General features: G+C 65.4%; 107 protein-coding genes, 3 tRNA genes and 1 pseudogene (1 of these 111 running past the window's edge). 35 read left to right on the top strand and 76 right to left on the bottom strand.

The window, feature by feature from the left end; genetic code table 11:
- Positions 1-1268, bottom strand: the 5' portion of a protein-coding gene (glmS, locus tag AB7F10_RS16050) for a glutamine--fructose-6-phosphate transaminase (isomerizing) (RefSeq protein ID WP_428562700.1). 559 nt of this gene lie to the left of the window's left edge; 1268 of the gene's 1827 nt are visible here — the first part of the coding sequence; its start codon is at positions 1266-1268; its stop codon lies off the left edge, out of view.
- Between the two features lie 115 nt (positions 1269-1383).
- Positions 1384-2733: a bifunctional UDP-N-acetylglucosamine diphosphorylase/glucosamine-1-phosphate N-acetyltransferase GlmU gene (gene glmU / locus AB7F10_RS16045; protein WP_428562702.1), complete on the bottom strand. Its 1350-nt coding sequence runs from the start codon at positions 2731-2733 to the stop codon at positions 1384-1386.
- Between the two features lie 161 nt (positions 2734-2894).
- Between glmU and AB7F10_RS16040 the strand changes: the two genes are divergently transcribed.
- The gene (locus tag AB7F10_RS16040) at positions 2895-3893 is read left to right on the top strand and encodes a hypothetical protein (RefSeq protein WP_428562704.1); all 999 of its coding nucleotides are present in this window, start codon (positions 2895-2897) and stop codon (positions 3891-3893) included.
- A gap of 42 nt (positions 3894-3935) precedes the next feature.
- On the top strand, positions 3936-4319 hold the full coding sequence (locus AB7F10_RS16035; protein ID WP_428562706.1) for a hypothetical protein: 384 nt from the start codon (positions 3936-3938) through the stop codon (positions 4317-4319).
- Here the strand turns inward: AB7F10_RS16035 and AB7F10_RS16030 are convergent.
- A complete protein-coding gene (locus tag AB7F10_RS16030) occupies positions 4285-5931 on the bottom strand; it encodes a beta-(1-6) glucans synthase (protein ID WP_428562708.1) in 1647 nt (548 codons plus the stop codon). The two genes, AB7F10_RS16035 and AB7F10_RS16030, sit on opposite strands and share 35 nt — an antisense overlap.
- 242 nt (positions 5932-6173) lie before the next feature.
- Here AB7F10_RS16030 and AB7F10_RS16025 point away from each other — a divergent pair, with 242 nt between their 5' ends.
- Together AB7F10_RS16025 and AB7F10_RS16020 are read left to right on the top strand one after the other, a co-directional pair.
- Positions 6174-6671 (top strand): beta-1-3, beta-1-6-glucan biosynthesis protein, encoded by a 498-nt coding sequence (locus AB7F10_RS16025; protein WP_428562710.1) that lies wholly within the window; start codon positions 6174-6176, stop codon positions 6669-6671.
- Positions 6672-6856: 185 nt separating this feature from the next.
- Positions 6857-9526: a glycosyltransferase gene (locus AB7F10_RS16020; protein ID WP_428562712.1), complete on the top strand. Its 2670-nt coding sequence runs from the start codon at positions 6857-6859 to the stop codon at positions 9524-9526.
- Between the two features lie 150 nt (positions 9527-9676).
- Here AB7F10_RS16020 and AB7F10_RS16015 read toward each other — a convergent pair whose 3' ends face one another.
- Positions 9677-10843 (bottom strand): M20 aminoacylase family protein, encoded by a 1167-nt coding sequence (locus tag AB7F10_RS16015; protein ID WP_428562714.1) that lies wholly within the window; start codon positions 10841-10843, stop codon positions 9677-9679.
- A gap of 186 nt (positions 10844-11029) precedes the next feature.
- On the opposite strand from AB7F10_RS16015, the gene AB7F10_RS16010 reads away from it, so the two are divergent.
- The 4 genes from AB7F10_RS16010 (at position 11030) to AB7F10_RS15995 (ending at position 15357) form a co-directional block, all read left to right on the top strand.
- Positions 11030-11105: transfer RNA gene (locus AB7F10_RS16010), tRNA-Lys, on the top strand.
- Between the two features lie 24 nt (positions 11106-11129).
- On the top strand, positions 11130-12179 hold the full coding sequence (locus AB7F10_RS16005) for a ketopantoate reductase family protein (RefSeq protein WP_428562716.1): 1050 nt from the start codon (positions 11130-11132) through the stop codon (positions 12177-12179).
- Positions 12180-12371: 192 nt separating this feature from the next.
- Positions 12372-12572, top strand: a complete 201-nt coding sequence (locus tag AB7F10_RS16000) for a hypothetical protein (protein WP_428562718.1) — start codon at positions 12372-12374, stop codon at positions 12570-12572.
- Positions 12573-12945: 373 nt separating this feature from the next.
- Positions 12946-15357: a hypothetical protein gene (locus AB7F10_RS15995; protein WP_428562720.1), complete on the top strand. Its 2412-nt coding sequence runs from the start codon at positions 12946-12948 to the stop codon at positions 15355-15357.
- Positions 15358-15368: 11 nt separating this feature from the next.
- Here the strand turns inward: AB7F10_RS15995 and AB7F10_RS15990 are convergent, their stop codons facing one another.
- The 8 genes from AB7F10_RS15990 to coaD form a co-directional block, all read right to left on the bottom strand.
- On the bottom strand, positions 15369-16547 hold the full coding sequence (locus AB7F10_RS15990) for an FAD-dependent monooxygenase (RefSeq protein WP_428562722.1): 1179 nt from the start codon (positions 16545-16547) through the stop codon (positions 15369-15371).
- An 11-nt stretch (positions 16548-16558) separates the two neighbouring features.
- Positions 16559-17410 (bottom strand): amidohydrolase family protein, encoded by an 852-nt coding sequence (locus tag AB7F10_RS15985; RefSeq protein ID WP_428562724.1) that lies wholly within the window; start codon positions 17408-17410, stop codon positions 16559-16561.
- A 25-nt stretch (positions 17411-17435) separates the two neighbouring features.
- Entirely contained in the window at positions 17436-18614 is a 1179-nt protein-coding gene (gene tgt / locus AB7F10_RS15980) for a tRNA guanosine(34) transglycosylase Tgt (RefSeq protein ID WP_428562726.1), read from the bottom strand.
- 93 nt (positions 18615-18707) lie between these two features.
- A complete protein-coding gene (gene queA / locus AB7F10_RS15975; RefSeq protein WP_428562728.1) occupies positions 18708-19820 on the bottom strand; it encodes a tRNA preQ1(34) S-adenosylmethionine ribosyltransferase-isomerase QueA in 1113 nt (370 codons plus the stop codon).
- Between the two features lie 170 nt (positions 19821-19990).
- Positions 19991-20320, bottom strand: a complete 330-nt coding sequence (locus AB7F10_RS15970; RefSeq protein ID WP_428562730.1) for a DUF2188 domain-containing protein — start codon at positions 20318-20320, stop codon at positions 19991-19993.
- A 385-nt stretch (positions 20321-20705) separates the two neighbouring features.
- Positions 20706-21164 (bottom strand): peptidylprolyl isomerase, encoded by a 459-nt coding sequence (locus AB7F10_RS15965; protein ID WP_428562732.1) that lies wholly within the window; start codon positions 21162-21164, stop codon positions 20706-20708.
- A 38-nt stretch (positions 21165-21202) separates the two neighbouring features.
- On the bottom strand, positions 21203-21751 hold the full coding sequence (locus AB7F10_RS15960) for a peptidylprolyl isomerase (protein WP_428562734.1): 549 nt from the start codon (positions 21749-21751) through the stop codon (positions 21203-21205).
- A gap of 39 nt (positions 21752-21790) precedes the next feature.
- Positions 21791-22300: a pantetheine-phosphate adenylyltransferase gene (coaD, locus tag AB7F10_RS15955; RefSeq protein ID WP_428562736.1), complete on the bottom strand. Its 510-nt coding sequence runs from the start codon at positions 22298-22300 to the stop codon at positions 21791-21793.
- A 164-nt stretch (positions 22301-22464) separates the two neighbouring features.
- Between coaD and AB7F10_RS15950 the strand changes: the two genes are divergently transcribed.
- From AB7F10_RS15950 to AB7F10_RS15940, 3 genes are all read left to right on the top strand, one after another.
- Positions 22465-22689, top strand: coding sequence for a hypothetical protein (locus AB7F10_RS15950; protein ID WP_428562738.1), 225 nt, complete (start codon positions 22465-22467; stop codon positions 22687-22689).
- 106 nt (positions 22690-22795) lie between these two features.
- Positions 22796-23203, top strand: a complete 408-nt coding sequence (locus AB7F10_RS15945; protein ID WP_428562740.1) for an ArsR/SmtB family transcription factor — start codon at positions 22796-22798, stop codon at positions 23201-23203.
- Positions 23178-23666 carry an SRPBCC family protein gene (locus AB7F10_RS15940; RefSeq protein ID WP_428562742.1) on the top strand — a complete coding sequence of 163 codons (489 nt, stop codon included), beginning with the start codon at positions 23178-23180 and terminating at the stop codon, positions 23664-23666. Before AB7F10_RS15945 ends, AB7F10_RS15940 begins: the two co-directional genes overlap by 26 nt.
- A 23-nt stretch (positions 23667-23689) precedes the next feature.
- Here AB7F10_RS15940 and AB7F10_RS15935 read toward each other — a convergent pair whose 3' ends face one another.
- Positions 23690-24631: a LysR family transcriptional regulator gene (locus AB7F10_RS15935; protein ID WP_428562744.1), complete on the bottom strand. Its 942-nt coding sequence runs from the start codon at positions 24629-24631 to the stop codon at positions 23690-23692.
- Positions 24632-24751: 120 nt separating this feature from the next.
- Between AB7F10_RS15935 and AB7F10_RS15930 the strand changes: the two genes are divergently transcribed.
- The 5 genes from AB7F10_RS15930 to AB7F10_RS15910 all read left to right on the top strand — a co-directional run bounded on the left by AB7F10_RS15930 (position 24752) and on the right by AB7F10_RS15910 (position 28015).
- Complete coding sequence (locus AB7F10_RS15930) at positions 24752-25207, top strand: GlcG/HbpS family heme-binding protein (RefSeq protein WP_428562746.1); 456 nt, start codon at positions 24752-24754, stop codon at positions 25205-25207.
- 47 nt (positions 25208-25254) lie between these two features.
- Positions 25255-25947, top strand: coding sequence for an ankyrin repeat domain-containing protein (locus AB7F10_RS15925; protein WP_428562748.1), 693 nt, complete (start codon positions 25255-25257; stop codon positions 25945-25947).
- Positions 25948-26068: 121 nt separating this feature from the next.
- Positions 26069-27184 carry an AI-2E family transporter gene (locus tag AB7F10_RS15920; protein WP_428562750.1) on the top strand — a complete coding sequence of 372 codons (1116 nt, stop codon included), beginning with the start codon at positions 26069-26071 and terminating at the stop codon, positions 27182-27184.
- A 36-nt stretch (positions 27185-27220) separates the two neighbouring features.
- Positions 27221-27532, top strand: a complete 312-nt coding sequence (locus AB7F10_RS15915) for a hypothetical protein (protein ID WP_428562752.1) — start codon at positions 27221-27223, stop codon at positions 27530-27532.
- 12 nt (positions 27533-27544) lie between these two features.
- Entirely contained in the window at positions 27545-28015 is a 471-nt protein-coding gene (locus AB7F10_RS15910; RefSeq protein WP_428562754.1) for a hypothetical protein, read from the top strand.
- Positions 28016-28024: 9 nt separating this feature from the next.
- Here the strand turns inward: AB7F10_RS15910 and AB7F10_RS15905 are convergent, their stop codons facing one another.
- The 8 genes from AB7F10_RS15905 to AB7F10_RS15870 form a co-directional block, all read right to left on the bottom strand.
- On the bottom strand, positions 28025-28636 hold the full coding sequence (locus tag AB7F10_RS15905; protein ID WP_428562756.1) for a LysE family translocator: 612 nt from the start codon (positions 28634-28636) through the stop codon (positions 28025-28027).
- 10 nt (positions 28637-28646) lie between these two features.
- Positions 28647-29000, bottom strand: a complete 354-nt coding sequence (locus AB7F10_RS15900) for a GFA family protein (protein WP_428562758.1) — start codon at positions 28998-29000, stop codon at positions 28647-28649.
- A gap of 37 nt (positions 29001-29037) precedes the next feature.
- Positions 29038-31749, bottom strand: coding sequence for a DNA gyrase subunit A (gene gyrA / locus AB7F10_RS15895; RefSeq protein ID WP_428562759.1), 2712 nt, complete (start codon positions 31747-31749; stop codon positions 29038-29040).
- Between the two features lie 169 nt (positions 31750-31918).
- Entirely contained in the window at positions 31919-32854 is a 936-nt protein-coding gene (locus AB7F10_RS15890; RefSeq protein ID WP_428562988.1) for a branched-chain amino acid ABC transporter permease, read from the bottom strand.
- Between the two features lie 49 nt (positions 32855-32903).
- Complete coding sequence (locus AB7F10_RS15885; RefSeq protein ID WP_428562761.1) at positions 32904-33791, bottom strand: branched-chain amino acid ABC transporter permease; 888 nt, start codon at positions 33789-33791, stop codon at positions 32904-32906.
- A 77-nt stretch (positions 33792-33868) separates the two neighbouring features.
- A complete protein-coding gene (locus tag AB7F10_RS15880) occupies positions 33869-35080 on the bottom strand; it encodes an ABC transporter substrate-binding protein (protein WP_428562763.1) in 1212 nt (403 codons plus the stop codon).
- A 56-nt stretch (positions 35081-35136) separates the two neighbouring features.
- Positions 35137-35856, bottom strand: a complete 720-nt coding sequence (locus AB7F10_RS15875; RefSeq protein ID WP_428562765.1) for an ABC transporter ATP-binding protein — start codon at positions 35854-35856, stop codon at positions 35137-35139.
- The gene (locus AB7F10_RS15870) at positions 35849-36604 is read right to left on the bottom strand and encodes an ABC transporter ATP-binding protein (RefSeq protein ID WP_428562767.1); all 756 of its coding nucleotides are present in this window, start codon (positions 36602-36604) and stop codon (positions 35849-35851) included. Before AB7F10_RS15870 ends, AB7F10_RS15875 begins: the two co-directional genes overlap by 8 nt.
- Positions 36605-36812: 208 nt before the next feature.
- Here AB7F10_RS15870 and AB7F10_RS15865 point away from each other — a divergent pair, with 208 nt between their 5' ends.
- The gene (locus AB7F10_RS15865) at positions 36813-37433 is read left to right on the top strand and encodes a MarC family protein (RefSeq protein WP_428562990.1); all 621 of its coding nucleotides are present in this window, start codon (positions 36813-36815) and stop codon (positions 37431-37433) included.
- Positions 37434-37485: 52 nt separating this feature from the next.
- On the opposite strand, the gene AB7F10_RS15860 is transcribed toward AB7F10_RS15865, so the two are convergent.
- The gene (locus AB7F10_RS15860; RefSeq protein ID WP_428562769.1) at positions 37486-38160 is read right to left on the bottom strand and encodes an ATP-binding protein; all 675 of its coding nucleotides are present in this window, start codon (positions 38158-38160) and stop codon (positions 37486-37488) included.
- 25 nt (positions 38161-38185) lie between these two features.
- Complete coding sequence (locus AB7F10_RS15855) at positions 38186-38680, bottom strand: single-stranded DNA-binding protein (RefSeq protein ID WP_428562771.1); 495 nt, start codon at positions 38678-38680, stop codon at positions 38186-38188.
- 362 nt (positions 38681-39042) lie between these two features.
- Between AB7F10_RS15855 and AB7F10_RS15850 the strand changes: the two genes are divergently transcribed.
- Complete coding sequence (locus tag AB7F10_RS15850) at positions 39043-39723, top strand: outer membrane protein (protein ID WP_428562773.1); 681 nt, start codon at positions 39043-39045, stop codon at positions 39721-39723.
- Between the two features lie 93 nt (positions 39724-39816).
- Here AB7F10_RS15850 and ligD (AB7F10_RS15845) read toward each other — a convergent pair whose 3' ends face one another.
- From ligD (AB7F10_RS15845) to AB7F10_RS15830, 4 genes are all read right to left on the bottom strand, one after another.
- Positions 39817-40803, bottom strand: coding sequence for a non-homologous end-joining DNA ligase (ligD, locus tag AB7F10_RS15845; RefSeq protein ID WP_428562775.1), 987 nt, complete (start codon positions 40801-40803; stop codon positions 39817-39819).
- A 90-nt stretch (positions 40804-40893) separates the two neighbouring features.
- Positions 40894-41883, bottom strand: coding sequence for a non-homologous end-joining DNA ligase (gene ligD / locus AB7F10_RS15840; RefSeq protein WP_428562777.1), 990 nt, complete (start codon positions 41881-41883; stop codon positions 40894-40896).
- The gene (locus AB7F10_RS15835; protein WP_428562779.1) at positions 41880-42626 is read right to left on the bottom strand and encodes a DNA polymerase ligase N-terminal domain-containing protein; all 747 of its coding nucleotides are present in this window, start codon (positions 42624-42626) and stop codon (positions 41880-41882) included. The genes ligD (AB7F10_RS15840) and AB7F10_RS15835 overlap by 4 nt, the downstream gene beginning before the upstream one ends.
- Before the next feature lie 15 nt (positions 42627-42641).
- Positions 42642-43562: a Ku protein gene (locus tag AB7F10_RS15830; RefSeq protein ID WP_428562781.1), complete on the bottom strand. Its 921-nt coding sequence runs from the start codon at positions 43560-43562 to the stop codon at positions 42642-42644.
- 295 nt (positions 43563-43857) lie between these two features.
- Between AB7F10_RS15830 and AB7F10_RS15825 the strand changes: the two genes are divergently transcribed.
- Positions 43858-44508, top strand: a complete 651-nt coding sequence (locus AB7F10_RS15825) for an outer membrane protein (protein ID WP_428562783.1) — start codon at positions 43858-43860, stop codon at positions 44506-44508.
- 119 nt (positions 44509-44627) lie between these two features.
- On the opposite strand, the gene AB7F10_RS15820 is transcribed toward AB7F10_RS15825, so the two are convergent.
- A complete protein-coding gene (locus AB7F10_RS15820; RefSeq protein ID WP_428562786.1) occupies positions 44628-44984 on the bottom strand; it encodes a c-type cytochrome in 357 nt (118 codons plus the stop codon).
- 83 nt (positions 44985-45067) lie between these two features.
- Complete coding sequence (locus tag AB7F10_RS15815) at positions 45068-46291, bottom strand: sulfite oxidase (RefSeq protein WP_428562788.1); 1224 nt, start codon at positions 46289-46291, stop codon at positions 45068-45070.
- Between the two features lie 419 nt (positions 46292-46710).
- Here AB7F10_RS15815 and uvrA point away from each other — a divergent pair, with 419 nt between their 5' ends.
- The 3 genes from uvrA (at position 46711) to AB7F10_RS15800 (ending at position 51173) form a co-directional block, all read left to right on the top strand.
- Entirely contained in the window at positions 46711-49653 is a 2943-nt protein-coding gene (uvrA, locus tag AB7F10_RS15810) for an excinuclease ABC subunit UvrA (protein WP_428562790.1), read from the top strand.
- The gene (locus tag AB7F10_RS15805) at positions 49650-50660 is read left to right on the top strand and encodes a hypothetical protein (RefSeq protein ID WP_428562792.1); all 1011 of its coding nucleotides are present in this window, start codon (positions 49650-49652) and stop codon (positions 50658-50660) included. The genes uvrA and AB7F10_RS15805 overlap by 4 nt, the downstream gene beginning before the upstream one ends.
- Before the next feature lie 258 nt (positions 50661-50918).
- Positions 50919-51173, top strand: coding sequence for a hypothetical protein (locus AB7F10_RS15800; RefSeq protein ID WP_428562794.1), 255 nt, complete (start codon positions 50919-50921; stop codon positions 51171-51173).
- A 180-nt stretch (positions 51174-51353) separates the two neighbouring features.
- On the opposite strand, the gene AB7F10_RS15795 is transcribed toward AB7F10_RS15800, so the two are convergent.
- From AB7F10_RS15795 to AB7F10_RS15785, 3 genes are all read right to left on the bottom strand, one after another.
- Positions 51354-51722: a hypothetical protein gene (locus tag AB7F10_RS15795; RefSeq protein ID WP_428562796.1), complete on the bottom strand. Its 369-nt coding sequence runs from the start codon at positions 51720-51722 to the stop codon at positions 51354-51356.
- A 1319-nt stretch (positions 51723-53041) separates the two neighbouring features.
- The gene (locus AB7F10_RS15790) at positions 53042-53245 is read right to left on the bottom strand and encodes a cold-shock protein (RefSeq protein ID WP_428562798.1); all 204 of its coding nucleotides are present in this window, start codon (positions 53243-53245) and stop codon (positions 53042-53044) included.
- Positions 53246-53482: 237 nt separating this feature from the next.
- Complete coding sequence (locus AB7F10_RS15785) at positions 53483-54106, bottom strand: glutathione S-transferase family protein (protein WP_428562800.1); 624 nt, start codon at positions 54104-54106, stop codon at positions 53483-53485.
- 149 nt (positions 54107-54255) lie between these two features.
- Between AB7F10_RS15785 and AB7F10_RS15780 the strand changes: the two genes are divergently transcribed.
- On the top strand, positions 54256-54528 hold the full coding sequence (locus tag AB7F10_RS15780) for a GNAT family N-acetyltransferase (protein WP_428562802.1): 273 nt from the start codon (positions 54256-54258) through the stop codon (positions 54526-54528).
- A 5-nt stretch (positions 54529-54533) separates the two neighbouring features.
- Here AB7F10_RS15780 and AB7F10_RS15775 read toward each other — a convergent pair whose 3' ends face one another.
- The 4 genes from AB7F10_RS15775 to AB7F10_RS15760 form a co-directional block, all read right to left on the bottom strand.
- Positions 54534-55214 (bottom strand): trimeric intracellular cation channel family protein, encoded by a 681-nt coding sequence (locus AB7F10_RS15775; protein ID WP_428562804.1) that lies wholly within the window; start codon positions 55212-55214, stop codon positions 54534-54536.
- A gap of 138 nt (positions 55215-55352) precedes the next feature.
- Positions 55353-55778: a DUF1236 domain-containing protein gene (locus AB7F10_RS15770; RefSeq protein WP_428562806.1), complete on the bottom strand. Its 426-nt coding sequence runs from the start codon at positions 55776-55778 to the stop codon at positions 55353-55355.
- Positions 55779-55984: 206 nt separating this feature from the next.
- A complete protein-coding gene (locus AB7F10_RS15765; RefSeq protein ID WP_428562808.1) occupies positions 55985-56686 on the bottom strand; it encodes an alpha/beta fold hydrolase in 702 nt (233 codons plus the stop codon).
- Positions 56687-56701: 15 nt separating this feature from the next.
- On the bottom strand, positions 56702-57592 hold the full coding sequence (locus AB7F10_RS15760) for a sulfite oxidase heme-binding subunit YedZ (protein WP_428562810.1): 891 nt from the start codon (positions 57590-57592) through the stop codon (positions 56702-56704).
- A gap of 296 nt (positions 57593-57888) precedes the next feature.
- Between AB7F10_RS15760 and AB7F10_RS15755 the strand changes: the two genes are divergently transcribed.
- Complete coding sequence (locus tag AB7F10_RS15755; RefSeq protein ID WP_428562812.1) at positions 57889-58245, top strand: hypothetical protein; 357 nt, start codon at positions 57889-57891, stop codon at positions 58243-58245.
- A gap of 6 nt (positions 58246-58251) precedes the next feature.
- On the opposite strand, the gene AB7F10_RS15750 is transcribed toward AB7F10_RS15755, so the two are convergent.
- A complete protein-coding gene (locus AB7F10_RS15750) occupies positions 58252-58707 on the bottom strand; it encodes a MaoC family dehydratase (protein ID WP_428562814.1) in 456 nt (151 codons plus the stop codon).
- A gap of 13 nt (positions 58708-58720) precedes the next feature.
- Positions 58721-59938, bottom strand: a complete 1218-nt coding sequence (locus AB7F10_RS15745; RefSeq protein WP_428562816.1) for an MFS transporter — start codon at positions 59936-59938, stop codon at positions 58721-58723.
- A 359-nt stretch (positions 59939-60297) separates the two neighbouring features.
- Between AB7F10_RS15745 and AB7F10_RS15740 the strand changes: the two genes are divergently transcribed.
- Positions 60298-60453, top strand: coding sequence for a DUF1127 domain-containing protein (locus tag AB7F10_RS15740; protein ID WP_428562818.1), 156 nt, complete (start codon positions 60298-60300; stop codon positions 60451-60453).
- Positions 60454-60512: 59 nt separating this feature from the next.
- Here the strand turns inward: AB7F10_RS15740 and AB7F10_RS15735 are convergent, their stop codons facing one another.
- Positions 60513-61145, bottom strand: a complete 633-nt coding sequence (locus AB7F10_RS15735; RefSeq protein ID WP_428562820.1) for a hypothetical protein — start codon at positions 61143-61145, stop codon at positions 60513-60515.
- Positions 61146-61199: 54 nt separating this feature from the next.
- On the opposite strand from AB7F10_RS15735, the gene trmFO reads away from it, so the two are divergent.
- Entirely contained in the window at positions 61200-62624 is a 1425-nt protein-coding gene (gene trmFO / locus AB7F10_RS15730) for a methylenetetrahydrofolate--tRNA-(uracil(54)-C(5))-methyltransferase (FADH(2)-oxidizing) TrmFO (RefSeq protein ID WP_428562822.1), read from the top strand.
- 2 nt (positions 62625-62626) lie between these two features.
- Here the strand turns inward: trmFO and AB7F10_RS15725 are convergent, their stop codons facing one another.
- Genes AB7F10_RS15725 through yajC form a run of 5 tightly spaced genes read right to left on the bottom strand, consistent with a single transcriptional unit; the run spans position 62627 to position 66841 of the window.
- Complete coding sequence (locus tag AB7F10_RS15725; protein ID WP_428562824.1) at positions 62627-63445, bottom strand: phytoene/squalene synthase family protein; 819 nt, start codon at positions 63443-63445, stop codon at positions 62627-62629.
- A gap of 54 nt (positions 63446-63499) precedes the next feature.
- Positions 63500-63889, bottom strand: a complete 390-nt coding sequence (locus AB7F10_RS15720; protein ID WP_428562826.1) for an Mth938-like domain-containing protein — start codon at positions 63887-63889, stop codon at positions 63500-63502.
- Between the two features lie 11 nt (positions 63890-63900).
- A complete protein-coding gene (secF, locus tag AB7F10_RS15715; protein WP_428562992.1) occupies positions 63901-64797 on the bottom strand; it encodes a protein translocase subunit SecF in 897 nt (298 codons plus the stop codon).
- Between the two features lie 57 nt (positions 64798-64854).
- The gene (gene secD, locus AB7F10_RS15710) at positions 64855-66456 is read right to left on the bottom strand and encodes a protein translocase subunit SecD (RefSeq protein WP_428562828.1); all 1602 of its coding nucleotides are present in this window, start codon (positions 66454-66456) and stop codon (positions 64855-64857) included.
- Between the two features lie 40 nt (positions 66457-66496).
- Positions 66497-66841 carry a preprotein translocase subunit YajC gene (gene yajC, locus AB7F10_RS15705; RefSeq protein ID WP_428562830.1) on the bottom strand — a complete coding sequence of 115 codons (345 nt, stop codon included), beginning with the start codon at positions 66839-66841 and terminating at the stop codon, positions 66497-66499.
- A gap of 219 nt (positions 66842-67060) precedes the next feature.
- Between yajC and AB7F10_RS15700 the strand changes: the two genes are divergently transcribed.
- On the top strand, positions 67061-68071 hold the full coding sequence (locus AB7F10_RS15700) for an ATP-binding protein (protein WP_428562832.1): 1011 nt from the start codon (positions 67061-67063) through the stop codon (positions 68069-68071).
- A 52-nt stretch (positions 68072-68123) separates the two neighbouring features.
- Here AB7F10_RS15700 and AB7F10_RS15695 read toward each other — a convergent pair whose 3' ends face one another.
- From AB7F10_RS15695 to AB7F10_RS15630, 14 genes are all read right to left on the bottom strand, one after another.
- A complete protein-coding gene (locus AB7F10_RS15695; protein WP_428562834.1) occupies positions 68124-69515 on the bottom strand; it encodes a peptidoglycan DD-metalloendopeptidase family protein in 1392 nt (463 codons plus the stop codon).
- Between the two features lie 113 nt (positions 69516-69628).
- Positions 69629-70249, bottom strand: coding sequence for a protein-L-isoaspartate(D-aspartate) O-methyltransferase (locus AB7F10_RS15690; protein WP_428562994.1), 621 nt, complete (start codon positions 70247-70249; stop codon positions 69629-69631).
- Positions 70250-70339: 90 nt separating this feature from the next.
- Positions 70340-71101, bottom strand: a complete 762-nt coding sequence (gene surE / locus AB7F10_RS15685; RefSeq protein WP_428562836.1) for a 5'/3'-nucleotidase SurE — start codon at positions 71099-71101, stop codon at positions 70340-70342.
- Positions 71102-71104: 3 nt separating this feature from the next.
- Complete coding sequence (gene serS, locus AB7F10_RS15680) at positions 71105-72382, bottom strand: serine--tRNA ligase (protein ID WP_428562838.1); 1278 nt, start codon at positions 72380-72382, stop codon at positions 71105-71107.
- 194 nt (positions 72383-72576) lie between these two features.
- The gene (locus AB7F10_RS15675) at positions 72577-73182 is read right to left on the bottom strand and encodes a DUF2336 domain-containing protein (RefSeq protein ID WP_428562840.1); all 606 of its coding nucleotides are present in this window, start codon (positions 73180-73182) and stop codon (positions 72577-72579) included.
- 201 nt (positions 73183-73383) lie between these two features.
- On the bottom strand, positions 73384-74187 hold the full coding sequence (gene tatC / locus AB7F10_RS15670; protein ID WP_428562842.1) for a twin-arginine translocase subunit TatC: 804 nt from the start codon (positions 74185-74187) through the stop codon (positions 73384-73386).
- Complete coding sequence (gene tatB / locus AB7F10_RS15665; protein ID WP_428562844.1) at positions 74184-74594, bottom strand: Sec-independent protein translocase protein TatB; 411 nt, start codon at positions 74592-74594, stop codon at positions 74184-74186. Before tatB ends, tatC begins: the two co-directional genes overlap by 4 nt.
- A 116-nt stretch (positions 74595-74710) precedes the next feature.
- Positions 74711-74947, bottom strand: coding sequence for a twin-arginine translocase TatA/TatE family subunit (locus AB7F10_RS15660; RefSeq protein WP_428562846.1), 237 nt, complete (start codon positions 74945-74947; stop codon positions 74711-74713).
- Positions 74948-75109: 162 nt separating this feature from the next.
- Entirely contained in the window at positions 75110-75922 is an 813-nt protein-coding gene (scpB, locus tag AB7F10_RS15655; protein ID WP_428562848.1) for an SMC-Scp complex subunit ScpB, read from the bottom strand.
- A 39-nt stretch (positions 75923-75961) separates the two neighbouring features.
- Positions 75962-76774, bottom strand: a complete 813-nt coding sequence (locus tag AB7F10_RS15650) for a segregation and condensation protein A (RefSeq protein ID WP_428562850.1) — start codon at positions 76772-76774, stop codon at positions 75962-75964.
- Positions 76775-76799: 25 nt separating this feature from the next.
- Complete coding sequence (gene nagZ / locus AB7F10_RS15645; RefSeq protein ID WP_428562852.1) at positions 76800-77819, bottom strand: beta-N-acetylhexosaminidase; 1020 nt, start codon at positions 77817-77819, stop codon at positions 76800-76802.
- 45 nt (positions 77820-77864) lie between these two features.
- On the bottom strand, positions 77865-79262 hold the full coding sequence (locus tag AB7F10_RS15640) for an SPOR domain-containing protein (RefSeq protein ID WP_428562854.1): 1398 nt from the start codon (positions 79260-79262) through the stop codon (positions 77865-77867).
- Positions 79263-79346: 84 nt separating this feature from the next.
- Positions 79347-81158, bottom strand: a complete 1812-nt coding sequence (locus AB7F10_RS15635) for an arginine--tRNA ligase (RefSeq protein WP_428562856.1) — start codon at positions 81156-81158, stop codon at positions 79347-79349.
- A gap of 125 nt (positions 81159-81283) precedes the next feature.
- A complete protein-coding gene (locus tag AB7F10_RS15630) occupies positions 81284-82492 on the bottom strand; it encodes a deoxyguanosinetriphosphate triphosphohydrolase (RefSeq protein ID WP_428562858.1) in 1209 nt (402 codons plus the stop codon).
- A gap of 139 nt (positions 82493-82631) precedes the next feature.
- Here AB7F10_RS15630 and erpA point away from each other — a divergent pair, with 139 nt between their 5' ends.
- Positions 82632-82970 carry an iron-sulfur cluster insertion protein ErpA gene (erpA, locus tag AB7F10_RS15625; RefSeq protein WP_428562860.1) on the top strand — a complete coding sequence of 113 codons (339 nt, stop codon included), beginning with the start codon at positions 82632-82634 and terminating at the stop codon, positions 82968-82970.
- 18 nt (positions 82971-82988) lie between these two features.
- On the opposite strand, the gene AB7F10_RS15620 is transcribed toward erpA, so the two are convergent.
- Together AB7F10_RS15620 and AB7F10_RS15615 are read right to left on the bottom strand one after the other, a co-directional pair.
- Positions 82989-86111 carry an efflux RND transporter permease subunit gene (locus tag AB7F10_RS15620; protein WP_428562862.1) on the bottom strand — a complete coding sequence of 1041 codons (3123 nt, stop codon included), beginning with the start codon at positions 86109-86111 and terminating at the stop codon, positions 82989-82991.
- A 4-nt stretch (positions 86112-86115) separates the two neighbouring features.
- Entirely contained in the window at positions 86116-87249 is a 1134-nt protein-coding gene (locus AB7F10_RS15615; RefSeq protein ID WP_428562864.1) for an efflux RND transporter periplasmic adaptor subunit, read from the bottom strand.
- 195 nt (positions 87250-87444) lie between these two features.
- Here AB7F10_RS15615 and xth point away from each other — a divergent pair, with 195 nt between their 5' ends.
- Positions 87445-88227, top strand: a complete 783-nt coding sequence (xth, locus tag AB7F10_RS15610; RefSeq protein ID WP_428562866.1) for an exodeoxyribonuclease III — start codon at positions 87445-87447, stop codon at positions 88225-88227.
- 85 nt (positions 88228-88312) lie between these two features.
- Here the strand turns inward: xth and AB7F10_RS15605 are convergent, their stop codons facing one another.
- Together AB7F10_RS15605 and ilvD are read right to left on the bottom strand one after the other, a co-directional pair.
- Positions 88313-89113 carry a tetratricopeptide repeat protein gene (locus AB7F10_RS15605; RefSeq protein WP_428587185.1) on the bottom strand — a complete coding sequence of 267 codons (801 nt, stop codon included), beginning with the start codon at positions 89111-89113 and terminating at the stop codon, positions 88313-88315.
- Positions 89113-90837, bottom strand: coding sequence for a dihydroxy-acid dehydratase (gene ilvD / locus AB7F10_RS15600; protein WP_428562868.1), 1725 nt, complete (start codon positions 90835-90837; stop codon positions 89113-89115). Before ilvD ends, AB7F10_RS15605 begins: the two co-directional genes overlap by 1 nt.
- A gap of 239 nt (positions 90838-91076) precedes the next feature.
- Between ilvD and AB7F10_RS15595 the strand changes: the two genes are divergently transcribed.
- Positions 91077-91667, top strand: coding sequence for a DNA-3-methyladenine glycosylase (locus tag AB7F10_RS15595; RefSeq protein WP_428562870.1), 591 nt, complete (start codon positions 91077-91079; stop codon positions 91665-91667).
- A 9-nt stretch (positions 91668-91676) separates the two neighbouring features.
- Here the strand turns inward: AB7F10_RS15595 and AB7F10_RS15590 are convergent, their stop codons facing one another.
- The 4 genes from AB7F10_RS15590 to AB7F10_RS15575 form a co-directional block, all read right to left on the bottom strand.
- On the bottom strand, positions 91677-92408 hold the full coding sequence (locus AB7F10_RS15590; RefSeq protein ID WP_428562872.1) for a DUF805 domain-containing protein: 732 nt from the start codon (positions 92406-92408) through the stop codon (positions 91677-91679).
- 84 nt (positions 92409-92492) lie between these two features.
- A complete protein-coding gene (locus AB7F10_RS15585; RefSeq protein ID WP_428562874.1) occupies positions 92493-93212 on the bottom strand; it encodes an NAD-dependent epimerase/dehydratase family protein in 720 nt (239 codons plus the stop codon).
- 11 nt (positions 93213-93223) lie between these two features.
- On the bottom strand, positions 93224-94180 hold the full coding sequence (locus tag AB7F10_RS15580) for a YncE family protein (RefSeq protein WP_428562876.1): 957 nt from the start codon (positions 94178-94180) through the stop codon (positions 93224-93226).
- A 6-nt stretch (positions 94181-94186) separates the two neighbouring features.
- Positions 94187-96904, bottom strand: a complete 2718-nt coding sequence (locus tag AB7F10_RS15575; protein WP_428562878.1) for a valine--tRNA ligase — start codon at positions 96902-96904, stop codon at positions 94187-94189.
- A gap of 61 nt (positions 96905-96965) precedes the next feature.
- On the opposite strand from AB7F10_RS15575, the gene AB7F10_RS15570 reads away from it, so the two are divergent.
- Positions 96966-98171 carry an MFS transporter gene (locus AB7F10_RS15570; RefSeq protein WP_428562880.1) on the top strand — a complete coding sequence of 402 codons (1206 nt, stop codon included), beginning with the start codon at positions 96966-96968 and terminating at the stop codon, positions 98169-98171.
- Between the two features lie 24 nt (positions 98172-98195).
- Here the strand turns inward: AB7F10_RS15570 and AB7F10_RS15565 are convergent, their stop codons facing one another.
- The 3 genes from AB7F10_RS15565 to AB7F10_RS15555 form a co-directional block, all read right to left on the bottom strand.
- Complete coding sequence (locus AB7F10_RS15565) at positions 98196-98873, bottom strand: PopZ family protein (protein WP_428562882.1); 678 nt, start codon at positions 98871-98873, stop codon at positions 98196-98198.
- 165 nt (positions 98874-99038) lie between these two features.
- Complete coding sequence (locus AB7F10_RS15560; protein WP_428562884.1) at positions 99039-100421, bottom strand: TolC family outer membrane protein; 1383 nt, start codon at positions 100419-100421, stop codon at positions 99039-99041.
- 180 nt (positions 100422-100601) lie between these two features.
- Entirely contained in the window at positions 100602-101258 is a 657-nt protein-coding gene (locus AB7F10_RS15555; RefSeq protein WP_428562886.1) for a protein-L-isoaspartate O-methyltransferase family protein, read from the bottom strand.
- Positions 101259-101447: 189 nt separating this feature from the next.
- On the opposite strand from AB7F10_RS15555, the gene AB7F10_RS15550 reads away from it, so the two are divergent.
- The 3 genes from AB7F10_RS15550 (at position 101448) to AB7F10_RS15540 (ending at position 103173) form a co-directional block, all read left to right on the top strand.
- A tRNA-Cys gene (locus tag AB7F10_RS15550) sits at positions 101448-101521 on the top strand.
- A 153-nt stretch (positions 101522-101674) separates the two neighbouring features.
- Positions 101675-101749, top strand: a tRNA-Asn gene (locus AB7F10_RS15545).
- Between the two features lie 80 nt (positions 101750-101829).
- Entirely contained in the window at positions 101830-103173 is a 1344-nt protein-coding gene (locus AB7F10_RS15540) for a nicotinate phosphoribosyltransferase (RefSeq protein ID WP_428562888.1), read from the top strand.
- 112 nt (positions 103174-103285) lie between these two features.
- Here the strand turns inward: AB7F10_RS15540 and AB7F10_RS15535 are convergent, their stop codons facing one another.
- The 7 genes from AB7F10_RS15535 to AB7F10_RS15505 all read right to left on the bottom strand — a co-directional run bounded on the left by AB7F10_RS15535 (position 103286) and on the right by AB7F10_RS15505 (position 110906).
- A complete protein-coding gene (locus AB7F10_RS15535; protein WP_428562890.1) occupies positions 103286-104452 on the bottom strand; it encodes a cobalamin-independent methionine synthase II family protein in 1167 nt (388 codons plus the stop codon).
- 123 nt (positions 104453-104575) lie between these two features.
- The gene (locus AB7F10_RS15530) at positions 104576-105286 is read right to left on the bottom strand and encodes an ABC transporter ATP-binding protein (RefSeq protein ID WP_428562892.1); all 711 of its coding nucleotides are present in this window, start codon (positions 105284-105286) and stop codon (positions 104576-104578) included.
- Complete coding sequence (locus AB7F10_RS15525) at positions 105279-106037, bottom strand: ABC transporter ATP-binding protein (RefSeq protein WP_428562894.1); 759 nt, start codon at positions 106035-106037, stop codon at positions 105279-105281. The genes AB7F10_RS15530 and AB7F10_RS15525 overlap by 8 nt, the downstream gene beginning before the upstream one ends.
- The gene (locus AB7F10_RS15520) at positions 106034-107329 is read right to left on the bottom strand and encodes a branched-chain amino acid ABC transporter permease (protein ID WP_428562896.1); all 1296 of its coding nucleotides are present in this window, start codon (positions 107327-107329) and stop codon (positions 106034-106036) included. The genes AB7F10_RS15525 and AB7F10_RS15520 overlap by 4 nt, the downstream gene beginning before the upstream one ends.
- Entirely contained in the window at positions 107316-108188 is an 873-nt protein-coding gene (locus AB7F10_RS15515) for a branched-chain amino acid ABC transporter permease (RefSeq protein ID WP_428562898.1), read from the bottom strand. Before AB7F10_RS15515 ends, AB7F10_RS15520 begins: the two co-directional genes overlap by 14 nt.
- A 90-nt stretch (positions 108189-108278) precedes the next feature.
- Complete coding sequence (locus tag AB7F10_RS15510) at positions 108279-109481, bottom strand: ABC transporter substrate-binding protein (RefSeq protein ID WP_428562900.1); 1203 nt, start codon at positions 109479-109481, stop codon at positions 108279-108281.
- Between the two features lie 189 nt (positions 109482-109670).
- Positions 109671-110906 (bottom strand): GGDEF domain-containing protein, encoded by a 1236-nt coding sequence (locus tag AB7F10_RS15505; protein WP_428562902.1) that lies wholly within the window; start codon positions 110904-110906, stop codon positions 109671-109673.
- A gap of 379 nt (positions 110907-111285) precedes the next feature.
- Between AB7F10_RS15505 and AB7F10_RS15500 the strand changes: the two are divergent.
- Positions 111286-111407, top strand: a pseudogene (locus AB7F10_RS15500) (cysteine synthase A); the annotation flags it as partial.

Here is a 111407-nt window from a genome sequence, read left to right as displayed (position 1 = left end):
ACGCCCCGCGCGCGGCCCGCCGCAACGGCGAGACAGGCGAGCGCGGCGAGTTGGCAGGTGAACGCCTTGGTCGATGCGACCCCGATCTCGGGGCCGGCCAGCGTCGGCATCACCACGTCGCTGTCGCGCGCAATGGTCGAGGTCGTCACGTTGACGACCGAAAGAATGTTCTGCTGGTGCTCCTTGGCGTAGCGCAGCGTCGCCAGCGTGTCGGCGGTCTCGCCGGACTGCGAGATGAACACTGCAAGATCGCCAGGCTCGAGCGGCGCGCCGCGATAGCGGAACTCGGACGCGATGTCGATTTCGACCGGCAGCCGCGCGAAGCGCTCAAACCAGTATTTCGACACGAGGCCCGCGTAGTAGGCGGTGCCGCAGGCCGAGATCGACAGCCGCTTGAGCTTCTTGAAATCGAACGGCAGGTCGAACGGCAGCACGATGCTCTCGTTCGCCATGTCGATGTAATGCGCGAGCGTGTGGCCGACCACTTCCGGCTGTTCGTGGATTTCCTTCGCCATGAAATGGCGGTGGTTGCCCTTGTCGACCAGTTGCGACGACGCGGTCGATTTGATGATCGGGCGCTCGACCTTGCGTCCCTTCGCGTCGAACACCTCGACGCCCTTGCGGGTCGTCACCGCCATGTCGCCGTCGTCGAGATAGCTGACGGTGTCGGTGAACGGCGCAAGCGCGATGGCGTCCGAGCCGAGATACATCTCGCCGGTGCCGTAGCCGACCGCGAGCGGCGAGCCTTTCCGCGCGCCGATCATCAGGTCGTTCTCGCCGGAGAACAGGAAGGCGAGCGCAAAGGCGCCGCGCAGCTGGTTCAGCGTCGCCGCCACCGCCTCGACCGGCGTCTTGCCGGTGTTCATCTCCGCGGTAACGAGATGCGCGATCACCTCGGTGTCGGTGTCGCTACCGAACGTCACGCCGGCGGCGGTCAGCCGCTCGCGCAATTCGCGGAAATTCTCGATGATGCCATTGTGAACGACCGCGACGCGCTCGGTCTGGTGGGGATGCGCGTTGTTTTCGCTCGGCTTGCCGTGGGTCGCCCAGCGGGTGTGGCCGATGCCCGAATTGCCCGGCAGCGGTTCGGTGACGAGCCGGGCTTCCAGCGCCTTGAGCTTGCCGACCGCGCGGCGGCGCTCCAGCGCGCCGCCGTTCAGGACGGCAATGCCTGCGGAGTCATAGCCGCGATATTCGAGCCGGCGCAGCGCGTCGACAAGGTGATCGGCAACCGCGCCCTTGCCGAGAATTCCGACAATTCCGCACATTCGTTCTGGCAATCCCTGATGAGCAATCGCAGCCGGCGGCGCCGGTTGTTCCAAGCTTCACGATGGAAGGGAAATCACAAGCCGTTTCGCCGTGTAACAGGGCGGCAGCCCGCCCTCAGCCCTTGCTTTTGCCGAGACTTTTCAGCTCGCGCAAGCGCTTCACCCAACCCTCCTTAACGGTTTGCTGGGCTCGCCCGAGAGCCAGCGAATTCGCCGGAACGTCTTTGGTGACGACCGAGCCGGAGCCGACATAGGCGCCGTCCCCGATCTTGACCGGCGCGACCAGCGACGAATTCGAGCCGACGAAAGCGCCCGCCCCGATGTCGGTCCGGTGCTTGGCAACGCCGTCATAGTTGCAGGTGATGGTGCCCGCCCCGACATTGGCGCCGGCGCCGACGCGCGCATCGCCGATGTAACTCAGGTGATTGGCCTTGGCGCCGTCCTCGACGGTTGCGGCCTTCACCTCGACGAAGTTGCCAATGTGGACATCCGCGCCGAGGTCCGCTCCCGGCCGCAGCCGCGCATAGGGGCCGACGCGCGCGCCCTTGCCGACATGCGCGCCTTCCAGATGCGAGAACGCGCGAATGGTCGCGCCGTCGTCGACGCGCACGCCGGGACCGATCACGACATACGGCTCGACGGTGACGTCCGAGCCGAATTTGGTGTCTTCCGACAGAAACACTGTCTCCGGCGCGACGAGCGTGACGCCCGCTTCCATCGCCGCCGCGCGCAGCTTCTGTTGCAGGATGGCTTCGGTCTCGGCGAGCTGTGTCTTGGTGTTGATGCCGCGCACGTCGTCCTCCTCCGCATCGATAGCGACTGCCTTCAAACCCATCTGCCGCGCGATGGCAACCGCGCGGGTCAGATAGAATTCCTTCTTGGCATTCGCGTCGTCGATCTTGTCGAGAATGTGAAGCGCACGCTTGCCGTCGAGCGCCATCAATCCGCCGTTGCAAAGACCGATCGCAAGCTCGGCGGCGTTCGCGTCCTTCTCCTCGCGAATGTCGATCAGTTCGCCGCCCTGCACGATCAGCCGTCCGTAGCCGGCGGGACTGGCCGGACGGAAGCCGAGCACCGCGACGCTCGCGCCCTTCGCAATCGCATCGCGCAACGCGGCCAGTATCTGCGGCCGCACCAGCGGCGTGTCGCCGAACAGCACCAGCACGTCGTCGGCGTCCCTGGCGATCGCCTCGCGCGCCGCGAGCACCGCATGCGCGGTGCCGCGCCGCTCGGTTTGCGTGAAGAACGATGCGTCCGGCGCCACGCGCCGCGCCTCGTCCTCGACCGCAGCATGATCGGGGCCGCGCACCACCGCGACGCGCGCGCCGCCCGCCATCACCGCGTCGAGCACGCGGGCGATCATCGTGCGCCCGCCGATGCGATGCAGCACCTTCGGCAGGCGCGAACGCATGCGCGTCCCCTCGCCGGCGGCGAGCACGATGGCAAGGCAACTGCGGTCGGTCATGAACCCGTCGTGTTGAGTGTCTGGTGGCTGCGTGTCGTTTCGGCGCCCTGATAGCCGAACTGCGGCGCGGACAACAACCACCCCGCCTCCCGGCGCGCCGGGACCAGCCAGCGCCCGCGGATTCTGGTAATGTTTTCAACGATTCGCGACCGGAGATCGAGATGCCAACGGGATCGCCGCGCGTCGACTGGCTGGGTTCATTGAATTCGTTGAAGAAGATCGATTTCGCGACCTTGCGCCGCTCCGCCGCCTGGGCCTCGGTGGCCTTGATCGCCGTGATCGGCGTGATCTTCGCCGCGGACAGCGAAACCGGTTCGCAGCGGCTTCAGCACGCCTTCTCCGGCCAGGAGCCGGCGCGGGCGACGCCGGTCGTCGCCCAGATCCCCGCGCCGCCGCCGGAGTTCGAACGGCTGGCGCGCCGCTTCGCCGAGACGGTCAATTCGCTCAACGCCGAGCGCGACACGCTCAACGACCGCCTCGCCAGCCTCGAGCGCAATTTCGATGACGTCACCGGCTCGGTCAAAAAGTCGGCTGAGCGACCGGCCGCCGCGCCGCCCGCGGTGCCGCCGATGACGATCTTCACCGCCATTCCCCCGGTGCCGGCGAACTCGCCGGCCAATTGGCCGGCGCCGCACGCGCTCTCAACCGGCAAACCGGACCTGACCGCTCCGGACACGACAGCGGTCGCGCCGTCCGAGAGTTCGGCACCCGAAGCGGCGAAGCCCGGCGTCATCGCCGATGCGCCGACCGCGCCGGTGGTGCGCATCGAGACACCGGGCGGCATCCCCTTGCCGCCGACGCGCGCGGGCCGCGAGACGACCGGCTCCGTCGTGGAGCAGGACAGCGAAAAACTGCGCGAAGAGCATGCCGAAGCGCGCGGCGCCAACCAGATTCTCGGCGTCGATCTCGGCGGCGCGCGCTCGATCGACGCGCTGACCATTCACTGGTCGGGGCTCAAGGCGAAGTTCGGCGAACAGCTCGGCAATCTGCAGCCGGTCGTCTCGATCCGCGAGCGCAAACCGGGTGTGCCCGAGTTGCGTCTGATCGCGGGACCGATTGCCGGCACCGAGGCCGCCACCAAACTCTGCATGATCCTCGTCACCGCCCGCGCGCCGTGCCGTCCGACGCAGTTCTCCGGCCAGCGGCTGTCGCAGCGCTGATCGCGATTTGCCGCGCGCAACGCGCGGCGGCATAATTCTTCGATGACCGCCACCGTTCTGTTTCGCCCCGGCCTCCGCGCGCTGATCTGGCTTGTGGCCGTCGGCTGTGCCGCGCTCGCCGCCGGCTTCTATGTCCGCTACGGCCTGATCGAACAGACCGGCGTCGGGCTTGCCTGCCAGTCTGGCCTGCGCAGCCTGTCGTGCTCGCTGCGCGGCAACGCCATCGCGCTGTTCACCCATTCGGTGTTCGGCTTCGGCGCGATCGCCATCGCCGCGCTCAATCTGCTGCGGCCCTCGATCGTGCTGTTCACGCTGGCGCTCGCTTTCGCCGGCCTCGGCGTGGTACTCTACAACGTCAACACCGCGGCGGTCGCGGTGGCGCTGTTGGTACTCAGTCTCGCGCGCCGCGCACCCGAACCAGAATGACGGCGAGCGCGGCCAGCGCCGCGCAGAACCACAACGACTGCCAGTTGGCGAAACCCTCGTTGGCGACGATGTAAGCCGCGCTGGCGGCAAGCAGCGCGCCACCGGTCAGTTCGGCGACGCCCCGCCGCCCCTCGCCCGGCACAAGCAGGCTGACGGCGAGCAGCGGCACGATGGCGCCGGTCAGCGGCGCGAACGGAAAATCCTTGTAGCGCGGATCGAAAGCGAGACCGAGCGCCACGACGATCGCGACCGCAAGCGTCACGGTCATGAGCGCGCCCGCGCCGCGCGTCAGCGTATCCTCCGCGCGCGGCTTCGCCAGGACCGACGACAGCCGCGGCAATGGAGTCTGCCGCATCAGCATGACGGCGCAGAGCGGCGCGGCCGTCAGCGCCGTTGCGGCGAGCACCAGCGACCGCAGCCAGCCGCCGGTCCCCAAGCTTTCGAGCGGCAGGTTTTCGATGGTCCAGCCGATCAGCGCGCCGCCCGCCGCCGCGCAGAATGCAACGCCGAGCCATTGCGCCATGTCACCGTTGCGCCGCCCGCCAAACAGCGCCGCTCCGAACACCAGCATCGCGAAGAGGACGCCGCCGCCCGCCTGCACGATCCAGAACGGATGGTCCGACACCGGCATTCCCAGTTTGAATTTCGCCGTGCGGCCGGCATCGAAGAACAGGCCCCAGTGTCCGCCGACGGTGCCTTCGAGCGCCCGCTTCCACGGCTGATCGAACGCTTCGATGATATTGGCGTGGTAGTTGCCGCGTTTTGCCGCCGCCAGCACCTCCTGCACCACCCGCGCCTGGTTGGAGGGCGACGGCAGTGCGCCTTCGCGCATGCGGCCCGCGCTCGGCCAGCCGACTTCGCCGATCAATATTTCCTTGCCGGGAAATTCCTTCGCGACCCGCGCGCGAATGGAGTCGACATGCGCAGCGGCGTGCTCTGCTGCGATCGGCTCGTCCTCCCAATACGGCAAGATATGAATGGTGACGAAATCCGCGATGTCGGCAAGCCGGCGATTGCGCAGCCAGAACTCCCACACGTCGGCATAGGTGATCGGAACGCTCACGCGCGACTTCACCTCGCGCATCGCGGCGGCGACGTCGTCGGCCGATAGTTCGCCGCGCAGCAGCACCTCGTTGCCGACCACGACCGCGATGATCGTCTGCGGATAGCGGTTGGCGAGCGTCACCGCGCCTTCGATCTGCTCGCGGTTCTTGTCGCGCTTGCTCGACAGCCAGAGGCCCTGAATGACTTTGAGGCCATGCTTCTGCGCAAGACCGGCGATCTGGTCGAGCCCGAAGTCGACCGAATAGACCCGCACGCAATTCGTCATGGTCGCAAGGTGAGCGAGATCCTCGTCGATCTGCGCGGCGGAGATCATCGTTCCGGCGACGAGCGGCGACTGGCCGCCGCGGAACGGCGCGTAGGACACGCAATAGAGTTTTTCGCCGGCGCCGGCCGCCTGCGGCATCGGGACCGCGGCGCCGAGCCAGGCCCAGAAGCCCGCGATCGCCAGCGCCGTGGCGGCAAACAGCGCGAGCGGCAGGCCAGGTCTCTCACCAAGCTCCCCGCCGCCCGGTTCTCGATCCGTTTTTCTCGCCGGAATGTCAGCCAAGAAGACCGCCAGGTTGGAGTCCGGGACCCGACACTGAGCCTCTCGCGGGTCTGCCGGCCCGCCGCGACCCTGCCAATGCCGGCCGTCTTAAGCAAATCCGACTGTCCCGCTGGACAAATGTTTCGGTTTGAGGCCAAGCTTCGGGCCGCGGCAATTCGGCTCGCAGTCGCCATAGTGCGGACCGATTTGGATCGCAGGGGATACCGGGGCCACCGTCGGCCTCCGGAGCAAGACCGAACATCATGCGTCAGAGAATTCGTTCGCGCCGTTTCGTGGCCGTGGCTGGCCTCGTCGCCTGTCTCGCATTGTCCGCGCCACCGGCCTTCGCCCAGAGCGGCGACGGCAAGGGGGCCGAAGCCAAGGCCGCTGCCGAAGCGGCCGCCAAGGAAGCCCAGCGGCGTTTCAACGAGATCGCAGAGGCCGGCAAGCTCATGACCGGGCCTGCGGCCAATCCGGAATGTGTCTGGCTCGGCCGCCGGGTGGTCAGCCTGCTGTGGCGGGACGACATGGACACCGCCTTCCGGCACCTCGACCTGTACGACCGGTTCGGCTGCCCCAGCGCCCATATCCAGGCCACCTTCCGCTGCCTGGTCCGCCAGGGTCCGATCGACCCGAAGACGCAGGACAGCCTGAACGGCCGCGCCCACGCCTGCTGGATCAACCCGAATTTGCAGCCCAGCGAGGCGTCCGCGGCGCCCCAGCCGCCGTCCGCGCAGGCTCCGGCGCCCACCGCCCGCTAGTCCCCGGAATGCCCCGGTAATTTCCCGCAGCGGCTCGTTTTGCGCCACGGTTTCGCCACCCCCGATGTTTACTTGAAAAATACCACCACGCGGCCGTATGCTGCACTGCCGCAAGTCCGAAAAACGGTCTAACCCAGGGGACGGGTTCGACACGGTAAATTCGCCCCACTTGGTTGTGTGAAGTAATGCGCTCCGTCGTTGCCGTGATCGCCTTCGTGGCGTGCGCGCATGCGGGTCTGTGGGCTCTTGCGCGTCAGGAAGCATCGGCTCCTGATCTCGACCACCAGCTCGCCAGCGTGTCTTACGCGCCGTTTGGCGGCAATGTTCATCCCGATTCCGTTGACGCGGTGAATGCGGATCGCATCCGCAACGACTTGCGCACCCTCTCGCCGCTCACCCGCGCGGTGCGCACCTATTCCGCGACCGGCGGCGTTGAACTGGTTCCCGAGATCGCCAATGAATTCGGTCTGAAGGTCGCGGCCGGCGCCTGGATCGACAAGTTCAAGGACCGCAACGAGCGCGAGATCCGCTCGGTGATCGATCTTGCCAAGCGCCACAGCAATATCAGCAGCATCGTGGTCGGCAACGAAACGATCTACCGCGACGACATCAAGGTTCCCGAACTCATCAAGATCATCCAGCGCGTCAAGCGCGCGACCGGCGTTCCGGTGACGACCGGCGAAATCTGGAACGTCTGGATGGAGCACCCGGAGCTTGTCTCCGCGGTCGATTACATCGCCGTGCACATCCTGCCCTATTGGGAAGGCTTCTCGGAACAGCAGGTCGTCGACCAGACGCTGCTGATCTACGACAAGCTTCGCCAGACCTATCCCGGCAAGCGCATCGTGATCGCCGAGTTCGGCTGGCCGAGCGCGGGCTATAATTTCCAGAACGCCAATCCGGGCCGCATCGAGCAGGCCAAGGTGATCCGCGACTTCGTCAGCCGCGCCTATGCGCTCGGCATCGACTACAACATCGTCGAGGCGATCGATCAGCCGTGGAAGACCAACGAAGGCGGCGTCGGTCCTTATTGGGGTCTGTTCGACGCCAAGCGTCAGCCGAAGTTCTCGTGGTACGGCCCGATCGTCGATCCGAACTACACCAAGATCGCCATCATCGCGCTGCTCACCGGCCTCCTGCTCTCGCTGCCGATCCTCGGCGTCGCCGGCGCGTCCGTGATGCAGGCAACCGTGCTGGCCGGTGCGGCGAACGCCGTCGGCGCCTGGTTCGCGATGGTGTTCGGCTATTGGTATGCGCATTACTTCGTCTGGGGCGCCGTGTTCGCCTTCGGCATCGGCCTCGTGCTGTTGATCCCGCTCGTGGTGATCGCGCTGGCGCGCGTCGAGGAAATCGCCGCGATCGCCTTCGGCCGCCGCCCGGCGCGCCTTCTGAACCGCGAGCCGATCGCGCTCGGCGCGCCGCCGCTCGCGCCGGAAAGCTACGCGCCGAAGGTGTCGATACACATTCCGGCCTATCGCGAGCCGCCGGAGATGCTCAAGCAGACGCTCGATGCCGTCGCGCGGCTGAACTATCCGAATTTCGAGTGCCTCGTCATCATCAACAACACGCCCGATCCGGCGTTCTGGCAGCCGATCGAGGAGCATTGCGCGCGCCTCGGCGACCGCTTCAAGTTCCTGCGCGCCGACAAGATCGAAGGCTTCAAGGCCGGCGCGCTGCGGCTTGCGCTCGAACAGACCGCGCCGGATGCCGAGATCATCGGCGTGATCGATGCCGACTATGCGGTAACGCCGGACTGGCTCGAGGATCTCGTGCCGGTCTTCGCCGACGCCCGCGTCGGGCTCGTGCAGGCGCCGCAGGATCATCGCGACGGCGCGCGCAGCGTCATGCACTACGCCATGAACGGCGAATATGCCGGATTCTTCGACATCGGCATGGTGCAGCGGAACGAGGTCAACGCCATCGTCACGCACGGCACCATGTGCCTGATCCGCCGCGCCGCGCTCGAGCAGGCCGGCTCGTGGTCGAGCGACACGATCTGCGAGGACACCGACCTCGGCCTCACCATCCTCGAGCTTGGCTGGACGCAGCACTACACGCAGCGCCGTTACGGCTACGGCCTCCTGCCCGACAGCTTCGACGCCTTCAAGAAGCAGCGTCACCGCTGGGCCTATGGCGGCTTCCAGATCGTCAAGAAGCACTGGCGCCGCTTCCTGCCCGGCGCGAGCCAGCTCAACCGCGACCAGAAGCGCGAATTCGCGCTCGGCTGGCTGAACTGGATCGGCGCGGAGAGCGTCGGCGTCGTGGTTGCACTCCTCAACATCGTCTGGGTTCCGGTCGTCGCCTTCCTCGACATCGCGGTGCCGGACAAGATTCTGACCATCCCGATCGTCGCCACCTTCCTGGTGTCGGCGGTGCATTTCGTCGCGCTCTATCGCCTGCGTGTCGGCGTCGGCGCCGGCCAGCTGTTCGGCTCGCTCATCGCCGCGATGTCGATGCAGTGGACCATCGCGCGGGCGGTCGGCCAGGGCCTGATCCGCGATCACCTGCCCTTCGTGCGCACGGCCAAGGGCGGCGCGGGCGGCACGCTCGCCGCGCTGGGCGACTTCAAGGCGTTCTGGGAGGCGGTGATCGCCACCCTGCTGATCGCCGGCGCGATCGTGCTCGTCACCAACAACCCCAAGCAGGTCCGCGAGATCAACTTCTTCGCGGTCGTGCTGCTGGTACAGAGCCTGCCCTTCATCGCCGCGACGCTGATCGCGCTGATCGAGCGCACGCCACTCAACGACTTCGGCACCTGGCGCGCTCTGGAAGGCCGTTTCAGCGAGGCGTTCAGCCGCCGCCGCACCGCGGTCGCCAAGCAGCCGTCCGCGGTCAATCGCGAACTGGTTTCCTAGATGTCATTCCGGACGCCGTCATAAGCGCGTTCTCGACGCGCTATGGCGGCGATCCGGAATCCAGAAATCTCGCTCAGCATATCGAGCTGGATTCCGGGTTCGCGCTTTCAGCGCGCCCCGGAATGACGGCATGAGCCGGCAGCAACCCGATCAGGCCGCCGTTGCCGTTTCGACGAGCCGCGCCCAGTAGGACGTGCCGACCGGGATCACGTCGTCGTTGAAGTTGTATTTCGGGTGATGCAGCCCCGCGCTGTCGCCGTTGCCGATGAAGATGAAGGCGCCCGGCCGCGCGTTGAGCATGTAGGAAAAGTCCTCCGCGCCCATCACCGGCGGCAGATCGATGTCGACGCGCTCCTTGCCGGCGATCTCCGCGGCGATCGCGGCCGCGACGTCGGTTTCCCGCGCGTGATTGTTCAGCACCGGATAGCCGCGCCGGTAGTTGAACGCCGCCGTCGCCCCCATCGCCTTCGCGGTGTACTCGACCACTTCGGCGAGCCGCTTTTCCATCAGGTCCTGAACGTCCGGCTTGAAGGTACGCACCGTGCCGCGCAGCAGCGCGGTCTGCGGGATCACGTTGTCGGTGGTGCCGGCCTGAAAGACGCAGACCGACGCCACGGCGGATTCCACCGGATCGACGTTGCGCGCCACCACGGACTGCATGTTGGTCACGATCTGCGCGCCGACCAGAATCGGATCGATGCCGAGATGCGGCCGCGCTGCATGCGCGCCCTGTCCCTCGATCTCGATGCGGATGTAGTCGGCCGCCGCCATGATCGGGCCGCGGCGGATGCCGAATTCGCCGACCGGCATGCCGGGATAATTGTGCATGCCGTAGACTTCCTCGACGCCGAAGCGGTCCATCATGCCGTCCTCGACCATCGCCTTGCCGCCGGCGCCGCCTTCCTCGGCCGGCTGGAAAATCACGACCGCGGTACCGGCGAAATTGCGCGTCTCGGCGAGATAGCGCGCCGCGCCGAGCAGCATCGCGGTGTGGCCGTCATGGCCGCAGGCGTGCATCTTGCCCTTCACGGTCGACTTATACGGCAGGCCGGTCGCTTCCTCGATCGGCAGCGCGTCCATGTCGGCGCGCAGGGCAATCACCTTGCCCTTGCCCGGCTTCTTGCCCTTGATGACGCCGACGACCCCGGTGCGGCCGATCCCGGTCGCCACCTCGTCGCAGCCGAAGGCCTTGAGCTTGTCGGCGACCAGCCCGGCGGTGCGCTGCACGTCGTACATCAGCTCCGGATGGGCGTGGATGTCGCGGCGCCATTCGGTGATGTCCTTGGCGAGGTCGGCAACGCGGTTGACGATGGGCATTTCGGCGTCCTTCCGGAATTGTCGGCTGATTTGCCGCGATTGTAGCAAAAAAGCGCGCTGTGGCGAGATCAACAGGGAGGCTAAGTCCGCTCTTGCCGCCTATTGACCGGGCAGAGCGAGGCCCCTACACAGCGCGGATCGCACGATCCGGCCGCCGTCCGCGCGGTTCCGGCTCGGCTTGGTGACGAGCGCGTAGCTCAGGCGGTAGAGCAACTGACTTTTAATCAGTAGGTCCTGGGTTCGAGTCCCAGCGCGCTCACCAAAACTGCTTTACAGTCCCGCCGCCATGACCACACCGAAAAAAATCGCCGTGCTCGGCGCCGGCGCCAACGGCGCCTCGATCGGCGCCGACCTCACCCGCGCCGGTCTCGATGTCGTGCTGATCGACCAGTGGCCTGCCCATGTCGAGGCGATGCGCGCGCGCGGCGCCATCATCGAGATGCCGGAGGAAACGCTCACCGTTCCGGTGCGCGCCTTCCATCTCTGCGACGTCTGCACCTTCACCGAGCCGTTCGACATCGTGCTGCTGGTCACCAAGGCCTACGACACCCGCTGGTCCTGCGAGCTGATCAAGCCATACCTCAAGCCCGAAGGCCTGATCGCCGGCGTGCAGAACGGCATGACGACCGACACCATCGCGGACGTGGTCGGGCCCGAGCGCACCATCGGCTGCGTCATCGAGATTTCCTCGATGATGTTCGATCCCGGCGTGGTGATGCGGCACTCGCCGCCGCCGCGCTCGTGGTTCGCGGTCGGCGCCATCGACCCGCGCGCGAGATCGCGCGAAGCCGAGATCGTCGATCTGCTGCGCCATGTCGGCAGCGTCGAGGTGGTCGAGGATATCCGCGCCACCAAATGGATGAAGCTCGTCAGCAACGCCACCACGCTGGTGACGACGGCGATCCTCGGCCTGCCGATGCTCGAAGCCGTGAATCTGCCCGGCATGCGCGAGCTGATGCTGCGGTCCGGCCAGGAGGCGCTCGATACTGGCGCGGCCTGCGGATACAAGCCGCTGCCTATTTTCGGCCTCAAGCCTGAAGACGTTCGCGCGACCAATCGCCTCGTCGAGACGCTGCTCGACACGCTGCTCGAAGGCTTCGTGCTGCCGCACACAAAAACGACGGTGCTGCAGGATTGGATCAAGAGCCGCCACAGCGAGGTCGATGATCTCAACGGCCTCGTCGCGGCCGAAGGCGCGGCGCATCACATCTCTACGCCGGTCAATGCGGCGGTGACGGAGATTGCGCGGCGCATCGAGCGCCACGAACTGAAGCCCGATCCGTCGAATCTCGCGCTGTTGCTCGACCTCGCGGACCGCGCAAACACGCGCTCGTGATTGCGTCACACCGCGGCACCTTCGCCATTAAGAAAATTTCATCAAAGCGTCGTTGCCCGGCCTCGCCGAAGCCACGAACGGCCCGTATCGCTTCACGCCAAGGGCAATCGAAGGGTTCGAGGCGGGCACCAGGGTCGACGCTGGAGTGATCCGGGGACCGGGCGCGCTGCCGGATAAGAAGCGAGGGACATCATGCGGCTCCAGACACCGATCATCAGCTTTGCCGCGCGGCCTGTTTTCGCCTCGGCCGGACTCTATTGCCCGCATTGCGCCGATCCGATGATCGCACCATCGGCGTCCGAATTCGTGCAGGACGAAGGTATCCGCCATCGCTGGATCTGCGAGGCCTGCGGAACCGAGACCGAAACGATCATCCCGCTGGCCGTGAAATAGCACCGCCAGCCTCCAATCCGCTCATCCGCGCGACAGCGGGGTCCATAGGTTTGATGGGCATCCTGGCGACCGGCATCGGGTAAACCCGGTGTCGGCGCGCGGGAATGGGCGGGGATTTGGCTTAGGGCCGCCCCCATAAAAAGCCTTGATGACGCTGCGGCCGCGACGCCGTGGCGCGAACGTTCAATTGCGTCCAAACGGCGGCAAAACCGCAAACGATTGTTAGCAATTCTTCTTTTAATTCGACGCTACCGATTCAGGCGATTCGCCTGCCCTCCGGAGCGCCCGTGACAGCCGTGACGATCCAGCACGACACGCCGCCCGCCGCCATCCAATTCTTCATCCCATTCGACATGATCGGACCCTGACCGCAATGAAACACAGCAATCGCAGTCTCGTTCGCATCTTTTCCGTCTGCATTGGCATGTTGCTGTTCTTCTACGCGGTGTTGTGGTTGCGGCAGTCTCTCGAATTCACGACGCTCGATCTCACGACGGTTGCGCTGATGCTCGGCCGCACGGGTCTCGGCGCCATCGGCTTCTTCATGGTGATCCGGCCGCAGCAGGCCGGAAAATGGCTCGACCGCCAGGTCGACGGCATGGGCCGCACCTTCGAGGCCGGCTACGCCAAGGGCGCCAAGCGCGATCACGTCAAGCTGATCGTGCTCGTCACGATGCTGAGCCTGCTGCTGGAACTGGTGATGATCCGCTGGCTCGCCTCGGTCTTCCCGGTCTTCTCCTACTACAAGAACTTCACGCTGCTCGCCTGCTTCCTCGGCCTCGGCGCCGGCTATGCGGTGTCGAACCGCCAGCCCTGCGCGCCGGCGCTGGTGCTGCCGATGCTTGCGCTGTTCGTCGCCGTCATCACGCTGATGCGCTACGACCTCGGCGCCGACCACGACCTGTTCACGACGCAGCCGATGCGCGAACAGACCTCGATGACGATGGACATGATCCGGTTCGACTGGGTCACCTGGGCGCGCATGAGCCTGCCGCTTTACCTGCTGCTGTCGACCTGTTTCATCGCCTGCGCCTGCATCTGCTATCCGGTCGGTCAGTTGTGCGGCAAGCTGCTGCAAACCACCAAACCGCTGAAGGCTTATGGCTACAACCTGATCGGCAGCCTGCTCGGTGTTGCCGCGCTGTTCGTAATGAGCCTGTTCTGGCTCCCGCCGGTCGTCTGGTTCGCCGCCGCGGGCGGCATCCTGTTGTATTTCGTGCTGGCGCGCGATGCGCTGCTGCCGGTCGGCGTCGCCAGCTTCTGCGTGCTGATCGTCGCGCTCGCCTGGCCGGTGCAGCCGGAGGCGCAGCGCATCTATTCGCCTTATCAGCTGCTCGAGCGCACCGCCAAGCCGGACGGGCTGATGCAGATCCTGTCGGGTGGCAGCTACTACCAGAAGGTCTATGACCTCGCCGAAGAGCGCCGCGGCCATGAGGACGCGCACAACCGCTATGTCCGGGCCTATTACGAATTCCCGTTCAACTTCAAGAAAAAGCCCGAACGCGTCGCCATCGTCGGCTCCGGCAGCGGCAACGACGTCGCCGCTGCGCTGCGCATGGGCGCGTCGCATGTCGACGCCATCGAGATCGATCCGGCCATCGTCTATTTCGGCCGGCATTATCATCCGGAAAAGCCCTACGCCGATCCGCGCGTCAACGTGATCGTCAATGATGCGCGCAATTTCTTCCGCACCGCGCAGGGGCAATACGACCTCATCATCTATGGCGTGCTGGACTCCCACACGGCGCTGAGCCACGCCTCCAACCTGCGGGTCGACTCTTATGTCTATACCCGCGAAGGCATTGCCGAGGCGTTCAAGCTGCTGAAGCCCGACGGCGTAATGAGCGTCTCCTTCGCGCTGCCGAATGAATCGCTCGGCTTCAAGCTGTCGCATATCCTCAGCGGCCTGCCGGGCGCCGGCAAGCCGCTCGCGGTGCGCGTCCTCTACGACGCCTCCTCCACCACCGCTTTCGTCGCGCAGAAGGGCCGCGACGTCACGCTGCCGAATGCCAACAGCTTCGCCGCCATGGGCTTCACCGACGTCTCGGCGCATTTCGCGCAGCCCTATCCGGAAGCCAGCATCCCGACCGACGACTGGCCGTTCTTCTACATGGTGGAGCGCACCTATCCGCTCACTTACGTGCTCGCGCTCGGCATGGTTCTGCTGCTGAGCTACTTCTTCGCCCGCCGGGTGATCGGCCTGTCCGGACCGGTCGAGCCCGGCTATCTGCCGTTCTTCTTCCTCGGCTCCGGCTTCATGCTGGTCGAGACCAAGGCCATCACCGAACTCGGCCTGCATCTCGGCGGCACCTGGTTCGTCATCGCCGCGACCATCGTGCTGGTGCTGCTGATGGCCTATCTCGCGAACCTTCTGGTCGAGCGCTACGGCGTGCGGCAGGCGGGACTTGCCTATCTCGGCCTGTTTGCCAGTCTCGCGGTCGGCTACAGCTACGCCCTGCACCACCAGTTGCTCGGCATTACCTCGCCGCTGATCGGCGCGGCGATCGCCTGCGTGCTGCTCACGGTGCCGTTGTTCTTCTCAGGCATCGTGTTCTCGAACCTGATCGCGCGGCGCGGCGTCAACATCTCCACCGCGCTCGCCTATAACCTGATGGGGGCGCTGTTCGGCGGGCTGATGGAATACAATTCGATGTATTTCGGCTTCGCCTTCCTCTACTTGCTCGCCATCGTATTCTACGGCCTTGCCGCGCTGTTCTCGTTCGAGATCGGCAAGGTTCCGATGTGGCGGCGAGCGGAGGCCTTCGCGCGGACGTGGCTGCTCTAGGGAGCGTGGGCCTAGCTCGCTTTCTTGAGCGAGGCCCAGGCTTCCTGCGAATTGTCCGCCGGCCGGTCGAGGTCGGCGTTCCAGGCGTCGTAGCCGTAGAGCCAGCTCGTATCGTAGCTGCCGTCCTTCATCCAGGTATTGGCGCTGGAAAGCCCCTGCACCAGCGAGGTGCGCGGCTTGCGGTGCGCCTCGTAGCGCTTGAACGCGCCGGCGATGTCGTCGCCCGCAACGTCGCTCAGGCAGCGCGCCAACACGGCGGCATCTTCAATGGACGTCGCCGCGCCCTGCGCCATATAGGGCGTCATCGGATGGCAGCTGTCGCCGAGCAACACGACGTTGCCGTCGCTCCAGGTCCGCAGCGGGTCGCGCTCGAGGATCGCCCATTTGTGGCAGTCCGGGCAGGCGCCGAGCACGGCGCGCACGTCCTCGTGGAAGCCGTCATAGGCCGCGCGCAATTCCTTGACGTCGCCCTTGGCGGACCACGACTCCTTGGTCAGCCACTCGGCCGGTTCGGGCACGCTGGTGACGAAGTAGACCTCGCTCTTCTGGCGCGTCGTGTAATAGATGACGATGTGGCGGTCGGTGCCCCACCATTTGGTGCGCGAGCGGCCGATATCGCGGTCCATCAGGCTCGCCGGGAACACCGCGCGATAGGCGATGCGGCCACGATGGATCGGCGTGTCGGGACCGACCACGATATCGCGCACGATCGAATGGACGCCGTCGGCGCCGATCACCGCGTCGGCGGTGGCCTTGCTGCCGTCGGAGAAGCTTAGCGTCACCTGACCGCCCTTCTGGTCGAGGCCGGTCAGCTTCTTGTTCAGGTAAATAACGTCCATCGGCACGACGGACAGCAGCGCGTCGTGCAGATCGGCGCGGTGCATGCACAGATACGGCGCGTTGTAGAGGCTCTCCGGCATCGGCAATTCGCGCATCACCTCGCCGGTGTCGCCCTTGCGGTTCAGGTGCGAATACGGCGCGAAGGCGGTGTCGCGCAGCCGGTCCTCGATGCCGATCCTGCGCAGCACCTTCATCGAGTTCGGCATCATCTGGATGCCGGCGCCGATGCGGCCGAACTTGCCGGCCTGCTCGTAGACTGCGACCTCGAAGCCGGCCTGCCGCAGCGTCGCCGCCACGGCAAGCCCGCCCATTCCTGCGCCGACAATGGCGATACGCGGTTTGCCTGCCATGGGAGTCCTTCCTAGAAACCGTAAAGCACGGCCGGGTTGTCGACCAGCAGCTTGCGTTGCAACGCCGAGTCCGGTGCGATCTTCGGCACCAGATCGACGAGATCGGCCTCGTCGGCCTCATGCGTCGCGTTCGGATGCGGAAAGTCCGTGCCCCACAGCACGCGGTCCGGCCGGTTGTCGACGATCCGGCGGGCGATCGGGATCGCCTCCGCGTACGGCGGCATCGAAATGCGCTCGGAGCCGCAGACCTTGACCCATGCGCCGTCGAGCTTGTGCAGTTCGAGCAGCGCCTTGAGCGGCGGCTGATCGACGCCGTCCTTGCCCGGCACCCGGCCCATGTGGTCGATCACGAACGGCACCGGCAGTTTGCGGATCATGTCGGACAAGGGAACGATGTCCGGCGCATCGACATGCAGCACGACATGCCAGCCGCGGCCCTTGATGCGGTCCATCACCCGGTTGAACACCGCCATGTCCGGCGCGCCGCCGAGATGCTTGACGAAATTGAACCGCACGCCGCGCACGCCGCCGGCGCCGAGCGTGTCGAAATCCTTGTCGGTGAACCCATCGTTGACGATCGCGACGCCCCGGTAGCGTTTCGGGTCGGAGGCGATGCAGTCGAGCATCGCCGCGTTGTCGATGCCGTGGCAGCTCGCCTGCACGATCACCGCGCGGTCGATGCCGAGATGGTCGTGCAGCGCGCGCAGATGCTCCTTCGGCGCGTCCTCCGGCGTGTAGCGGCGGTTCGGCGCGTAAGGGAACACCGCGCCCGGCCCGAAGACGTGGCAATGCGCATCGGTACCGCCCGGCGGCATTTTGTAAGTCGGCTTGCGCCGGGTTTTCAGCTTTTCAAGGATCGACATAAGACCTTCGGCTTTCGATTTCGGATTACGGTTCTAGCGAAGCCGCGCCGTCGGTGGAATTGCCTTGCTGCAAGCCTGCTGCCAAGCCGGCCGCCCAGGATTTTTTTGTCGCATCGCGAAAGTCCGCGAAACGGCCCTGCTCGATCGCCGCGCGCATCCCGGCCATCAGCGTCTGGTAATAAGCGACGTTGATGGCGGACAACAGGATCGCGCCGAGCATCTCGCCGGCTTTGACGAGATGATGCAGATAGGCCCGCGAATAGGCGCGCGCCAGCGGGTGCGGGCTGTCCGGATCGAGCGGCGTGGCGTCGTCGGCATAGCGCGCGTTCTTCAGGTTGAGCGCGCCGAAGCGGGTGAAGGCGACGCCGTGGCGGCCGTTCCGCGTCGGCATCACGCAGTCGAACATGTCGACGCCGCGCGCCACCGCCTCGACCAGATCGTCCGGCGTGCCGACTCCCATCAGATAGCGCGGCCGGTCGGCCGGCAGCGACGGCGTCGTTTCCTCGACGACCTTCAGCATCACCGCCTGCGGCTCGCCGACCGCGAGGCCGCCAATGGCGTAGCCCTGAAAGCCGATCTCGACCAACTCGCGCGCGCTCTGCGCCCGCAGGCTCATGTCGTCGCCGCCCTGCACGATGCCGAACAGCGCCGCGCCCGGCCGCGCGCGGTCCTCGAAAGCCTTCTTGGATCGCTCCGCCCAGCGCAGCGATAGCGCCATCGCGCGCTCCATCTCGGCGCGCTCGACCGGCAGACGCAGGCATTCGTCGAGCTGCATCGAGATGTCGGCGCCGAGCAGTGCCTGGATTTCGATGGCGCGTTCCGGCGTCAGATGGAACATCGCGCCGTCGAGATGCGACTTGAAGGTGACGCCCTGCTCGTCGAGCTTGCGCAACTGCGACAGCGACATCACCTGAAAGCCGCCGGAGTCGGTCAGGATCGGCCGAGGCCAGTTCATGAACCGATGCAGCCCGCCGAGTTCGGCGACGCGCTCGGCGGTAGGCCGCAGCATCAGATGATAGGTGTTGCCGAGCAGAATTTCCGCGCCGGTGTCGCGCACCTGCTCGGGGGTCAGCCCCTTCACCGTGCCCTGCGTGCCGACCGGCATGAAGGCCGGCGTCTGCACGCTGCCGTGCGGCGTGACGAACTCGCCGCGCCGCGCTGCGCCGTCGGTGGTCTTCAGGGTGAAGGAGAACGGTTCGGTCATCGGCTTGCTGTCATTCCGGGGCGCGAGCGGCAGCGAGCGAACCCGGAATCCAGACACGCGCGCCGGGTCCGCATCTGGATTCCGGGTCCGGCATTACATGCCGTCCCGGAATGACGATTGAGGATAAAGCAAACAGGCGTCGCCATAAGAGTAGAAGCGGTAGCCGTCCGCGATCGCATGGGCGTAGGCGCGCCGCATCGTCTCGAGGCCGCTGAAGGCCGAGACCAGCATGAACAGCGTCGACTTCGGCAAATGGAAGTTGGTCATCATCAGATCGACGGCGCGGAACCTGTAGCCCGGCGTGATGAAGATATCGGTCTCCCCCGAGAACGGCTTGATGGTGCCGTTCTCGTCCGCCGCGCTTTCCAAGAGCCGCAGCGCCGTCGAGCCGACCGCGACGATGCGCCCGCCATTCTTTCGCGTGATGTTCAGCGTCTCGGCGACGCCGGGTGGCACTTCGCCCCATTCGGCATGCATGATGTGGTTTGCGGTGTCGTCGGCCTTGACCGGCAGGAAGGTGCCGGCGCCGACGTGCAGGGTCACACTGCGGACGTTCACGCCCTTGCGCATCAGCCGCTCGGTCAACTCGGGCGTGAAGTGAAGCCCGGCCGTCGGCGCGGCGACCGAGCCCTCGATTTTTGCAAACGCCGTCTGGTAATCCGCCTTGTCCTGCTCGTCGGGTTCGCGCTTCGAGGCGATATAGGGCGGCAGGGGCATGTCGCCCCGCTCCTCGATGGCCTGATCGAGCACCGGCCCGTGAAAGCTGAATGAAAGCGTTACCTCACCACCTTCATCTTTCGCTGAAACTTGAGCATCGAGCTGGCCGAGGAAGCAGACCTTGCCCTCGTCGCCGAAGCGCACGATGTCGCCGACCTCGAGGCGCTTGGCCGGCCGCACGAAGGCCCGCCAGTGCGACCCGTCGAGCCGCTTGATGAGCGTTGCCTCGATCGCCGGCTCCGCCTCGCCCCGCCCGATCCGGCGGCCGTTGAGCCGCGCCGGGATCACCTTGGTGTCGTTGACGACCAGCACGTCGCCGGCGCGCAAGAGGTCCGGCAGGTCGCGCAAGGTGCGATCGGACAGTTCGGGCGCAATGTCGGGCTTCTGGCCGGGCGCCACCACGAGGAGCCGCGCGGCATCGCGCGGGTTCGCCGGCCGCAGCGCGATCCGCTCGGCCGGAAGCTCGAAATCGAAAAGGTCGGTACGCATTTCGGGTGGCTGGGCAACGGATTTTGGCGTGATTGCGCCTCATCCATAACGCGGAACGCCGCCCCGGTCACCCGGGGCGGCGTATCACACGGGGCTGGCAATAGCGTCTCTTTGAAATAGCACCGTTGAAAATGGCTTCTTCAAATAGCCTGGCAAATGCCGGTCTGAAATCAGCGGACGGCGACAAGGCCGGCCGGGTCGGTGCCGTAGTTCCAGACCTGGCGCACCTTGCCCCGCGCACCCAGCAACTGGACCTGCGTGAGGCTGCCGCGCTCGCCGAGCTTCTGGGCGGCGTCGATCGCCTGCATCATGGCCTCGAAGGCGTCCTTGTACGGACCGAATGAATCGCCGCTGAACTCGATGAACCAGCCGCCGTCGCCCTCGCGAACGACGTAGCGCGAACGCTTGCGCCGGCGCGCCTGCTTGCCGCCGAACAGCGCCATCATGTTGGCGAGGAGATTGGTACGCGTCGCAGAAACAGGATCTCGGAGTTGGGGCATGTTCGCATCTCCCACTTCGGTTGAATCGAACAGGTCTGCATCCGGGTTGAACCGCCGCCGCAGCAGCGATTTGTCTTCCGACCTGATTGTCTTGAACGGGCAGCCGAACGAACGCGACAGCAACAAAGACGGGCTAACGAGCACTCCACAACGCAACAGGGCCGAGTTCGTTCCACCCATGTGGCAAAATTTTGCCGTTGTGCCCTGCGCCCGAGGAATGGCGGCTATTCACCGCAATTGCAGCGCAACAGGGCCTTGTTGATTCGGATCGGCGCCTTGCAAACCAAAAAAGAAAAACGGCGCCAGGATCATCCGCTTGGCGCCGCTTTCCGTAAATTCGCTGCAAGTCTTAATCAGGCCGCGTGATGCACTATAAGCGCGCCGCTCACGCCCCCATCGACGCCTTGACGATCTTGTCGGGGTTCTGCACCGGCTCGCCGCGCTTGATCTTGTCGACGTTCTCCATGCCGGAAACCACCTTGCCCCAGACGGTGTACTGGTTGTCGAGGAAAGTCGCGTCGTCGAACACGATGAAGAACTGCGAGTTGGCCGAGTCCGGATTGGCCGCGCGCGCCATCGAGCAGATGCCGCGGATATGCGGCTCGTCGTTGAATTCCTGCTTGAGGTTCGGATAGTCCGAGCCGCCGGTGCCGGTGCCATGCGGGCAGCCGGTCTGCGCCATGAAGCCGTCGATCACGCGATGGAACACGATGCCGTCGTAGAAGCCCTCGTTCACCAGCTTCTTGATGTGGGCGACGTGGTTGGGCGCGAGATCGGGGCGCATCTCGATCACGACCGGACCCTTGGTGGTTTCGAGCGTGAGTGTGTCTTCGGGCTTGGCCATGAAACGGTTCCTTGTAATGAAATGGAGCGAAAGACGATCTAGTGGACGTCGGCGGCGACCTGCATCTTGACGATGCGGTCGGGATTGGCAACCGGCTCGCCGCGCTTGATCTTGTCGACATGGTCCATGCCGGAAATCACCTCGCCGATCACGGTGTATTTGCCGTTCAAAAACGCGCCGTCGGCGAACATGATGAAGAACTGCGAGTTCGCCGAATTCGGGCTCTGCGCGCGCGCCATGCCGACGATGCCGCGCTTGAACGGCACCTGCGAGAATTCGGCCGGCAGGTTGGGATATTTCGAGCCGCCGGTGCCGTCGCCGCGCTGGCCGTCGCCGGTCTGCGCCATGAAGCCGTCGATCACGCGATGGAACGGCACATTGTTATAAAAGCCGTCGCGCGACAGCTGCTTGATGCGCGCGGCGTGCTGCGGCGCGAGGTCGGCGCGCAGCTTGATGACGACGCGGCCCTTGGTGGTGTCCATGACGATGGTGTTCTGCGGGTCGGCGCCGGCCGGCAGCTTGACCGGCTGGGCCAGCGCGGGCGCGGCGACAAGCAGCGCGACAAGAACGGCGGCGATACGGACCATGAGGACTCCGGATTTTTGAGAAAAAGATCGCGTTGAGGGTCAACGTCTGGCTTTGGCCTTGAGCCGGGCGGCAACCGCGGGCGGCACGAAAGCCGAAACGTCGCCGCCCATGCCGGCAATCTGGCGAACCAGTGTGGCGGTGATCGGGCGCACCGCCGGCGAGGCCGGCAGGAACACGGTCTGCACCTGTGGGACCATCGCGCCGTTCATCCCGGACATCTGCATTTCGTAGTCGAAATCGGTGCCGTCGCGCAGGCCGCGGATCAGAAGCGTCGCGCCGGCGCGCTGGGCCGCCGTCACCACGAGGTCGTCGAAGGTGGTCACCGAGATCTGGCAGCCCGCCTCCTTGGCCAGTGGCGCGCAGCATTCCTCAAGCATCGCCTTGCGCTCGTCGGCCGAGAACATCGGCGTCTTGCCGGGGTGGACGCCGATCGCCAGCACCAGCCGGTCGGCGAGCCGTGCGGCGCCCCGCACCACGTCGAGGTGCCCGTTGGTCACGGGGTCGAACGAACCGGCGTAAAGGGCGGTTTTTGCCGATGTCTGCGCCATGAATGGGGTCTAACCCGCCCAAAACGGCCCGGCAAGGCCGCGAAACCGGCCCTCCACCGGCGGAATCGGGCCACGGAACCCCGGCCGATCCCGCGGCGTTTCTTCTTTGAACCCGTTCGCTTCCGGCGGCGACCAATGACCATACGATCACAGGGGACCGCGCCATGCTGAAGATTTCCGGAGCCATCGTTCTCGCCGCCCTTATCGCCGGGGCGATCACCGGCTTTCCGCAGCTGATCGAGCCGGTCGCGGCCGCGAGCCCCGCGCTGAACGCCGCGGCCACGCCCGCCCCGGCCTGCCCGGAGCGCGGCTGGCCCTACAATCACTGCGGCGACAGCACCAAGGGCATGAACGGCGCGCGGATCGTCGGCCTCGACCGACTGAACTGATCCCTGCGACAAAAAATACTTAGCCAACTCCCTAACTGATCTTGACGTCCGGCGAGCGCCGTCTATAGTTAGTCATATGACTAACCATGGCGGCAATCTCGACCGGATGTTTCATGCGCTCGCCGACCCGACGCGGCGGGCGATCGTCGCGCGTCTCGTGTCCGGCCCTGCCTCGGTCAGCGACCTCGCCACGCCGTTCGAAATGGCGATGCCGACCCTGCTGGCCCACATCCGCGTGCTGGAAGAGTCCGGCCTGATCGGTAGCGAGAAGCACGGCCGGGTCCGCACCTGCGCCATCCGGCCGGATGCGCTCGACGCCACCCTCGCCTGGCTCGACCGCCAGCGCGCGATCTGGGAGGGCCGGCTCGACCGCATGGAAGCCTATGCCGCCGCGATGCACGCCCAAGATCAAAAACAAGATCAAAAACAAGATCAAAAACAAGATCAAAAACAAGCCCAAAAAGATGCACAGAAACAGGAGCGCCAACGTGACAAAAGAAAACGCAAAGCCTGACGGCCATCTCGATCTCGTCCTCACCCGCACCACCAGCGTGCCGGCGCGGATCCTGTGGCGCGCATGGACAGAGCCCGAGCACATCAAAAAGTGGTTCTGCCCGCGCCCGTGGCGGACGACCGCATGCGAGCTTGATCTGCGCCCGGGCGGCAAATTTTATTTCGTGATGGAAGGTCCGGCCGGCGAACGCCATGAGAATGTCGGCTGCTTTCTCGAAGTGGTGCCGGAGCGGAAGCTGACCTGGACCTCGGCGCTCGGCCCCGGCTTTCGCCCGACCGTCGATCCGTTTCTGTCCTTCACGGCCTGCATCACCTTCGAAGATACGGCCGAAGGCACCCGCTACACGGCGGTGGCGCTGCACAGAAACGACGCCGACCGGCAGAGACATGCCGAGATGGGATTCGAGCAGGGTTGGGGCACCGCGTTCGACCAGCTCGTCGAGATCGCCGGCACCATCAAGTAGGCGAGCGGACGCGCGGAAGCGGCTTACTTTCGGAGACCGGCGAGTGTCGCGGCGTCTTGTTTGATGGCCGCCGCGAGCGCCTGCATCAGCCGGCGGATGAGCCTGTTCTGCATCAGCGCCCTGTGCGCGACGAGCCAGATGTCGACCGGTGGTCCGACGGCGATGGCTGTCACCCGTTTGACCCCCTTGAGTTGATCGCCGAGGAAACACGGCAGGACACCGATCCCGACTCCGGCCGCGATGGCGGCGGCAAGACTCATCTCTGTATGCGCGACGAACGCAACGTTCGCGCGCTCGCCGATGCCGTTGCGCCACCATGTCGCTGCGGTGTGATGCTCGAACCTGCTCGACAAGACGCAGGCGTCGAACCGGGAGAGATCTGCGGCTGACGCCGGCGAGCCGTGTTTCTTCAGAAGCGGCGCCGCGCAGTAAAGCGCGTGAGCCAGCTTTCCGGCCCGCCGGCCGACCAGACCGTCGCCCGGCTTCTCGCTGGGGCGGATGGCGATGTCGGCTTCTCGCCGTCCAAGATTGGCGAACTGATTGTCGACGATCAGCTCGATCTTCAGCGATGTCTCGCTGCGCATGATGTCCGCGAGCAACGGCGCGAGATAGGCTTCGGCGAGCGCATCCGAGGCCGACAGACGCAACGGCGCGGCGAACGGCGCATTGCGGCCAAGCAGCATCAGTTCGGTTTCCGTCGCTTCGCGCTCGATGGTTTGAGCCAGGCGAACGATCCGCGTGCCGATGTCCGTCGGCACCCAGCCGCTCGGCCTGCGGTCGAATAACGGGGCGCCGATTTCATTTTCGAGCCGGTTGATCGCCCGATAGACGGTCGACGGCGCTCGCGACAGCAGACCGGCGGCCTTGAGTGGCGTGCCGGCATTGAAAGTGGCCAGCACGCTCAGGACCGTTTCGAGCGACCGCAGTTCCGCCAGTGTTTGCGTTTTTGCGAAACTCGTTTTCATGATTGCTAATAGACCGAAGCGACCCGGATTGCTAGCGACTCCTTCTGCGATCACCGAAGAAGCGAGGGAGTCTCCGACATGCGACGAAACCTTATTAAATGGGCGCTTGGCGGCCTGTCATTGACGGTTCTGGCTGGCGCGGCCTCCGCGCAGTCGGTCGTCACAGCCAAGCAGCTCAGCGTCGGCGTTGCCAACGGCATCGCGATGGCGGCGCTCGAACAGTGCCGCAACGACGGTTTTCATGTTTCGGTCGCCATCGTCGATCGCGCCGGCAACACCCAGGTTCTGCTGAAGGACAACGGTGCGGGGCCGCATACGCCGGACACCGCCCGCCGCAAGGCCTACACCTCGGCCTCGTTCGGGATCACCAGCGCGGAATTCGCCAAGCGCGTCTCAAACCCGGGCGCCGCGACGCTGAAGGACATCTCCGGCGTGATCGCGCTCGCCGGCGCCGTGCCGATCCGCATCGGCAAGGACCTTGTCGGCGGCATCGGCATCGGTGGCGCGCCCGGCGGCGACAAGGACGAGGCCTGCGCGAACGCCGCGCTTGAGAAGTTCGCATCCCAGCTGAAATAGGATAGAGGCTCGGTCTCATGGTTCGCTTTGCTCGACGCTGCCGCGCAATGACAGTCGCCGCCCTCGCCTTGGGCGTGTTGTGCTCCGCCGTCGCCTCGCTTGGCTCCGCCCGCGCCCAGGTGCCGCCGTCCGATGGCGAGCTGCGCTCCTATGCCGGCCTGCACGCCGCCGCCGCCAGGGGCGATATCGCCGCGATCGACAAGCTCACCCGGGATGGCGCAAAGATCGACGCGCAGGACAGCCACAGCCGGACGCCGCTGCATGTCGCGGCGTTCTTTCGCCATCACGATGCCGCACGCGCGCTGCTGCGCCACGGCGCCAGCGTCAACGCGCTCGAACAGCAGAAATACGACGTCATCACCATCGCCGCAGTGAATGACGACGTCGATATGATCAAGATCGCGCTCGCCGCCGGCGGCGACGCCGGCGCGATCACCAGCCCCTATCACGGCACGGCGCTGATCGCCGCCGCGCATCTCGGCCACGCCGAAGTCGTGCGCACCCTGATCGCGGCGAAAGCGCCGCTCGATCACGTCAACAATCTCGGCTGGACCGCGCTGATCGAATCCATCGTGCTGGGCGATGGCGGCAGAAATCACACCGACACACTCGCCGCGCTTGTGAAAGCCGGTGCCAACGTCAATCTCGCCGACCGCAACGGCGCGACGCCGCTGGCGCTTGCGCGCGGCCGCGGCTTTGCCGAGATGACGAAAATCCTGGAAGCCGCCGGCGCGCATTAGCCGGGACGTGCCTCGCCTTTCCCGCGGCTCCCCTAACATATTGGATTAACCGCATTTTCTGAGAGGCGGTCGGGAACCTTTCGCCGTAACCGGCGTTTCCACAGGCGTCCAGTGGAACCCGATGGCGATGACGAACCCTTATCCCGTGACTGCTGCACCGGCCGCGGCGCCCTCCCACGGGGGCGCCGTCCGCGCCGTGGTGATCGGTCTGATCGGCGCGGCGAGCCTGTTCCTGCTGTGGACAGCTTCCGGCGTGCTGCTGATGATCTTCGCCGCGCTTTTGATCGCGGTGGTGTTCGACGCGGTGACGGTGGCGCTCTGCCGCGTGCTGCCGATCGGGCGCACCTGGAATCTCGTCGTGGTTGCGGTCACCGCCACGCTGCTCGTCGCCGGGCTCCTGTTCTGGAGCGGCATGAGCATCGCCGGACAGATCAACGAGCTGGTGCGCGCGCTGAATGATCAGTTGGCGGCCATCGCGCAGAAGATGACCGAGCTCGGCGTCACGCAGGACAACGGCAATACCGGCGCCGGCGGCAACGAGGCGCTGCGCAATTTCGGCCGCATGATGTTTCCCGATCCGGGCCGCTTCTTCGGCGAGGCGCGCAACGCCTTCACGTTGACCGTCGGCGGCATCGCCGAGGTCTTCGTGGTGATGCTGATCGGCCTGTTCGTCGCCGCCGACCCGCCGGCCTATCGGCGCAGCGTGGTCGAGCTGTTTCCGCGCCATCGTCGCGCCGAAGTCTCGCTGTTTCTCGACGAGTCCGGCTATTACCTGCGGCGCTGGCTGGTCGGCCAACTCGCGGAGATGGTGCTGCTCGGCGTCCTGACCGTCTTCGCGCTGTGGGCTCTCGGCGTTCCGAACGCGCTCTTGCTCGGCATCCAGGCCGGCTTGCTGACCTTCGTGCCCTATCTCGGCGCGATTGTCGGCGGCGTGCCGATCCTGCTGATCGCACTGCCGCTCGGCAGCACCACGACGCTGATGGCGCTCGGCATCTACGTCCTCATTCACATGGTCGTCGGCTATGGCGTTGCACCGATCGTGCAGAAGCACCTGGTGCGGCTGCCGCCGGCCTGGACGCTCGCAAGCCTGATGCTGTTCGGCGCCCTGTTCGGCGTCGCGAGCGTCGCGGTGGCGACGCCGATGGTCGCCACCATTCGCCACGCCGTGCGGCGACTTCAGGGCATGACGCCCGCCACCGCGCCGGCCCAGAAGGTTCTGGCCCCGGCCGAAGTCTGACATCGCACGGCAAACCCATCAGAGAGGAGAACCATCATGACAAAAGCCACCACCGCTTCCGCCATTCGTTCGGAACTCGACTCGCTGCGCCGCGAGATCGAGGCGATCCGCGCCGGCCGCAAGACCAAGAACGGCAACGGCGACCACGATTTCGGCCTCGATATTTCCGGCCTGACCGAGCAACTGTCGAACGTGACCGACCAGTTGCGCGGCCTCGCGCATGACGTGTCGGACTTCGCCGGCGACGCCAGCGAGACCGTCGAGCGCAAGGTGACCGATCATCCGCTCACCAGCGTCATCGGCGCGCTCGCGATCGGCATCCTGATCGGCCGGACGCTGAAGAGCTAACGGGAGGTTCTCATGCAGACCATGATCCGCGATCTGCGGACTCTCTGGCGCGCGGAACGCATCATCGCCGAGGCGCAACTGCGGCTGGCGTTCCGCCGCACCGCGCTTGCCGCGGTGGCCGGAATCGTTGCGCTGGTCGGCCTCGCCATGCTCAACGCGACCGGCTTTCTTGCCCTCGCCCCGATCTGGGGTCCGGCGCTCGCCGCTTTCGCGCTGGCGGTCGCCGATCTGGCGATTGCGGCAATCGTGCTCGCGGTCGCCTTGTCGGCGCGCGCCGGTCCCGAATACGACCTCGCCGTCGAATTGCGCGACCTGTCGATGAAGGATCTTGAAACCGAGTTCGCGTCCTCGTCGAAAAACCCGCTCGGCCTCTTGTCGAGCGGCGGCAACGGCCGCGACCCGCTGGAAGCCCTGCTTCCCGTCGTGCTGATGCCGTTGTTGAACGCCGCGGTGCGCGCGGTGAAGCACAAGGTCGTTGATTAAGACGAAGCCTCAGGTCGGCCGGCGGGCGAGCGAGAGCCAGATGCCGCCGCCGACCAGCGCGAGGCCGGAAAGACGGCCGAGCCATTTGGTGCTGCCCGGCCGCAGGAAAAACTTGCGCCCCGCGCCCGCAATCAGCGCATAGCCAACGTCGGTCAGGCTCGCGAGAGTGACCGCAACCGAGCACATCACGAACAGCTGCCAGCCCACCGGCAATGTCGGGTCGACGAACTGCGGCAAAAACGCCGTGAAGAAGGCAATCGTCTTCGGGTTGGAAATCGCCACGATGAAGCCGCGCACGAAATGGACATGCCGCGCCGACTCGATCGGCTGCACCGCTCCGGCATTACGCCAGGCCTGAATTCCGAGCCAGACCAGATAGGCGGCGCCCGCCCAGCGCATCACCTCGAACAGCACCGCCGCATAATTGATGATGACATTGAGACCGGCTGCGATCGCGGCGACCAGAAGCGCGTTGCCAGCCACCGTGCCCGACACGGTAATCAATGCAGCCCGGATGCCCCGCGTCGCCGCCGTCGAGATCACCAGCGTGACGATCGGCCCCGGGGTAAGAACCAGGACCGCGGTGATGAGGAGAAACGCTGAAAACAACTGCCAGTTCATGAGCTGTGTCCTAGTAGCTGCGTCCGTTGACAGCCTTCACCGTCAGGCTGCCGACATCGACATCGTCGAGGCAGCGGACATTGATCGCCATCGTTTCGCTGCCGTCCGGCATGTTCCCGCGCGCAAACGACTGGATGCCGCAGGTCGAACAGAACAGGTGATGGATGGCATGCTTGTTGAACAGATATTCTGTGGTCGCCTTGTCGCCGGCAGTCAGCTTGAAATCCTGCGCCGGTGCGAAGGCGAGCAGCGAGCCGAGCCTGCCGCAGCGCGAACAGTTGCACGAGATGACCTCGCCAAGCTCGAGGGTGACGTCATAGCGCACCGCGCCGCACTGGCATCCGCCGTGATAGGTTTTCCGCATCGTCGCACCCATCATTACAAACCGGAACGCGGCAGCGCTATTCTCCGCCGCCGCCGTCGTCGTCCTTCAGATGCTCGACCGAGACGACCCTCTCGTCCTCGGCGGTCGAGAACACAATCACGCCCTGCGTCGAGCGTCCGGCGATGCGGATGCCGTCGACCGCGGTGCGGATCAGCTTGCCGCCGTCGGTCACCAGCATGATCTGGTCGGCCTCCTCGACCGGGAACGAAGCGACCAGCTTGCCGTTTCGCGCCGTCACGTTCATCGCGACGATGCCTTTGCCGCCGCGCCCCGTGGTCCGGTATTCGTAGGACGAGGTACGCTTGCCGTAGCCCTTTTCGGAAATCGTCAGCACGAACTGCTCGGCCGCCGACATTTCGACGTAACGCTTCTCGCCGAGTTCGATGGCGCCGGCCGCCTCCTCGGCATCGGCCGGCGTCTCTTCCGGCTCGTTGCCGCGGCGCACCGCATTGGCGCGCTTGAGATAGGCGACGCGCTCGTCCGACGTCGCATCGGCATGGCCGAGGATCGTCATCGAGATCACAGCGTCGTCCTTCTTCAGGTCGATGCCGCGCACGCCGCGCGAGGTGCGCCCCTGGAACACGCGCACGTCGGTGACCGGGAAGCGGATGCACTGGCCGCCCGACGCGGTGAGCAGCACGTCGTTCTTCTCGTCGCAGATCTGCACGTTGACGATCGACTCGCCGTCTTCCAGCTTCATCGCGATGATGCCGGAGGGGCGCACATCGGCGAAGTCGGACAGCTTGTTGCGGCGAACGGTGCCGCTGGTCGTCGCGAACATCACGTCGAGATTGGCCCAGCTCGACTCGTCCTCCGGCAACGGCATGATGGTCGAGATGATCTCGCCCTGCTGCAGCGGCAGGATGTTGATCAGCGCCTTGCCGCGCGCCTGCGGCGCCGCAATCGGCAACCGCCAGACCTTCTGCTTGTAGACCTTGCCGAGCGAGGAGAAATACAGCACCGGCGCATGCGTCGAGGCGACGAACAGCCGCGCCACGAAATCCTCCTCGCGCGTCTGCATGCCGGAACGGCCCTTGCCGCCGCGGCGCTGCGCCCGGTAGGTCGAAAGCGGCACGCGCTTGATGTAGCCCTGGTGCGAGACGGTGACGACCATCTCCTCGCGGGTGATGAGGTCTTCCTCCTCGACCACGCCGGTCGCTTCCGCGATGACGGTCCGGCGCGGCGTGGCGAAGTCGGTCTTCACCTGCGTCAGCTCGGTCTTGATGATGGACTGGATGCGCGCGCGCGAGCGCAGGATGTCGAGATAGTCGGAGATTTCGGCGGCGAGCTTGTCCAGCTCGTCCTTGATCTCGTCGCGGCCGAGCGCGGTCAGCCGCTGCAGGCGCAGGTCGAGAATGGCCTTGGCCTGTTCCGCCGACAGGCGAATGGTGCCGTCCTCGGACAGCTTGTGGCGCGGATCGTCGATCAGCGTCACCATCGCCGCCATGTCCTTGGCCGGCCAGTCGCGGCCCATCAGGGCCTCGCGCGCGGCATTGGCGTCTTTCGAGCCGCGGATCAGCTTGATGATCTCGTCGATATTGGCGACCGCGATGGCGAGGCCGACCAACACATGCGCGCGGTCGCGCGCCTTGCCGAGCAGGAACTTGGTACGCCGGGAGATCACCTCCTCGCGGAACGCGACGAAGCTCGTCAGCATGTCCTTGAGGTTCATCACCAGCGGGCGGCCGCCATCGAGCGCCACCATGTTGGCGCCGAAGCTCGTCTGCAGCGGCGTGAAGCGATAGAGCTGGTTCAGCACCACGTCGGGCACCGCCTCGCGCTTCAGCTCGATGACGACGCGATAGCCGTCGCGGTCGGACTCGTCTCGCAGATCCGCAACGCCGTCGATCTTCTTCTCGCGCACCAGCTCGGCAATGCGCTCGACCATCGCCGCCTTGTTCACCTGATACGGGATTTCCGTGATGATGAAGGCTTCGCGTTCCTTGCGCACGGTCTCGGTCTCGACCTTGCCGCGCATCACGATGGAGCCGCGCCCGCTGCGATAGGCGGAATGGATGCCCTCGCGGCCGAGAATGATGCCGCCGGTCGGGAAGTCCGGGCCCGGCACGATCTGGATCAGCTCGTCGATGGTGATCGCCGGGTTGTCGATCAGCGCGACGCAAGCGTCGACGATCTCGCCAAGGTTATGCGGCGGAATATTGGTCGCCATGCCGACCGCAATGCCACCCGCGCCGTTGACCAGCAGGTTCGGAAACCGCGCCGGCAGCACAGAGGGCTCGCGCTCGGTGTTGTCGTAGTTGTCGTGGAAATCGACGGTGTCCTTGTCGATGTCCTCGAGCAGCGCGAGCGCGGGCTTGGCGAGCCGCGACTCCGTGTAGCGCATCGCCGCGGGCGGATCGCCGTCGACCGAGCCGAAATTGCCCTGCCCGTCGATCAGCGGCAGGCGCATCGAGAAGTCCTGCGCCATGCGCACGAGCGAGTCGTAGATCGCCTGGTCGCCGTGCGGGTGATATTTACCCATCACGTCGCCGACGATGCGCGCCGACTTGACGTATTTCTTGTCGGGCGTGTGGCCCTGCTCGTTCATCGAGTAGAGAATGCGCCGGTGCACCGGCTTCAGCCCGTCGCGTGCGTCGGGCAAGGCGCGCGACACGATCACGCTCATCGCGTAATCGAGATAGCTGCGCTTCATCTCGTCGGTGATCGAGATGGGCCGCACGTCGGAGGGGTTGCCGTCCCCCGTTTTCGGGTTGTCGGTGTCGGACAAGAGAGTTGTTCCGGATAAAAAACGGTCCGGTTTTGTAACTGATTCAGGCGGTCAAAGCCACGCAAAACCGCGCGCTGTTCCCGGCATTTTCCTTTGCCGAATCAAGGCGTTGCGCCCGGTTTTTGCGGCCAAAATCGGGCGGCCCGGCCGCCTTGCGGGCGGTCCGCCCTTAAAGCTTGATGCGCAGGAAATTGGCGATTTCGCCGACCACGCCGCGGCGGAACAGCATCACGCAGGCGACGAAGATCGCGCCCTGGATCACCGTCACCCACTGCTCGAGGCCGGACAGATAGGTCTGCATCGCGATGATGACGAAGGCGCCGACCACGGGGCCGAAGATCGTGCCGAGCCCGCCGATCAGCGTCATCAGCACCACCTCGCCCGACATCGCCCAGTGCACGTCGGTCAGCGAGGCGAGCTGGAACACGATCGCCTTGGTGGAGCCGGCGACGCCGGTCAGCGCCGCCGAGAGCACGAAGGTCATCAGCTTGTAGCGGTCGGTCTTGTAGCCGAGCGAGATCGCGCGCGGCTCGTTCTCGCGGATCGCCTTGATCACCTCGCCGAACGGCGAATGGATGATCCGGTAGATCAGCGCGAAGCACAGCAGGAAGACGACCAGCACGAAGACATACATCGTTGCCTGGTTCTTCAGGTCGAACAGGCCGAACAGCACGCCGCGCGGCACGCCCTGGATGCCGTCCTCGCCATGCGTGAACGGCGCCTGCAGCGCGAAGAAGAACATCATCTGCGCCAGCGCCAGCGTGATCATCGCGAAATATATGCCCTGCCGGCGGATCGCGATGGCGCCGGCGATGAGGCCGAGCCCCGCCGCCGCCGCGGTGCCGGACAGGATCGCGACTTCCGGCGGCAGCCCCCACTCCTTTGCGACGTGCGCGCTGACGTAACTCGCCCAGCCGAAATAGAGCGCGTGGCCGAACGACAGCAGGCCGACATAGCCGATCAGCAGGTTGAAGGCGCAGGCGAAGATCGCGAAGCAGAGCACCTGCATCAGAAACAGCGGGTAGACGAAAAACGGCGCGACGATGAAGACGGCAAGCATCGCGAGAAACGCGACGATCTCGCTCCTGTGCATTTCGGTGCGCATCACGCCGCCGCCCGAGGCCGCCGCGCCGGACATGGTGTTTACGGCCATCTCAGGCTCTCCGTCCGAACAGGCCGGCCGGGCGGACCAGCAACACGATCGCCATGATGACGAAGATGACGGTGTTCGAGGCTTCCGGGAAGAACACCTTGGTCAGCCCCTCGATCACGCCGAGGCCGAAGCCGGTCACGATCGCGCCCATGATCGAGCCCATGCCGCCGATCACGACGACCGCGAACACCACGATGATGAGCTCGGCGCCCATCTGCGGCGACACGTTGTAGATCGGCGCCGCCATCACGCCGGCGAGCGCGGCGAGGCCGACGCCGAAGCCGTAGGTCAGCGTGATCATGCGCGGCACGTTGATGCCGAAGGCGCGCACCAGCGTCGGGTTTTCCGTCGCCGCGCGCAAATAAGAGCCGAGCTTGGTGCGCTCGATCAGGAACCAAGTGCCGAGACAGATGACGAGCGAGAACGCCACCACCCAGGCCCGGTAATTCGGCAGGAACATGAAGCCGAGGTTCCGCCCGCCCTGCAGCGCGTCCGGCACCCGGTACGGCAGGCCCGACGAGCCGAAGAAGTTGCGGAACGTGCCTTCGATGATGAGCGCGAGGCCGAAGGTCAGCAGCAGCCCGTAAAGATGGTCGAGCTTGTAGAGCCACTGCAGGAACAGCCGCTCGATGACGACGCCGACGAAGCCGATCACGATCGGCGCGACGATCAGCGCGAACCAGTAATTGAGGCCGGCATATTGCAGCAGGAAAAACGCCGTGAAGGCGCCGAGCATGTACTGGGCGCCGTGGGCGAAATTGATGATGTTGAGCATGCCGAAGATGACGGCAAGGCCGAGACTGAGCAGAGCATAGAACGAGCCGTTGATCAGGCCGATCAACAACTGCCCGAACAGCGCCTGCGATGGGATGCCGAAAATCTCGAACACGCTCTCTCTCCGCGCAAGATCTCGCCGCGCAAGCAGGGAGCGGGCGTCGCCGCCCGCTCCCGGTTGTCACGATTGCATCAACCCTTGACCAGCGAGCAGCCGCCGTCCTTGAGCGGACGGAAGGCTTCGTCGGCCGGGATGGTGGCGCGCACCTTGTAGAAGTCGCCGGGGCCCTTCGACTCCGAGGGCTTCTTCACTTCGTACAGATAGGCGTTGTGCAGCTTGCGGCCGTCGGCGCGGATGGTGCCCTTGCCGAACAGCGGATCGTCGGTCGGCAGCTTCTTCATTTCGGCGACGACCGCCTTGCCGTCCTTCGCGCTCTTGAGCGCGGCGACGGCCTTCAGGTAGTGCAGCGTGCCGGCATAGACGCCGGCCTGAACCATCGTCGGGATCTTGCCCGAGGCGTTGCGTTCGGCCTGCCAGCGCTTGGTCCAGGCGCGGTTGGCGTCGGTCTGGTCCCAGTACCAGGTGCCGGTCAGGACGAGGCCCTGCGCAACCGGCAGACCCAGCGAGGCGACGTCGGTCGAGAAGACCAGAAGACCCGCGAGGCTCTGTCCGCCCTTCACGATGCCGAATTCGGCCGCCTGCTTGATCGAGTTGATAGTGTCGCCGCCTGCATTGGCAAGGCCGATGACCTTGGCCTTCGACGCCTGCGCCTGCAGGAGGAACGAGGAGAAGTCGCTGGTGTTGAGCGGGTGGCGCACCTTGCCGACCACCTTGCCGCCGTTCTTCTCGACCACCGCCGCGGTATCGCGCTCGAGCGCGTGACCGAAGGCGTAGTCCGAGGTCAGGAAGAACCAGGTGTCGCCGCCGGTCTTCACGATCGCCTTGCCGGTGCCGTTCGCCAGCATCCAGGTGTCATAGGTCCAGTGCACCGTGTTGGCGTTGCACTTCGCCCCGGTCAGGTCCGAGGACGCAGGCCCCGAGCCGATGAACACCTTGTTCTTGCTCGCCGCGACGCCCGATACCGCGAGCGCGACGCCCGAGTTCGGCACGTCGACGATCATGTCGACGCCTTCGCGATCGAACCACTGGTTGGCGATCTGCGAGCCGACGTCCGGCTTGTTCTGGTGGTCGCCGGTGACGAACTCGACCTTGATGTCCTTGTGGGTCTTCATGAAGTCGTCGGCCGCGAGCTTGGCGGCGGCCGTCGAGCCCGCTCCGCCGAGGTCGGCATAGAGGCCCGACATGTCGCTCAACACGCCGATCTTCACCGTGGTCTGCGCCAGCGCGGTGCCGCACGACAGTGCGACGGCGAGCGCGGTGTAGCCCAACAGACGTTTCATCATGATGCGTACTCCTCCTTCTTGTTATGACGTGCTTGTCGACTTGAACGAAATCGCGGTCACACCCCGAGATACTCGTGCAGCGTGCCGAGATTGGCGTCGAGTTCCGCGTTGGCGAACCGGTGCACGACCTTGCCGTGCTCCATGATGTAGTAGCGGTCGGCCACGGTCGAGGCAAAACGGAAATTCTGCTCGACCAGCAGGATCGTAAAGCCCTTTTCCTTCAATGCGCGAATGGTCTTGCCGATCTGCTGGATGATGACCGGCGCAAGCCCTTCGGTCGGCTCGTCGAGCAGCAGCAGCCGCGCGCCGGTGCGCAGGATGCGGCCGATCGCGAGCATTTGCTGCTCGCCGCCCGACAGTTTGGTGCCCTGGCTGGAGCCGAGCCGCTCGCGCAAATTCGGGAACAGTTCGAAGATCTGGTCGAGCGTGAGGCCGCCCGGCTTCACCTCCGGCGGCAGCAGCAGGTTCTCCTGCACGTCGAGGCTCGCAAAGATGCCGCGTTCTTCCGGGCACAGCGCGATGCCGGCGCGCGCGATGGCGTTCGAGGGCAGACGGATCGTCTCCTGCCCTTCGAAACGCACCGAGCCGGTGCGATGGCCGACGATGCCCATCACGGACTTCAGCGTCGTCGTCTTGCCGGCGCCGTTGCGGCCGAGCAGCGTCACCACCTCGCCGGGAAACACCTCGAGGTCGACGCCGTGGAGAATGTGCGACTCGCCGTACCACGCTTCGAGCTTCTCGACCGCGAGCAAGGCGTTGCGCTGCGGGTCAAGCATGGCCGACCCCCATATAGGCTTCGCGCACGTCCGGGTTGTTCGACACCGTGTCGTAATTGCCTTCGGCGAGCACCGAGCCGCGCGTCAGCACGGTGATGGTGTCGGAAAGGTCGGACACCACGTCGAGATTGTGCTCGACCATCAGCACGGTGCGGTCGGCCGACACGCGCTTGATGAGCGCGGCGATGCGGTCGATATCCTCGTGGCCCATACCGGCCGTCGGCTCGTCGAGCAGCAGCATCTCCGGGTCGAGCGCCAGCGTGGTCGCGATTTCGAGCGCCCGCTTGCGGCCGTATGGCAGTTCGACCGCTGCGACGCCGGCAAAGTCGCTCAAGCCGACGTCGGCGATCAGTTCCATCGCACGGTCGTTGAAGGTATCGAGCACGCGGCGCGAGCGCCAGAAATCGAACGAGGTGCCGCGCTGGCGCTGCAGCGCGATCCGCACGTTCTCCAGCACCGTCAGATGCGGAAACACCGCCGATATCTGGAACGAGCGCACGATGCCGAGCCTTGCGACATCGGCCGGCGCCAGCGCGGTGATGTCCTGACCGTTGAAAACGATGCGTCCCCGGCTCGGCGCCAGGAACTTGGTCAGAAGATTGAAACAGGTGGTCTTGCCGGCCCCGTTGGGGCCAATCAACGCGTGGATCGTGCCGCGCCTGACCTGCAGATTCACACCGTTGACCGCGACAAAACCTGCGAATTCCTTTGTCAGATCTTCGGTCGCGAGAACGACATCCTCACTCATAATAACAAGTATCTCCCCACAGATGCCATTTTCGCCATGTTTTCGCGGAGGCGTCCAGACAAAAAAAGCCGCACGGTCTGCTGCTTTCGGCGCAACCGGCGCACAGCATGAAACCCTCCTCCCTGCGGTTCCCTGCTACCCTGACGGGGCCGGACCCAAGGGGCGGCGATGAAGGGGAACGGAGAATGCGGTGATCCACGCCGATCCCATGCTGATTGAATTTGCCGTCGCGGCGCTGGTCACGCTCGCCGTCGTGGTCGATCCGCTCGGCCTGGTGCCGACCTTCCTCGCCGTCACCCACGGGCTGCCGGAGCGGTCGCGGCGTCAGGTGGCGCTGCGCGCCTGTCTGATCGCGGCGGCGATCCTGGCCGGCAGCGCGCTGATCGGCGACTGGCTCCTGCGCACGCTGTCGATCACGCTGCCCGCGTTCCGCATCGCCGGCGGGCTGCTGCTGTTTTCGATCGCGTCGGAGATGGTGTTCGGCGTGCGCACCGCGCGTCAGACCACGACCGCCGAACAGGCGATCGACGAGCATGTCCGCAACATCGCCGCCTTCCCGCTGGCCATTCCGCTGATGGCCGGGCCCGGCGCCATTACCGCGACCGTCCTGCTCGCCGGACGCGGCGACGGCGTGGCGCATCTTGCGATCCTGCTCGCCGTGGTGGCGATCGTGATCCTCGCCTGCCTTGCCGTCTTTGCCGGTGCGGCGAAAATCAGCAAATGGCTCGGCATCACCGCCAACACGGTGCTGTCGCGCCTGCTTGGCGTGCTGCTCGCCGCGCTCGCCGTGCAGTTCGTCGTTGATGGCGTGCGCGCGGTGATGGGCTAGAGCATTTTCGAGCTAAACCAATATCACACAGGTTCCGGTCGCGCCTGCGCGCTCAGGTGGCTTCGATGCGCAGCGGCGTAACATGATAGCCGGCCGGCGCGCCGGCAGCATTCACGGCATGCGCGTAGCTCGGCGCCTGCATGACCGGCAGCGACGCGGCAAAGCCCTCGCCGCCGGTGACGAAAGTATGGAACTCGCCGTTCTCGCCGCAGGCATCGACGCCCGCCGGCAGGTCGGCGACAAACGCGCGATCGAAGCGCTGGCCGCAATAACGCGCATCGAGGAAACGGTCGTCGGTCGTCACCACGATGGCCTCGAGGCCGCGCGCGAACATCTCCGCGACCAGCGCGATCCGGTCCTGCCGCCACAGCGGCAGCACCGCGGTCAGTCCCGCCGCGGCGCAGACTTTCTCCTCGAAGGCGCGGTGGTCGGCGATGTCGATGTCGCCGAATACCACGGCGGTGACGCCGCGCCCCGCGAGATCGCGCAGCGCGGCGATCAGACCGGCTTCATAGGTCTGCCATGACGCCCGCGCGGTGACGGGTTCGAGGCCGAGCGCGCCGGCCTGCCGCGCGAGAAGATCGGGCGGCAGCGCATGCGAGCGCGACCGCGCGCCGCTGTCGTCGAGCATCGTGAGGGCGTAGCGCACGTCGAGGCCCGCCGCCCGCGCGCGCAGCAGCGCGAGCCAGCCGTCCTTGCCGCCGCTCCAGGAGATCGCAGCGGTCATGAGTCATGGATCGCCGTCGGACGGGTCAGAACGGAATCTCGTCGTCCATGTCATCGCGCTTGCCGCCGGCCATCGCCGGCTGCCGGCGTCCGCCACCACCGCCGCCCATGCCGGAGCCCGACGCGCCGAAATCATCGCCGCTGTCGGAGGACGAACTGCCGCCGCCACCGCGGCCGTCGAGCATGGTCAGCGAGGAGTTGAAGCCCTGCAGCACCACTTCGGTGGTGTACTTCTCGTTGCCGTCCTTGTCGGTCCATTTGCGCGTCTGCAGCGCGCCCTCGAGATAAATCTTCGAGCCCTTCTTCAGATACTGCTCGACGATCTTGCACAGGCCTTCGTTGAAGATCACGACGCGATGCCATTCGGTCTTCTCGCGGCGCTCGCCGGTGTTCTTGTCGCGCCAGCTTTCCGATGTCGCGACGCGCAGATTGGCGACGGGACGGCCGTCCTGGGTGCGGCGGATTTCCGGGTCCGCGCCGAGATTGCCGATCAGGATCACTTTGTTCACGCTACCAGCCATGATGCTCTCCGATGTTGTGTCTTTGCGTACCGATATGGTGTGTCCCGGCGTCGGATCACTTGCCTGTGCCGCCATCGTCCGCGGGGCCCGGCTGGACCCGGCGTCACCCTAGTCTCGCCGCGCCTGCCCGGGCCGCCTGCCGGCGCTTTTCCACGATGGAATTTCCGCCCGGATTCATTTTGTTAACCATATCTCAATTGGTTCTTTGTTTGTTCTATACGAATCAGATAAAGTAATCAAGCACTTAGATCAAAACTTTGGATGTCAATGTGGCTTTCCGGTCACAGCTCGAATCATCCACAAGATATAGACACGCCTCCAGTGTGCGTTTTCGGCCGAAAAACCATCAGGAGGTCACTCACATGAAGCGTTTCTACCAACTGGCGGCCGCCGCCGGTCTGGCGCTCGCGATGGCAAGCCCGTCGTTCGCCGCCGACCTGCCGCGCCCCGCTTACAAGGCGCCGGTCTATGTCGCGCCGCTCTTTAGCTGGACCGGCTTCTACATCGGTCTCAATGGCGGCTACGCTTGGGGCGATGCCGACTGGAGCGGCACGTCCGGCTCCGCGAGCACCAAGCCGAAGGGCGGCCTGCTCGGCGGCACCGTCGGCTTCAACTATCAGACCGGCGCGTGGGTCTGGGGCCTTGAAGGCGACTTCGACGCCGCCTGGATCAAGGACACCGCCACCGGCACCGGCATCTGCGCCGCCGCTCCGGGCTGCGAAACCAAGAGCGATTGGTTTGGCACCGTCCGCGGCCGCATCGGCTATGCCTGGGATCGCTGGATGCCCTACATCACCGGCGGCGGCGCCTTCGCCAATGCCAAGCTGACCACCGCGACGGGCGCGAGCGACTCCAACACCCAGTTCGGCTGGACCGTCGGTCTCGGCGTCGAATACGCCTTCATGGGCAACTGGTCGGCCAAGCTCGAATACCTCTACGCCGATCTCGGCAGCGCCACCTGCTCGTCCGGCGTCTGCACCACCGACACCGATGTCGACATCAAGATGAACATCGTTCGCGTCGGCCTGAACTATCGGTTCTGACACATGACGTCCGGCGGCTGATGCGGCGCGCCGGATGACAGGATTGAGGCCGGCCTCGCGCCGGCCTCTTTTTTTTGTGCGCAGCGTTCGCAGCTACAGCGTCGGCAGCTTCTGACGCAATTTGAAATAGCCGGGCCACGGCTCCTTCATCCGCGCCACCTTCGCCGCCGCGTCGCTCACCGCCGCCGGCTGCGCGTCCTTCAGCTTGCTCACCGCCGGCCACGACACCGGAAAGGCCACATGCGCGCCGGGCCGCGCCCGCGTCGAATAAGGCGCGATCGCCGAGGCGCCGCGCGTGTTGCGCAGATAGTCGATGAAGATTTTGCCCCGCCGTTTCGCCTTCGACATCGTCGCGACGAAGCGATCCGGCTCCTGCGCGGCCAGATGCCTGGCCATCGCCTCGGCGAATTCGCGGTGTGCGTCCCAGGAGTGACCGCGCGAAAGCGGCACGATCACATGGATGCCCTTGCCGCCGGTTGACATCGAAAAACTCGTTAAATCAATCTCTTCCAGCATTCCCTTTAACTGAAGTGATGCTTTAACAACGGCTGCGAACGGCAAATCCTCGTCGGGATCGAGGTCGAACACCAGCCGGTCCGGCTCCTCGACCCGGTCGGCCCGCGAGCCCCACAGGTGCAGCTCCAGCACACCCATCTGCACCGCGGCGACAAGACCGCGCTCGTCTTCGATATAGAGGTACTGCTCGGCGCCGGATTTCTCGCGAATGCGGACATGCTTGAAGGCGTCCGGCCAGCCGGGATTGGCGTGTTTCTGGAAGAAACATTCGCCCTCGCTGCCGCGCGGGCAGCGCACCAGCGCCAGCGGCCGCCCGGCGACATGCGGCAGCATGCGGTCCGCCACCGCGAGGTAGTACTCGATCAGCTCGCGCTTGGTGACACCCTGCCCCGGAAACAGCACGCGGTCGGGATGCGTCACCCGCACGCCGGCGAAGTCGTCTTCGGCGGCGGCGTGCGCCGCCACCGCGCGCTTGATCGCGCCACGCTTCGTCACGCCACGTCTGGTGACACGCTTGGCGCGCTTCGCGGTCTTGCGGCGTTTGACGGCTGTCTTTTTCGCCATTCGCATCCTCACGCTGCCGGCAGGCCGGATCACATCATACAAAGACGGCAAAACACGGAAAAATGGTCCGTCGGCGCAGCACAGGTTCCGTTATCGCTTCGTCTCGCGCCGTGTCGCCTGTGCGGTCGCTTTCGGCCTTTCCCGCACCACCGCGCGGGCCGGCTTGTCGCCGCGCAGTCCCTTGAAGCTGCCCTGCCGCACCAGCCCGTCCGCCGTCCAGCCGCGAAACGCGATTTCCGCCACCAGCACCGGCGCGACAAACCGCGCCGTCCGCGCGATCGCCCGCGGGACGTCCGGCACCGGCGCGCGGTCCCGCGCATGGCGCGCGAACAACGCCGCGAGGTCGTCGAGCCGCGCCGCGGAAAAGCCGGTGCCGACCCGGCCGCTGTAGCGCAGTTTTCCCTTCTCGCGCACCGCGAGCAGGATCGACGAGAACGGCCTGCCTTTCTTGTCCGACGGCTCCCAGCCGATCACCACGAACTCCTGTTCGAGGCCGCATTTGACCTTGAGCCAGCTCAAAGTGCGCGCCGAGCGGTAAGGATCGCCGGCGCGCTTGGCGATGATGCCTTCGAGGCCGCGCTTGCAGGCGTTGCGGAACGCCGCCGCGCCGGCGCCCGAACGATGCGCCGAATAGATCAGCGCGGGACTCTTCTTTCCTTTCGACAGCAGCGCCTTGAGCAGCGCCTTGCGGTCGCGCAGCGGCTCGCGCGTCAGGTCTTCGCCGTTCAGCTGCAGCAGATCGAAGACGTAATAGGTGAGCCTGCCCTTTCCGGCCGACAGCGCATTCTGCAACGCGCCGAAATCGGTGCGGCCATGCGCTCTCACCGTGATCTCGCCGTCGAGTAATGCCGACCGGCACGGCAACCTGCCGAGCGGCGCGACGAGCGAGGCGAATTTCTCCGTCCAGTCGAGGCCGCTGCGGGTCCAGATCCGGACACGGCCGTCGCCGATGCTGGCCAGCGCGCGATACCCGTCGAACTTGGTCTCATAGATCCAGTCATCGCCCTCGGGCGCCGCATCGACCAGAGTCGCAAGCTGCGGTTTGACGAAGGATGGCAGATCGTCCGCGTCGCGCGTCATCGCCGTTTCTTGCCTGGCCGTGTCTTGCCCGGCCGTTTCTTGCGCGCGCGGCGGGTGGTCTTTCCTGCCGTTGTCTTCTTCCTGGCGGTCTTCGTCGCCGCCGCGGCCTTGCCGGCTGCTGTCTTGTCGCTGTGCCACACCCGCGAATGTCCGGTCGCAATCTCGTCCATGCTGCGTCCGGTCTTCACGCTGGTCGTCTCGCGTGCGGTGACGAGCTTGCCGGTGCGGACGTAGTCGTCCTTCTCCTTGATGAGCAGCCAGTTCTTGCGCCGTTCGCCACCGCGCTCGTTATTGCGCGGACGCAGGCGCACCAGCGCCCAAAGCCCCTTGAGCCGTTCGCCGTCCAGCGCGAAGACCAGCTTGCCCTTGCGCAGCGCCTCGTCGACGTCGTCCGCCGCCAGCCAGCGGCCGCGGTCCCACAGCATCACCGTGCCGCCGCCATATTCGCCGGCGGGGATCGTGCCTTCGAAATTGCCGTAGTCGAGCGGATGATCCTCGACCTGCACCGCCAGCCGCTTGTCGGCGGGATTTTCGCTCGGCCCTTTCGGCACCGCCCAGCTCAGCAACACGCCGTCGTGCTCGAGCCGGAAGTCGTAATGCAGCGCGCGCGCCGCGTGCTTCTGGATGACGTACCGTAGTGCTTTCGCGTGCGCCGGCCGCGCGCGGCGGCTTTCGCCCGCCGGCTCCGCGGTCCGGCTGAAATCGCGTTTCTGCCGGTAATGTTTGAGCCGGTCGCGCGCCATGCGGGATGCCTGCGGTTATGCGGCTTTCCGGCGGGACTTGCCGGCGGCCTTCTTGCGTTTCGATTTGCCCGAACTTCTTTTCACCGCGCGTTTCGTCCGGCTTGCCTTGGCGGTCTTCGGCTTCGCGCCGGATTTGGCGTTGTCGTTGGCGCCGCTCTTGCCGCCGCCTTTGGCGCTCTTTCGCAGCGCGTCCATCAGGTCGATGATCTTGGCGCTCGGCTGCGGCTCCTCGATCTGGCGAACCTGGCGATGCTTCTGCTTGGCCTCGATCAGCTCGTGTAGCGCGTCTTCATACTTGTCGTGGAAGGCGGCGGGATCGAACGCCTTCGACTTGCGGCCAATGATGTCTTCCGCGAGTTCGATCATTTCCGCGTCGGGTTTCGTCTTCGGGACGTCGCGGAACGTCGACTCGGCTTTGCGCACCTCATCGGCGTAACGTAGCGTTTCCATCATCAGGCCCTTGCCGCAGGCCTTGATGGCGACCAGCGAGCCCTTGCCGCGGATGACGATCTGGCCGATGCCGACCTTCTTGGTTTTCTTCAGGGCGTCGCGCAGCACGACATAGGCTTCGCCGTCCTCGTCGTCGTCAGGCAGCACATAAAACGGACGGTCGAAATAAAGCTGGTCGATGTCCCCGGCATCGACGAACTGCGTGAGGTCGATCGTCTTCTTCGCCTCGAGCTTGATCTTGTCGAAGTCCTTGTCCTCGAGCAGCACATATTTGCCGTCGCTGACCTCGTAGCCCTTGACGATCTCGTCGCGGTCCACCGCGCCGACGCCGGGCACGACCTTCTCGTAGCGGATGCGCGATCCGCTCGGTTTGTGCACCTGATGGAAGGAGATCTTGGCCGCCGTTTTGGTGGCCGGAATGATCTGAACCGCAATCGACACCAGCGACAGGCGAATCTGACCGGTCCAGTACGGGCGCGTGGCCATCGGTTTACTCCACTGGTTCAGGGGTATCGCAAAGACAAAGCCCTGCGGCTGCGCTGTGGAAATCGCCGGGCATCCGATTAGGTTCCTTGTGCCGCCGCCATGCAAATTGCGGCACTGCCACATTGCTGCCGCAAAAGAGACACCGGCGGGTCACTTTTACCGAACATTTGCAATGGTTTAGCGCTCACCGTGGCGCAAAAACTACAGCCGGAACCAACGCAATGCCCTAACGTTATCTCAAGTGCTCGCGGGCCCCGCGAGCCATCATCAAGTTTGTGACCATCCGGGGGTTTTCATGCGACTTCTCACTGTACTCAGCGCCGCGATCGTGTCGATCGGTCTGGCGACCGCCGCGTCGGCTGCCGATCTGCCGCGCGCCGTTCATAAGGCCCCGGCTTATGCGCCGCCGGCCATGTTCAACTGGACCGGCCTCTATCTCGGTCTGAACGCCGGCTACGGCTGGGCCGACGCCGATTTCGGCAATGCCGACGGTTTCCTCGGCGGCGCCCAGATCGGCTACAACTGGCAGGGCGTTGGTAGCCCGTGGGTGTTCGGCCTCGAAGCCGACATTCAGGCGACCGACATGGATGCCTCGGCGACCGCTGCCGGCATCACTGCGACCGGCAAGATCAACGGCTTCGGCACCATTCGTGGCCGCATCGGCTACGCCTGGGATCGCGCCATGATCTACGGCACGGGCGGCGTTGCCTTCACCCGGACCGAGCTGAGCCTGACGAACGGCGTCACCACCATCTCCGACAAGGATTGGAGCACCGGTTGGACGCTCGGCGCCGGCCTCGAATACGCCTTCTGGAACCGCTGGAGCGCCAAGCTCGAATACCTCTATGTCGATGCTGGCGACACCACGCTGACCCTCGCCGGCGTTCCGGTGACGGGCGACTACAACTTCAGCGTCGTCCGCGCGGGCCTGAACTACCGCTTCTAAGCGGATCGGACGTTCAAACGATCGAAAGGGCCGGCCTCGCGCCGGCCCTTTTGCTTTTCGCGCGGGGTTCCCGTTGCGGCAACAGTGTCATGCCCGCAACTCTCGGCGGCTCGGCCGCGCTATCGCTTGATCGCGTCGGCGACGTAGCGCACCACCGCGTCGACCTGTTCCTTGCTCAGAACCTCGCCGAACGGCGGCATGTTGCCGACGCCGCGCTCGACCGCGAGCCTGATCTTCTCCTCGGTCGGCTTCAGCTCGTCGAGATTGGGACCGACCTCGCCTTCGGCGCCGGCTGCGGCCAGCGTGTGGCAGAGCTTGCATTGCGGCTCGGACAGTTCGTTGAACACCTTCTCGCCGAGCGCCTTGTCCGGTTCGGCGGCCTGTGCGGCGACGGTCGCCGCCAGCCACAGGACGGCAAGCGACGGGATGAGACGCAACGGATAGAGCGCCCACCGCGGGCCGTTCGGTATCGTCATGGGATTTCTTTTGAAATGCTTTCGCGCGGACCGCGACGGCAAGGCCCCGCCGGCATCGGCGGGGCCTGCTTGTCAATCGCGCCTCAGACCACGGTGACCGACACCGCATGCGCCTTCCAGCCGTTGTGGCCGTAGGCGCGCTCGTTCGGCTCGAAGTCTTCCGGTTGCACATTGCCTTTCGAGTCGGTGGCGCGGCTGGCGATGCTGTAGCTGCCGGGCTGCAAGTCGGCCGACAGCACGAACACACGCCAGGCGAACGGGCCGAGATCGGGGCCGATCAGCTTCGCCGCCTTCCAGCTCTTGCCGCCGTCGGTCGAGACCTCGACGCCCTTCACAGGATTGTCGCCGCCGAACGCCACGCCGTAGATTTGCGTCGGCCCCTTGGCGTTGTCCTTCAGCGGATGGGTGACCCAGGACTTCACCGTCATCTGCCACATCGACGGCTGGCTCGGCGCGCCCTTCTGCCCGACCGGACGCACGCGATAGCCGGTCGTCTGGATGTTGGCGTCGCTCTCCGCCGCGGTGAACGCGAGACGCTTGATGTATTTGACGTTGTTGACGCCGTAATAGCCGGGCACCACCAGCCGCAGCGGCCCGCCATGCGCAAGCGACAGATCCGCGCCGTTCATCTCCCAGGCGAGCATGGCGTGATCCAGCGCCGCGATCGGCACCGAACGCTCCACCATCACCTTCTTGGGATCGAGGCCCTGCGGGATCGTCTCGCCGCCGGTGCCGGTGATGAACTTGGCGCCGTCGGCGAGGCCGCCGCAGGCCGCCACCACCGCGCGTACCGGCACGCCGCTCCAGATCACATTGCCAGCGGCGCCGACTTTCCATGGCGAGCCGCTCGCCTTGTGCGAGAAGAATCCGCGGCCGTTGCCCGAGCATTGCAGCACCATGGCGACGGTATCGACGCCGAGACCCTTCAGCTCGCTGAGCTTCATCGTGCGCGGGTTCTTGACGCCTTCGATCGAGAGGTTCCAGGCATTGCGGTCGGCGACGATGTCGTTGCCGGGCGCTGCGATGTTGTTGCGCACATAGAGCTGATCGGCCGGCGTGATGACGCCGGCGCCGAAGGCCTCGCGCTTGGTCTCCATGGTGTTCTTGGAGTGCACGATCATCGCATTGGCATTTTTCCACGCGACGTAGTCCGGCAGCGCCTTGGCGTCCTGCGCGAGCGCCGGAGCGCCAACCGCGAATTCGGGATTGGCCGCGATCACACCGGCAGCGCCGGCGCCTGCGACGATGAAATGGCGGCGCGATACCGCCGTCGTCGCCTCGGATGTCTTGTCGGAACGATTGAGCATGTCTCATCCTCCCTTGGTCCATCGCCGGCGTGGCGCCGGCGCATCCTTCAGTGACCCGGCCAGACGCCGGCTCGAACGGCTCTGACGGACCGGCTCTTCCATCGAAGAACGCGCCGCCCATCGACAACACCGCTGTGCCGGGACCGGATGGCGGCGAGGCCGCCGCCAATCGCACCCGTTCCCGGCGGGTCGAGGCTAGTCAGCGGCATCAGTTAGAACAAGCTGAATACGAACGCCGCCCGGTCCATGACGCCGCAGGCCGCGCGCCTTTGGCCGCCCGCTGCCCGGATGGCGCGCGGAGCCGCGAATTTATTTGCGGTTTTCAACCGCAGCGGCCGCGCCGGGACTGGCGAAACGCCATCGTTCTTATTACGTTCCGGGTGCCGCCGCGGCGGCCCCCAGCAATCCCCATAAGAACCATGCCCGACCGTACCCCGAAGTCCCCCCGCCCCGACGCCCGCAACATCACCATCCGGGGGGCCAGGGAGCACAATCTCAAGAACGTCGACGTCGCGATCCCCCGCGACCAGTTCGTGGTGTTCACCGGCCTGTCCGGGTCCGGCAAGTCGTCGCTCGCCTTCGACACCATCTATGCGGAGGGCCAGCGCCGCTACGTCGAATCGCTGTCGGCCTATGCGCGGCAGTTCCTCGAGATGATGCAGAAGCCGGATGTCGACCAGATCGACGGCCTGTCGCCCGCCATCTCGATCGAGCAGAAGACCACCTCGCGCAACCCGCGCTCCACCGTCGGCACCGTCACGGAGATCTACGACTACATGCGCCTGTTGTGGGCGCGCGTCGGCATTCCCTATTCGCCGGCGACCGGGCTGCCGATCGAGAGCCAGACCGTCAGCCAGATGGTCGACCGCGTGCTGGCGCTGCCGGAGAGCACCCGCATCTATGTGCTGGCCCCGGTCGTGCGCGGCCGCAAGGGCGAATACAAAAAGGAACTCGCCGACTTCCTCAAGAAGGGCTACCAGCGCGTCAAGGTCGACGGCAAGTTCTACGAGATCGCGGAGGTGCCCGCGCTCGACAAGAAGTTCACCCATGACATCGACGTGGTGGTCGACCGCCTGGTGGTGCGGGGCGACATCGCGACGCGGCTCGCGGACTCGCTGGAGCAAAGTCTCAAGCTCGCGGAAGGCCTCGCCATCGTCGAACTGGCCGACGTCGCCGCCACCGGCGCGACCGCCAATCGCGGCCGCAACGCCACCCACGAACGTCTCACCTTCTCGGAGAAATTCGCCTGTCCGGTGTCCGGCTTCACCATTCCGGAAATCGAGCCACGGCTGTTCTCGTTCAACAACCCATTCGGCGCCTGCCCGGCCTGCGGCGGTCTGGGCCAGGAGCAGCACATCGACGCCGAACTGGTGATCCCCGACCGCGACGCGACCTTGCGCAAGGGCGCCATCGCGCCTTGGGCGAAATCGACCTCGCCCTATTACACCCAGACGCTCGAGGCGCTCGGCAAGCACTACAAGTTCACGCTCGACAAGAAATGGAAGGACCTGCCGAAGAAAACGCAGGACGCCATCCTCTATGGCTCCGGCGACGACGCCATCAAGTTCGTCTATGACGACGGGTTGCGCGGCTACACCACCAAGAAACCGTTCGAGGGCGTGATCCCGAACCTCGAGCGCCGCTTCCGCGAGACGGAAAGCGACTGGGCGCGCGAGGACCTCGCCAAGTATTTCTCCGAGGTGCCCTGCTCGGCCTGCCACGGCGCGCGGCTCAAGCCCGAGGCGCTCTGCGTCAAGATCGCGGCCAAGACCATCTCCGAAGTCGCGGAGCTGTCCGTCAAGAAGGCCGCCGACTGGTTCGAGACGCTGCCGAAGGACTTGAACAAGAAGCAGAACGAGATCGCCGGCCGTGTGCTCAAGGAAATCCGCGAGCGGCTGCGCTTCCTGATCGACGTCGGCCTCGACTATCTGACGCTCAGCCGCGCCTCCGGCACGCTGTCCGGCGGCGAGAGCCAGCGCATTCGCCTCGCCTCGCAGATCGGCTCGGGCCTGACCGGCGTGCTCTATGTGCTCGACGAACCCTCGATCGGCCTGCACCAGCGCGACAATGCGCGGCTCCTGGAAACCCTCAAGCGGCTGCGCGACCTCGGCAACACCGTGATCGTGGTCGAGCACGACGAGGACGCGATCCGCACCGCCGACCATGTGCTCGACATCGGCCCCGGCGCCGGCATCCACGGCGGCAACATCATCGCGCAGGGCGGCGTCGACGACCTGATCGACGCGCCGGCGTCATGGACCGGCAAATATCTCTCCGGCGAATTGTCCGTCCCGGTGCCGGAGCGCCGCGCCATCAACACCCGCCGCCAGATCAAGGTCGTCAACGCGCGCGGCAACAACCTGAAAAACGTCACGGCGGAGATCCCGCTCGGCACCTTCACCTGCATCACCGGCGTCTCCGGCGGCGGAAAGTCGACGCTGCTGATCGACACGCTCTATGCCGCGGTCGCCCGCAAGCTCAACGGGGCGTCGCTCGCGCCTGCCCCGCACGACCGCATCGAGGGGCTGGAGCACATCGACAAGATCATCGACATCGACCAGTCGCCGATCGGCCGCACGCCGCGCTCCAACCCGGCGACCTATACCGGCGCCTTCACGCCGATCCGCGAGTGGTTCGCGCAGCTGCCCGAGGCGAAAGCGCGCGGCTACGAGCCGGGCCGCTTCTCCTTCAACGTCAAGGGCGGCCGCTGCGAGGCCTGCCAGGGCGACGGCGTCATCAAGATCGAGATGCACTTCCTGCCCGACGTCTACGTCACCTGCGACGTCTGCAAGGGCAAGCGCTACAACCGCGAGACGCTCGACGTCACCTTCAAGGGCAAGACCATCGCCGACGTGCTCGACATGACGGTCGAGGAAGCGCTGGAGTTCTTCAAGGCCGTTCCCCGCGTGCGCGACGTGCTGGCGCTGCTGCACCGCGTCGGCCTCGACTACATCCATGTCGGCCAGCAGGCCACCACGCTGTCGGGCGGCGAGGCGCAGCGCGTCAAGCTCGCCAAGGAACTGTCGAAGCGCTCCACGGGGCGCACGCTCTATATCCTCGACGAGCCGACCACCGGACTGCATTTCCACGACGTCGCCAAGTTGCTCGAAGTGCTGCACGAGCTGGTCGCCGGCGGCAACACGGTCGTCGTCATCGAGCACAATCTGGAGGTCATCAAGACCGCCGACTGGGTGATCGACCTAGGGCCGGAAGGCGGCGACGGCGGCGGCGAGATCGTCGCGGCCGGCACGCCGGAGGACGTGGTGAAGGTGAAAAGGTCTTACACGGGGCTGTTTCTGGCGCCTGTTCTCGGCCGCAAGGCGGCGGGTCCGAAGAAGAAGGGTCAGAAGGCGGCGGAGTGATGTCGTCGCCTAACCTAAAAATCGTAGATAACGAAAAATATGCGTTAGCCGCCTACAAGGCGGACATTGCGTCACGATTTCAGCATCATTTTTTCTCACCGAACATTTGGATAGAAACGAAGAACCCAGTCGAATTTGATCAGCATTGGCGTGAGTGGATGGGGAGTATTCGGACCGAACATTTTGAAGAATCGAATTTTCTTGTCTTCGCGAAGAAGGCGTCCGACACCTCAAACCTCCTCGATCAAGAGAGCGAGTCACTCAAGAATACGGTAATCAATTTTCACTTCGGGCTTCTATTGGCGGGTCGATTACATTGCTATGAGAAACCCCTTTTGATTACTGGCGGGAAAGACCGCGATGAACTTTCAATTCGGCAACTCCAAGAGATCGAGACGCCTATTCAATTTTCCGCAATCAGTTGGGATACAATTGATCTGCCCTTTCTCGAGAGAGCATTCACGATATCCAAATGCATCGCAAAGGTTTGGGACGGGTCGAGTCGCTTTAAGCGACTTCGACGAATATTGAATATCTACTTCACGGCTCGGATGACGCCAGACATTCTCGACCGACTCCATCAGTATGCGCGCTGTATCGAAGGTTTAATTCTTCCTAATGCGGGCGACACAACAAGACAATTTAAGAGCCGAACTGAATTGTTCATCGGCCCGAGACATCATTCACTAATGAAAGAGATATACGAAGCGCGAAACGCAATAGAGCATCTAAACGACCACCTCAATGTAAGTTCGAAAACAAGAGAAGATCGCGCCCAGATATATAAATGGGCTCACATCGCAGAACACGTCGCCAGATGCTGCCTCACCAAAATTGCTATTAGTGATACACTTCGGCATGTATATGAAAGCGATGATACCCTTCGATCTTTTTGGCTGAAAGATTTGAATGAACGACAAGCTATTTGGGGAGAGCCAATCAACCCGCTGGAGGCAATTTCAAGCTTTGAGATTCGCAACCTGAGCAACGCCGAGCTTGGCTTGTAGCTGCCCGAAAAGCCGGTCGCGCCATCTCCAATTTGACCATCTTATCTTCGGTTGTCCTCCTTTTAGTCTTGAACATTGACATTCTTCGTCAATCCTATTTCACTCGTATTATCTCGATGAAATAACAAGCAATAACCCCCGGCCAACGGGTCGCAAGCAACAAGCGGTGAATTAGTCCGCGCACATCGATTTCCTTGTAATCATCGCAATCTGCTGACGCCAGCACTGGCGCGTCAGCGGCAACGAAGGATTTTGGGTATGAAAGAAACACCTGCGACTAACCAAATGCAGACAGGCGGCTATGTAACCGGCTTTCGCGTCGGAGAAATGATCCTGGAGAATGGCGGGAAACTTCCGATCGTCGAACTGGAATATCGTCCGCATCCTGCGAGTTCGGACCAAGAAGCCATGAGCGTTCAATTGGCTCTTCGGTCAGAGGTTGCGAACCGCCTGCTTCGACAGCTGAAGCAAAAGATCGACGACATCGAAGATCGAAAATCATCGATGAATTAACATGGTGGCCGCGCAGGATAGACCTGCGCGGCCGTCTCTCTTCGTCATGCCCGGGCTTGACCCGGGCATCCATGATGATGCTCCTCGACCGCTGGCCTTACGTTCGCGGCAACGCTTCATGGATCACCGGGTCAAGCCCGGTGATGACCAAGAAGTCCCCGAAACGCAAACCACCCGCTTCTACGCCGCCTCCCGCATCCCGCCGTCGCTGCCCTCGCCGCGGTCGCGGGTCCAGCGCGGCACTCGCGCGCTCTTGCCGCCGGGGCGCGGCGGCTGCGGCCCGTCGTCGAGCGCGCGCAGCGCGTCGATGATGTCGTCGAACGACACCGGCGCGGCAAAGCCCGGCGGCTGGCGCAGGCCCGGCGTCTCCGGCACCGCGCAGGCGTCGGACGCCCACGAGGACAGGATCGCGCGCTTCTCGTTGGTGGTGAGGTCGCCGTCGGCCAGCACGTCGCGGGGGTGGCCATAGGCCGACGCCGGGTGGATCAGCGTCTGCCAGTCGAAAGTCGTGTCGGTCGTATTGCGGTGCAGTCTGCGGATGCCGTCCATCACACCCTCCTTGCTCTCCTTAGGTTGGCTCCTTTCGAGTGGACGGCGGGAAAGATTGGTGCGGACCCCGGATTCGTCAAGACCCCGCCGGCGCGGAAAAATGTTAGCGCGCAAATCGGTTAATGCGGTGCTTGACATTCCGCCGTCTGGATTATATTCCTAATACTGCCTCTTCGCATGAAGGGCGCGAACCGGTTGCACCGTGTCGTGCTGGAGAGGCGCGGTGCCCGCGCGCGTGGTGAGCAAGCCACGCCCTCGGGCGGCGACGGCAAACAGGTGTGCGCAGTTCGCGGCAACGCAAGCTGCAAACACCCGCCCGGCCGGCACTACGACCGGCCTGCGAGGAGCTCGCTGACGGACGACCCGGACATCATGCCGGGCGACGAAAAGCGCAGCCGCCGCCGGCAAGACACCGCAAACGGCGCGCCCGGAGGCGCGGCGCGGTTCCAAAGAGCCGCGCACACATAGGACTGGCAGCGCGTCCTGGCGCGCCGTTCCCTTCCCTTTCTCGAAAGGCCGAAGGGAGTCCATTTCCCTCAACAACTCGGACGTCAATCACGCCGCGAGAACGGAGAGCCATGGCTGCGATACACCAACCCCGTTCATCCCCGCGAAAGCGGGGATCCATCTTTAAAAGATACCCGCCGTTGTTCTGGATTCCCGCTTGCGCGGGAATGAGCGGAGTTTGCAATGAGTGGTAGCGCCCGCCCCACCCGCATCGAAACAATCCAGCATCTCCTGCTCGACCGCCTCGCGCATGTGCTCGCGGTCGCGGTCCGGCGCTACCCGCCGCGCGCCTATCATCGATATTGCCCGAAAGCCGCCTGCCGCCGCGCGAGGACATGCTGCCGCGCCGGGAACGGCGCGCTCACGGACACTTGCCTCGGCCGCGCCGCTCGCGCGCAGGCCGAACGCGCCGCAACGGCATCGATGGCCGTCATGAATTGCCGAACAGAAAAACCGTGAGGAAAAGCTGCGCGCCGGAAGCGGCTGAGGTGGGGTCCTGCCTGACTGATACGACCCGCAAGCGCCGCCGTCCGGCGTGCCGTTCGTGATGTCCCGCTATGCCGGCGTCCGAGCGTCAGCGCCGGCAGTCATCGCGGCTTCTTGACCCGGTGGAAGCATGAGACCTCCCCTTGTCTGACGTCGAAAGTCTCCGCCCGTCCGCCGCGCCTGTCAACCGGCACCCTGTCGCGTTGCATCTGCGCGCGTCAGGCGCCCGCAACGGAAAACGCCCGGCATCGCTGCCGGGCGTCCTGGTCTCTGCTCATCCGGCGAGACGCCGCGCAAGCGCGCAGGTCCTCAGGACGAGACGCGCATCAGGCGTTCTGCAGATTGCCCGCCGCCTGCTTGCCGCGCTCGGTGATCACTTCGTAGCTCACCTTCTGGCCTTCGTTCAGCGTCGACATGCCGGCGCGCTCGACCGCGCTGATGTGCACGAACACATCCTTGCCGCCGTCGTTCGGGGTGATGAATCCAAAGCCCTTCTGGGTGTTGAAGAACTTCACGGTACCAGTGGCCATGTTGGCCTCCTTGCTTTGCAACGCACTCGACACCGCCGTCCCGCGAACCGGGCGGCGGCCGAGCATCCGGGTTTTGGGTTGTGCGATGGTCAGCGCCCAAAACGGGAGCAACAGCAAGGCAGACCGAAAATCAGGTTGCGGTGCTCTCTTACGCGGTTGGCCGCCCATTGGCAATGGAGCCGCCAAAAGCGCCCGATTGGCCCTCATTTGCCCCGCGCCGTTAACCGGCCCGTGGCGTTAACCGGCCTGCGGCCTGGCTTTGGCGTCCTTCTCTTCCGCGCGCTGGAAAGCCTCCCGCGCGGTCAGCCGCGCGACATAGTCTTTCAGCTCCCTGCGCTCCGGGATCATGCCGAACAGCATGCCCCAGCGCAGCCCCGAGCCGGTGACGACATCGGCGGCGGTGAACTGCTCGCCCATCAGGTAAGGCCCGCGCCCGAGCCCCTGCACCACGACATCGAGCAGCGTGTCGAGGTTGCGATAGCCGATCGCCGTCGGCGGCGGGTTTTCCGTTCGCGGAAACTTGGCGTCCATCATCGCCGGCTCGATTGCGCTCGGGTTGAACACGATCCATTGCAGGAAGCGGCCGCGCCGCGGCTCGCCAACCGGCACCGTGAGGCCGGCGCGCGGAAAGGCATCCGCGAGATAGAGGCAGATCGCCGCCACTTCGGTCGTCGCCTCGCCCTTGTGCACCAGCGCCGGCACCTTGCCCTGCGGGCTGACGGCGAGAAACTCCGGCTTGCGGCCCTCGCCCGCTTTCAGGTTCAGCAGCGTCACGTCATAAGGCTCGCCGACCTCCTCGAGCATCCAGCGCACCACGGCGCCGCGCGAGGAGATCGCGTGATAGAACATCAGCTCGGTCATCGTCGTGGCTCCCGGGATCGCGATGCGGCGCTGCGGTCGGCGCGCGCAATGATGCAGCATCCCCGCGCGATGCGACAAGATCATGGCGGCCGTCGCCGCCACTTATGCCGCCTCTTGCGCTGCCGGAGGCGCGGCGCTACCACCGTTGCATGTCAGACATCAAAGACAATCCCGCTCTGCACCGCTACGAGCTCGACCTCGACGGCGCGACCGCCATCGTCACCTACAAGCTCGCCGGCAACGTCATCACGCTGGTGCACACCGAAGTGCCGAAGGCGCTCGAAGGCCGCGGCATCGGCTCGCGGCTGGCCAAGGGCGTGTTCGACGACATCCGCGCCCGCGGGCTCAAGGCGAAGCCGCTCTGCCCGTTCCTGCGCAGCTGGCTCGAGCGCCACCCGGATTACGCCGACCTCGCGGCATAACCGGCCTACTGGCCGAGCTTGTCGATCTCCTCCGCCGTGCGTCCCGCCCGCGCCCGGTAGACCGGCAGCGACCAGCCATAGCTCAAGGCCAGCGCGCGCACCACGAAGCACACCGCGAAGCCGGCGAGCGTCGCCGGCAACTGCGGCATGCCGAGCATCGCCGCGCCGACGAACACCGCCGCGCCCGCCAGCGCCGCCGTCACGTAGATTTCCTTGCGCAGGATCAGCGGGCTTTCGCCGCCGAGGAGATCGCGGATGATGCCGCCGAAACTCGCGGTCGCGATCCCCATCGCCACCGCGATGAAGCCGCTCGTGCCGGCGGCGAGCGCCTTGTCGGCGCCGATCACGCAGAACAGCGCGAGCCCCGCGGCGTCGAGCCACAGCAGCGCGCGGTACCGGGACTCCGGGATATGCGCGAGGAAGAACGTCGCCGCCGCCGCGACGACGCAGATCCCGAGATAGACCGGCTCGCGGATCCAGAACACCGGCGTCACGCCGAGCAGCATGTCGCGCAGGCTGCCGCCGCCGATGCCGGTCACCGCGCCGAGCAGGATGAAGCCGAAGATGTCCATGCGCTTGCGCGAGGCGGTGAGCGCCCCGGTCACCGCGAAGATCGCGGTCCCGGTCCAGTCGAGCCCGGTCAGCACGGTATCCAGCATGCGCTCCTTGTAACGGCCGGCCGTCACGCAGGCCAGCGCGCGCGGGTGCCCGTACACAGGCCGGCGGACAAGGACAAACGCCCGGTCCGTCGGGACCGGGCGTTGTCGGCTCGGGAACGTCTGCGGGAGGGGAAACCGCGCGTTCCGGCCGTCGATGCCGTTGCGCTAGCGCGCGACCGCGCCGACCACGTTGCCCTGCGCGTCGATCAGCAGATACTGATTGTTGACGTGGGCGTAGCGGTACGAGATGCCGGGCCGGTCGAAGGTGTAGACCTTCACGCTGCCCGGCAGCGGCTGGCCGACCGCGACGCGCTCGCGCACGACCACGTTCGGGACGTCGGACTCGTAGACGTGAGTCTGGATGTAGGTGCGGTCGTCCGCGCTCAGCGAGCCGACGGTGGCGCCGGCGCCCGCGCCGACAACGCCGCCGACCACGGCGCCGATCGGGCCGCCGACCAAGGCACCGCCGACGGCACCGGCAACGCCGCCGCCGACCGCGCCGCCGGTCGCGCCCTTGTCGCTCTGCGCGAAGGCCGGAACCGTCAGCGCCATGGCCGAAATGACAATCACACTTTTCACAATGCTCTTCATGACGAACTCCTTTTTGATGAACCCGTCACATAACGCGCGCCGTGCCGCGCGGTTCCGCATGGAACTTTTTTGAATGTCGGATGAACGGACAGTCATGACAGCGATTGCGAAAGGCGGCGATGCGACGACAATGCGGCATCACTGTGCCCGCACGCCGCACGCGCGGCGCAACGGTCCGTCATGTCGACACGGTCAGTTCCGAGACGTCACGGCTGCTTGGCGATGGCGACCAGCAGATCGGCGAGCCCGTTCGGATTGGTGATGTGCGGATTGTGGCTGGCGTCGATCTCGTAACTGCCCCACCCCTCCGCCTTGGCGCGCTCATGGAACCGGCGGAACCGATCGTCCGGCGGCCGCCGCGTGCAATAGATATAATGGCGCGGCATCGGCGGCTCGCCGGCAAGCTTGATCGTCTGTTCGAACGTCTTGAGCGGCTGCGGCGTACGGCGCGGATCGCACCAGGCGCGGTCGGCTTCCGGCGTGTCGGGCGGCATCGGTCCCGGCGGAATGCGCCAATTGTCGTCGCCCTCGCCCGGCTTGCGCTGCGCGGCGCTCGCCGGAGGCAACAGACCGAACACACTCTCGCCATCGCGCGGCGCGAAGGCGTCGAGATAGACAAGCTTGGCGATCCGCGCGCGGGCACGGTCGGCGACGCCGGTCGCGACCATCCCGCCGTAGCTGTGGCCGATCAGGATGATGCCCTTGATATCCTCGAATTCGAGCACTTGGCAGATGTCGGTGATGTGGGTGTCGAGGTCGATATCGGGCCGTGCCAGATGGCTGCGCTCGCCGAGGCCGGTATAGGTCGGCGTGATCAGACTGTGGCCGCGCGTACGCAGGATCGGATGCATTTTCTTCCAAGCCCAGCCAGCGCTCCAGGCGCCGTGCGCGACCACAAATACCGCCACGTCCACTCTCCCGATTTATGCGGCCGGCGCGGTCTGCCGCGGCCGGCGGCCGGCATTGCGCCAGCGTCCCGCGGCAAAATCAAGCGCGGCGACGGCAAGCCCCGCGGCCAGCACCTGCCAGCCCGGCCGCACGCCGGCGCCGAGATCGAAGGCCGCGCCCAGCACGCGCATTGGCGACACATTGAAGGCGATGCCGATGCCCACCGCCTCGCCGGCGAACGTCAGCACTGAAATCGCAACCGTCAGCACAAGAAGCCACGGCGTCGACAACTCGCCGGCGCCGCGCCACCAGGCGATCAGTCGGTATCCCGCCAGCCAGCCGAACAGCGCGGCGGTGAAGGTCGGCACGGTGACATCGGCCTTGGTCTGCTGGAAATAATGGATGAGGCCGAGCAGCGCGACGACATAGACGATCTGGTGCAGCCGCCGCCAGCGTACGCCGCCGAGCCGGCGGACCATGCCGTCGGTCGAGGTCAGCGCCAGCACGAACAGGCCGAGCCAGGCGATGCCGCCGACGATGAGATAGACGCGCTTGGTCAACTCGGTGAAGAGCTTCACGACGCTGTAACTCTGGTCGGCGTAAAACAGCGCAAGATGCGCAGCGATGTAAAAGAAGGCCGCAACGCCGATCATCCGCCGCACGTCGATCAGGTTGCCGTAACGCAGTATCCGGCGGAACGGCGTCACCGCCAGCGCCAGGCCGAGAAACACCAGCGCCCAGAATCCGGTGCGGTGGATCAGCTCATTGATCGGACGCGCGCCGTGGGCGATCGGGCCGGCGTCGTACAGCGCCTTGGCCACCGGCAGTAGGAGGATGACGAGCGCGACGACGCGCAGCGCCGAGAGCCGGCCGCGACGGTCGGTCCAGATATGCCAAGATTGTCTGAGGCTCGCGGGTCCAGCCATGTCGGACCTGCGACTAGCACGAGACCGGACCTGCCCCAATGCGGCGAGGCCGAAATCCGCGTGCAAAGCACCGAGTCTGACGCGAAATTGATCGGACTTGATCGCATTGCTGCGCAAACGTGTCGTTTGGACCAACTGTGTTGCGAACGACACAGGCCGGCTAACCTTCGCGTCTTGCGGGATCAGAGTCGCTTCCCGAGCGTTAAAATAGCGTTCGATTCGTCATCGGGACAATCGACCGGCCGTGAGCGCAGACAGCGTCAGAAACTGACCGGGGAGGAATACGACAACAAGGAGTGCTGGACATCGCCGTGCCGGGCCAACGTCAGGAGGCCACGATGGTGCGAATGCTGGTGCGAACTTTGCTTGTTTCGGTTCCGTTATTGCTCGCGACAGGCGCCACGCTGGCGCACGACAGCTGGATCAACCGCGGCGGCTTCAAGAACACCGCCGGCGAGTGGTGCTGCGGCGAAGGCGACTGCTTCGTCGTTCCCGGCAAGAATGTAAGCATCGCCAAAGGCGGCTATACGCTGTTCGGCACCGAGGTCATTCCGTTCAATCAGGCCCTGCCCTCGCCGGACGGCGCCTATTGGCGCTGCAAGCGGCCGGACGGTTCGCCGCGCTGCTTCTTTGCGCCGCCGACGGGAATGTAGGAAGCCTCAGACGCGCGGCGACGGACGCCCGCCGGCGTCCCGCGACGGCACCTTCACCCAGGCCTCGCCGTCGAGCACGATTTCGTCGCCCACCATGCAGGTGCAGGCGAGCAGCGCCCGGTTCTTTTCCGGCATCAGTTCCTTGACGGTGACCGAGACGTCCACCGTGTCGCCGATCTTGACCGGCGCGCGGAAGTTCAACGTTTGTGAAATGTAGATCGCGCCCGGCCCCGGCAGCCGTGTGCCGAGAACGGCCGAGATCAGACTTGCCGTGTAGAGTCCGTGCGCGATGCGGGTGCCGAACGGCGTTTTCGCCGCGAAGTGTTCGGACAAATGGATCGGATTGCGGTCGCCCGTCACTTCGGCGAAGCCGACGACATCCGACGACGATACCGTCTTGGAAAGCCGTTCGGTCAGGCCAACCGACAGATCCTCGAAATTGAGCGCGCGCAGCGTGAGCATCGGTTGCCTGTATTCAGTGGTCCGCTTGCAGACTGTGGCGGCTGACAGCCCAGAGCATGCCGACCAGCACCACATTGATCAACGCGAACACCGTCAATAGGCCGATGGTCGAATCCGCGCCGACCCGCTCGATCAGCCACGCGCCGACCGTCGGCGCGATCGCCTGCACGATCAGGCTGGGCAGCGCCAGCCGGCCGATCATCTGCGGATAGCGCGCCGCTCCGAACATCGCGAGCGGCACCGTGCCGCGCGCGACCCACGAAATGCCGAAGCCCGCGCCAAAAATAGCGATGATCACAATGAGCGCCGGAACTCCGCCATACAGCATGACCAGACTGATCGCCATCAACAGACAGGCGACCACCAGAGTCCAGATCGGATGATAGTTGTTGCCGAACAGGCGCTCCACCACCCGCGCCGCGACCTGCGACGGGCCGAACACAGCGCCGATCGCGACCGCCGTTGCAAAGTCGATCCCGCGCGCCTGAAGAAAGATAATGAGGTTGATGATGAGAATGGCGCCGACGCCGGCAGCGAACGACATCGTCAGCGCGAGGAGAAGGAAAACGGCCGTCTGGTTCGATGGCCGCGAGGGCTCCGCCCCGCGTGGCCGGCCGCTTCCAGGCGCCGAGGCGGAATGGCTGACCGGCTCATGGCGCAAAATCAGCGCCTGGATGGGTAGCGAAACTAGCAGATGCAGGGTCGCATAAATCAGGCAGGCCTCACGCCATCCGACGGCGTCAATCATCATCGCGCTGAGCGGCCAGCAGATCGTACTGGCGAACCCGCCGAACAGCGTCAGATTGGTGATCGGGCCCCGCGCCGCCTGCCCGTACATCCGGCCGAGTGCGGCGAAAGCGGCGTCATACATGCCGGAGCCCATGCCGAGACCAACGAGAATCCACGACACGAGATAGACCGGCAGCGAGGACGACAGTCCGATACAGGCAAGACCGGCGGCAAACAGAACCGGGCTCGCCAGCAGCACCGGCCGGCTGCCGTAATTCGCGATCCATTTGCCGATCTGCGGCGATATCAGCCCGCTGACCAGAAGCGCGATGGAAATGCCGCCGACCACATAAGTGAGCGGCCAGCCGGTCTCGGCGATGATCGGCTTGGCGAAGACCCCGGGAAAATAGAACGAGGTCCCCCAGCCGAGAATCTGCGCGAACCCCAGCACGGAAATGACGAGGCGGCGGTCGGTCGGCTTGGTCTCGGCGGCAGTCGGCAAGTCTCTGGCAAGTCCATCAAAATGGGCGCACCGCGGCCGCGGGGCGACTCACCGCACCACAGTAACAGGGTGGCGAATGGCCTGATCGGGGGCGCCGACGCAGATTCGCGCCTCACAGTATCCACGAAAAGCATGGCACGGTATCTAATTACAGCAATAAATCACCTCAAAATCAGCCTGCGGCGGCTTATTTCCTTACCTGTCAGTTACTTAAGGTATGCATTTTTCGATTAGCTGCAGCGCAACATAATTGCTTCCGCTTTTGCTGCGGTGCATCTATATCCGCCCCAGAACGTCGACCGGCCTCGAACCAAGGACTTCAAGGCGGGTTGGGCCGACGAAAAACTCAAGAGGAACAAATGCTTACCGGTATCATCCGCTTCCTGCGCTCCTGGCGGCGTTATCACCAGAGCCTCAACGAACTGTCGCAGCTCGGTGATCGCGATCTGCAGGACATCGGCATCAGCCGCTCGGACATCCATACGGTTGCCTGGCGCGCCGCCCACGGCCGCTAATCGCCTTTCGACAGATGCGAACAGCGCCCGCCTCGCGCGGGCGCTTTCGTTTTTTGGCGTCAGTCTTCATCGAGCCAACGGTCGAGCGCCATGATCTCCGGCTTTTGCCCATAGGCCCGCGTCCAGGCATCGACCGACCAGCGTTTTCCCGTCGCGCGCTCCAGCAGCACCGCGGTCGCGTGTGGCGGCTTGCCATCGAACAGGAACCCGCGGGCGCGCGGCGCATCGACGCTGTGATGGCGCAGCAAATGGAGCATGTCGAGCAGCAGCAGTAGCGTCGTCGTGTTGCGGCTGGTGTCGATGCAATCGAGCTGCCCCTCCGGCTTGAAGGTGTAGGACATCCCGGCCCGCGCGACGTGATTGACCGTGCCGGCCGCTCGCGCGATGCGGCGGTCGAACCAGGCGCCCGCTTGCGCAACCGCGGCGCGCTCCGCTTTCGCCGAACCACGGCCGGACGCCATGATGCCCGCAAGTTGCTGACGATCGCCTGCGGTCACGCCGATCACGGCGCGCCCCTGACAGCCGAAATCGTGGCACACCACGATCTGGTTGGTGGTCGGCGGTGAAACCGAATATTGCGGGTAAGTCTCGGCGATGACGCTGTTGCGGTCCGCCCGCGCCGGTGTGGCGCACAGCGCGAAACCCACGCCGAAAGCCGCGATCGCGACAAACTGATAGCGCCGCCTCGGCATGTCGAGCCTCCGAAAACGTTGATCCCTGAAGCCCTTGCCCCTAGTTATTGTCGGATGACGCAACGGCAATTTCAAGCCATTCACGTGATCGGCGGCGGCCTCGCCGGCAGCGAAGCGGCCTGGCAGATCGCGCGGGCCGGGGTTCCCGTCGTCCTGCACGAAATGCGGCCCGACACCGCGACGGCGGCACACAAGACGGACGGCCTTGCGGAACTCGTCTGTTCCAACTCGTTCCGTGCCGACGACCACGAGCAGAACGCCGTCGGCCTGCTGCATGAGGAGATGCGCCGCCTCGGTTCCCTCATCATGCGTGCCGCCAATGAGCATCAGGTGCCGGCCGGCGGCGCGCTCGCGGTCGACCGCGACGGCTTTTCCGCCGCCGTCACCGCCGCGCTTGTCGCGCATCCGCTGGTCACCATCGCGCGCGGCGAGACCGGTCTGCCGCCGCCCGACTGGGACAATGTGATCGTCGCAACCGGTCCGCTGACTTCGCCGAAACTCGCCACCGCGATCCGTGCGCTGACCGACGAAGACGCGCTCGCTTTCTTCGACGCCATCGCGCCGATCGTGCATCGCGACTCGATCGACATGTCGGTGGCCTGGTTTCAGTCGCGCTACGACAAGACCGGTTCCACCGGCACCGGCGCCGACTACATCAATTGTCCGATGACGCGCGAGCAGTACGAGGCTTTCGTCGCCGCGCTGATCGCCGGCGACAAGACGAGTTTCCACGAATGGGAAGCATCCACCCCCTATTTCGATGGCTGCCTGCCGGTCGAGGTGATGGCGGAGCGCGGCCCCGAAACGCTGCGGCATGGACCGATGAAGCCGGTCGGCCTCACCAACAAGCATCGGCCGGACGTCAAGCCTTATGCGGTCGTCCAGCTTCGTCAGGACAACAAGCTCGGCACGCTGTTCAACATGGTCGGCTTCCAGACCAAGCTCAAACACGGCGAACAGGTGCGCGTCTTCCGCACCATTCCCGGTCTCGAGAATGCGGAGTTCGCCCGGCTCGGCGGGCTGCACCGCAACACCTTTTTGAACTCGCCGAAGCTGCTCGACGGCACGCTGCGCTTGCGTGCGATGCCGCGGCTGCGCTTTGCCGGGCAGATCACCGGCTGCGAGGGCTATGTGGAGTCCGCGGCCATCGGGCTGCTGGCCGGCCGCTTCGCGGCGGCCGAGCGCGCCGGGCGCACGCCGGACTTGCCGCCGCCGACCACGGCACTTGGCGCGCTGGTCAATCACATCACCGGCGGGCACATCGACACCATCGATGCCGGCCCGCGCTCGTTTCAGCCGATGAACGTCAATTTCGGATTGTTCCCGCCGCTCGCGCAGTCGCCGACCCACGGGCCGGACGGCAAGAAGCTGCGCGGTCCCGAGAAAGCGGTGGCGAAAAAACGCGCGCTGTGTCGTCGCGCCCTCGCCGATCTCGATGCGTGGGTCGCCGGACAGACCGTCGCGCCGGCGGCGGAATAGCGCTAGCCGAAAATCCGCTTGGGGTTGCGCGCGGCGCGCCAGATCAACCACTGCCGCCGCCATGGCGACAGGCCCTCCGGCCGCAGCGGATCGCAGGAGTCCGGTTCCATGATCCTGAGCGACGGCCGTACCGCGGCGCACGGCAACAGCGCCGGAAGCACCGTTTGGGACATGCCGTCCACCAGGTCCGCAGCGGCGTCGAGATCGCGACGGATGCGCAGCCGCAGTTCCGCGAGCGCCGCCCTCCATTCCGGCGTGATGCGACCGGCCAGCCCGTCTTCCAGGCTGGCGCCGAAGTGATCGAGCATTTCGCGCGCCACATAACATTGCCCGCGCGACAGATGCAGCGGCAGCCGTTGCAGCACGGTCAAGCCCGCGAGCGAGCGAGCGGCGCGCGCAGGCAATTCAGTGTTCACAGTCGGTTGCGGGCCGGCAAGAACCTGCATGGCGCAGGCGATCAAAATGCCTTCCGTGTCCTCGGCATAGCGTTCCCACTCCGCGATGGTTTCGAACGGCGCGTCGTAGAGATCGAAAGCCCGCGCATCGATCATCGCCTCCAGACGGTCGGGCGGCAGGTCAAAAGCAGCGATGGCGTCAAGCAACGCCGCCGCCACCGGATGCGCCCGCGCCTCGTCATCGCGCTTGCCCTCGATGACTTCACGCCACCATTGCAGGCGGATCTCGCCCGGCATCGGCTCACGGGCCTGATCGCGCACCCGCGCGAGCTCGATGTTGACCGCGGCGAGCGCATGAAGCGCGCCGCGCTTGTCCGGCGGCGCAAACAGCGCCGCGAGATAGCGGTCGCGGTCGGCCTCGCGCACCAGCGTCTCGCAGTAACGGGCGTTCTCGTTCATCGCGCCAGTCTAGCGTCCGGATTAATCGACGGCGATCAGCGCGGCGCCGACCCGGCGGCGCTCGGCAAACAGAATGTTGTAGGTGCGCACCGCCGCGCCGGTCGGCATTGGATCGGCCGAAATCGTGAGACTGCGGAACCGCGCCCGCAGCGCCTGCGGCAGCACGGCGGCTTCCGCCCCGCAGCCGATCAGGAAAATGTCGATGGCCTCTGCCTGCGCGAAGACCTTCGCCAGCGCCGCCTCATCGATCTCGGAAAATCGCGTGACCGGCCAGCCCCAGATGCCGTCCGGCAGGCACAGGAGCGAGCCGCGGTGCGACATGTCGGCAAAGCGGAAGCCGCCGTTGCCATAGGCGTCGATCGTCGCGGGCGTCGGCAGATGCGGGATTTTGCCCGGCCCCTGCTCCGCCATGCGCTAGCGCTTCACGGCTTCGGCTTGTCGGGCTTGTCGGTGCCGCCGGTCTCGCGGTTCTCGCCGACGCCGAGATAGATCAGGATCGGCGCGGCGATGAAGATCGACGTATAGGTGCCGACCAGCGCGACGCCGAACATCATGGTCGCGGTGAACGAGTGGATCGCCTGGCCGCCGAACAGCAGCAGCGCGAGCAGCGCGAGCGTCACGGTGACGTGGGTGATGACCGAGCGCGACAGCGTCGAGTTGATGGAGGCGTTGAGCAGATCCTCCATCGGCATCTTCTTGTAACGGCGCAGCATCTCGCGGATACGATCGTAGATGACAACGGTGTCGTTCAGCGAGTAGCCGAGAATGGTCAGCAGCGCCGCGATGCTGGTGAGATCGAAGTCGATCTGCAGCAGCGACATGAAGCCGAGCGTCAACACAAGGTCATGCACGTTGGCGAGCATGGCGCCGAGCGCGAACTGCCATTCGAACCGGAACCACAGATAGATCAGGATTCCCAGGATCGCGCAGACGAGGCCGATGACGCCGTAGGACAGAAGCTCGCTCGACACGCGCGGGCCGACCACCTCGACGCGACGATAATCGACCTCGTTGCCCAGGGCGCCGCGCACCTTCTGCACCGCGGCCTGCTGCGCGGCATCGCCGCCCGGCTGCTCCGCGATGCGGATCAGAACGTCGGTCGGCGCGCCGAACTGCTGGAGCTGGACCTCGCCGAGACCGAGGCCGCCGAGCGTGGTGCGCATCTTGGCGATGTCGGCCGGGCCGGCTTTCGACTGCACCTCGAGCAGCATGCCGCCCTTGAAGTCGATGCCGAAATTCAGCCCGTTAAAGAAATAAAGCGCGATGGCCATGATCGACAGCAGCGCCGAAATCGGAAAGCTGATGCGCCGAAAGCGCATGAAGTCGAATTTGGTATCGTCGGGAACGATGCGGAGCAGGCGCACGGGGAGTCTCCGTCAGATCGGAACGTGCTGGGGACGCCACCACCGCACCCAGTACGCAACGATCAGTCGCGTGAGCGTGAAGGCCGTGAACACCGTGGTGATGATGCCGATGCCGAGAGTGACGGCAAAGCCGCGCACCGGGCCGGTGCCGATATAGAACAGCACGGCGGCCGCGATGAAGGTCGTGATGTTGGAGTCGAGAATGGTGGCGAGCGCGCGGGAGAAGCCGGCATCGATCGCGTTGATCGCGGTGCGCCCGGCCCGCACCTCCTCGCGGATACGCTCATAGATCAGCACGTTGGAGTCCACCGCGATGCCGACGGTCAGCACGATGCCGGCGATGCCGGGCAGCGTCAGCGTCGCGTTCAACAGCGAGAGCACGCCGAAGATCATCGCGACGTTGATCGCGACCGCGATATTGGCGAACAGGCCGAACAGGCCGTAGGTCGCAAACATGAAGATGATCACCATCGCCGCGCCGACATAGGACGACAGCTTGCCCTTCTCGATCGAGTCCTGACCGAGTCCCGGGCCGACGGTGCGCTCTTCGATGATGGTCAGCGGCGCCGGCAGCGCGCCGGCGCGCAGCAGGATCGCGAGATCGTTGGCCTGCTGGACGGTGAAGCCGCCGGAAATCTGCCCCGACCCGCCGAGGATCGGCTCGCGGATCACCGGCGCCGAGATCACCTCGTTGTCGAGCACGATGGCGAACGGCTTGCCGACATTCTCCTGCGTCACCTGGGCGAACTTCCGCGCGCCCGAGGTGTTGAAGCGGAACGAGACGATCGGTTCGCTGGTGCGCTGGTCGAAGCCCGGCTGCGCATCGGTCAGATCGCCGCCCGACACCACCACGCGCTTTTCGATCAGATAGGGCGTCTTCGGCGCCTGCGAGGACATCAGCACTTCGGATTCCGACGGCGGCCGCGTCTGCTGGGCCTGCTGCGCCGACATCGACAGATCGACCAGACGGAAATCGAGTTTCGCGGTCTTGCCGAGCAGCTCCTTGAGCCGTGTCGGATCCTGCAGGCCCGGCACCTGGACGAGAACGCGGTCGGCACCCTGCCGCTGGATCAGCGGCTCGACGGTGCCGAGTTCGTTGACGCGGCGTTCGATGATCTGGATCGACTGGTCGACGGCCTGCCGAACGCGCTCGAGGATCGCGGGGTCCGTCACCGTCAGCCGGATCAGGCCGTTACCCTGATCGGACACATCGATATTGCGCGCCCCGGTGGTGCCGAGAAAGCCGCCGAGCGGCTGCGACAGCTCGCGGAGCTTCGGCAACGCCTGCGCCGCATTGGCGCCGTCGCGAATGCGGACGTCGACGCCGTTGCCGCGCACGACAAGGCCGGTGTAGCCGATGCGCGCGTCGCGCAACACGCGGCGCACCTCGTCGCGCAGCGCCTCGAGCTGTTCCTTGCGCACGGCATTGGTGTCGACCGCGAGCAGGATATGCGAGCCGCCCTGCAGATCGAGGCCGAGCACGAGATGGCGCTGCGCCCATTTCGGCCAGCTCTCGACCGTCTTGGAATCGAAGAAGTTCGGAACCGCGCAAAGGCAGACGAGCAGCGCCGTCAGCAATATCGCCGCCGCCCTCCACCGCGTGAAATAGAGCATGGGTTCCCTTGGTCCTTGCGGAAAAGTGGCGCGCGGGCGGTTAGCTCGCGGCGCCCTCGTCCTTCACCGGCTCGCCCTTGGCGCGCACGTCGGTCAGCATCCCCCGCATCTGACGGATGCGCATGCCCTCGCCGATCTCGATTTCGATCTGTTCGTCGTCCACCACCTTGGTGACCTTGCCGACGAGGCCGCCATTGGTCACGACGGTGTCGCCGCGGCGCACGTTCTTGACCATCTCCTGATGCGCCTTCACGCGCTTCTGCTGCGGGCGCAGGATCAGGAAGTACATAATCACGAAGATCAGCACGAACGGCAGGAGCTGATAGATCATGTCGCCGCCGCCGCCGAGCGGGGAGGCTTGAGCGAAGGCAGGCGTGGAGAACATCGGGACCTCGGCGGTTCGAACAGGGGACGGCCGCAGCCCCGGGCAAATGCCGGTTTTCAGCCGATTTATCGCGCGGACTATAGCCAGCGCGGCCCCAATTGCAACGCCGGTCGCGGCCGAAACGGCCCGAAAAAGCCTGTCTTTCAAGGCAGATGGCTTGCGACCGGGGGGCTGCTTGGCTATGAGCAGCACCAGTCCGCAGGTTCCGCAAAGACGCCAATGGCCAAACGAAAATCCGCTCCGCGCAAAACTGCCAAGTCGACCGCCAAGTCGACGACCAAGCCGGTCACAAAGCCGGCCGCTAGCAAGGCCGCCAGATCCCCGTCATCGAGCGGCCGCGCCAAAACGGCGCAGGCCGGCGACGACGTGCTGTTGCGTATCGCCGATGCGCTGGAGCGCCTCGCCCCGCCGCGGATTTCCGGTCCCGACTGGCGCGCCGCCGACGCTTTCGTCTGGCAGCCGGCCGGCAGCCGGCTTGTCGCGGTTCCGCGCGTCAACAAGGTTGAGATGTCGCTGTTGAAGGGCGTCGACCGGATGCGCGACACGCTGGTGGAGAACACCGAGCGCTTCGCCAAGGGATTGCCGGCCAACAACGCGCTGCTGTGGGGCGCGCGCGGCATGGGCAAGTCGTCGCTGGTCAAGGCGGCGCATGCCGCGGTCAACAAGATGCTCGGCAAAGGCGGCGGCAAATCCGGCGACGAACCGCCGCTCAAGCTGATCGAAATCCACCGCGAGGACATCGAGAGCCTGCCGGAACTGATGGCGCTGACGCGCGCGGCGCCCTACCGCTTCATCGTGTTCTGCGACGACCTGTCGTTCGATACTGACGACACCTCTTACAAGTCGCTGAAGGCGGTGCTCGAGGGCGGGATCGAAGGCCGGCCGGCCAACGTCATCTTTTACGCAACGTCGAACCGCCGGCACCTCTTGTCACGCGACATGATCGAGAACGAGCGCTCGACCGGTATCAATCCCGGCGAGGCGGTCGAGGAGAAAGTGTCGCTATCGGATCGGTTCGGCCTGTGGCTCGGCTTCCACCGCTGCAGCCAGGACGAATATCTCGCGATGGTCGAGGGCTATATCGCCCACCACAAGATCCCGATCGAGGCCGACGAGCTGCGCCGCGAAGCGCTCGAATGGGCGACCACGCGCGGTTCACGCTCCGGCCGCGTCGCATGGCAATACGTCCAGGATCTGGCCGGACGCTTGCGCGTCCCGTTGGAAGACTGACGCGGCCCATTTCGGGCCGCATCACCTTTTCCAATTTTTAGAATGACGCTGCTTACGCGCCGCCGAGATAACGGCTCGGATCGACCGGCGTCGAACCCTTGCGGATTTCGAAGTGGAGCTGCGGCGACGTCACGTTGCCGGTCTGCCCCGCGCGCGCAATCGCCTGCCCGCGCTTGATGCTGTCGCCGCGCTTGACCAGCAATTCGCTGGCATGGGCATAGGCCGACACATAGCCGTTGGCGTGACGGATCAGCACGAGGTTGCCGTAACCCTTCAATTCGTTGCCGGCATAGGCGACGACGCCGTCTTCGGCGGCCTTGACCTCGGTGCCTTCCGGAACCGCGATGTTGATGCCGTCGTTCTGCTGACCGCTTGTCTTCGGCCCGAAACCGGAGATCACGCGGCCGCGCACCGGCCAGCGGAAGGACGGCATGGCGCCGGCCGGCTCGACCGACTTGGTGACCGTCTCGTGCGCAGGCTCCTCGGCCTTCGCGACATTGGCGGTCTGCGCCGGAACCGAAGCGACTTTCTCAACCGGCGCGGTCTGCGGCTTGGCGATCGCCGGAGCTTGCGCGACGGGAGCCGGCTGCGGCGCGCGAACGGCCTGCGGAGCATGGGCGACACGGGGCGCCGACGCATAGGCGGTGCCGGGGATGGTGATCCGGTCGCCGATCGCGACCCGCGTATTGGCCGGAATGTTGTTGGCGTGCGCGATCTTGCTGAGCGACACGCCATAGCGGCGCGACAGCGCCATCAGGGTTTCGCCGGGCTGCACGACATGGACGGTGCCCGCGCCGTTGTCGGCGCTGCGCGTCTGCGCCGGCACCGCGGCAACCGGAGCCGGCTGCGGCGGCGCGACATGCGCGGGCGCGGCGGACGCGGTGCGCGAAGCAGCGCCATCGAGCGCGTAGCGCGGGATCACCAGCCGCTGCCCCGGACGCACCTGCGACGGGCTCGACAGATTGTTGGCCTGAAGGATCGCCGCCACCGGCACGCCGTGACGGCGGCCGATCGTTTCGACGTTCTCGTTGGGGCCGACCGTAACCGGCGTGCCGCCTTCCCAGGTCCAGTGACCGGATGGCGCGGCCGGACGCGGCGCGTTGACCGAACCGGTGATGTCGTTACCGGGAACCGCCGCCGGCGGGCGATAGGCGCCCATGCCGCCTGCCCCGTAGGACACGCCGGAACCGGGATTGGCGGCCGCGACTGTCTGCGGGCGGCTCGGCGCAGGCAGCGGCGCCGACTGCACGCTGGCGGTGCGGGCCGGACGCGAGACCGAGCCGGTCACGTCGTTGCGGGCCTGCGGAGACGGGTTCGAGGCGAAGGGGTTTTCGATGTCGAAACGGCCGGAGTCCGAGCAACCGGCCACGCCGACGGCGATCAAAGCGAGAAGGGCAACGCGCGAGCCGGAAACCGGGCGCGACGGTCCTGAATTGCGCGGCATGTGGTTACTCACTCATACGCGAACTATGTCGCGTTTTAGTAAACACGGAGCGAGTAAATAAGGTTTTAAGTTTTGCCGTGCAGCGCCAGATCGTTTGCGCGCCGACTAAAATGTCACAATTCGCGCGCCTGCCCGGGCAACATCGGCACGAATCGTACCGGGATCAGTTTCTCGCGCGCGAGACCCGTTTCCGATTTGGTAACTCTGACGATGTGCTGCACGCCGTCGTGCGGGCCGACCGGCAGGATCATCACCCCGCCCTCGCCGAGCTGCTCGGCAAGCGCCGGCGGCACGTCCTCGGCGGCTGCGGTGACGATGATGCGGTCGAACGGCGCCTTGTCCGGCGCGCCGGCAAAGCCGTCGCCGGTCATCACCTCGACATTGCCGTAGCCGTCGGCCGCGAGCTTCTTGCGTGCGGCGTCGGCAAGCGTGCGGTAGCGCTCGATGCTGACGACCTCGCGCGCGAGCCGCGACAGCACGGCGGCCTGATAGCCGGAGCCGGTGCCGATCTCGAGCACGCGATGATGCGGCTTCACGTCGAGCTGCTCGGTCATGTAGGCGACGACGTAAGGCTGGCTGATGGTTTGTCCGCAGGCGATCGGCAGCGCGCGGTCGGCATAGGATTCGGGCGTGAAGCCGTCGCCGACATAGTGCTCGCGCCGCACGTCGTCCATCGCGCGCAGCACCGCCTTGTCGGTGATGCCGCGCTGGCGCAGCGTCAGCATGAATTCCATGCGGCCGGTGTCGGCCTTGTCGTGCGGGTGATCGGCCACCGTCGACTCCTGGCGCATCATAGCATGCGCCGGGGATACCGAAGGAGGCTGTCAGCCGAAGACGTCCGCCAGTTGCGTCATGAAAGGCTCGTCGGTCAGGTCGAGCCGCAGCGGCGTGATCGAAATCTTCTTGTCGGACAGCGCACGCAGGTCGGTTCCCTGCCCGGCTTCCGCGGCCGGGCCGCGGCCGAAGGCCACCCAGAAATACGGATTGCCGCGCCCGTCGTTGCGCGCGTCGATGCGGAGCAGTTCCTGATCGCGCTTGCCCTGCGCCGTGACGGCGATGCCGGCGACATCGTCCGGCGTGCAGTCGGGGAAATTGATGTTGACCAGCACGTCGCGCGGCATGCCGGCGTCGAGGATGCGCTTGACGAGATTGGGCGCAAACTGGATCGCGGTGTCCCAATGCGGCTGGCCCTTGGTCTCGAAACCGTAGGCCTGCGACAGCGCAAAGGACGGAATCCCCAGCGTGGTTCCCTCCATCGCGCCGGCGACCGTGCCGGAATACAGCACGTCCTCCGCGGCGTTGCGGCCGCGATTGATGCCGGACAGCACCAACGTCGGCTTGTCCTTCAGGACATGCCGCACGCCCATGATGACGCAGTCGGTCGGCGTGCCCTTCACCGCGAAGTGCCGCGGGCCGACTTCGCGCAGCCGCAGCGGGTCGTTGAGCGACAGCGAATGCGAGACGCCGGACTGGTCGGTCTCGGGCGCCACCACCCAGACGTCGTCCGACAATAGCCGCGCGATCTCCTCGCAGGCTTTCAGGCCCGGCGCGTGGATGCCGTCGTCGTTGGTTACGAGAATACGCATGGATTATTTCGCGATGACTTTCACGCCGCCCATATAGGACGCGAGCGCGTCGGGCACAACGATGGAGCCGTCGGCCTGCTGATAGGTCTCCATCACCGCGATCAACGCGCGGCCCACCGCGACGCCGGAGCCGTTCAGCGTGTGGACATAGCCCTTCACCTTGCCGTCCTTGCCGCGATAGCGCGCGTTCATGCGGCGCGCCTGGAAGTCGCCGCACACCGAGCAGGACGAGATTTCGCGGAACATGTTCTGTCCCGGCAGCCACACCTCGATGTCGTAGGTCTTGCGCGAGGCAAAGCCCATGTCGCCGGTGCAGAGCGTGACGACGCGGTAGTGCAGGTCGAGCTTCTGCAGCACCTTCTCGGCGCTTTCCAGCATGCGCTCGTGCTCGGCCAAGGCCTGCTCGGGGGTCGCGATCGAGACGAGCTCGACCTTGGTGAACTGGTGCTGGCGGATCATGCCGCGGGTGTCCTTGCCGGCCGCGCCCGCTTCGGCGCGGAAGCACGGCGTGCAGGCGGTCAGCCGCATCGGCAATTTGTCTTCGTCGACGATCGACTCGCGGACGAGATTGGTCAGCGGCACTTCGGCGGTCGGGATGAGCCAGAATTCGTTGGTCGTCCTGAACTGATCCTCGGCAAATTTCGGCAGTTGCGCCGTTCCGAACATCACGTCGTCGCGCACAAGAATGGGCGGATTGACTTCGGTGTAACCGTGCTCCTCGGTATGCGTATCGAGGAACAACTGCCCGAGCGCGCGTTCGAGTCGCGCCAGCCCTTTCTGCAACACGACGAAGCGCGCGCCGGAGAGTTTCGCGGCGAGTTCGAAATCCATCTGGCCCAAAGCTTCGCCCAGATCGAAATGCTGCTTCGGCGCGAAGGCGTAATTCCGCTTCTTGCCCCATGTTCGATACTCGACGTTGTCGTGCTCGTCTTTTCCATCGGGCACGTCGTCGAGCGGCAGGTTCGGAATCTGCGCAAGCTCTTTCTCGAGCGCGGCGGAAGCCGCCTTCTCCTCGGCCTCCATCGCCGGCATCGACTCTTTCAACTCCGCGACCTCGGCCATCAGCTTTTGCGCCGTCGTCTCGTCCTTCTTCGCCTTGGCCTGGCCGATCTCTTTCGAGGCCGCGTTGCGGCGCGCCAGCGCCTGCTCGAGCTTGGTGATGAGCGCGCGGCGCGTCTCGTCGAGGCTGATCAGTTTGCCGGCGAGCGGTTCAAGCCCGCGCCTTGCAAGGCCACGGTCGAAAGCGTCCGGATTGTCGCGGATCCAGCGGATATCGTGCATGGCGGTGACGTATAAACAGAATCGTGGCGCAGATATAGCGCTTTGAAAGCGCGTTGTATCATTCCGGACGCCACGAACGTGGCGATCCGGAATCCAGAAACAAGCTCAGCGCGCTTTGGCTGGATTCCGGGTCCGTCACGCCTTCGCCCTTCGGGCTCGGCGGACGTCCCGGAATGACCGAGATTTGGATATTGCTAAGCCAGCGCCAGCTTGAGGAAGGGACGCAGTTCCTCGGGCACGTCCGAGCGCTTGGCCATCAGCCCGGCGAGGTCCTGATCCTTGCGCGACTCGTTGACCAGCTTGACGAAGCTGTTCTCCGAGAATTCCGCACCGGCATTGGCGGTGACCTTGCGCACCACCGCGCGGTCGCCGCTTTCGACCAGCGCCTCGGTGACCAGCGGACGGATGTGCGAACGGCCGGCGATCGCGAGGCGGTGGCCCTGCCCCTTGGTCTTGGCGACGCTGACGAGATCGACGTCGGCCAGCACGGTGGACTTCTCGAGGATCGGCCCGGCCACCGCGAGATTGTTGTCGTAGGACAGCCGCACCATGACCTCGACGGGCGCGTATTCGAGGCCGGACAGCCTCGACGACAGATCGGCCAGCGCCTTGGTATCGACGTCCTTGATCAGCGACTTCATGATGCTGTCGAAAGCGGCGATCTGCTCGCTGCTGAACTGGGCGGCCCCGGTCACGAACATATCGGTGACCTCGCGCAAAATCGAAAGCCGCTGCGCCGCCGCGAGGCGCGCAAAAGCTGCTTCGAGATTTGCCAACAGGGCCTGTCGTTCCGGGCTCATCAAACCACGCTCGGCCGGAACCGCCGGCTCACGCTCAACACATCAGAAGCGTCACAATCGGACAAAATCCCCCAAAGAATGATTAAAATGGCGTCCAAACGCCGCCGGCCTGCCCCAAACGGCCCGCAACGCCGCCGGCGAGGCGCGGACATGCTTGCCGGCAGGTTAGCGGCGCATCGCGGTTTGTAATGAAGCCGCGGCTCAGGCCGAGGAGTTTGTCGTGGAATCCGCCGCCGGGGCCGCCGCCGCGGCCTTCTTCTCGATCATCCGCACCGACCAGATCGAGCCCTCGTAAAGCAGCAGCAGCGGGATCGCCAGCGAGAGCTGGCTGATGATGTCGGGCGGCGTCAGCACCGCGGCGAGCACGAAAGCGCCGACGATGAAATAGCGCCGCTTTTCCCGCAGCATTTGCGACGAGACGACGCCGATCCGTCCCAGCAGCGTCAGGATCACCGGCAGCTGGAACGCGATGCCGAAGGCGAACACCAGCGCCATCATCAGCGACAGATACTCGCCCACCTTCGGCAACAGCGCGATCTCGGCGCCGCCGTCGCCGACCTGCTGCATGCCGAGCGAGAAGCGCACCAGCATCGGCAGCACCAGGAAATAGACCACCAGCGCGCCGAGCACGAAGAAGATCGGCGTCGCGATCAGATAGGGAATGAAGGCCTTGCGCTCGTGGCGATAAAGGCCCGGCGCGACGAACATGTAAATCTGCGACGCCACCACCGGGAACGACAGGAAAGCCGCGCCGAACATCGCGAGCTTCAACTGGGTGATGAAATATTCGAGCAGCGCCGTGTAGATGAACTTCGAATTGGCTGCGCCGGCGACCCACACGAACGGCCAGACCAGCACGTTGTAGATCTGTTTCGCAAACACGAAGCACAGCGCGAAGGTGATCGCGAAAGCGATCAGCGCCTTGATGAGGCGCGACCGCAATTCGATCAAGTGCTCCATCAGCGGAGCCTTGCTCGCCTCGATCTCGTCTTGATCCGAGCTCATGCCCCGGCCTGCTTTTTCGGCGCGGCGTCGTCCGGCTCAACCGGCGGACTGTCCGGCGGCGGCGAATTCTCGACCGCAGCGGTGCCGGACGACGGCAGTTCTGTCGGGATGTCCGCCGGCTTGTCCTCGAAGGCGCTTTCGATGTCCTTCTTGACGTCGGCAACCGGGTCGTAGCTCGTGAGATCGGTCGCGGTATTGCCGAGATCGTCGACCTGCTTTTTCAGGTCGGCCATCTCGGCCTCGCGCATCGCTTCCTGGAATTGGCCCTGGAACTCGGACGCCATACGGCGAACCTTGCCCATCCAGAAACCGATGGAGCGCAGGACGCCCGGCAGTTCCTTGGGGCCGATGACGACCAACGCGACGACCGCGATGACGACCAGCTCGCTCCAGCCGACGTCGAACATGCAAGATCAACTCCAGAGCCCGGCAGGACCAAGCTGTCCCGCGCGGGCGAACGCGACGCCCGGATTCCTGCCCGGCGGCAATGCCGCCGGCTCCGAGCGCCGCAACGCGGCTGCTGTCAGGATTCCGATCGCGCCTTGAGATTGTCGCTCGAGGACGAGGTCTCGGCCTTGTGATCGATCGTCTTGGTTTCGGCTTTCGTCTCGCCCGGCTTCTCGTCGTCGGCCATGCCCTTCTTGAAGGCCTTGATGCCCTGAGCGACGTCGCCCATCAGGTCGGAAATCTTGTTGCGGCCGAACAGCAGCAGGACCACGACGATAACGATGATCCAGTGCCAGATACTGAAGGAACCCATCCACACATCCTCCGCAGCGCTTAGGCTGCTTGTTTTATATTGTCCCCCAAAAGCTTAAGCGGGAAATTAGGCTCCCGACCGGGCAAAAACAAGCGCTCCGCCCGCGTCATACGGGCCGGATTCCGGCGCTTCCCGGGGCTCGATTAACCGTGTTGGCGCAAATCACTCGTCGGTGCGCGAGACCGGCGGCGCAAGGCCGAGGTCGAGATCGCCCGGCTCGAGCGGATCCTCGTCATCGCGCAGCGTGGTGTCGTCGGACGGCATCGGCACCTGGAAGTCCGGCGGCAGCCGGCCGTCGAGCAGCCCGGCGCCCCTGAGTTCCTCGAGGCCCGGCAGATCGCCGACCTCCTCGAGGCTGAACTGCGACAGGAAGTCCTCGGTGGTGCCGAAGGTCAGCGGACGGCCCGGCACCTTGCGGCGGCCGCGCGGGCGAATCCAGCCGGTCTCCAGCAGCACGTCGAGCGTGCCCTTGGAGACGACCACGCCGCGGATCTCCTCGATCTCGGCGCGCGTCACCGGCTGGTGATAGGCGATGATCGCCAGCGTCTCGATCGCCGCGCGCGACAGCTTGCGCGTCTCGACCGACTTCTTGGTCAGCAGCCACGACAGATCGCCCGCGGTGCGGAAGGTCCACTTCTTGCCGACCTTCACCAGATTGACGCCGCGGGTGGCGTATTCGGCTTTCAGTTGCGTGAGCGCGTCGCGCACGTTGACGCCGTCCGGCAATTGCTTGCCGAGCGTCGCCTCGTCGAGCGGCGCCGCGGCGGCAAACAGCAACGCTTCGAGAATGCGCAATTCGTCCGGGCGCGCGTTTTCGTCGGCCGCGCCGGCCTGTTCCGTTGCTTCGCCCTGCCCGGTTTGCTCGCCCTGCTCGGTCATGTCGCCCGATGCCTGTTCGGTCCGCGGATCGGCCTGATCGCGGGTTTCCGACTCCTCATCCTGCACAATCACGAGCTTCTTGGCCACGCTCGGCATTGACGGCGGCTCCCCCTGCTTGTCTTACGCATCTTGCTGTTACGCATCCTGTACGCTGTCACCTGTGACCGGCGCGCCGCCGACGCGCTTGCGCATGTAGAGCGGCGCGAAAGCCTGTTTCTGATGAATCTCGGCGACGCCCTCGCGCACCAGTTCGAGCGTGGTGGCGAATGACGATGCGAACACCGTCGCCACCATCGAGGGCTCCACCACATAGCTGATGAGATATTTGTCGAGCGGCGTCCAGTCCGACGTCTCGCCTATCAACCGCTCGAGCGCGGAACGCGCTTCCGCGAGCGACCACACGGTGCGTTTCTTGAGATGCACGCTCGACAGCACGGTGCGCTGGCGCTGCGCGGCATAGGCGGTGAGCAGGTCGTACAGCGTCGCGGTGTATTGCGACTGCTTGACCTCCGCGATCGGCTCCGGCGCGCCGCGGCCAAAAATATCGCGGTTGAATTGCGGCCGTTCCATCAGCTGCGTCGCGACGTTGCGGAACGCTTCGAGCCGGCGCAGGCGGTGGGCGAGCGCGAGCGCCATATCCTCGGCGCTCGGGCCGTCGGCCGATGTGGTGTCCGGCAACAGCAGACGCGATTTCAGATAAGCGAGCCACGCCGCCATCACGAGATAATCGGCCGCCAGCTCGAGCCGCAACTTGCGCGCCGCCTCGATGAAGGTGAGGTACTGGTCGGCCAGCGCGAGGATCGAAATCTTGGCGAGATCGACTTTCTGCTGGCGCGCGAGCGTCAGCAACAGATCGAGCGGACCTTCGAAGCCGTCGACATCGACCATCAGCGCCGGCTCGTCGCTGCCGCGCTCGTCGTCGATCGTGGTTTCGATCATGTCACTCATGTCCGGTCGGTCCCGCTTCGTCGTGTCAAACTTGTGCGCCGGCGGTCAGCTCCGCAAAGCGCGCGCGCCCTGCCGTCACGTCGAACGCATCCGGTGCATGGCGCTCGGCAAGCGCGGCGTCGGAGCGCCGCAACGCCTCTCCGACAAGCACCGGCGCTTCGCCGGCAACTGCGCGCATCTCGGCGAGATCGCCGTTGCAATGGAGCACGACGTCGCAGCCGGCCGCGATCGCCGCGCGGCTGCGCTGCGCAATCGTGCCCGACAGGGCGCCCATCGAAACGTCGTCGCTCATCAGCAGTCCCTGGAACCCGATCCAGCCGCGAATCACTTCGCCTAGCATTGTGACCGATGTTGTGGCCGGTGTGGCCGGATCGATCGAAGAAAACACAACATGCGCCGTCATCCCCAGCGGCAGGCCGGCGAGCGGACGAAATGCGGCAAAGTCGGTCCGCTCGAGGGTGGCGCGCGGGGTGTCCACCACCGGCAGCTTCAGGTGGCTGTCGGCGGTGGCGCGGCCGTGGCCCGGCAGGTGCTTGAGCACCGGCAAAACCCCGCCCCGCATCAGGCCGCGGGCGACCGCCGCGGCGATATCCGCCACCTTGTCGGGCCGGTCGCCATAGGCGCGGTCGCCGATGATCGGATCGCCCTGCGCCACCGGCACGTCGGCCAGCGGCAGGCAGTCGGTATCGATGCCGACCTCGCGCAGGTCGTGGGCGATCAGCCGGGCGCCCAGTTCGGCCGCTTCGAGGCCGGTGTCCCGGCGGACGTCGTAGAGCGCCGCATAGCGCGCGCCGGGCGGATAGGCCGGCCAGTGCGGGGGTCCGAGCCGCTGGACCCGTCCGCCTTCCTGATCGACCAGAATGACGGCCTCGCGGCCGAGCGCATCGCGGATTGATTTTGCTAAATCAGAGACTTGTGCCTTGTCGCTGACATTTCTCTTGAACAGGATCGCGCCCCACGGGTCCGCGTCCCGCAGGAAAGTCCGTTCCTCGTTTGTCAGCGTGAGGCCGGACACGCCGGCAATAAAAGCGCGTGGCGCCGCCATTGGCGCGGATTAGCCCGCCGCCGCTGAAAGCTCAAGAATGCCTGTTCAAATCTTCTGGACGATGCACTGCCCGCCGGCAGCCTTCAGACTGTTGCACAGCTCGGACGCGTCGCTGGCGCTGGCGAAGGGGCCGACCATCGCCCGGTAGTACACGCCTTTGCTGCCGAGATCGGCCCGGCGGATCATCACCTGCTTGCCGCCAAGCTGGCTCGGGTAGCGGCCCTGCATGTTGCGGAACGCCGCCTGGGCGTCGGCCTCGCTCCGTTGCGAGGAAATCTGCACGGCATAGCCGCCATTGCCGTTGCTGGCCGGCGCTGACGCGACCCGCGGTGGCGGAGCCGCGCGGACCGGCGCGGCCGGTGCTGCCGGCGCGGCGTTCGCGCCGGGCGTCAGCGAGAGCGGAGGATTCGTCGCAGCCGAGCGGTGCGGCGCGGGCGCAGCGGGACGGCTTTGCGGCCGGTTATCATCCTGCGCAGCCAGCGGCATCGGCGCACTGGCCGTCCGCGCCGGTTGCGCCTGCGTTGGCGGCTGCGGCGCAGGCTGCTGCGCCGTCGCCGTCGTATCACTTCCGTTCGGCGGCTGATCGGGACGGATGGCGATCGTCTTGACCTTCTTCGGCGCATAGAGCGCCGGCGCACCCGACGGCACCACAGCCTGCGGCGCAACAGCCGCATTGGCGCCGCCCGTCATTGTCGTCTGCATGGTCTGCTTGGCGAGATCGACCGGCTGCTCCTCGCGCGAGACCAGCCGCTCGCTCTGAATCTTTTCGCCGATCCGGTCGTTGATCAGCTTGTTCGACTGCGCGGTCGCGGCCGGCGGCACGACCTTGCTCGGCGCGCTCTCCGCCTTGATGACCGGCGGCGGCGCGGAGCCGGACGACCCAAACATCGCGCGATAGCCGAGTGCGCCGGCCGTGCCGACGATGGCCAGCGCAAAGACGCCGGCGATCACGAGAACGCTGAGACGGCGGCGCGGCGGCGGCACGTCGTCATAGTAAGCATCCTGCCCCGCCTGCATGTGGTCTTGTGCAAAGACCGCGGGGTCGTAGCCGGGACCGTCGTGATATCCCTGCCCCGCCAACTGCGGCGCATGACCGGGAGCCTGGCCGTAATCAGGCTGACTGTTCGGCTGCGCGCCGAACGGCAAGCCGAATTGCGACGGCTCATAGTGGTGAGGCGGCGCCGGCGGATCGTAGTGCGGCGGGTCGAAAGACGGCAGCGCGCGCGGAGCCGGCGCGACCGACTCGGCCGTCATGTCGGAAGCGCCGCGCTGGGTGCGGCCGAATTCGGCGAAAGGATCGGTCTGCCCGATCAGCCGCGCAAGCTCGGCAAGCGGATCGCTGGCAGCGGGTTGGCTCGCACTCGACGGCAGCGATGACGCGCCGGTGGTGCGGCCGAAGGAGTCATCCGAACGAAATGGTTTTCGGTAGCCGTCGTCCGCCATCAGATCCCCGAATACAGGCGTCGCTCTTGCACTATTCTGGTGCGACCAGGGCGTTTGCCGGCCGACCGCTGGCCGGGCCGACGTTCATCGCATCTCTTCCGGCGCCGTGACCCCGAGCAAGGCCAATCCTGACGCCAAGACCCCGGCAACGCCTTGAACCAGCGCGAGCCGGGCCACGGTCAGTTCTGGATTATTTTGGATAATGAAGCGTAAATGAGGCAAGTCATTTCCGCGCGTCCATTGCGCGTGAAATTCGCTTGCAAGCTCATAGAGATAGAACGCCACCCGGTGCGGCTCATGAGCGAGCGCGGCGGCCTCGACGAGCCGCGGATACTGGGCGATCCGCCGTATCAGCGACAGCTCGCCGGCATCGTCCAGCGCATCGATTGGCGCCTTGCCGAGGAAGGCCCGCCGCTCCGCGCTGTTGAGCGGCAGCGCGGGGACGGTTTCGCGCGCATTGCGGAACACGGACTCGGCCCGCGCGTGGCCGTACTGCACATAGAACACCGGATTGTCGCGCGACTGCTCGATGACCTTTTCGAGATCGAAGTCGAGCGGCGCGTCGTTCTTGCGGTAAAGCATCATGAAGCGGACGGCGTCGCGGCCGACCTCCTTCACGACGTCGCGCATCATGATGTAGTCGCCGGCCCGCTTCGACATCTTGACCGGCTCGCCGCCGCGCAGCAGCTTCACGAGCTGAACGATCTTGACGTCGAGCGTCGCCTTGCCGCCGCTCACCGCGGCGACCGCCGCCTGCATGCGCTTGACATAGCCGCCGTGGTCGGCGCCCCACACGTCGATCAGATTGAGGAAGCCGCGGTCGACCTTGGACTTGTGATAGGCGATGTCGGAGGCGAAATAGGTGTAGCTGCCGTCCGATTTCATCAGCGGCCGGTCGATGTCGTCACCGAATTCGGTGGCCCGGAACAGCGTCTGCTCGCGATCTTCCCAATCCTCGACCGGCGCGCCCTTGGGCGGCGGCAGACGGCCTTCGTAGATGTGCCCCTGCTGACGCAGCGCCTTGATCGTCTCGGCAACCTGATCCTTCGGCTTGTCGTCGGCTTTTTGCGGCGCGAACGGATCGAACTCGCCTTCGATCAACGAGCGTTCGGAGAAGAACACCTCGGGCACGACATTGAGGCCCATCAGGTCGTTGCGGATCTCCGCGAGCATCATGTCGATGGCGCGGGTGCGCACGATCGGCAGCCACTCGCTCTCCGGCATCTGCTTGAGCTCCTGGTCGTAATCCTTGGCCAGTTCCTCGCCGCATTCCTTGAGGTAGTCGCCCGGATAAAGCCCGTCCGGGATTTCGCCGATGGCGTCGCCGAGCGCCTCGCGATAGCGCAGGAACGCCGAGCGCGCGAGCACGTCGACCTGCGCGCCCGCGTCGTTGACGTAATATTCGCGCGTCACCGCGTAGCCCGCGAACGCCAGCAGATTGCACAGCGCATCGCCGAACACCGCGCCGCGGCCATGACCGACATGCAGCGGACCGGTCGGATTGGCGGAGACGTATTCGACATTCACCTTCTCGGCCTTGCCGATGCCGCTCGCGCCGTAGTGTTCGCCGGCGGCGATCGCGGCGCGCAATTCCTCATGCCAGCCGCCGACTTTCAGCGAGAGATTGATGAAGCCCGGCCCGGCGATATCCACCTTGGTGATGAGCGGGTCGGCGGCCAGCTTCGCGGCGATCGCCTCGGCAAGCTCGCGCGGCTTCCGACCCGCCTCCTTCGCCAGCACCATCGCGGCATTGGTCGCCATGTCGCCATGCGCGGCATCGCGCGGCGGCTCGACGACGACGCGCGACAGATCGCTCCCCGCCGGAACGAGACCGGCACAGGCCTCGCGCACGCGGTCGAGCACCGTCGCGAAGATGTTTTTCGAAAGGTCCGGCAAGCTCTTGTGTCTCGATGGAAGCCGCGATGGGCGGGATGGGACTCGCGGATTAGCGCAAGCGGCAGGCTCAGTCAAAAATGCCGGAAAATTCCTAATGATTCATCACAGGTCGCTATCGCAGCCGGCTATCTCAACTCGGGCGTCGCCGGAAACAGCCGCGCGTGCTCGACCAGCGCGAAGCGGTCGGTCATGCCGGCGATGTAGTCGGCGATGCGGCGCGCACGGACGCCGAGGTCGCGTCCGTCGAGCCCCTCGCGCCAGTCCGGCGGCAGATCGGCCGGCTTGCGGCTGAAATGCGCGAACAGGTCGCGCACCACCGCCTCGGCGTCGCTCATGATCCGCATCACGCGGGCGTGGCGATACATCCGCGGATAGAGAAAGCCCTTGATCGCGGCGTCGCCCTGCTCCATCCCGGCCGAAAATGCGACCAGCGGACGATCCGCGCGGCGTACGTCCTCGGCGGATCGCGGCGCGAGCGTTGCCGCCCGCGCCCGCGTTTCGGCAACGACGTCCTCGATCGCCACCGTGATGAGACGCCGCACGACCTCATGCGCCCGGCGGGCGTCGTCGAGGCCGGGCACGTCGCGGTCAATTCCCGCAATGATCGTCTCGACGATCGGAACCGCGGCGAGATCGGCGAGCGTAAAAAGCTCGGCCCGCAGCCCGTCATCGATGTCATGCGCGTTGTAGGCGATGTCGTCGGAGATCGCGGCAACCTGCGCCTCGGCGCTGGCGAAGCTCCACAATTCGAGATCCTGGATGCGGCAATAATCGAGGATCGGTTCCGGCACGCCATGCTTGCGGTAGCGCCCGGCCGGCGTGCCGTCACGGTCGGTCAGCGGCCCGTTGTGCTTGACGAGACCCTCGAGCGTTTCCCAGGTCAGATTGAGGCCGTCGAAATCGGGATAACGCCGCTCCAGCGACGTGACGATCTTGAGCGCCTGCGCGTTGTGGTCGAAGCCGCCGCAGTCCGCGAGACAGGCGTCGAGCGCGCGCTCGCCGGCATGGCCGAACGGCGGGTGGCCGAGATCGTGGGCGAGCGCCAGCCCTTCGCTGAGGTCTTCGTCGAGGCCCAGCGCCCGCGCAATCGAGCGCGCGATCTGGACTACTTCCAGGGTATGGGTCAGCCGGGTGCGGAAATGGTCGCCCTCGTGGAAGACGAAGACCTGCGTCTTGTGGGCGAGCCGGCGGAAGGCGCTGGAATGGATGATGCGGTCGCAGTCGCGTCGGAAGTCGTTCCGGCTCATGCTGGGCGGCTCCGGCCGCAGCCGGCCGCGCGAACGGGCCGGGTCCGCCGCATAGGCCACACGCTCACAGGCGGCCGCAATCGCCATAATTCCGCAAATCCTCCGCCTGCCGTGATTTGACGTCCGGGGTTCCCGCACCTAACTAATCGGAATATGGCCTGAGACGAGTCCCTGCAAGGGCATGGGGCGTCGTCCCCGACGCAAGGCCCACCACGACGGACGCACCATGACGGACGCCAATTCCAGCGTGACGGTGAGCGAGCGGGCGGCCCGCCGCATCGGCGAAATTCTCAAGAGCGAGGCGCCCGGCGCCATGCTGCGCGTCAGCGTCGAAGGCGGCGGTTGCTCCGGCTTTCAGTACAAATTCGATATCGAGCGGGCCAAGGCCGACGACGACCTGGTGATCGCGCGCGACGGCGCGACGGTGCTGATCGACGCCGTGTCGGTCGAATACATGGCCGGCTCGGAGATCGACTTCGTCGACGACCTGATCGGCGCGTCCTTCAAGGTCCACAACCCGAAGGCGACGATGTCCTGCGGTTGCGGGACGAGCTTTTCGCTCTGACTTCCGAAAATCCGCCGCCTACTCTGCCGCGACCGCCGGTTTCGTCGGCGGCAGCTCCTCGTGCTGCGGCTCGAGGCGGCGCTTCAGCTTGCGGTCGATGCGGTCGAGATAAATGTAGATCACTGGTGTGATGTAGAGCGTCAGCAACTGGCTCATGATCAGTCCGCCGACCACCGCGACGCCGAGCGGCTGGCGCAATTCGGCGCCGGTGCCGGTGCCGATCGCGATCGGCAGCGCGCCGAAGATCGCGGCGAAGGTCGTCATCATGATCGGGCGGAACCGCAGCGAGGCGGCTTCGCGGATCGCGGCTTCCGCCGACAGGCCGACGCGCCGCCGCTCGATGGCGAAGTCGATCATCATGATCGCGTTCTTCTTCACGATGCCGACCAGCATCACGATGCCGATCATCGCGATCACCGTGAGGTCCATGCGGAACAGCATCAGCGTCAGGATCGCGCCGATGCCGGCCGACGGCAGGCCCGAAATGATCGTGATCGGATGGATGAAGCTCTCGTAGAGGATGCCGAGCACGATATAGGCGGCGAACACCGCGGCGAGGATCAGGATGCCCTGCCCGCGCAGCGAATCCTGGAACACCTGCGCGGTGCCCTGGAAGCCGGTGGTGATCGTCGCCGGCAGATTGGCGTCGCGCTCGAGCTGCGTGATGGCGTCGACCGCCTGGCCGAGCGAATAACCCGAGTTCAGGTTGAACGAGATCGTCACCGCCGGCTGCTGGCCCTGATGGTTGACCTGCAGCGGACCGACCGACGGCACGAATTTCGTCACCGCCGACAGCGGTACCGTCGTGCCGCTCGAGGTCTTCAAATAGACCTTGTGCAGATCGTTCGGGCTCTGCTGGTATTCCGGCTTGCTCTCCAGGATGACCTGGTAATCGTTGGCCGAGGTGTAGATCGTCGCGACCTGACGCGAGCCGAAGGCGTTGTAGAGCTCCTGGCGCACCTGATCGATCGACACGCCATAGACCGCCGCCTTCTCGCGGTCGATCTCGACCGTGATCTGCGGATTCTTGATGTAGAGGTCCGTGGTGACGTCGCGCAGTTGAGGCAGACCCGACATCTTCTCCTGCAGGATCGGCGAGAAGTGATAGAGCGCGTCGGTGTCGTTGGACTGCAGCGTGTACTGGAACTCACTCTTGTTCAGCCGGCCGCCGAGCCGGATGTTCTGGATCGGCTGAAAGAACATCTGGATGCCGGGATAGACATTCGCCTTGGCGCGCAACCGGGCCATGATGACCTTGAGGTCGTCGCGTTCGTGACGCGGCTTCAGCGCGACCAGCATGCGGCCGCTGTTCGGCAGAGAATTGGGACCGCCGGAGCCGACCGTCGAATTGATGTACTCGACCGCCGGATCCTTGCGGACGACCTCCGCGACCTCGTTTTGCAACCGGACCATGGCGTCGAAGCCGATGTCGGTCTTGCCTTCCGTGATACCGAGCACGTAGCCGGTGTCCTCGGTCGGAAAAAAGCCCTTCGGCACGACGATATAGAGCCAGATCGTGCCGGCGATGGTGGCGAGCGTGACGATCAGCATCACCGACTTGAAGGCGAGCACGCGGTCGAGCGACCATTCATAGGAACGCCGCACCGCCTCGAAGGCCGCCTCGAACGTGCGCAGGACGATATTTTCCTTCTCACCCTCCCGGTGAGGCTTGAGCACGCGGGCGCAGAGCATCGGCGTCAGCGTCAGCGACACGAAGCCGGAGATGATGATCGCGATCGAAATGGTGACCGCGAATTCGCGGAACACGCGGCCGACCATGCCGCCCATCAGCAGCACGGGAATGAACACCGCGATCAGCGAGAAAGTGATCGACACGATGGTGAAGCCGATTTCGCGCGAACCCTTGAGCGCCGCCTCGAACGGGCGCATGCCGCCTTCGATATGGCGCACGATGTTCTCGAGCATGACGATGGCGTCGTCGACGACGAAGCCGACCGACAGGGTCAGCGCCAGCAGCGTCATGTTGTTGACGGAGAATCCGAACAGATACATCGCCGCGAAGGTGCCGACGAGCGAGATCGGCACCGCGAGCCCCGGAATGATGGTGGCGGACGCTTTCCGCAGGAACAGGAAGATCACCATGATGACGAGGATGAAGGCGATGCCGAGCGTTTCCTGGACGTTCCACACCGCATCGCGGATCGACAGCGAGCGGTCGAACAGCGTCGCGATCTCGATCGCCTGCGGCACCTGCAGCCGCATCTGCGGCAGCTTGGCCTTGACCATGTCGACGACTTCGACGGTGTTGGCGTCGGGCTGGCGCTGGATCGCGAGCACGATGGCGCGCTTGTCGTTGTACCAGCTCGCCACCCGGTCGTTTTCGACGCTGTCGACGACGCGGGCCACTTCGTTGAGCTTGATCGGCGCGCCGTTGCGATAGGCGACCACGACGTCGCGGTAGTCGGCCGCCTTCGGCATCGCGCCGGTCGCGAGCAGCGTCACCGAGCGGTCCTTGCCGGTCAGCGAGCCGACCGGCGCCGAGGAGTTCGCCTTGGCGACGACGTTGCGGATCTCGTCGAGCGAGATGTTGCGCGCGGCCGCCGCGACCGGATCGACCTGGACGCGCACGGCGAATTTCTGCGCGCCGTAGACCAGCACCTGCGCAATGCCCGACAGTTGCGAAATCTGCGGCGCGAGCACCGTCTCGGCATATTCGTTGATCGCCGACAGCGGCATGCTGTCGGAGCGCAGGCTCAGATACAGCACCGGGAAATCGCCCGGATTCACTTTCCGGAAATACGGCGGCGTCGTCATTTCGGCCGGCAACCGGCGCTGCGCGATCGCGAGTGCGGTCTGTACGTCGAGCGAGGCGCCGTCGATATCGCGGCCGAGATCGAATTGGATGGTGATGCGGGTGGAGCCGATCGAGGACTCCGAATTCATCGACGAAATGCCGGCGATGGTCGAGAGCTGCCGCTCGATCGGCGATGCAACCGACGCCGCCATCGTTTCCGGCGAGGCGCCGGGCAGCGTGGCGCTGATCTGGATGGTCGGAAAGTCGACCGCCGGCAGCGCGGCCACCGGCAGCAACCGGTAGGCGAAGGCGCCGAACACGATCAATGACGCCGTCATCAGTGTGGTCAGGACCGGACGACGGATACACAGCTCGGAAAGATTCATCGGGTCAGCTTCCCGCGGCGGCCTTGGGCTGGCGGATGCTCACCCGCGCACCGTTGGAAAGCCGCAAATGCCCTTCGGTCACGACGGTTTCGCCGTCCTTCAGGCCGGACTCGATGACCGTGTCGGAGTCCACCTGCCGCCCCGTTTCAACCTTGCGCACTTTCGCAACGCCGTTTTCGACCACGAAGACGATGCTGCCGGCCTGGCTGACCTGCACCGCGTCGGTCGGCACCACGACCGCCTCCTCGTTGCGCAGCGTCAGCTCGGTGGTGACCAGCGTGCCGGGCCACAGCGCCTCGTTCTGGTTGCGCATCGTGGCGCGGATGGTGGCCATGCCGGTTGTGGCGTCGACGGTGTTCTCGATCATGCTGACCTGACCGTCGACATGCTGGTTTTCGCCGGGAATTCTCGCCTCGACGGTCGCGGTCTCGGCGGCCAGCGCCTTGCGGATGTCCGGCAACTCCTTCTGGGAGACCGTGAAGGTGACGTAGACCGGCGTGGTCTGGATGATGGTCGCCATCGGCGCCGTGTCGGCCTGGCGCACGAAATTGCCGACCTTCACATTCGCCATGCTGATGCGCCCGGCGATCGGCGCGCGGATGTTGCAGAAGCCGCGCTGGACGTTGAGATTTTCAAGCTGGGCGCGGTTGGATTCCGCGGTCGCGCGGGAGACGTTGACCGCGGTCTGGGCGTTGTTGAGCGTCACCACCGGCGTCGCGTTGCGCGCGGCAAGCTCGGAATAGCGCGACACGTCGCGCTGCGCCTGCGTGAGCGAAGCCTCCGCGCCGTCGATGATCGCCTGAACGCGCTTGATGTCGGCCTCGATCTGCCGGCAATCGAGCGTAAACAGCGGATCGCCCTGCGCGACCCTAGCGCCGTCCTGGAAATGAACCCCGACGATGGTGGTTTCGAGCCGCGCCTTCAGCGCGACGCTCGCCATCGGCGTCACGGTGCCGAGCGCCTCGATGCGATAAGGCACCTGTTTACGCGCCGCCTTGGCGACTTCCACCGGAACGGCGCGCGGCGCCGGCCCGCCCGACACCGCCCGACTGCGGTCGAACCACAGATCGCGCACGAAAAATGCGCCCACGATCACCGCGAGCGCCGCCGCTCCATAGAGCCATTTGCGTCTGGTCATCGACGAATTGCTCGGCCGGGGTCGGTCTGGTTACCGCCCGACAGTTCCCTCATCCCACGAACCGCTTGAACCCTAAGCCTAAATTTGGGCCGCGATGTGAACTTCTAGCATACCAACAGGCAAAAATGCATCCGGAAGCAGCGGCTGGTAAACCGTGTAACCCACGAGTTTACCCAGCGGTTACGGAGCCGGCCCATGCGGATCGCGACCTGGAACGTCAATTCCATCAAGCAACGCCTTACTCACCTGACCTCGTGGCTGGCGGAGCGGCAGCCGGATGTGGTCTGCCTCCAGGAGATCAAGTGCGTGACCGACGCCTTTCCGCGGCTTGAGATCGAGGCGCTCGGGTACAACGTCACCGTCCACGGCCAAAAGGGCTTCAACGGCGTTGCCCTGCTGTCGAAACATCCCATCGACGAAGTGCTGCACGGCCTCGCAGGCGGCGATGCCGACGTCCAGGCCCGCTTCATTGAGGCGGTGATCTCGACCAAGATCGGCTCGGTGCGGGTCGTCAGTCTTTACCTGCCCAATGGCAATCCAGTCGATTCAGAGAAATATCCATATAAACTCAAATGGATGGATAGGCTTATTCAGTTTTCACGTGAACGACTTGCCCTCGAGGAGCCGATGGTTCTGGCCGGCGACTACAACGTCATTCCGACCCCCGAGGACGTCCACAATCCGGCCGCCTGGGTCAACGATGCGCTGTTCCTGCCGCAGACGCGGGCCAAATACCGCGAACTCGCCGGCCTTGGCTTCACCGACGCCATCCGGGCGGTCAACGATGCCCCCGGCCTCTATACGTTCTGGGATTATCAGGCCGGCGCCTGGCAGAAGGACAACGGCATCCGCATCGACCACATGCTGCTGTCGCCGCAGGCCGCCGATCGCCTCACCGACGCAGGGATCGACCGCCATGTCCGCAGCTGGGAAAAGCCCTCGGACCACGTGCCGGTCTATATCGATCTCGATCTTTAGAGCGTTTTCAAGCGAAGTGGATGCCGGTTCGCGTCAAGAAAACGCGACAAAACAAAATTCAGCCGGCTGAGCTAGCGGTGCGCGATCAGTCGCGGCGCTTTTCCATCCAGCGCTGGAGATAGACCAGCGCCAGCGCCCGCTCGTCCTCGGTCGCCTGCCCGAAGGCGCTGTCATAGAGCTTGGTGATCCAGCCCTGCTCCGCGGTCGCGGCATCCTTGGCGAGCGTCAGCCACATCAGACCGCGCGCGGCCTGCCGCGGCACCTGATCGCCGGAGAACAACATCGCGCCGAGCCGCGCCTGCGCCTGATGCTGCCCCTTGTAGGCCGACAGCCGCAGCCAGCGCGCAGCCTGCCGCGGATCGGCGGGCGTGCCGACGCCGTCGAGGTAAAGCTGGCCGAGGAAATACTGCGCGTCGGGGTCGCCGAAGTAGGACGCCGCATAGGAGAACATCTCCCGCGCGCGCTGCGGATCGCGCTTCACCGCCGTTTTCGGAATGCCGTCGAGATAGTAGTGACCGAGCGCAACGAAGGCGTTGGCGACAAACCGCGCCTGCGGCGTGCCCGGGCTGTCGTCGGCATGGCTCGAGGCGACGCGGCGGAAATATTCGAACGCCCTCAGGTCGTCATGCGGCACGCCGTCGCCTTCGGCATACATGCGGCCGAGCTTCCACTGCGCCAGCGCATGCCCCTTTTCAGCGGCATATTCGAGCGAGGTGACAGCCTTTTCCTTTTCCCCGGTCTTGAGCGCGCGCGCGCCGTAGCGGAACGCCTCGACCGGGGTCAAAGGATCGTCGGATTTGGTGCCGTCAAAGGCGAGCGCCGGCCCGGCCAGCATGCCGGCCGCGATCAACGCTACGCCACAGACAACAGGAGCAATCCGCATCATCAACTATCCGCGTATGAAATCTTCTCGGCCTTCGCACCGGGATGCGTCACCGCGCCGGCGACGGCAGGCCCGACCTGCTGGGCGTATTTCCAGAGATAACCGGAGCCGGCCTCCGTCTCGCGCGGCTTCCAGCTTTTCTTGCGCTCGGCGAGTTCGGCATCGCTGAGCGCCACGCTGATTGTGCCGTTGACGGCATCGATCTCGATTATGTCGCCGTCACGCACCTGCGCGATCGGACCGCCGACCGCCGCTTCCGGGCCGACATGGCCGATGCAGAAGCCGCGCGTCGCGCCGGAGAAGCGCCCGTCGGTGATCAGTGCGACCTTGCCGCCCATGCCCTGACCGTACAGCGCCGCCGTGGTGGCGAGCATTTCGCGCATGCCGGGACCGCCTTTCGGGCCTTCGTAGCGGATCACCAGCACATCGCCTTCCTTGTACTTGCGGTTCTTCACCGCATCGAAGCAGGCTTCCTCGCCGTCGAAGCAGCGCGCCGGCCCCTTGAACTTCAACTCCGCCATGCCGGCGACCTTCACGATCGCGCCCTCCGGCGCGAGGTTGCCTTTCAGGCCGACCACGCCGCCATTCGCGGTGATCGGCTTGTTGGCCGGATGCACCACGTCCTGCTTGTCGTTCCACTTCACCGACTTCAGGTTCTCGGCAATGGTTCGCCCGGTGACCGTCATGCAGTCACCGTGCAGATAGCCGTGGTCGAGAAGTGTTTTCATCAGCAGCGGGATGCCGCCTACCTCGAACATGTCCTTGGCAACATAACGGCCGCCCGGTTTCAAATCCGCGATATATGGTGTCTTTTTGAAGACTTCGGCGACGTCGAACAGGCTGAAGTCGATGCCGCACTCGTGCGCGATCGCCGGCAGATGCAGCGCGGCGTTGGTCGAGCCGCCAGAGGCCGACACCACCGCCGCGGCGTTCTCGAGCGCCTTGCGGGTGACGATGTCGCGCGGCCGCAGGCCGGTCTTGATCAGGTCCATCACCTGCTCGCCGGCGGTCATGCAGAACCGGTCGCGGATCTCGTAGGGGGCCGGCGCGCCGGCCGAATACGGCAGCGCGAGACCGATCGCCTCCGAGACGGTCGCCATGGTGTTGGCGGTGAACTGCGCGCCGCAGGCGCCGGCCGACGGACAGGCGACCTGCTCCATCTCGTCGAGGTCCTCGTCCGACAGCGTGCCGACCGAATGGCGGCCGACCGCCTCGAACATGTCCTGCACGGTGACGACCTGGCCGCGGAAGTTGCCGGGCAGGATCGAACCGCCGTAAATGAAGATCGCCGGAACGTTGAGACGGCACATCGCCATCATCATGCCGGGCAAAGACTTGTCGCAGCCGGCGAGACCGACCAGCGCGTCATAGGCGTGGCCGCGCATCGTCAGCTCGACGGAATCGGCAATCGCCTCGCGCGACGGCAGCGAGGCCTTCATGCCGCCGTGGCCCATGGCGATGCCGTCGGTCACGGTGATCGTGCAGAACTCGCGCGGCGTGCCGCCGGCGGCCGCGACGCCCTTTTTGACCGCCTGGGCCTGTCGCATCAGCGAAATGTTGCAGGGGGCGGCCTCGTTCCAGCAGGACGCCACGCCGACGAACGGCTGATGAATCTGTTCCTTGGTCAGCCCCATGGCGTAGTAGTAGGAGCGATGGGGTGCCCGCGCCGGACCTTCGGTCACATGGCGGCTGGGCAGCTTGGCTTTGAGGTTGGTCTTGGCGTCCATTTCAGTCGTCAGGGCCCCCGCCCCAGGTCACAACAAGCGCCGGTTCCCTTTTCCGCCCAACCGGCATTCGGGCGAAACCAGAAGGGTCACAACGGCTTGTGACGGCCTTCGATGTCGGCGCAGGGTATGGCCAAATCGCGGCATCGGGGTAATTCAGAATGGTTATGGCTTAAATGTTCGAAATGTGTTGCACAGAAGTCACAAACCGGCACCGCCGCGCCACACCCCGATAATCCGCAATGCCCCGCTCCAAGCCTGCGCCCAAGCCCAAGTCCCTGAGCCGCCGCTTCTTCGACCGCCCCGTTCTGGAGGTCGCCCCCGACCTGATCGGGGCGACACTCACGGTCGGCTCCTGCGGCGGTCGAATCGTCGAGGTCGAGGCGTACCATCATACCGACCCGGCCGCGCACAGCTATATCGGCCCGACCCCCCGCAACGCCGTGATGTTCGGCCCGCCGGGCGTCGTCTACGTCTACCGCTCCTACGGAATGCACTGGTGCATGAACTTCGTCTGCGAGGCGGAAGGCTCCGCCAGCGCCGTGCTGCTGCGGGCGATCGAGCCGACCGCGGGGCTGGCGCTGATGCGCCGCCGCCGCGGCGTCGCGGAGGAGCGCGCACTCTGCTCGGGACCGGGGAAACTCTGCCAGGCGCTCGGCATCAGCATCGCCCATAACGGCATGGCGATCGACGCTGCGCCCTTCGCGCTGGCGGCGCGCGAGGACGACGTCGCCGTCGTGCGCGGCACGCGCATCGGCATCACCAAGGCGGTCGAGAAGCCGTGGCGGTTCGGCCTGAAGGGCTCGGCGTTTCTCAGCAAGCCGTTCCGCTGACGGCGGACCTCAGCGCTGCGGCGTGGTCAGCGGATCGGGACCGTAGCGGTTGGTCCCCTCATTGCCCTTGCGCAGATAGACGAAGATCAATTGCACGATGAAGACGATGACGCCGGCGGCGTAAAGCATCGTGCCGAGCGACCACAGCGCTCCGCTATCGGCGATGTAGGAGCCGACCATCAGCAGCGGCGCAGCGAACATCAGAACCGACAGGATGAGGCTCCACCAGCCGGGATAGCCGACGTCATGAAAGCGCTTGAAGCTGATGCAGATCGACGCCCAGAACGTCGCGAACATCATCAGCACGTTGATGATGGGAATCCATCCGAGCACGATCGAAACGACAATGATCGCGAGCACGCCATGCAGCCAGAACTGCCGGCGTGAAATCCGTCCGTTCGGCGACAGGAACAAGGTCTTCCAGTAATCGAACGGCGGGAAGCCGCTGCCCGAGAGCGCATAATTGACCGGGCCGCCGGACGCGCCGGCATAGGCTGGCGTCTGCGCGGCTGCATAGCCAGTCGCCGCGCGCACCGGCGGCGGCGCGCTCGGCGGACGCGGCGCCCCGGCGACGAAGATCTCGATGGGCTGGCCTTCGTGCAGACGGAATTCGACCGCCTGCCCGACGCTCACCGGCCCGTTGCGGACCTCGCTCGTCCAGTAGCTGTAATATTGCTGATCCTCGGCCTGGATCTGGCCGTAGCTGCCATCCGGCGCAAGCGCCGTGACCTGCCCTCGCATGCGTTCGCCCCCAAAGTTTCGAAGACTACCGCAGAGCGCCAATTTCTTGTCAAGGACGGCCGCGCGGCGCGGTCCGGCCGCGTCTTAAAGACGGAAAGCCGGATCGAAGCCAAAGTCGGCCTTCGCCTTCGCGCTCGACAGGCCCGGATCGTCTTCCGCGATATTGTAGAGGCCGGGCTTGCCTCCTGTCATCGCGAGCAGCGTTGCGTGCGCGGCGGCATCGACATGGATCGCGGCGCCGTTCGGGCGCTGCTCGTTCCAGGTGCCCGGTCCGTAGAAAAATCCGAAACGCAGCACGACGCCCTCGATGCCCGGCGTCTCCAGCACCGCGCTTTCGAGCGCGCGCACGCCCTCAAGCGTCCGCGCGCGCACCGGATCGTCGGTCGTCACCAGCGGATCGGCCTCCGACCGCGCGCCCGGCGCAGGTGCATAGACGAAACCGATGCTCTGCGCGATCACGCGTCGCACGCCGGCGGCCTGCGCGGCATCCACGAGATTGCGCGTACCCTCGATACGGATGCGGCGGTTGCGCTCCTGTCCGTCGGCATAGCCCGGCGTGCCGGGCGCGGCCGGCAGGTCGGTGAGCTGATGGATGACGACATCCGGCTTTGCTTCGGTAACGGCCCGGCACAGCGCCGCCGCATCGAAGGCATCGACCACGACCGGCACCGCGCCCATCGTGTTGAGATCCTTCGCGCGGTCTTTCGAGCGGGTCGTGCCGGTGACGTGGTGGCCCGACCGCAAGAGCAGCGGCGTCAGCCGTCGCCCGATGGCCCCTGCCGCGCCCGCCAGAAACACCTTCATCGTCCGCTCCGTCAGTAAGCGATCACGAACTCGCAGCCGGCGTCGGTCGCGGCCTGTCGCGTGATGCGTCCGCTCGCCAGATCGAACTCCACGAGTTGGGCCGCGTCGTGGCAGCACAGAAAGCCGTGTCTGCCGTCGGCCGCGAAGCCGAAGCCCATCGGGGCCTTGGGCGTCGCAAAGCCCGCGACCTGCTTCATCGTCGCCGCCTCATAGACCGCGGCGAAGCTGTCGACATGCGACGACACGCAGACATGGCGGCCGTCCGGCGAGACGCGAACGCGACGCAACTGGTTCGCCTCACCCGGCGCGCCGGCGATGTCGTGGGTCGCGCGCAGCGCGTGCGTCCGCGCATCGAATTCGTGGACCACGCCCCTGCGATGCGCGCAGACGAACAGCGTCTCGCCGTCCGGCGTCACCGCGATGCCCTCCGCGCCGTGCGGGATGGCGAGCGTGCCGGCAACAGAACGGCTCGCACGGTCGATCGCGACCACCGTGTTGCTGGTCTTGAACGAGGCGAAGACTTTATCGGCGCTGTGGCTCACCGCGATCCAGTGCGCCGCGCCGCGAATGTCGATGCGCGTGACGTTGCCCGCGTCCGGTTCGATGGCGAGCACCGCGCCGCCCAGTTCCGCACTCACCCACAGCACGCCGTCCCTGTCCATCATCACCGAATGCGGCGCGTAGGTGCCGCCGGCGTCGATGGTGCGCACAAGCGCCTGGCTGGCCAGATCGAGCACCGCGATGCGGCGGTCCGGGTCTTTGTTCTTTCCAAAGATTCCGCCACCGTAGATCGAACCGTAGACGGTGTTGCCGTCCGTGCCCTGGATCAGCTCATGCGTCGAGCCCGGCATCGCCAGCGTGGCCGTCAACGCCAGTGTCGCGGCGTCGAAGAACTGGATAGTGTTCGCAGTTTTGCAGGTGACGACGAGGTTCGGCCCGCCCGGACGGTTGTTGATGTCCGCGTCCATTGCCGCTCACACCGCGCCTTTCAGACGTTCCTGAGCTTCGGCGATCTTGGCCTTGCGGCCGCACGCCTCCTCGAGCTTCTCTCGCTCTTCCTCGACGACATCCTCGGCCGCGTTGGCGACGAACTTCTCGTTGGCGAGTTTGGATTCCGACCGCTTGATGTCGGCCTCGGCCTTGCCCATTTCCTTGTCGAGCCGCGCCCGCTCGGCGGCAAGATCGATCACGCCCTTGAGCGGCAGCGCCGCCACCTCGCCGCGCACTACGAGTTGCACGGACCCCGCCGGCGCCGCAGCAGCCGACGAAATGTCCGACACCCGCGCGAGCCGCTTGATGAACTCGGCCCAGCGCTCGGCTCGCGCCGTCGTGTCGGCCGAAGCGCCAGCCAGCACCAGCGGAATCTGCGCGGTGATGTTCATTTCCGAGCGCACCGAGCGGATCGCGGTGACGAGATCGATCACCCAGCCGATCTCGGCTTCCGCCGCGTTGTCGCTGATGCCGTCGAGCTTCGGCCACTCGGCCAGCACCAGCAGGCTGTCGCGCGCCGGACCCTGCTCCGCCGTCACGCGCCACAGCTCCTCGGTGACGAAGGGCATGAACGGATGCAGAAGCTTCAGGATCTCGTCGAGCGCCCAGGCGGCGGTCGCGCGCGTCTCATCCTTCGCCGCGCCGTCCGGACCGGTCAGCAGCGGCTTCGACAGCTCGACATACCAGTCGCAATAGACGTTCCAGACGAACCGATAGGCCGCCGCTGCCGCATCGTTGAAGCGATAGTCCGCGATGGCGTCGCCGACCTCGCGCACCGCCTTGGCGGTCTCGTGCGCGATCCAGCGGTTGAGCGTCTCCTTCACCGCGCGCGGATCGAAGCCGGCGACACGGGCAGCGCCGTTGAATTCCACGAACCGCGCCGCGTTCCACAGCTTGGTGGCAAAGTTGCGGTTCACCTCGACATGCTGCGGGCTGAGTTTGATGTCGTGGCCCTGCGCCGCACCGCGCGCCAGCGTGAAACGCAGCGCGTCCGCGCCGTACTGATCGATGATGCCGAGCGGATCGACCACGTTGCCTTTCGACTTGGACATCTTGGCGCCGGAGGCGTCCCGCACGAGGCGGTGGATGTAGACGTCGCCGAACGGCACTTCTTTTATGAAGTGCAACCCCATCATCATCATGCGGGCGACCCAGAAGAAGATGATGTCGAAGCCGGTGACGAGCGTGGACGTCGGATAGAAGCGCGCAAGCTCCGGCGTCTTGTCCGGCCAGCCGAGCGTCGAGAACGGCCACAGCGCCGAGGAGAACCAGGTGTCGAGCACGTCCTCGTCGCGTTTCAGCGCCGTCGCTTTGCCATAGTGCTTGTCGGCTTCGGCCTGCGCTTCGGCCTCGCTCGCCGCGACGAAGTGCTTGCCATCGGGTCCGTACCACGCGGGGATCTGATGACCCCACCAGAGCTGACGCGAGATGCACCACGGCTGGATGTTTTCCATCCACTCGAAATAGGTCTTCTCCCAGTTCTTCGGTACGAACCGGGTCTTGCCCTCGCGCACCGCCGCGATCGCCGGCTTCGCAAGCTCGTGGGCGTTGACATACCACTGGTCGGTCAGGAACGGCTCGATCACGACGTTCGAGCGGTCACCATGCGGCACCGCGTGTCCATGCGGCTCGATCTTCTCGACAAGGCCCATCTCCTCGAGCCGGGCAACGATCGCTTTACGCGCCGCGAAACGGTCGGCGCCTTCGAGCGTCTTCGTCTGCGCGAAATCCGCGCCGTCCTGCGCGGCGAACGCCTCGTCCGAAAACGTAATCTTGCCATCCGTCGTCAGCACATTGATCTGCGGCAGGTTGTGCCGCTTGCCGACTTCGAAGTCGTTGAAGTCGTGCGCCGGCGTGATCTTCACCGCGCCGGAGCCTTTCTCCGGGTCGGAGTAGTCGTCGGCAACAATCGGAATCTTCCGTCCGACCAGCGGCAGGATCACGTTCTTGCCGACCAGCGCCTTGTAACGCTCGTCGTCCGGGTGAACCGCCACTGCGGTGTCGCCGAGCATGGTCTCCGGCCGCGTCGTCGCGACGACGATGAAGCTCGAGGGATCGTCGGCATTGAAAATCTTGCCTTCGATCGGATAGCGCAGGTGCCAGAGATGCCCCTTCACCTCGACCTGCACCACCTCGAGATCGGAAATCGCGGTCAGCAGCTTCGGGTCCCAGTTGACCAGCCGCTTGTCCTTGTAGATCAGGCCGGCGCGGTAGAGATCGACGAAGACCTTCAGCACCGCCTTCGACAGGCCCTCGTCCATCGTGAAGCGTTCGCGCGACCAGTCGCAGGACGCGCCGAGGCGCTTCAGCTGGTTGACGATGGTGCCGCCGGACTCCGCCTTCCACGCCCAGACCCGCTCGAGGAACTTCTCGCGGCCCATCTCGCGGCGGCCCGGCTCCTGCCGTTCCATGAGCTGGCGCTCGACCACCATCTGCGTCGCGATGCCGGCGTGATCCGTGCCCGGCTGCCACAGCACGTCCTTGCCGCGCATGCGCTCGAACCGGCACAGCACGTCCTGCAAGGTGTTGTTGAGCGCATGGCCCATATGCAGGGAGCCCGTGACGTTGGGCGGCGGAATGACGATAGAATAGGTTTCGGCTTTCGCGCGCTCAGGCCGGCCGGCGCGGAAGGCGCCTGCCCGCTCCCATGCCTGATAGATTCGGCCTTCGACGTCGGACGGCTGGTAGGTTTTTTCGATCATTCCGCTTTGGCTTCTGTGATTTCGCGCGCTAGAAAGCCCGGCACCCTCATAAGAGTCAACGTTGGCGACCACCCCACCCGGCACCGAGCGTCAGCTGACCGCGGTCATCGCGATGATGGCGGTGGCGGCCTTTTGCAGCGGCTTTTCCCAGCGCATTTCCGACCCGCTGCTGCCGCAGATCGCGACCGACTTCGGCGTCAGCGCCGGCCAGGCGGCAGCCATCGTCACCGCCTATGCGGTGCCCTACGGGCTGACGCAGGCGTTTGCCGGCGTGCTCGGCGACCGGCTCGGCAAGGCCCAGGCGGTCGCCGCGACCTGCGCGCTCTCCTGCGTCCTCGTTCTCCTCTGCGTCTATGCGCAAACGCTGACGCAACTGACGTTCGCCCGCTTCATCTGCGCCCCGGCGGCCGCCACCATCATTCCGCTCGGCATGGCCTATGTCGGCGACACCGTTCCCTATGAACGCCGGCAGACCGTGCTGGCGCGCTTCCTGACCGGAATGATGACCGGAACGATCACGGGTCAGGTCGCCGGCGGCGTCATCGGCGACCATTTCGGCTGGCGCGCCGCCTTTCTCGCGCTGTCGCTGGTGTTCGTTATCGCCAGCATCGCGCTGATGACGCAAATCCTGCTGCGCAATCCCTGGACGGCGCGGGCCCATCGCGACGGCGGCCGCGGCCCCGGCATGGTCGCCGAATACAGGATGCTCGCCGCCGATCCGTGGTCGCGCTTCATCATCCTCGCGATCTTCTTCGAAGGCGCGATCTTCTTCGGCGGGCTGACCTATATCACCGCCGATCTGCATGCCCGTTTCGATCTCAGTTTCTCGCTCGTCGGCCTGGTCGTCGCCGGGTTCGGCGTCGGCGCCGTGCTTTATGCCGGCTCCGTCAAGTTGCTGGTGGCGCGGCTCGGCCAGCGCGGCCTCGTCGTCGGCGGCGGCATCGTGGTGATGCTCGGCTACCTCGCGCTCGCCGGCCAGCCGGTCTGGCAGATCGCGCCCTTTGCGATCACCGCGCTCGGCTTCGGCTACTACATGCTGCACAACACCTTGCAGACCAACGCGACGCAGATGTTGCCGCAGGCGCGCGGCACCGCGGTGGCGGGATTTTCGTCGGCGCTGTTCCTCGGTCAGAGCACCGGCGTCGCACTCGCCGCGCCGATCATCGACCGCGCCGGCGCAGTGCCGGTGTTCGTGCTGGTCGCGATATTGTGGCCGATGCTGGCGGTGTGGATCGCGCGTCGCCTCAAACGCCGCGGCATGGCGTAAGCGCGGGATCGAAAACTGACGGCTTTAGTTACGCCCGCGCGAAACGCGCTCGATCTCGGCGCGCACGATGCGCTCGACAAGGCCCGGCAGATTGTCGTCGAGCCAGGACTTCAGCATCGGCCGAAGCATTTCCTTCACGAGGTCTTCGAGCGTACGGGCGTTTTGACCCAGCACGGTATTGGCGAGCGAGTTGAACGCCGAGTCGACTGCGGTCGCAGTCGTCTGCGACATGATGCTCGCCTCGAAGCTCGATGACGGCCGTGGCGGGGACGGCGCGCGGCGCGGTTCCGCCATCGCGCGTGGCGGCTCGGTCGCCGGCTCCGGCGGCTGATCTGAGAACACGACGTCGGAGCCGCCGTCGATGGTGCGGAACGACGGTGTCTCCATCGCCGACGTCAGATCGAGAACCTCCTCGTCCTGCGCCTTGAAGTCGGCGGGCGCGGGATCGGACATCACCCTGTCGACGGCGTCCTGATCCATCATCGCCGGCGGTGGCGCTGGCGGCGCGACGGGACGCGGCGGTGGCGGCGCGGCGCGCGGCTCGGCAGGCTTCGGTGCAACGGCAGCGGCCGGCGCAGGACGCGGCGGCGCTGGCTCGGGCGGCTTCGCGGTCTTGTTGGCGTCGTCGTCCGCAATGATCCGCCTGATGGAGGCGAGAATCTCCTCCATCGACGGCTCTTGCGCTTTCGCCGCTTGGCTCATGTCCGCATCCCCGCACCCACTCGGCGCGCCCTCAATCGACGACGCGACTCCGCACGAATCGCAGCATCGCTTGTTTATACGCCATGCCGGGGGGTACTTGGCAGGGAGTATGACATGGGTGGCGGCCCTCCTGTGGACAGGGAAGCCGCCCGCCGCCGATTCGGGTCAACGCCCGTCCGGCGTACGGACCCCAAACCAGCTGTCCCGGACCTGATGGTAGTGGACGCGCGCGTCGTAGGTGGGAACCCGCAGGCCCAGCACCTGTGGCGACAGCCGGCCGACCGCCGACAACAGCGTATAGGACGCGACCACGCGATCGCGCTGCGCCGTCACCAGCGACACGCGCGCGTTCAGCAGTTCCTGCTGTGCATTGAGAACATCGAGCGTGGTGCGCTGGCCGACGCGCGCCTCTTCGCGCACACCGTTCAGCGCGATCTCCGAGGCGGTGACCTGCGACTGCGTCGCCTCGATGTTGCCCTTGGCGGCTTCGAGCTGGCCCCAGGACTGTACCACAGTCTGGCGGGTCTGGTCGCGCGCGGTATCGAGATCGATCCGGCGCTGGCCCAGCGTCTCCTTGTATTGGCGGATCAGCGAATATTCCGAGCCGCCCTGATAGAGCGGCACCGACATGGTTCCGGTCACCGAGCCGCTGAAATTCTCCAGCGTGCCCGGCGAGGTCATCCAGTTTTTCTGCGCCGAGGCGGTGACCGACAGGTTCGGATACAGCGCGCCTTCCGCGATCTTCACCGCCAGCAGCGCGGCGTCGACGTTGTGCTGGGCGCTGGTGACCGCCGGATGCTGGGCGAGGCTCGCGCCGATCGCGCCCGGCAGATTGGTCGGCGAAAAGCGATCGACCGGCATCGCGGCTGCGAGCTTGCCCGGCTCGCTGCCGATGACCTGCCGGTAGGTCGCAGCCGACGTCTTGACGTTGGCTTCCGACGTCAGCACCTGCGAGCGCCCTTGCGCGAGCCGCGACTCCGACTGCGCGACGTCGGTGCGCGTCACCTCGCCGACATTGAAACGGTCGTTGGTGGTGCGCAGTCCCTCTTCCAGCACCTGCACGTTGCGCTTGTTGAGGTTGAGGATCGCGGTGTCGCGCAGCAAATTCATGTAGGCGGTCGCCGCGTTGAGCAGCGTCGCCTGCTCGGTGTTGCGCAGCGTTTCGCGCGCGACGAGCACCAGCGATTCGGCCTGCCGCGTGCGGTTTGCGGTCTGGAAGCCGTTGAACAGCGTCTGCGTCGCGGTCACGCCGACGCTTGCCGGCGCGTAGGTTCCGGTCAGCGTCGAATAGACCGTGGTGCCGCCCGTCCGCGTCTTCGAGCGCGTGTCGCTGTACTGCTCGCCGAGCGTGCCGGTCGCGGAAATTTTCGGACGATAGCCGGCCAATGCCTGCGGCACGCCTTCGTCGGTCGCGCGCACGGCGGCGCGCTGCGCGTTCAGGGTCGGGTTGTTTTTGTAGGCCTCGACCAGCGCCTGATCGAGCGTCTGTGCGCGGGCGGACGTCCCCGCAAACGCCAACACGTTCGCAACCGCGAGCGCATGGAGCATTCCGGACCGATACAACCGACCGACTTGTGCGACAGAACCCAATGCGGACACTACGCCCACTCCAGCGATACGACGGGGACCGAACATAAGGCCGTGGGGCGGGCCTTAAAACCCCCTGCAACTCGCAGTCCCACAAAAAGATTTCAGGTTAGGCCTTTGCGCCACAGGCCGCCAAAGCGCCTAGAACACGAACGCCTGCGGGCGTTCGAAACCCGGCAAAACCGCCGCCGACGCTTCGAAAACCGAACGTCCCGCCGCCTGAGCGCCGGAATGCTGATAGATCGTCGCCTTGCCGCCCGGTCCCCGGCCTTTGACACACAGCAGCCTGCCCCCCGGAGACAATTGGGTGCAAAGCTCCACCGGATCGACCTCGACCGCGCCGTTGACGAGGATGACATCGTAGGGCGCGGCCTGCGCCCAGCCCTTGGTCAGCGCGCCGGTCTCGACCGTCACATTTGAATCGTTCGCGAGCCGCTCGCGCGCCTGCGCCGCAAGCGCCGGATTTTCTTCCAGCGCGACGACCTGCTCCGCGATGCGCGACAGCACCGCCGCCGAATAGCCGGTCGCGCAGCCGACATCGAGGACGCGCTCGCTGTCGCTGATCGCAGCGGTCTGGATGAGCTTGCCGAGCAGCATCGGCGTCAGCATGCGCCGCGGCGAATTGCCGTCGGTCACCGGAACGTCAAGGTCGAGATAGGCGACGCTGGTGAACGCCGCCGGCACGAAGCGCTCGCGCGGCACCGCGAGGAAGGCGCCGAGAACCCGCAAATCCGTCACATCGTTGGTGCGAAGCTGGCCGTCGACCATGTTCCGGCGCGCGGCCGCGAAATCCGACATCCTCAGGTCTCCTGCATCGCGCCGCGGGGGCTTGCTGGCGACGCCGCACCGCCGACGGAAGTGCCGGGTTTTTGCGTCAATAGCAGGCAAAAGGCAAGCTGCGCGGTGCGCATGTTGTCGTTCCAAACAGGCTCCTATATAGGCTGTGGGCGCGCGGCGGGCCGGCGAGGCCTGCCCCGGGCGCCTGATGGCCACGTGGCGGAGTGGTGACGCAGCGGACTGCAAATCCGCGTACCCCGGTTCAATTCCGGGCGTGGCCTCCAGGCCCCCTCAGGCAAATCTTCCCCCTCAGGCAAAAAGCCCCGTTCAGCCGGAGCGCTTTTTCCCGTTTTCGGAGCGGCTATTCACGCTTTGCAAAGCGTTTTGGCTTTGTTATAGGCCCACTGTCGCAGGCCACTTGCATCGCGGTGGTTCATTCCCTGGTAGCTCAGCGGTAGAGCGTTCGACTGTTAATCGAAATGTCGCTGGTTCGACCCCAGCCCAGGGAGCCAACTCCACATCCGCCTGTTGCTGCGCCGCCGGACGAGCGCGCCATAATCCGGTGGATAAAGCGTTGCGGGGGGCTCCGGACATGACCGACGCGGCCACGAGCCCCCTCCTCACCGATCTCTACGAACTCAACATGGTCCAGGCCTATCTGGACCGCGGCGACGACGAGACCGCCGTGTTCGAGTTCTTCGTCCGCCGCCTGCCGGCGCGGCGCGAGTTTCTGATGGCCGCCGGTCTCGGCACCGCGCTCGACTTCCTGGAGCGCGCCCGCTTCTCGCCGGAAGAGATCGACTGGCTGAAATCGACCGGGCGTTTCCGCGACAATCTGCTCGACTATCTCGCCGCGTTCCGCTTCACCGGCGACGTTCACGGCGTGCCGGAAGGCCGGGTCGTGTTCCCGCACGAGCCGCTGCTGCGCATCACCGCGCCGCTGCCGCAGGCCCAGCTTGTCGAGTCGCGCCTCATCAACATCATGCATTTCCAGACGCTGATCGCCTCGAAGGCGGCGCGCATGGTGCTCGCGGCGAACGGCAAGGGCCTCTCGGACTTCGGCCTGCGTTCGGCGCATGGCGCCGAGGCCGGCATGCTCGCTTCGCGCGCGAGCTACATCGCGGGATTCGGAGGCGCGGCCAACGTGCTCGCCGGGATGGCTTACGGCGTTCCCATCGTCGGCACGATGGCGCATTCCTTCGTGCAGGTGCACGTCGACGAACTGGCCGCTTTCGAAATGTTCGCGCGTGCCCGCTCCGACAACGTGATCCTGCTGATCGACACCTTCGATACGCTCAACGGCGCGCGCAAGGTGGTCGAGCTTGCACCAAAGCTCGCCAAAGACGGCATCAAGGTCCGCGGCGTGCGCATCGACAGCGGCGACCTCGTCGCGGCGTCAAAAGCCGTGCGCAAGATCCTCGACGACGGCGGCATGAAGGAGGCCGTCATCCTCGTCAGCGGTGGCATCAACGAGGATATTATCGCCGCGCATATCGCGGCCGGCGCGCCGATCGACGGCTACGGCATCGGCGCCAACCTCACGGCATCGCAGGACGCTCCGGTGCTCGATTGCGCCTACAAGCTGCAGGAATATGCCGGCACCCCGCGCCGCAAACTGTCGGAAGGCAAGCAGACCTGGCCCGGCCGCAAGCAGGTGTGGCGGCGCTATGGCGCGGACGGCCGCATGAGCGGAGACACATTGTCGGTCGAGACCGACCGGCAGGACGGCGAACCGCTCGTCGTGCAGGCGACGGCCGGCGGCAAGCGTATCGCGCCCGCCGAAACGCTCGACGCGATGCGCGCCCGCGCCGCGCAGGATCTGGCGAAGCTGCCGGACACCCATCGCCGCCGCGAGGCAGGTAGCGCCTACCCGCTCAAGATCGCCGAGGCGCTCGAGGCGCTGGCCCGCGAGGCGGACAAGCGCGCGCTGGGCTAGCTTCGATTATAAAACCCGCTCACCCCCGCGAAAGCGGGGGTCCAGAAACACACAATGACATTTCGACGTCACTCTGGATTCCCGCTTCCGCGGGAATGAACGGAGTATGGAGCTAGCCCCACAGTTCCTTGGTCGCGATCTGCGCGCCGGCGGCCAGCGCCTCCAGCTTCGCCCACATGATCGAGGGATGGACGCGGCGGTGAAACGGCCCCTGCGCGAAACCGCAGTCGGTGCCGGCGATGATGTTCTCGCGCCCGACCAGTTTTGCAAAGCGCACGATGCGCTCGGCGACGAGTTCCGGATGCTCGACCACATTGGTCGCGTGGCTGATGACGCCGGGGATCAGCACCTGACCGGGGGCAAGCTTTGCATTTTTCCACACCGACCATTCGTGCTCGTGGCGCGGGTTCGCCCCCTCGATCACATAGGCGCCGACCTTCACCTTGAGGATCAGATCGACGATGTCCTTCAGCGGCACGTCGGTGGTGTGCGGACCCGGCCAGCTGCCCCAGCAGACGTGGTAGCGGATGCGGTCGGCCGGAATCCCCTCGATGGCGTGATTGATGATCTCGACCTGCTTTTCGAGCCACTTGCGGTAATCGGCGAAGCTCGCCGGCGGCACCATGCGGTCGAAGGTGACGGCGTTGCGCGCGTCGTCGAGTTGCACGAGGAAGCCGGCATCGACGATCATCTTGTATTCGGTGCGCATCGCCTCGGCGATGGCGATCTGGCATTCCTCGTCGCTCTTGTAATATTCGTTCTTGCGATCCGGGATGACGCTCGCCGGCGCGGCGACCGGCAGAAACCCCTCCTCGACCTTCGCGTCTTTCAAAGCCGCCTTGAAGTGGTCGATGTCGGCCTGAAGCTCCTTCTGGCCGGTATAGCTGATCGGCCCGACGCAGACGCTGTCGCTGACCGTCGCGACGCCGTCGGCCGCGTCCAGTTCCGCGTAGAACTCGGCGAAGCGCTGACGGTCGGCGCCGCGCTTGAACGGATTGGCGCCCTCCTTGACAGCGCGGCGTTCGAAACCGCCGAGCCTTTCAAGCGCGTATTGCGACCAGCTGATCGCCTTGCCGAATTCGCCGTCGCTGACGACATCGACGCCGGCGGCGGCCTGCTGTTTCACCACCTCCGCGACCGACGTCGCAAGGCACTCTTCATAGGCCGCCTTGTCGTAAGGCTTGCCGGATTGCCGTGCGCGCAACAGCTCCTGCAACGCTTTGGGGCGGATCAGACTGCCGACATGGGTGGTGAGAATGCGCTTGTCGCTGCGTTTCATGATGTCAAATCGTGCCGCGTTCGGATGGTGATGATAGTGGATGAGCGCGCAAACCTAAGCGCGATCCGCGCGCCAACGCAACCGCGCGCGTTGGGCACCGGCCCGCAGAAGCTGAGATCAGGATCAGGCGCGCGCGACGCCGATCAGCGCATCAAGCTTGGCGCTGTCATTGCGCAGCGTTTCGCTCGCCCCGTCATAGACAATACGGCCACGGTCCATCACCACGGCACGCGCCGATATATCGAGCGCAAGCCGCGTGTTCTGCTCGACCAGGATCAGTGCGACGTCGGTTTCGGTGAGCCGCTTCACCGCCCGCGCCAGTTCCTCGACAATCACCGGCGCCAGACCTTCCGAGGGCTCGTCCATCAGAAGCACCGAAGGATTGCCGATCAGCGCGCGGCCGATCGCCAGCATTTGCTGTTCGCCGCCGGACAGCTGATTGCCGCGATTGCTTTCGCGCTCGGACAGCCGCGGAAACAGCTCGAACACCGTCGAGACGCTCCAGCGCCCCGGCTGCGCCGCGACTTCGAGATTCTCGCGCACCGTCAGGGATGGAAAGATCTCGCGTTCCTGCGGCACGAGCCCAAGACCGTTATGCACGCGCGTGTAGGTCGCAAGGCCCGCGATCTCCTTGCCGTGCAGGCGGATCGAGCCGCGGTGCAGGTTGGTATGGCCCATGACGGTCGCGAGCAGCGTGCTTTTTCCCACGCCGTTGCGGCCGATCACCGACAGCGTCGCGCCCTGCGCGAGCGTCAGGTTGACGTCCTCGAGCACCACGGTGTCGCCATAGCCGGCGGAAACGCCGATCAGCTCGAGCGCTGGCGCGTCAGCCATGATGGCCCTCCTCGCCAAGATAGACGGCGCGCACCTCGGCATTGTTGCGAATCTCTTCGGGCGTTCCCTCGGTAAACACCGCACCGGCGACCAGCACGGTGATATTGCGCGCGAAGCGGAACACCACATCCATGTCGTGCTCGATGATCAGGATGGCGATGTCGGGATCGAGCGCCGCGACCACGTCGAGGATCAGGTGGCTTTCGGAGGACGGCACGCCGGCCGCCGGCTCGTCGAGCAGCAGCACCCGCGGTTTCTGCGCGAGCGCGATGGCGATCTCGACCAGCCGCTGGCGGCCATAGGCCAGTTCGCGCACCGGCTTCAGTGCGTCGTCGACCAGCTTCAGCGACTCCAGATGGTCCAGCGCCTCGTCGATCACCGAGCGCTTCGCGCCGGCCGGACGCCAGAGATTGCTGCACTCTCCGTCCCGCTCGCCGATCGTCATGCAGATGTTCTCGAGCACGGTCAGGCCGCGGAACAGCTGGTTGATCTGGAAGGTCCGCGCGAGACCGCGGCGCGCCCGCATCGCCTGCGGCACATTGGTGATGTCTTCGCCGTTGAGCCATACCGAGCCGGAAGACGGCTTGAGGCCGCCGGTAATCAGGTTGATAAGCGTCGTCTTGCCGGCGCCGTTCGGCCCGATCAGCGCGCGGCGCGCGCCGCACTCCAGCGTCAGCGAAACGTCGCGCGTCACCTGCAGCGCGCCGAAATTGCGGTGGAGATCGCGGACTTCGAGGGCTGCTGCGGTCATGACGCTTTGGCCTCGACCGCCGTGCGGCTCGTGGAGAACAGGTAGATCAAGTTAATCGCCATCCCGATAGCCGCGCCGCCGAGCGTGAAGACCAGCGCGCGCGCCGGCATGCTGGTGACGAAAGTGCTCAGGAACTCGATGAACTTCACGTTCACGGCGAAGCCCGCGATGAAGCCGAGGATCGCGCCGTCGAGCGCCGACCAGCCAAGCTCCTTCCAGTGCTCGGGCCGCCAGACGAAGCGGCGCGACCCCTCTCCTTCACGCTCCCTCGCTTTGCCCGCGCCGAACAGCCAGCGCACATCGTCGGCGAGGCCGATCAGGCCGCGGCGTGCAAACAGCACGGCGCACACAAGCAACAGGCCAACGCCGAGCTGCCAGAACGTCGGACTGAGCTTGGAGAACTCATCCTCGAGGATCATGTAGACCGCGCCGCCGAGGAAGGCGCCGTAGAGCCGCCCCGTGCCGCCGAGGATCAGCATCACCATCACCTTGGCGGAATTCTCGAAGTCGAACACCGTCAGCGTCACATAGGCGTTGGTCTGCGTGAACAACGCGCCGGCGATGCCGGCAATCGCCGCGGAGATCGCATAGGCCGTGACCAGCCGGCGGTGCACCGGCGAGCCGATCGCGTGCATGCGCCGCACGTTTTCGCGGATACCGGTCAGCGCCTGCCCGAACGGCGAATAGACGATGCGCCGCACGACGAAGAAGACCAGCGCCAGCACGACGAGCACGTAGATGAAGTTGGTGTGGCCGTAGAGGTCGTACTGGAAAGTGCCGAGCAGCGGATCGAACATCAGGCCCGGCAGGCCGTCATAGCCGCCGGTGATATCGGAACGCAGATTGCCGGATTCCTGAAGCATCGCCGCAAAAGCGATCGTCAGCATCAGCAGCGTCAGTCCGCGATACCGCAGGATGAACCAGCCGACCACCGCGCCGACAAGCCCCGCCAGAATGCCGGCCGCCACCAATCCGCTGATCGGTTCGCTCCAGCCGAGCTGCAGGCTGCCGAGCGCGACGGTGTAGGCGCCGATGCCGAAGAACGCCGCGTGGCCGAGCGTGACGATGCCGGCGTAGCCGAGGATCAGGTCGAGCGAGAGCGCGAACATGATCATGACCAGCATTTGATTGCCGAAGGTCATGCGCTCCGGAAACACGAAGAAGCAGCCGATCGCGATCAGCCAGGGCAACGCCTCGGGCCAGCGGAAGTTGTGCCGGTGAAACAGATAGGCGGCCGCCCGCGCGCGGGCGTCGGCCGGAGCAACGGGATTTTTCGTGTCACTCGCGGCCATAGAAACCTGCCGGCCGGATCAGGAGAACGATTGCGGTGATCGCATAAATGAAGAGATTGCCCGCGACGGGAAACGCATATTTGCCGCCGGTGTCGATGATGCCGATCACCAGCGCGGCGAGCAGCGTGCCCTTGAGGCTGCCGAGCCCGCCGACCGCGACGACGATCAGGAACAGGACGAGATAGAGCACGGCGAAATACGGCGTCAGCCCGAACAACTGGATCGCGAGGCCGCCGCCGAGCGCGGCAAGCCCGGAGCCCACCGCGAAGGTCATCGTGAACAGCCGGTCGACATTGATGCCGACCGATTCAGCCATGCGGCGGTTGTCGACCGCGGCGCGGATCTTCGCGCCGATATTGGTCATTTCGAAGCCGTACCACAGGATCGCGATCAGCACGGCGCCGAGCGCGATCAGGAAGGCGCGGTAGGCCGGGAACGAGCGGAAGCCGAGATTGATGTCGCCTTCGAGCCAGTCCGGCAGTGGCACCGATTTCGGAATCGGCCCGTAGAAATAAGTGAAAGCGGCGATTGCCATGAATGCGAGGCCGATCGTCAGCAGCACCTGCTCGAGATCGGTCGCTTTGTAGAGTTGCCGGTACAGCCGGCGCTCGAACCGCACGCTGATCAGGCCGATCAACACCGAGGCGAAGACGAGCGAGCTGATGAAATCCATGCCGTAGGATCGCGTCAGCGACACCACGATGAAACCGCCCGCCATGGCGAAAGCGCCATGCGCGAGATTGACGAAATTCATCAGCCCCATCGTGACCGACAGGCCGACCGACACGATGAACAGAAACATCGCGTAGGCCAATCCGTCGAACAGAATGCTGACCACAATGTTGGCGATCTGTGGCACCAGCTCCCCCTCTAGCCCCCCGCTAGACGAACGCCGCCGCGACGGGCGCGGCGGCGCTCTTTGTTATTTTTGTAGGTTTTCAGCCGTGCATCAAGAGCCGCAACGGCCGACTTTGAGCACCTTGCACTGATCCTTCACCTGCGGCGTGGTGTCGACCACCTTCAGCCCGAGCTTGCCGTCGGCCTTGCGATAAACCTCCATCGCATGCTCGTCCTGCACGATGTCGCGCGTCTCGGGATCGATCATGACCTTGCCGCGCGGACCGTTGGCGGTCCAGCCCTTCATCGCCGCGATGAACTTCTCGCCGTCGACCTTGCCGTTCGTCTTCTTCAGCGTGTCGAAGATGGCGTGCATGGTGTCCCAGCCCTGCGCGGACATGAAGTCCGGGTAGGAGTTGGCGCCGTACTCCTTGTGCCAGGCCGCAACAAACGCCTTGTTGGCGTCGTTGTTGAGATCGACCGCGTAGTGGCTCATCACGATGGTGCCGATCGCGGCGTCACCCATGTCCTGCAACTTGTTGTCCGGCACGAGATCCATCGGGCCGATCAGCTTGATGCCGGCCTTGCGCATGCCGAGCTCGCCATAGGCCTTCATCACGCCGGTCGCGTGCGCGCCGGAGGGAATGAAGACGTACATGCAGTCCGGCTTCGCATCCTTGATGCGCTGGAAGAACGGCGTGAAGTCCGGCACCTGCGCCGGGCTGCCCATCGGAACCGACAGCGTCACCTTGCCGCCGGCCTTCTCGAAGCCGGCCTGGAACGCGCCGGTCGAGTCCTTGCCTGGCGGGAAGTCGGTGTAGGCCACGGCAGCGGTCTTGCAGCCGACCTTGCTGTAGGCGAACGAGCCCATCGGCCAGGCGGTGTGCCACATGCTGAACGACAGACGCGCGTAATACGGCGACAGGTTGGTGATCCAGGCCGTGCCGGCATTGGCGATCACCATCGGCACCTTGGCCTGGTTGATCACCGGCGCGAGCGCGATCGCCGACGGCGAGAACACGAAGCCGGCAAGCAGGTTCACCTTGTCGTTGGTGATCAGCTCGGTGGTGACGGTCTTGGCCTGCGCGCCGGTCGGCGGGCCCTCGTCGCGCTTGACGATTTCGACCTTGTGCGGCGCGATGTCCTTGGCGTGCAGCTTGATATAGAGATCGAATGCCTTGTCGATCTGATGTCCGAGATCCGCATTGGGACCGCTGAACGGCAGCACAACGCCGATCTTCACGTTCTCCGCGGACGCAGCCGTGGCGATCAAGCCGGCAACGGCGACGCCACTGATCCAAGCGAGGGTCTTCATCTCGTCCTCCCTAACCCCATGGTGTTCGTAGTGTTTTTGCTGCGGTCTGGTGGGCAAACCACCGCCCATCAATGCCCCCAACCGTTGCTGAGGTCAACGAAGAACTGACGAACGCATGCATGAAAGGCCCATAAAACGGGCTTTTCGGGAGCATCAGAAAATCTGATTTATCGCAGAGCGGGTGGGACGTCAGGCGGCGGAACGGGGCGCTGCGCCATCCGCAGCAGCTGCCGCGGCGTGAACGCCCAGCGTCATTCGGTCACGCACCAGATTGAGCGAGGCGACCTCAATACGATTACGGCCCCGCTCCTTCGCGAAATACAGCGCCTGGTCGGCCTGCGCGAGCAGTTGCGGAACGTCGAGGACCGGACTCTCGCTATAGACGAAACCGACACTCAGCGTTCCGTTGACCGGCCGCCCCTCCACGTCCTTGGTCGCCTGCTCGAAGGCACCACGCAGTTGCTCGGCGACGGCCAACGCCTGTTCCGCCGCGACGTCGTAGAACACCAGGGCGAATTCCTCGCCGCCAAGCCGGCCCAGAAGATCGCCCGGGCGAACATGACCGCGCGCGGTATCGGCAAACACCTCGAGAACCCGGTCGCCCATCGCATGTCCGAAGCGATCGTTGATCGACTTGAAGTGGTCGAGGTCGATCAGAAGCACGGCAGCGGGCTTCGGATACGCGAGATGACGCTTGGCGAGTGCGCCGGCGTCCTGCAGGAACGAGCGGCGGTTGGCGATGCCGGTCAAGGGATCGATCAGCGACGCCGTCTTGTGACGCAATTCGGTGCGCTCCTTCGCCATCGCCAGCATGATGAAGGCAATCGAGATCGTGAACAGCAGCGCTTCGAAACTCAGCACCGTCAGCCACACGCTGCCGAACACCTGATTGGTCGGCGACCACGGCATCATCGTGAGCAGCGGCGTGCGCAGCAGGAACAGCGCGCCGTGGGCGAACAGCATGAAGATCGCCGGCCAGCGCGACACCAGTTGCTCGTCGCGGCCACGCCAGAACTCATAGGCGGTCAGCCAGGTATAGGTCGTCACGATGCCGGAGCAGATCAGCACCCGCGCATCGACGGCGGTTTCGAGGATCGGCAGGCGACAGACCAGCAGCCACAGCACGGCGCCGGTGACGAGATAAACCGGTTCGGCGGGACGTCCGTCGAAAATGCGCGCCCCGGTCCAGGTCAGCGCAAAGGCGGTGAACAGGAACGCATTAGCGAGATCGATCGAGATCAGGTCCGGCACCGAGCCGTACATGCCAAACAGCATGACCGAGGCCGCGCGCAACAGATGCGCGAAGCCCCACCATGCGACGGCGAGGACCGCGGTGTTCTGGACCCACACGAACAGCAGCAGCAATCCCAGGATCGCTTCCACATAGATCGTGACTTGGAACAGCGTATTGATGTCGAGATTCATCGACTCTGTACCGTCCGGCCGCTTGTGGCCGCTGATCGCCGCGTTTCCGGAGCAGATTGCGGTTCCGGGCCGAAAAACCGGTAAATTTGGATCGTAATCGCGGTGCGTTGCGCGATTATGGTTTCGGTCTCGTTTCCACGCCGCCGCGGATTGAAAAACGGCGGTTCCCGCGAGGCGGAAATGTTCGCAAAACAAGGCCGGGCGACCGTTCCCGCCTCTCCGTCCCCTCCAAAAAAGGCCAAATTCTCGCCGATTTAGGCCTATGATGACGGCTTTCGCGGCCGTGACGGCGCGAGGCCCGACGCCTTTTGCCCCGAGCCTTGCTGTGCTGGAACGGCTAATTTAGGCTCAAAAACAAACACATAGACTAGGTTTGAGCATGCAAATTCGTGACGGGATTGTCGAAGCGATCGGCAACACCCCCCTCATCAAGCTTCGCCGCGCCTCGGAACTCACGGGCTGCACCATTCTCGGCAAGGCCGAATTCATGAACCCCGGCGG

The sequence above is a fragment of the Pseudolabrys sp. genome, from assembly GCF_050250095.1.
Lineage (GTDB): Bacteria > Pseudomonadota > Alphaproteobacteria > Rhizobiales > Xanthobacteraceae > Pseudolabrys.
This window is presented reverse-complemented; position numbering and strand designations above follow the sequence as displayed.

What these genes read in the sequence shown, in the direction of transcription:
- glmU (WP_428562702.1), bottom strand. Translation starts at nt 2,733, where the DNA reads ATGACCGACCGCAGTTGCCTTGCCATCGTGCTCGCCGCCGGCGAGGGG.
- AB7F10_RS16040 (WP_428562704.1), top strand. Translation starts at nt 2,895, where the DNA reads ATGCCAACGGGATCGCCGCGCGTCGACTGGCTGGGTTCATTGAATTCG.
- AB7F10_RS16035 (WP_428562706.1), top strand. Translation starts at nt 3,936, where the DNA reads ATGACCGCCACCGTTCTGTTTCGCCCCGGCCTCCGCGCGCTGATCTGG.
- AB7F10_RS16025 (WP_428562710.1), top strand. Translation starts at nt 6,174, where the DNA reads ATGCGTCAGAGAATTCGTTCGCGCCGTTTCGTGGCCGTGGCTGGCCTC.
- AB7F10_RS16020 (WP_428562712.1), top strand. Translation starts at nt 6,857, where the DNA reads ATGCGCTCCGTCGTTGCCGTGATCGCCTTCGTGGCGTGCGCGCATGCG.
- AB7F10_RS16015 (WP_428562714.1), bottom strand. Translation starts at nt 10,843, where the DNA reads ATGCCCATCGTCAACCGCGTTGCCGACCTCGCCAAGGACATCACCGAA.
- AB7F10_RS16005 (WP_428562716.1), top strand. Translation starts at nt 11,130, where the DNA reads ATGACCACACCGAAAAAAATCGCCGTGCTCGGCGCCGGCGCCAACGGC.
- AB7F10_RS16000 (WP_428562718.1), top strand. Translation starts at nt 12,372, where the DNA reads ATGCGGCTCCAGACACCGATCATCAGCTTTGCCGCGCGGCCTGTTTTC.
- AB7F10_RS15995 (WP_428562720.1), top strand. Translation starts at nt 12,946, where the DNA reads ATGAAACACAGCAATCGCAGTCTCGTTCGCATCTTTTCCGTCTGCATT.
- AB7F10_RS15990 (WP_428562722.1), bottom strand. Translation starts at nt 16,547, where the DNA reads ATGGCAGGCAAACCGCGTATCGCCATTGTCGGCGCAGGAATGGGCGGG.
- AB7F10_RS15985 (WP_428562724.1), bottom strand. Translation starts at nt 17,410, where the DNA reads ATGTCGATCCTTGAAAAGCTGAAAACCCGGCGCAAGCCGACTTACAAA.
- tgt (WP_428562726.1), bottom strand. Translation starts at nt 18,614, where the DNA reads ATGACCGAACCGTTCTCCTTCACCCTGAAGACCACCGACGGCGCAGCG.
- queA (WP_428562728.1), bottom strand. Translation starts at nt 19,820, where the DNA reads ATGCGTACCGACCTTTTCGATTTCGAGCTTCCGGCCGAGCGGATCGCG.
- AB7F10_RS15970 (WP_428562730.1), bottom strand. Translation starts at nt 20,320, where the DNA reads ATGCCCCAACTCCGAGATCCTGTTTCTGCGACGCGTACCAATCTCCTC.
- AB7F10_RS15965 (WP_428562732.1), bottom strand. Translation starts at nt 21,164, where the DNA reads ATGGCCAAGCCCGAAGACACACTCACGCTCGAAACCACCAAGGGTCCG.
- AB7F10_RS15960 (WP_428562734.1), bottom strand. Translation starts at nt 21,751, where the DNA reads ATGGTCCGTATCGCCGCCGTTCTTGTCGCGCTGCTTGTCGCCGCGCCC.
- coaD (WP_428562736.1), bottom strand. Translation starts at nt 22,300, where the DNA reads ATGGCGCAGACATCGGCAAAAACCGCCCTTTACGCCGGTTCGTTCGAC.
- AB7F10_RS15950 (WP_428562738.1), top strand. Translation starts at nt 22,465, where the DNA reads ATGCTGAAGATTTCCGGAGCCATCGTTCTCGCCGCCCTTATCGCCGGG.
- AB7F10_RS15945 (WP_428562740.1), top strand. Translation starts at nt 22,796, where the DNA reads ATGTTTCATGCGCTCGCCGACCCGACGCGGCGGGCGATCGTCGCGCGT.
- AB7F10_RS15935 (WP_428562744.1), bottom strand. Translation starts at nt 24,631, where the DNA reads ATGAAAACGAGTTTCGCAAAAACGCAAACACTGGCGGAACTGCGGTCG.
- AB7F10_RS15925 (WP_428562748.1), top strand. Translation starts at nt 25,255, where the DNA reads ATGACAGTCGCCGCCCTCGCCTTGGGCGTGTTGTGCTCCGCCGTCGCC.
- AB7F10_RS15920 (WP_428562750.1), top strand. Translation starts at nt 26,069, where the DNA reads ATGGCGATGACGAACCCTTATCCCGTGACTGCTGCACCGGCCGCGGCG.
- AB7F10_RS15915 (WP_428562752.1), top strand. Translation starts at nt 27,221, where the DNA reads ATGACAAAAGCCACCACCGCTTCCGCCATTCGTTCGGAACTCGACTCG.
- AB7F10_RS15910 (WP_428562754.1), top strand. Translation starts at nt 27,545, where the DNA reads ATGCAGACCATGATCCGCGATCTGCGGACTCTCTGGCGCGCGGAACGC.
- AB7F10_RS15905 (WP_428562756.1), bottom strand. Translation starts at nt 28,636, where the DNA reads ATGAACTGGCAGTTGTTTTCAGCGTTTCTCCTCATCACCGCGGTCCTG.
- AB7F10_RS15900 (WP_428562758.1), bottom strand. Translation starts at nt 29,000, where the DNA reads ATGCGGAAAACCTATCACGGCGGATGCCAGTGCGGCGCGGTGCGCTAT.
- AB7F10_RS15890 (WP_428562988.1), bottom strand. Translation starts at nt 32,854, where the DNA reads ATGCGCACCGAAATGCACAGGAGCGAGATCGTCGCGTTTCTCGCGATG.
- AB7F10_RS15880 (WP_428562763.1), bottom strand. Translation starts at nt 35,080, where the DNA reads ATGATGAAACGTCTGTTGGGCTACACCGCGCTCGCCGTCGCACTGTCG.
- AB7F10_RS15875 (WP_428562765.1), bottom strand. Translation starts at nt 35,856, where the DNA reads ATGCTTGACCCGCAGCGCAACGCCTTGCTCGCGGTCGAGAAGCTCGAA.
- AB7F10_RS15870 (WP_428562767.1), bottom strand. Translation starts at nt 36,604, where the DNA reads ATGAGTGAGGATGTCGTTCTCGCGACCGAAGATCTGACAAAGGAATTC.
- AB7F10_RS15865 (WP_428562990.1), top strand. Translation starts at nt 36,813, where the DNA reads ATGCTGATTGAATTTGCCGTCGCGGCGCTGGTCACGCTCGCCGTCGTG.
- AB7F10_RS15860 (WP_428562769.1), bottom strand. Translation starts at nt 38,160, where the DNA reads ATGACCGCTGCGATCTCCTGGAGCGGCGGCAAGGACGGCTGGCTCGCG.
- AB7F10_RS15855 (WP_428562771.1), bottom strand. Translation starts at nt 38,680, where the DNA reads ATGGCTGGTAGCGTGAACAAAGTGATCCTGATCGGCAATCTCGGCGCG.
- AB7F10_RS15850 (WP_428562773.1), top strand. Translation starts at nt 39,043, where the DNA reads ATGAAGCGTTTCTACCAACTGGCGGCCGCCGCCGGTCTGGCGCTCGCG.
- ligD (WP_428562775.1), bottom strand. Translation starts at nt 40,803, where the DNA reads ATGGCGAAAAAGACAGCCGTCAAACGCCGCAAGACCGCGAAGCGCGCC.
- ligD (WP_428562777.1), bottom strand. Translation starts at nt 41,883, where the DNA reads ATGACGCGCGACGCGGACGATCTGCCATCCTTCGTCAAACCGCAGCTT.
- AB7F10_RS15835 (WP_428562779.1), bottom strand. Translation starts at nt 42,626, where the DNA reads ATGGCGCGCGACCGGCTCAAACATTACCGGCAGAAACGCGATTTCAGC.
- AB7F10_RS15830 (WP_428562781.1), bottom strand. Translation starts at nt 43,562, where the DNA reads ATGGCCACGCGCCCGTACTGGACCGGTCAGATTCGCCTGTCGCTGGTG.
- AB7F10_RS15825 (WP_428562783.1), top strand. Translation starts at nt 43,858, where the DNA reads ATGCGACTTCTCACTGTACTCAGCGCCGCGATCGTGTCGATCGGTCTG.
- AB7F10_RS15820 (WP_428562786.1), bottom strand. Translation starts at nt 44,984, where the DNA reads ATGACGATACCGAACGGCCCGCGGTGGGCGCTCTATCCGTTGCGTCTC.
- AB7F10_RS15815 (WP_428562788.1), bottom strand. Translation starts at nt 46,291, where the DNA reads ATGCTCAATCGTTCCGACAAGACATCCGAGGCGACGACGGCGGTATCG.
- uvrA (WP_428562790.1), top strand. Translation starts at nt 46,711, where the DNA reads ATGCCCGACCGTACCCCGAAGTCCCCCCGCCCCGACGCCCGCAACATC.
- AB7F10_RS15800 (WP_428562794.1), top strand. Translation starts at nt 50,919, where the DNA reads ATGAAAGAAACACCTGCGACTAACCAAATGCAGACAGGCGGCTATGTA.
- AB7F10_RS15795 (WP_428562796.1), bottom strand. Translation starts at nt 51,722, where the DNA reads ATGGACGGCATCCGCAGACTGCACCGCAATACGACCGACACGACTTTC.
- AB7F10_RS15790 (WP_428562798.1), bottom strand. Translation starts at nt 53,245, where the DNA reads ATGGCCACTGGTACCGTGAAGTTCTTCAACACCCAGAAGGGCTTTGGA.
- AB7F10_RS15785 (WP_428562800.1), bottom strand. Translation starts at nt 54,106, where the DNA reads ATGACCGAGCTGATGTTCTATCACGCGATCTCCTCGCGCGGCGCCGTG.
- AB7F10_RS15780 (WP_428562802.1), top strand. Translation starts at nt 54,256, where the DNA reads ATGTCAGACATCAAAGACAATCCCGCTCTGCACCGCTACGAGCTCGAC.
- AB7F10_RS15770 (WP_428562806.1), bottom strand. Translation starts at nt 55,778, where the DNA reads ATGAAGAGCATTGTGAAAAGTGTGATTGTCATTTCGGCCATGGCGCTG.
- AB7F10_RS15760 (WP_428562810.1), bottom strand. Translation starts at nt 57,592, where the DNA reads ATGGCTGGACCCGCGAGCCTCAGACAATCTTGGCATATCTGGACCGAC.
- AB7F10_RS15750 (WP_428562814.1), bottom strand. Translation starts at nt 58,707, where the DNA reads ATGCTCACGCTGCGCGCGCTCAATTTCGAGGATCTGTCGGTTGGCCTG.
- AB7F10_RS15740 (WP_428562818.1), top strand. Translation starts at nt 60,298, where the DNA reads ATGCTTACCGGTATCATCCGCTTCCTGCGCTCCTGGCGGCGTTATCAC.
- AB7F10_RS15735 (WP_428562820.1), bottom strand. Translation starts at nt 61,145, where the DNA reads ATGCCGAGGCGGCGCTATCAGTTTGTCGCGATCGCGGCTTTCGGCGTG.
- trmFO (WP_428562822.1), top strand. Translation starts at nt 61,200, where the DNA reads ATGACGCAACGGCAATTTCAAGCCATTCACGTGATCGGCGGCGGCCTC.
- AB7F10_RS15720 (WP_428562826.1), bottom strand. Translation starts at nt 63,889, where the DNA reads ATGGCGGAGCAGGGGCCGGGCAAAATCCCGCATCTGCCGACGCCCGCG.
- secF (WP_428562992.1), bottom strand. Translation starts at nt 64,797, where the DNA reads ATGCGCTTTCGGCGCATCAGCTTTCCGATTTCGGCGCTGCTGTCGATC.
- secD (WP_428562828.1), bottom strand. Translation starts at nt 66,456, where the DNA reads ATGCTCTATTTCACGCGGTGGAGGGCGGCGGCGATATTGCTGACGGCG.
- yajC (WP_428562830.1), bottom strand. Translation starts at nt 66,841, where the DNA reads ATGTTCTCCACGCCTGCCTTCGCTCAAGCCTCCCCGCTCGGCGGCGGC.
- AB7F10_RS15700 (WP_428562832.1), top strand. Translation starts at nt 67,061, where the DNA reads ATGGCCAAACGAAAATCCGCTCCGCGCAAAACTGCCAAGTCGACCGCC.
- AB7F10_RS15695 (WP_428562834.1), bottom strand. Translation starts at nt 69,515, where the DNA reads ATGCCGCGCAATTCAGGACCGTCGCGCCCGGTTTCCGGCTCGCGCGTT.
- AB7F10_RS15690 (WP_428562994.1), bottom strand. Translation starts at nt 70,249, where the DNA reads ATGGAATTCATGCTGACGCTGCGCCAGCGCGGCATCACCGACAAGGCG.
- surE (WP_428562836.1), bottom strand. Translation starts at nt 71,101, where the DNA reads ATGCGTATTCTCGTAACCAACGACGACGGCATCCACGCGCCGGGCCTG.
- serS (WP_428562838.1), bottom strand. Translation starts at nt 72,382, where the DNA reads ATGCACGATATCCGCTGGATCCGCGACAATCCGGACGCTTTCGACCGT.
- AB7F10_RS15675 (WP_428562840.1), bottom strand. Translation starts at nt 73,182, where the DNA reads ATGAGCCCGGAACGACAGGCCCTGTTGGCAAATCTCGAAGCAGCTTTT.
- tatC (WP_428562842.1), bottom strand. Translation starts at nt 74,187, where the DNA reads ATGAGCTCGGATCAAGACGAGATCGAGGCGAGCAAGGCTCCGCTGATG.
- tatB (WP_428562844.1), bottom strand. Translation starts at nt 74,594, where the DNA reads ATGTTCGACGTCGGCTGGAGCGAGCTGGTCGTCATCGCGGTCGTCGCG.
- AB7F10_RS15660 (WP_428562846.1), bottom strand. Translation starts at nt 74,947, where the DNA reads ATGGGTTCCTTCAGTATCTGGCACTGGATCATCGTTATCGTCGTGGTC.
- scpB (WP_428562848.1), bottom strand. Translation starts at nt 75,922, where the DNA reads ATGCCGAGCGTGGCCAAGAAGCTCGTGATTGTGCAGGATGAGGAGTCG.
- AB7F10_RS15650 (WP_428562850.1), bottom strand. Translation starts at nt 76,774, where the DNA reads ATGAGTGACATGATCGAAACCACGATCGACGACGAGCGCGGCAGCGAC.
- nagZ (WP_428562852.1), bottom strand. Translation starts at nt 77,819, where the DNA reads ATGGCGGCGCCACGCGCTTTTATTGCCGGCGTGTCCGGCCTCACGCTG.
- AB7F10_RS15640 (WP_428562854.1), bottom strand. Translation starts at nt 79,262, where the DNA reads ATGGCGGACGACGGCTACCGAAAACCATTTCGTTCGGATGACTCCTTC.
- AB7F10_RS15630 (WP_428562858.1), bottom strand. Translation starts at nt 82,492, where the DNA reads ATGGCGATTGCGGCCGCCTGTGAGCGTGTGGCCTATGCGGCGGACCCG.
- erpA (WP_428562860.1), top strand. Translation starts at nt 82,632, where the DNA reads ATGACGGACGCCAATTCCAGCGTGACGGTGAGCGAGCGGGCGGCCCGC.
- AB7F10_RS15620 (WP_428562862.1), bottom strand. Translation starts at nt 86,111, where the DNA reads ATGAATCTTTCCGAGCTGTGTATCCGTCGTCCGGTCCTGACCACACTG.
- AB7F10_RS15615 (WP_428562864.1), bottom strand. Translation starts at nt 87,249, where the DNA reads ATGACCAGACGCAAATGGCTCTATGGAGCGGCGGCGCTCGCGGTGATC.
- xth (WP_428562866.1), top strand. Translation starts at nt 87,445, where the DNA reads ATGCGGATCGCGACCTGGAACGTCAATTCCATCAAGCAACGCCTTACT.
- AB7F10_RS15605 (WP_428587185.1), bottom strand. Translation starts at nt 89,113, where the DNA reads ATGATGCGGATTGCTCCTGTTGTCTGTGGCGTAGCGTTGATCGCGGCC.
- ilvD (WP_428562868.1), bottom strand. Translation starts at nt 90,837, where the DNA reads ATGGACGCCAAGACCAACCTCAAAGCCAAGCTGCCCAGCCGCCATGTG.
- AB7F10_RS15595 (WP_428562870.1), top strand. Translation starts at nt 91,077, where the DNA reads ATGCCCCGCTCCAAGCCTGCGCCCAAGCCCAAGTCCCTGAGCCGCCGC.
- AB7F10_RS15590 (WP_428562872.1), bottom strand. Translation starts at nt 92,408, where the DNA reads ATGCGAGGGCAGGTCACGGCGCTTGCGCCGGATGGCAGCTACGGCCAG.
- AB7F10_RS15585 (WP_428562874.1), bottom strand. Translation starts at nt 93,212, where the DNA reads ATGAAGGTGTTTCTGGCGGGCGCGGCAGGGGCCATCGGGCGACGGCTG.
- AB7F10_RS15580 (WP_428562876.1), bottom strand. Translation starts at nt 94,180, where the DNA reads ATGGACGCGGACATCAACAACCGTCCGGGCGGGCCGAACCTCGTCGTC.
- AB7F10_RS15575 (WP_428562878.1), bottom strand. Translation starts at nt 96,904, where the DNA reads ATGATCGAAAAAACCTACCAGCCGTCCGACGTCGAAGGCCGAATCTAT.
- AB7F10_RS15565 (WP_428562882.1), bottom strand. Translation starts at nt 98,873, where the DNA reads ATGAGCCAAGCGGCGAAAGCGCAAGAGCCGTCGATGGAGGAGATTCTC.
- AB7F10_RS15560 (WP_428562884.1), bottom strand. Translation starts at nt 100,421, where the DNA reads ATGCTCCATGCGCTCGCGGTTGCGAACGTGTTGGCGTTTGCGGGGACG.
- AB7F10_RS15555 (WP_428562886.1), bottom strand. Translation starts at nt 101,258, where the DNA reads ATGTCGGATTTCGCGGCCGCGCGCCGGAACATGGTCGACGGCCAGCTT.
- AB7F10_RS15540 (WP_428562888.1), top strand. Translation starts at nt 101,830, where the DNA reads ATGACCGACGCGGCCACGAGCCCCCTCCTCACCGATCTCTACGAACTC.
- AB7F10_RS15535 (WP_428562890.1), bottom strand. Translation starts at nt 104,452, where the DNA reads ATGAAACGCAGCGACAAGCGCATTCTCACCACCCATGTCGGCAGTCTG.
- AB7F10_RS15530 (WP_428562892.1), bottom strand. Translation starts at nt 105,286, where the DNA reads ATGGCTGACGCGCCAGCGCTCGAGCTGATCGGCGTTTCCGCCGGCTAT.
- AB7F10_RS15525 (WP_428562894.1), bottom strand. Translation starts at nt 106,037, where the DNA reads ATGACCGCAGCAGCCCTCGAAGTCCGCGATCTCCACCGCAATTTCGGC.
- AB7F10_RS15520 (WP_428562896.1), bottom strand. Translation starts at nt 107,329, where the DNA reads ATGGCCGCGAGTGACACGAAAAATCCCGTTGCTCCGGCCGACGCCCGC.
- AB7F10_RS15510 (WP_428562900.1), bottom strand. Translation starts at nt 109,481, where the DNA reads ATGAAGACCCTCGCTTGGATCAGTGGCGTCGCCGTTGCCGGCTTGATC.
- AB7F10_RS15505 (WP_428562902.1), bottom strand. Translation starts at nt 110,906, where the DNA reads ATGAATCTCGACATCAATACGCTGTTCCAAGTCACGATCTATGTGGAA.